The organism is Acinetobacter sp. UBA991 (genome assembly GCF_002292065.1).
Taxonomy (GTDB): domain Bacteria; phylum Pseudomonadota; class Gammaproteobacteria; order Pseudomonadales; family Moraxellaceae; genus Acinetobacter; species Acinetobacter higginsii.
This window is the reverse complement of record NZ_DBBF01000042.1, coordinates 1-115,343: the sequence shown is the minus strand read 5'-3', so window position 1 is coordinate 115,343 and position 115,343 is coordinate 1. Positions and strand designations below refer to the sequence as shown.

At 41.2% G+C, this 115,343-nt stretch carries 108 protein-coding genes, 1 other RNA gene and 3 pseudogenes (1 of these 112 running past the window's edge); 41 read left to right on the top strand and 71 right to left on the bottom strand.

From position 1 onward, the window contains the following. From B2727_RS17860 to msrB, 4 genes are all read right to left on the bottom strand, one after another. Positions 1–62, bottom strand: the 5' end (the start) of a protein-coding gene (locus B2727_RS17860; RefSeq protein ID WP_033133351.1) for a LysE family translocator. It extends 562 nt beyond the left edge of the window; the window shows 62 of its 624 coding nt (coding positions 1–62); the start codon lies at positions 60–62; its stop codon lies off the left edge, out of view. A gap of 72 nt (positions 63–134) precedes the next feature. Further along, positions 135–983 (bottom strand): AraC family transcriptional regulator, encoded by an 849-nt coding sequence (locus tag B2727_RS17855; RefSeq protein ID WP_201772398.1) that lies wholly within the window; start codon positions 981–983, stop codon positions 135–137. A 28-nt stretch (positions 984–1,011) separates the two neighbouring features. Then, a complete protein-coding gene (locus B2727_RS17850) occupies positions 1,012–1,500 on the bottom strand; it encodes a glutathione peroxidase (RefSeq protein WP_004653049.1) in 489 nt (162 codons plus the stop codon). Continuing rightward, the gene (gene msrB / locus B2727_RS17845; RefSeq protein ID WP_004653048.1) at positions 1,497–1,916 is read right to left on the bottom strand and encodes a peptide-methionine (R)-S-oxide reductase MsrB; all 420 of its coding nucleotides are present in this window, start codon (positions 1,914–1,916) and stop codon (positions 1,497–1,499) included. The genes B2727_RS17850 and msrB overlap by 4 nt, the downstream gene beginning before the upstream one ends. Before the next feature lie 240 nt (positions 1,917–2,156). On the opposite strand from msrB, the gene B2727_RS17840 reads away from it, so the two are divergent. Further along, positions 2,157–3,587, top strand: a complete 1,431-nt coding sequence (locus B2727_RS17840) for a pyridoxal phosphate-dependent aminotransferase (protein WP_005202960.1) — start codon at positions 2,157–2,159, stop codon at positions 3,585–3,587. Between the two features lie 40 nt (positions 3,588–3,627). Here the strand turns inward: B2727_RS17840 and B2727_RS17835 are convergent, their stop codons facing one another. Beyond that, a complete protein-coding gene (locus B2727_RS17835) occupies positions 3,628–4,524 on the bottom strand; it encodes a tetratricopeptide repeat protein (protein ID WP_033133353.1) in 897 nt (298 codons plus the stop codon). 215 nt (positions 4,525–4,739) lie between these two features. Between B2727_RS17835 and dnaE the strand changes: the two genes are divergently transcribed. From dnaE to B2727_RS17810, 5 genes are all read left to right on the top strand, one after another. Then, positions 4,740–8,303, top strand: a complete 3,564-nt coding sequence (gene dnaE, locus B2727_RS17830) for a DNA polymerase III subunit alpha (protein ID WP_033133354.1) — start codon at positions 4,740–4,742, stop codon at positions 8,301–8,303. Positions 8,304–8,316: 13 nt separating this feature from the next. Continuing rightward, positions 8,317–9,156: an RNA methyltransferase gene (locus tag B2727_RS17825; RefSeq protein WP_033133355.1), complete on the top strand. Its 840-nt coding sequence runs from the start codon at positions 8,317–8,319 to the stop codon at positions 9,154–9,156. Further along, positions 9,149–9,961 carry a serine O-acetyltransferase gene (gene cysE / locus B2727_RS17820; protein ID WP_005202954.1) on the top strand — a complete coding sequence of 271 codons (813 nt, stop codon included), beginning with the start codon at positions 9,149–9,151 and terminating at the stop codon, positions 9,959–9,961. Before B2727_RS17825 ends, cysE begins: the two co-directional genes overlap by 8 nt. A gap of 113 nt (positions 9,962–10,074) precedes the next feature. Next, positions 10,075–10,974 carry an ABUW_2363 family tetratricopeptide repeat lipoprotein gene (locus tag B2727_RS17815; RefSeq protein WP_005202952.1) on the top strand — a complete coding sequence of 300 codons (900 nt, stop codon included), beginning with the start codon at positions 10,075–10,077 and terminating at the stop codon, positions 10,972–10,974. 126 nt (positions 10,975–11,100) lie between these two features. Then, positions 11,101–13,119, top strand: coding sequence for an esterase/lipase family protein (locus B2727_RS17810; protein WP_005202951.1), 2,019 nt, complete (start codon positions 11,101–11,103; stop codon positions 13,117–13,119). A 48-nt stretch (positions 13,120–13,167) separates the two neighbouring features. On the opposite strand, the gene ahpF is transcribed toward B2727_RS17810, so the two are convergent. The 18 genes from ahpF to B2727_RS17720 all read right to left on the bottom strand — a co-directional run bounded on the left by ahpF (position 13,168) and on the right by B2727_RS17720 (position 31,607). Further along, the gene (gene ahpF, locus B2727_RS17805) at positions 13,168–14,733 is read right to left on the bottom strand and encodes an alkyl hydroperoxide reductase subunit F (RefSeq protein ID WP_241345346.1); all 1,566 of its coding nucleotides are present in this window, start codon (positions 14,731–14,733) and stop codon (positions 13,168–13,170) included. A gap of 127 nt (positions 14,734–14,860) precedes the next feature. Beyond that, the gene (locus B2727_RS17800) at positions 14,861–15,778 is read right to left on the bottom strand and encodes a hypothetical protein (RefSeq protein WP_005316248.1); all 918 of its coding nucleotides are present in this window, start codon (positions 15,776–15,778) and stop codon (positions 14,861–14,863) included. A gap of 27 nt (positions 15,779–15,805) precedes the next feature. After that, positions 15,806–16,930: a toxic anion resistance protein gene (locus B2727_RS17795; RefSeq protein WP_033134101.1), complete on the bottom strand. Its 1,125-nt coding sequence runs from the start codon at positions 16,928–16,930 to the stop codon at positions 15,806–15,808. 12 nt (positions 16,931–16,942) lie between these two features. After that, positions 16,943–17,719: a hypothetical protein gene (locus B2727_RS17790; RefSeq protein WP_033134073.1), complete on the bottom strand. Its 777-nt coding sequence runs from the start codon at positions 17,717–17,719 to the stop codon at positions 16,943–16,945. A 171-nt stretch (positions 17,720–17,890) separates the two neighbouring features. Continuing rightward, positions 17,891–18,883 carry a putative solute-binding protein gene (locus B2727_RS17785; RefSeq protein WP_004807883.1) on the bottom strand — a complete coding sequence of 331 codons (993 nt, stop codon included), beginning with the start codon at positions 18,881–18,883 and terminating at the stop codon, positions 17,891–17,893. 131 nt (positions 18,884–19,014) lie between these two features. Then, on the bottom strand, positions 19,015–19,449 hold the full coding sequence (locus tag B2727_RS17780) for a PaaI family thioesterase (protein WP_033134074.1): 435 nt from the start codon (positions 19,447–19,449) through the stop codon (positions 19,015–19,017). 65 nt (positions 19,450–19,514) lie between these two features. After that, positions 19,515–20,498 carry a fatty acid desaturase family protein gene (locus B2727_RS17775; protein ID WP_033134075.1) on the bottom strand — a complete coding sequence of 328 codons (984 nt, stop codon included), beginning with the start codon at positions 20,496–20,498 and terminating at the stop codon, positions 19,515–19,517. A gap of 120 nt (positions 20,499–20,618) precedes the next feature. Continuing rightward, positions 20,619–21,416, bottom strand: coding sequence for a PaaX family transcriptional regulator (locus B2727_RS17770; RefSeq protein ID WP_033134076.1), 798 nt, complete (start codon positions 21,414–21,416; stop codon positions 20,619–20,621). A gap of 100 nt (positions 21,417–21,516) precedes the next feature. Beyond that, on the bottom strand, positions 21,517–22,317 hold the full coding sequence (locus B2727_RS17765; RefSeq protein WP_004807892.1) for an undecaprenyl-diphosphate phosphatase: 801 nt from the start codon (positions 22,315–22,317) through the stop codon (positions 21,517–21,519). Positions 22,318–22,445: 128 nt separating this feature from the next. Beyond that, complete coding sequence (locus tag B2727_RS17760; protein ID WP_164467928.1) at positions 22,446–24,335, bottom strand: M48 family metalloprotease; 1,890 nt, start codon at positions 24,333–24,335, stop codon at positions 22,446–22,448. A 102-nt stretch (positions 24,336–24,437) separates the two neighbouring features. Next, positions 24,438–25,976, bottom strand: coding sequence for an amidophosphoribosyltransferase (gene purF / locus B2727_RS17755; protein ID WP_033134078.1), 1,539 nt, complete (start codon positions 25,974–25,976; stop codon positions 24,438–24,440). 24 nt (positions 25,977–26,000) lie between these two features. Next, positions 26,001–26,594: a CvpA family protein gene (locus B2727_RS17750; RefSeq protein WP_004807899.1), complete on the bottom strand. Its 594-nt coding sequence runs from the start codon at positions 26,592–26,594 to the stop codon at positions 26,001–26,003. Position 26,595: 1 nt separating this feature from the next. Beyond that, positions 26,596–27,603 (bottom strand): quinone-dependent dihydroorotate dehydrogenase, encoded by a 1,008-nt coding sequence (locus B2727_RS17745; protein WP_033134102.1) that lies wholly within the window; start codon positions 27,601–27,603, stop codon positions 26,596–26,598. A gap of 88 nt (positions 27,604–27,691) precedes the next feature. Further along, positions 27,692–28,171, bottom strand: a complete 480-nt coding sequence (gene gspM / locus B2727_RS17740) for a type II secretion system protein GspM (RefSeq protein ID WP_005189530.1) — start codon at positions 28,169–28,171, stop codon at positions 27,692–27,694. Next, complete coding sequence (gene gspL / locus B2727_RS17735) at positions 28,171–29,310, bottom strand: type II secretion system protein GspL (RefSeq protein ID WP_033134079.1); 1,140 nt, start codon at positions 29,308–29,310, stop codon at positions 28,171–28,173. Before gspL ends, gspM begins: the two co-directional genes overlap by 1 nt. A gap of 40 nt (positions 29,311–29,350) precedes the next feature. Continuing rightward, the gene (locus B2727_RS17730) at positions 29,351–29,806 is read right to left on the bottom strand and encodes a SixA phosphatase family protein (protein WP_005189535.1); all 456 of its coding nucleotides are present in this window, start codon (positions 29,804–29,806) and stop codon (positions 29,351–29,353) included. A 101-nt stretch (positions 29,807–29,907) separates the two neighbouring features. Continuing rightward, positions 29,908–30,981: an NAD(P)H-dependent glycerol-3-phosphate dehydrogenase gene (locus B2727_RS17725; protein WP_004807911.1), complete on the bottom strand. Its 1,074-nt coding sequence runs from the start codon at positions 30,979–30,981 to the stop codon at positions 29,908–29,910. A gap of 47 nt (positions 30,982–31,028) precedes the next feature. Then, positions 31,029–31,607 carry a nitroreductase family protein gene (locus B2727_RS17720; protein ID WP_005202906.1) on the bottom strand — a complete coding sequence of 193 codons (579 nt, stop codon included), beginning with the start codon at positions 31,605–31,607 and terminating at the stop codon, positions 31,029–31,031. A 255-nt stretch (positions 31,608–31,862) separates the two neighbouring features. Here B2727_RS17720 and B2727_RS17715 point away from each other — a divergent pair, with 255 nt between their 5' ends. Then, positions 31,863–32,246: a hypothetical protein gene (locus B2727_RS17715; protein ID WP_004807915.1), complete on the top strand. Its 384-nt coding sequence runs from the start codon at positions 31,863–31,865 to the stop codon at positions 32,244–32,246. A 48-nt stretch (positions 32,247–32,294) separates the two neighbouring features. Here the strand turns inward: B2727_RS17715 and B2727_RS17710 are convergent, their stop codons facing one another. Together B2727_RS17710 and B2727_RS17705 are read right to left on the bottom strand one after the other, a co-directional pair. Then, complete coding sequence (locus tag B2727_RS17710) at positions 32,295–32,540, bottom strand: hypothetical protein (protein ID WP_004807917.1); 246 nt, start codon at positions 32,538–32,540, stop codon at positions 32,295–32,297. 154 nt (positions 32,541–32,694) lie between these two features. Continuing rightward, positions 32,695–33,882 (bottom strand): phosphoglycerate kinase, encoded by a 1,188-nt coding sequence (locus B2727_RS17705; RefSeq protein ID WP_005202901.1) that lies wholly within the window; start codon positions 33,880–33,882, stop codon positions 32,695–32,697. 139 nt (positions 33,883–34,021) lie between these two features. Here B2727_RS17705 and B2727_RS17700 point away from each other — a divergent pair, with 139 nt between their 5' ends. Together B2727_RS17700 and B2727_RS17695 are read left to right on the top strand one after the other, a co-directional pair. After that, positions 34,022–34,405 carry a DUF2237 family protein gene (locus B2727_RS17700; protein ID WP_004653014.1) on the top strand — a complete coding sequence of 128 codons (384 nt, stop codon included), beginning with the start codon at positions 34,022–34,024 and terminating at the stop codon, positions 34,403–34,405. After that, on the top strand, positions 34,405–34,998 hold the full coding sequence (locus B2727_RS17695; protein WP_033134080.1) for a Maf family protein: 594 nt from the start codon (positions 34,405–34,407) through the stop codon (positions 34,996–34,998). The genes B2727_RS17700 and B2727_RS17695 overlap by 1 nt, the downstream gene beginning before the upstream one ends. Before the next feature lie 42 nt (positions 34,999–35,040). Here B2727_RS17695 and B2727_RS17690 read toward each other — a convergent pair whose 3' ends face one another. Beyond that, entirely contained in the window at positions 35,041–36,531 is a 1,491-nt protein-coding gene (locus tag B2727_RS17690; RefSeq protein WP_033134081.1) for an MFS transporter, read from the bottom strand. A gap of 126 nt (positions 36,532–36,657) precedes the next feature. On the opposite strand from B2727_RS17690, the gene B2727_RS17685 reads away from it, so the two are divergent. Both B2727_RS17685 and B2727_RS17680 read left to right on the top strand, forming a co-directional pair. Continuing rightward, positions 36,658–37,248 (top strand): TetR family transcriptional regulator, encoded by a 591-nt coding sequence (locus tag B2727_RS17685; protein ID WP_033134082.1) that lies wholly within the window; start codon positions 36,658–36,660, stop codon positions 37,246–37,248. Positions 37,249–37,255: 7 nt separating this feature from the next. Next, positions 37,256–37,774: a GNAT family N-acetyltransferase gene (locus B2727_RS17680; protein ID WP_033134083.1), complete on the top strand. Its 519-nt coding sequence runs from the start codon at positions 37,256–37,258 to the stop codon at positions 37,772–37,774. On the opposite strand, the gene B2727_RS17675 is transcribed toward B2727_RS17680, so the two are convergent. From B2727_RS17675 to B2727_RS17665, 3 genes are all read right to left on the bottom strand, one after another. Continuing rightward, positions 37,771–39,024: a serine hydrolase domain-containing protein gene (locus B2727_RS17675; protein WP_033134084.1), complete on the bottom strand. Its 1,254-nt coding sequence runs from the start codon at positions 39,022–39,024 to the stop codon at positions 37,771–37,773. The genes B2727_RS17680 and B2727_RS17675 overlap by 4 nt on opposite strands. Positions 39,025–39,106: 82 nt before the next feature. Then, positions 39,107–39,961 (bottom strand): MaoC family dehydratase, encoded by an 855-nt coding sequence (locus tag B2727_RS17670; RefSeq protein ID WP_033134085.1) that lies wholly within the window; start codon positions 39,959–39,961, stop codon positions 39,107–39,109. A 65-nt stretch (positions 39,962–40,026) separates the two neighbouring features. Next, positions 40,027–41,418, bottom strand: coding sequence for a 3-oxoacyl-ACP reductase (locus B2727_RS17665; protein WP_005189566.1), 1,392 nt, complete (start codon positions 41,416–41,418; stop codon positions 40,027–40,029). Positions 41,419–41,641: 223 nt separating this feature from the next. On the opposite strand from B2727_RS17665, the gene B2727_RS17660 reads away from it, so the two are divergent. Beyond that, positions 41,642–43,180, top strand: a complete 1,539-nt coding sequence (locus B2727_RS17660) for an acetyl-CoA C-acetyltransferase (protein WP_033134086.1) — start codon at positions 41,642–41,644, stop codon at positions 43,178–43,180. Positions 43,181–43,282: 102 nt separating this feature from the next. On the opposite strand, the gene B2727_RS17655 is transcribed toward B2727_RS17660, so the two are convergent. The 4 genes from B2727_RS17655 to B2727_RS17640 all read right to left on the bottom strand — a co-directional run bounded on the left by B2727_RS17655 (position 43,283) and on the right by B2727_RS17640 (position 45,748). Then, positions 43,283–43,636: a hypothetical protein gene (locus tag B2727_RS17655; protein ID WP_005316333.1), complete on the bottom strand. Its 354-nt coding sequence runs from the start codon at positions 43,634–43,636 to the stop codon at positions 43,283–43,285. 120 nt (positions 43,637–43,756) lie between these two features. Continuing rightward, complete coding sequence (locus B2727_RS17650) at positions 43,757–44,545, bottom strand: glutathione S-transferase N-terminal domain-containing protein (protein ID WP_005316336.1); 789 nt, start codon at positions 44,543–44,545, stop codon at positions 43,757–43,759. A 12-nt stretch (positions 44,546–44,557) separates the two neighbouring features. Continuing rightward, positions 44,558–45,070, bottom strand: coding sequence for a ribonuclease E activity regulator RraA (rraA, locus tag B2727_RS17645; RefSeq protein WP_005189586.1), 513 nt, complete (start codon positions 45,068–45,070; stop codon positions 44,558–44,560). A gap of 12 nt (positions 45,071–45,082) precedes the next feature. Further along, a complete protein-coding gene (locus B2727_RS17640; protein ID WP_033134087.1) occupies positions 45,083–45,748 on the bottom strand; it encodes an NAD(P)H-binding protein in 666 nt (221 codons plus the stop codon). A 213-nt stretch (positions 45,749–45,961) separates the two neighbouring features. Here B2727_RS17640 and rpsT point away from each other — a divergent pair, with 213 nt between their 5' ends. Then, a complete protein-coding gene (gene rpsT / locus B2727_RS17635; protein WP_004807943.1) occupies positions 45,962–46,228 on the top strand; it encodes a 30S ribosomal protein S20 in 267 nt (88 codons plus the stop codon). A gap of 48 nt (positions 46,229–46,276) precedes the next feature. On the opposite strand, the gene B2727_RS17630 is transcribed toward rpsT, so the two are convergent. Next, a complete protein-coding gene (locus tag B2727_RS17630; RefSeq protein ID WP_033134088.1) occupies positions 46,277–47,539 on the bottom strand; it encodes a hypothetical protein in 1,263 nt (420 codons plus the stop codon). Between the two features lie 188 nt (positions 47,540–47,727). Further along, a complete protein-coding gene (locus tag B2727_RS17625) occupies positions 47,728–50,838 on the bottom strand; it encodes a M66 family metalloprotease (RefSeq protein ID WP_033134089.1) in 3,111 nt (1,036 codons plus the stop codon). Positions 50,839–51,155: 317 nt separating this feature from the next. Between B2727_RS17625 and B2727_RS17620 the strand changes: the two genes are divergently transcribed. Beyond that, a complete protein-coding gene (locus tag B2727_RS17620; RefSeq protein ID WP_241345345.1) occupies positions 51,156–51,572 on the top strand; it encodes a hypothetical protein in 417 nt (138 codons plus the stop codon). A gap of 146 nt (positions 51,573–51,718) precedes the next feature. Here B2727_RS17620 and B2727_RS17615 read toward each other — a convergent pair whose 3' ends face one another. Continuing rightward, positions 51,719–52,450 (bottom strand): histidine phosphatase family protein, encoded by a 732-nt coding sequence (locus B2727_RS17615; RefSeq protein WP_005202872.1) that lies wholly within the window; start codon positions 52,448–52,450, stop codon positions 51,719–51,721. Between the two features lie 51 nt (positions 52,451–52,501). After that, positions 52,502–53,359: a 3'(2'),5'-bisphosphate nucleotidase CysQ family protein gene (locus B2727_RS17610; protein ID WP_033134091.1), complete on the bottom strand. Its 858-nt coding sequence runs from the start codon at positions 53,357–53,359 to the stop codon at positions 52,502–52,504. An 11-nt stretch (positions 53,360–53,370) separates the two neighbouring features. Between B2727_RS17610 and B2727_RS17605 the strand changes: the two genes are divergently transcribed. The 4 genes from B2727_RS17605 (at position 53,371) to B2727_RS17590 (ending at position 56,225) form a co-directional block, all read left to right on the top strand. Next, complete coding sequence (locus B2727_RS17605; RefSeq protein WP_033134092.1) at positions 53,371–54,075, top strand: HAD-IA family hydrolase; 705 nt, start codon at positions 53,371–53,373, stop codon at positions 54,073–54,075. Next, the gene (locus tag B2727_RS17600; RefSeq protein WP_004807958.1) at positions 54,059–54,487 is read left to right on the top strand and encodes an RNA-binding S4 domain-containing protein; all 429 of its coding nucleotides are present in this window, start codon (positions 54,059–54,061) and stop codon (positions 54,485–54,487) included. Before B2727_RS17605 ends, B2727_RS17600 begins: the two co-directional genes overlap by 17 nt. A 169-nt stretch (positions 54,488–54,656) precedes the next feature. Next, on the top strand, positions 54,657–55,703 hold the full coding sequence (recA, locus tag B2727_RS17595; protein ID WP_004807961.1) for a recombinase RecA: 1,047 nt from the start codon (positions 54,657–54,659) through the stop codon (positions 55,701–55,703). A 39-nt stretch (positions 55,704–55,742) separates the two neighbouring features. Next, positions 55,743–56,225, top strand: a complete 483-nt coding sequence (locus tag B2727_RS17590) for a regulatory protein RecX (protein ID WP_005202859.1) — start codon at positions 55,743–55,745, stop codon at positions 56,223–56,225. A gap of 10 nt (positions 56,226–56,235) precedes the next feature. Here B2727_RS17590 and ffs read toward each other — a convergent pair. Then, positions 56,236–56,332, bottom strand: an RNA gene (ffs, locus tag B2727_RS17585) — signal recognition particle sRNA small type. 324 nt (positions 56,333–56,656) lie between these two features. On the opposite strand from ffs, the gene B2727_RS17580 reads away from it, so the two are divergent. After that, on the top strand, positions 56,657–57,514 hold the full coding sequence (locus tag B2727_RS17580) for a YbgF trimerization domain-containing protein (RefSeq protein WP_004807964.1): 858 nt from the start codon (positions 56,657–56,659) through the stop codon (positions 57,512–57,514). Between the two features lie 62 nt (positions 57,515–57,576). On the opposite strand, the gene B2727_RS17575 is transcribed toward B2727_RS17580, so the two are convergent. From B2727_RS17575 to B2727_RS17565, 3 genes are all read right to left on the bottom strand, one after another. Next, positions 57,577–59,448 carry a SurA N-terminal domain-containing protein gene (locus B2727_RS17575; RefSeq protein WP_033134093.1) on the bottom strand — a complete coding sequence of 624 codons (1,872 nt, stop codon included), beginning with the start codon at positions 59,446–59,448 and terminating at the stop codon, positions 57,577–57,579. A 139-nt stretch (positions 59,449–59,587) separates the two neighbouring features. Next, a complete protein-coding gene (locus tag B2727_RS17570; protein ID WP_004639426.1) occupies positions 59,588–59,860 on the bottom strand; it encodes an HU family DNA-binding protein in 273 nt (90 codons plus the stop codon). Between the two features lie 168 nt (positions 59,861–60,028). Further along, the gene (locus B2727_RS17565) at positions 60,029–60,484 is read right to left on the bottom strand and encodes a phasin family protein (protein ID WP_004807968.1); all 456 of its coding nucleotides are present in this window, start codon (positions 60,482–60,484) and stop codon (positions 60,029–60,031) included. A gap of 208 nt (positions 60,485–60,692) precedes the next feature. On the opposite strand from B2727_RS17565, the gene B2727_RS17560 reads away from it, so the two are divergent. From B2727_RS17560 to fdx, 8 genes are all read left to right on the top strand, one after another. Beyond that, positions 60,693–61,340 (top strand): hypothetical protein, encoded by a 648-nt coding sequence (locus B2727_RS17560; protein WP_004807970.1) that lies wholly within the window; start codon positions 60,693–60,695, stop codon positions 61,338–61,340. 107 nt (positions 61,341–61,447) lie between these two features. Next, complete coding sequence (locus B2727_RS17555) at positions 61,448–61,921, top strand: Rrf2 family transcriptional regulator (protein ID WP_004807972.1); 474 nt, start codon at positions 61,448–61,450, stop codon at positions 61,919–61,921. A gap of 1 nt (position 61,922) precedes the next feature. Further along, positions 61,923–63,140, top strand: coding sequence for an IscS subfamily cysteine desulfurase (locus B2727_RS17550; protein WP_004807975.1), 1,218 nt, complete (start codon positions 61,923–61,925; stop codon positions 63,138–63,140). A 79-nt stretch (positions 63,141–63,219) separates the two neighbouring features. After that, positions 63,220–63,606 carry a Fe-S cluster assembly scaffold IscU gene (gene iscU, locus B2727_RS17545; protein WP_004652980.1) on the top strand — a complete coding sequence of 129 codons (387 nt, stop codon included), beginning with the start codon at positions 63,220–63,222 and terminating at the stop codon, positions 63,604–63,606. Between the two features lie 29 nt (positions 63,607–63,635). Beyond that, entirely contained in the window at positions 63,636–63,956 is a 321-nt protein-coding gene (gene iscA, locus B2727_RS17540) for an iron-sulfur cluster assembly protein IscA (protein WP_004807977.1), read from the top strand. Positions 63,957–64,040: 84 nt separating this feature from the next. Beyond that, positions 64,041–64,559, top strand: coding sequence for a Fe-S protein assembly co-chaperone HscB (gene hscB, locus B2727_RS17535; RefSeq protein WP_005189614.1), 519 nt, complete (start codon positions 64,041–64,043; stop codon positions 64,557–64,559). 38 nt (positions 64,560–64,597) lie between these two features. Next, positions 64,598–66,457 carry a Fe-S protein assembly chaperone HscA gene (hscA, locus tag B2727_RS17530; RefSeq protein ID WP_033134094.1) on the top strand — a complete coding sequence of 620 codons (1,860 nt, stop codon included), beginning with the start codon at positions 64,598–64,600 and terminating at the stop codon, positions 66,455–66,457. A 17-nt stretch (positions 66,458–66,474) separates the two neighbouring features. After that, positions 66,475–66,813, top strand: coding sequence for an ISC system 2Fe-2S type ferredoxin (gene fdx, locus B2727_RS17525; RefSeq protein WP_004652975.1), 339 nt, complete (start codon positions 66,475–66,477; stop codon positions 66,811–66,813). A gap of 62 nt (positions 66,814–66,875) precedes the next feature. Here fdx and B2727_RS17520 read toward each other — a convergent pair whose 3' ends face one another. From B2727_RS17520 to aceI, 7 genes are all read right to left on the bottom strand, one after another. Beyond that, positions 66,876–67,715 (bottom strand): hypothetical protein, encoded by an 840-nt coding sequence (locus B2727_RS17520; protein ID WP_033134095.1) that lies wholly within the window; start codon positions 67,713–67,715, stop codon positions 66,876–66,878. A gap of 125 nt (positions 67,716–67,840) precedes the next feature. Next, positions 67,841–69,277, bottom strand: a complete 1,437-nt coding sequence (locus B2727_RS17515) for an adenylate/guanylate cyclase domain-containing protein (RefSeq protein ID WP_004807987.1) — start codon at positions 69,275–69,277, stop codon at positions 67,841–67,843. Between the two features lie 51 nt (positions 69,278–69,328). After that, entirely contained in the window at positions 69,329–69,763 is a 435-nt protein-coding gene (locus tag B2727_RS17510; protein WP_004807988.1) for an HIT domain-containing protein, read from the bottom strand. 198 nt (positions 69,764–69,961) lie between these two features. Continuing rightward, positions 69,962–73,420: a transcription-repair coupling factor gene (mfd, locus tag B2727_RS17505; protein WP_033134096.1), complete on the bottom strand. Its 3,459-nt coding sequence runs from the start codon at positions 73,418–73,420 to the stop codon at positions 69,962–69,964. A 106-nt stretch (positions 73,421–73,526) separates the two neighbouring features. Beyond that, on the bottom strand, positions 73,527–73,901 hold the full coding sequence (locus tag B2727_RS17500; protein ID WP_023270024.1) for a hypothetical protein: 375 nt from the start codon (positions 73,899–73,901) through the stop codon (positions 73,527–73,529). Positions 73,902–73,996: 95 nt separating this feature from the next. Then, entirely contained in the window at positions 73,997–74,392 is a 396-nt protein-coding gene (locus B2727_RS17495) for a tautomerase family protein (RefSeq protein ID WP_004652967.1), read from the bottom strand. 191 nt (positions 74,393–74,583) lie between these two features. Further along, positions 74,584–75,015 carry a chlorhexidine efflux PACE transporter AceI gene (aceI, locus tag B2727_RS17490; protein ID WP_005316384.1) on the bottom strand — a complete coding sequence of 144 codons (432 nt, stop codon included), beginning with the start codon at positions 75,013–75,015 and terminating at the stop codon, positions 74,584–74,586. A gap of 87 nt (positions 75,016–75,102) precedes the next feature. On the opposite strand from aceI, the gene B2727_RS17485 reads away from it, so the two are divergent. The 4 genes from B2727_RS17485 to B2727_RS17470 all read left to right on the top strand — a co-directional run bounded on the left by B2727_RS17485 (position 75,103) and on the right by B2727_RS17470 (position 79,106). Continuing rightward, complete coding sequence (locus tag B2727_RS17485) at positions 75,103–75,996, top strand: LysR family transcriptional regulator (RefSeq protein WP_033134097.1); 894 nt, start codon at positions 75,103–75,105, stop codon at positions 75,994–75,996. A 110-nt stretch (positions 75,997–76,106) separates the two neighbouring features. After that, complete coding sequence (tal, locus tag B2727_RS17480) at positions 76,107–77,096, top strand: transaldolase (RefSeq protein WP_033134098.1); 990 nt, start codon at positions 76,107–76,109, stop codon at positions 77,094–77,096. A gap of 72 nt (positions 77,097–77,168) precedes the next feature. Continuing rightward, positions 77,169–77,819, top strand: a complete 651-nt coding sequence (leuE, locus tag B2727_RS17475) for a leucine efflux protein LeuE (protein WP_004807998.1) — start codon at positions 77,169–77,171, stop codon at positions 77,817–77,819. 108 nt (positions 77,820–77,927) lie between these two features. Further along, positions 77,928–79,106 (top strand): benzoate/H(+) symporter BenE family transporter, encoded by a 1,179-nt coding sequence (locus tag B2727_RS17470; RefSeq protein WP_005202837.1) that lies wholly within the window; start codon positions 77,928–77,930, stop codon positions 79,104–79,106. A gap of 44 nt (positions 79,107–79,150) precedes the next feature. Here the strand turns inward: B2727_RS17470 and B2727_RS17465 are convergent, their stop codons facing one another. From B2727_RS17465 to pepN, 6 genes are all read right to left on the bottom strand, one after another. Continuing rightward, on the bottom strand, positions 79,151–80,983 hold the full coding sequence (locus tag B2727_RS17465) for a monovalent cation:proton antiporter-2 (CPA2) family protein (protein ID WP_005202836.1): 1,833 nt from the start codon (positions 80,981–80,983) through the stop codon (positions 79,151–79,153). Between the two features lie 115 nt (positions 80,984–81,098). Then, complete coding sequence (locus B2727_RS17460; RefSeq protein WP_004808004.1) at positions 81,099–81,818, bottom strand: MgtC/SapB family protein; 720 nt, start codon at positions 81,816–81,818, stop codon at positions 81,099–81,101. Positions 81,819–81,874: 56 nt separating this feature from the next. Next, the gene (locus B2727_RS17455) at positions 81,875–82,567 is read right to left on the bottom strand and encodes a hypothetical protein (protein WP_033134099.1); all 693 of its coding nucleotides are present in this window, start codon (positions 82,565–82,567) and stop codon (positions 81,875–81,877) included. A 310-nt stretch (positions 82,568–82,877) separates the two neighbouring features. Then, entirely contained in the window at positions 82,878–83,315 is a 438-nt protein-coding gene (locus B2727_RS17450; RefSeq protein ID WP_004808009.1) for an RDD family protein, read from the bottom strand. Between the two features lie 67 nt (positions 83,316–83,382). Next, the gene (locus B2727_RS17445; protein WP_005316403.1) at positions 83,383–84,069 is read right to left on the bottom strand and encodes a dienelactone hydrolase family protein; all 687 of its coding nucleotides are present in this window, start codon (positions 84,067–84,069) and stop codon (positions 83,383–83,385) included. A gap of 111 nt (positions 84,070–84,180) precedes the next feature. Then, complete coding sequence (pepN, locus tag B2727_RS17440) at positions 84,181–86,787, bottom strand: aminopeptidase N (RefSeq protein ID WP_033134746.1); 2,607 nt, start codon at positions 86,785–86,787, stop codon at positions 84,181–84,183. Positions 86,788–87,220: 433 nt separating this feature from the next. Between pepN and B2727_RS17435 the strand changes: the two genes are divergently transcribed. Beyond that, positions 87,221–87,478 carry a hypothetical protein gene (locus B2727_RS17435; protein WP_004652954.1) on the top strand — a complete coding sequence of 86 codons (258 nt, stop codon included), beginning with the start codon at positions 87,221–87,223 and terminating at the stop codon, positions 87,476–87,478. Between the two features lie 57 nt (positions 87,479–87,535). Here B2727_RS17435 and B2727_RS17430 read toward each other — a convergent pair whose 3' ends face one another. From B2727_RS17430 to B2727_RS17420, 3 genes are all read right to left on the bottom strand, one after another. Continuing rightward, positions 87,536–88,009, bottom strand: coding sequence for a DUF2147 domain-containing protein (locus B2727_RS17430; protein ID WP_004808015.1), 474 nt, complete (start codon positions 88,007–88,009; stop codon positions 87,536–87,538). A 215-nt stretch (positions 88,010–88,224) separates the two neighbouring features. Further along, positions 88,225–88,701, bottom strand: coding sequence for a DUF2147 domain-containing protein (locus B2727_RS17425; RefSeq protein WP_033134745.1), 477 nt, complete (start codon positions 88,699–88,701; stop codon positions 88,225–88,227). A gap of 143 nt (positions 88,702–88,844) precedes the next feature. Then, positions 88,845–89,318, bottom strand: coding sequence for a DUF2147 domain-containing protein (locus tag B2727_RS17420; protein WP_033134744.1), 474 nt, complete (start codon positions 89,316–89,318; stop codon positions 88,845–88,847). Between the two features lie 229 nt (positions 89,319–89,547). On the opposite strand from B2727_RS17420, the gene B2727_RS17415 reads away from it, so the two are divergent. Continuing rightward, a complete protein-coding gene (locus B2727_RS17415) occupies positions 89,548–90,708 on the top strand; it encodes a hypothetical protein (RefSeq protein WP_033134743.1) in 1,161 nt (386 codons plus the stop codon). A gap of 24 nt (positions 90,709–90,732) precedes the next feature. Beyond that, positions 90,733–91,548 carry a hydroxyethylthiazole kinase gene (gene thiM, locus B2727_RS17410; protein ID WP_033134742.1) on the top strand — a complete coding sequence of 272 codons (816 nt, stop codon included), beginning with the start codon at positions 90,733–90,735 and terminating at the stop codon, positions 91,546–91,548. A gap of 112 nt (positions 91,549–91,660) precedes the next feature. Here the strand turns inward: thiM and B2727_RS17405 are convergent, their stop codons facing one another. Genes B2727_RS17405 through B2727_RS17395 form a run of 3 tightly spaced genes read right to left on the bottom strand, consistent with a single transcriptional unit; the run spans position 91,661 to position 94,005 of the window. Next, entirely contained in the window at positions 91,661–92,836 is a 1,176-nt protein-coding gene (locus tag B2727_RS17405; protein WP_033134741.1) for a cyanate transporter, read from the bottom strand. Positions 92,837–92,855: 19 nt separating this feature from the next. Then, positions 92,856–93,317, bottom strand: a complete 462-nt coding sequence (locus B2727_RS17400) for a nucleoside deaminase (RefSeq protein WP_033134740.1) — start codon at positions 93,315–93,317, stop codon at positions 92,856–92,858. A gap of 1 nt (position 93,318) precedes the next feature. Next, positions 93,319–94,005: an ankyrin repeat domain-containing protein gene (locus B2727_RS17395; RefSeq protein WP_033134739.1), complete on the bottom strand. Its 687-nt coding sequence runs from the start codon at positions 94,003–94,005 to the stop codon at positions 93,319–93,321. A 169-nt stretch (positions 94,006–94,174) separates the two neighbouring features. Between B2727_RS17395 and B2727_RS17390 the strand changes: the two genes are divergently transcribed. The 3 genes from B2727_RS17390 to B2727_RS17380 all read left to right on the top strand — a co-directional run bounded on the left by B2727_RS17390 (position 94,175) and on the right by B2727_RS17380 (position 96,998). Next, positions 94,175–95,032, top strand: a complete 858-nt coding sequence (locus B2727_RS17390) for a LysR family transcriptional regulator (protein WP_033134738.1) — start codon at positions 94,175–94,177, stop codon at positions 95,030–95,032. 183 nt (positions 95,033–95,215) lie between these two features. Then, positions 95,216–96,079, top strand: a complete 864-nt coding sequence (locus tag B2727_RS17385; protein ID WP_033134737.1) for an alpha/beta fold hydrolase — start codon at positions 95,216–95,218, stop codon at positions 96,077–96,079. Continuing rightward, positions 96,069–96,998, top strand: coding sequence for a metal-dependent hydrolase (locus B2727_RS17380; protein ID WP_033134736.1), 930 nt, complete (start codon positions 96,069–96,071; stop codon positions 96,996–96,998). Before B2727_RS17385 ends, B2727_RS17380 begins: the two co-directional genes overlap by 11 nt. A gap of 105 nt (positions 96,999–97,103) precedes the next feature. Here the strand turns inward: B2727_RS17380 and B2727_RS17375 are convergent, their stop codons facing one another. Beyond that, positions 97,104–98,585, bottom strand: a complete 1,482-nt coding sequence (locus tag B2727_RS17375) for a flavin-containing monooxygenase (protein WP_033134735.1) — start codon at positions 98,583–98,585, stop codon at positions 97,104–97,106. 344 nt (positions 98,586–98,929) lie between these two features. Between B2727_RS17375 and B2727_RS17370 the strand changes: the two genes are divergently transcribed. Beyond that, the gene (locus tag B2727_RS17370) at positions 98,930–99,925 is read left to right on the top strand and encodes an AraC family transcriptional regulator (RefSeq protein ID WP_033134734.1); all 996 of its coding nucleotides are present in this window, start codon (positions 98,930–98,932) and stop codon (positions 99,923–99,925) included. A gap of 72 nt (positions 99,926–99,997) precedes the next feature. Here B2727_RS17370 and B2727_RS17365 read toward each other — a convergent pair whose 3' ends face one another. The 6 genes and pseudogenes from B2727_RS17365 to B2727_RS17340 all read right to left on the bottom strand — a co-directional run bounded on the left by B2727_RS17365 (position 99,998) and on the right by B2727_RS17340 (position 107,166). Then, entirely contained in the window at positions 99,998–101,191 is a 1,194-nt protein-coding gene (locus tag B2727_RS17365) for a hypothetical protein (RefSeq protein ID WP_033134733.1), read from the bottom strand. 149 nt (positions 101,192–101,340) lie between these two features. Further along, entirely contained in the window at positions 101,341–102,981 is a 1,641-nt protein-coding gene (locus B2727_RS17360) for a thiamine pyrophosphate-binding protein (RefSeq protein WP_005202802.1), read from the bottom strand. A 38-nt stretch (positions 102,982–103,019) separates the two neighbouring features. Next, positions 103,020–104,486, bottom strand: a complete 1,467-nt coding sequence (locus B2727_RS17355) for an aldehyde dehydrogenase (protein ID WP_005202801.1) — start codon at positions 104,484–104,486, stop codon at positions 103,020–103,022. A 12-nt stretch (positions 104,487–104,498) separates the two neighbouring features. Then, a pseudogene (locus B2727_RS17350) lies at positions 104,499–104,579 on the bottom strand (hypothetical protein); the annotation flags it as partial. Beyond that, positions 104,576–105,859 (bottom strand): annotated as a pseudogene (locus B2727_RS17345) (NAD-dependent succinate-semialdehyde dehydrogenase); the annotation flags it as partial. The pseudogenes B2727_RS17350 and B2727_RS17345, both read right to left, overlap by 4 nt. Beyond that, positions 105,856–107,166 carry a 4-aminobutyrate--2-oxoglutarate transaminase gene (locus B2727_RS17340; protein ID WP_033134728.1) on the bottom strand — a complete coding sequence of 437 codons (1,311 nt, stop codon included), beginning with the start codon at positions 107,164–107,166 and terminating at the stop codon, positions 105,856–105,858. The pseudogene B2727_RS17345 and the gene B2727_RS17340, both read right to left, overlap by 4 nt. A 161-nt stretch (positions 107,167–107,327) precedes the next feature. Between B2727_RS17340 and B2727_RS17335 the strand changes: the two genes are divergently transcribed. Continuing rightward, positions 107,328–108,839, top strand: a complete 1,512-nt coding sequence (locus B2727_RS17335; RefSeq protein WP_033134727.1) for a PLP-dependent aminotransferase family protein — start codon at positions 107,328–107,330, stop codon at positions 108,837–108,839. A gap of 74 nt (positions 108,840–108,913) precedes the next feature. Here B2727_RS17335 and B2727_RS17330 read toward each other — a convergent pair whose 3' ends face one another. Continuing rightward, positions 108,914–109,381 carry an Lrp/AsnC family transcriptional regulator gene (locus B2727_RS17330; protein WP_033134726.1) on the bottom strand — a complete coding sequence of 156 codons (468 nt, stop codon included), beginning with the start codon at positions 109,379–109,381 and terminating at the stop codon, positions 108,914–108,916. Between the two features lie 120 nt (positions 109,382–109,501). Between B2727_RS17330 and B2727_RS17325 the strand changes: the two genes are divergently transcribed. Then, positions 109,502–110,362 (top strand): EamA family transporter, encoded by an 861-nt coding sequence (locus tag B2727_RS17325; protein WP_033134725.1) that lies wholly within the window; start codon positions 109,502–109,504, stop codon positions 110,360–110,362. Positions 110,363–110,395: 33 nt separating this feature from the next. On the opposite strand, the gene B2727_RS17320 is transcribed toward B2727_RS17325, so the two are convergent. The 3 genes from B2727_RS17320 to B2727_RS17310 all read right to left on the bottom strand — a co-directional run bounded on the left by B2727_RS17320 (position 110,396) and on the right by B2727_RS17310 (position 114,895). After that, entirely contained in the window at positions 110,396–111,787 is a 1,392-nt protein-coding gene (locus B2727_RS17320) for an amino acid permease (RefSeq protein WP_033134724.1), read from the bottom strand. 101 nt (positions 111,788–111,888) lie between these two features. Further along, positions 111,889–113,451 carry a CoA-acylating methylmalonate-semialdehyde dehydrogenase gene (locus B2727_RS17315; RefSeq protein ID WP_033134723.1) on the bottom strand — a complete coding sequence of 521 codons (1,563 nt, stop codon included), beginning with the start codon at positions 113,449–113,451 and terminating at the stop codon, positions 111,889–111,891. 61 nt (positions 113,452–113,512) lie between these two features. Then, positions 113,513–114,895 (bottom strand): aspartate aminotransferase family protein, encoded by a 1,383-nt coding sequence (locus B2727_RS17310; protein ID WP_164467939.1) that lies wholly within the window; start codon positions 114,893–114,895, stop codon positions 113,513–113,515. Between the two features lie 96 nt (positions 114,896–114,991). Between B2727_RS17310 and B2727_RS17305 the strand changes: the two are divergent. After that, positions 114,992–115,324: pseudogene (locus B2727_RS17305) on the top strand (LysR family transcriptional regulator); the annotation flags it as partial. Positions 115,325–115,343 lie beyond the last annotated feature (19 nt).

Sequence of the window (115,343 nt, the reverse complement as noted above, 5' to 3'; positions counted from 1 at the left end):
TCTGCACCAGGTGTCAGTAATGCAATAAAATGCGTGATGGCGATGGTTAGAAAAAGCTCCATAGATGCTCTCCAAGTGAATCGGAGTCAGCTTAGAAAAGTGCGGTGCTTTGTTCTTGTATAAAATTGCGTGGGCTAAGATTTTTTATAATATTGATTGGGTGTTATGCCAGTATATTGCTTAAAAACACGATGAAAATGACTTTGATCGCTAAAATCGAGTTCATATGCCAATCTTGCTAAATCACGATCAGGTTCTCTTAAACGCTGCCGAGCTTGGTTGACCTTATAGTTCAACTGATAAGCATGTGGGGTTAATCCAAAGTAATGTTTAAATAATCGTATTAATGCATAACGACTCATGTTCATCTTTTCGGAAAGCTCTCGCAGAGACAGATTCTCAATATTGTCTTTAAGGCATTCCAATAAGTCTGGAAGATACTGCTGAAAATAATGAGAGGAATGTATCTTTTCCCAATGAAAACTCGGTATTAGAATCTCTGTTAAGGTTTGAATTAAATACTGTTCTTTTTCGAGTACTGAAATTTGCTCGTTAAATAGTAGCCGATTCAAAACTGTAAATGCGTCGTAGGCTTTTACATCATGAGCAATGGTTGGTCTTAACTGAGGGAGATATATTGTTTGTCTGTCAGTTTCTAAAGCAATATCTTGGTGCAGTTCTTCAATCAAGGTGATTAACCAAGCAGCATCCAAATGCATCATCTGGTAACTCCATGCCTGATCAGGTAAAGGATTACAAGAATGTTCTACGTGCGCAGGAATAACCACCAAAGCCCCTGCCTGAATGACTTGCTCTTGTGCAAAAGTACTTGAAAAGCGGCTCTGTCCAATATCAACAGCACCAATTGAAAAGGTCGGATGGCTGTGGGATTTATAGCAAATTCGACTTTGACATGCCCTACGCGTTTCAACATAAGGCATGTCTGGATCACTCCAGAATTCAACAGTTGAGTCCAAAAGAATTCAAACCTCAACCAAAAACTTTGCTCATTTATTTCTTCGCCAATGCTTTTTCGATATCAGCTTCCAAAGCCTCTGGCTTAGTTGTTGGCGCATAACGCTCTAAAACCTCACCATTACGCCCCACCAAGAACTTAGTAAAGTTCCATTTGATATTTCGGCTCCCCAAAAGACCTTTTGCCTCACGAGTCAAATAACGAAAAATCACATGTGCTTCAGGTCCTTTCACATCCACCTTGGCAAACATGGGAAAACTGACCCCATAATTACGCTGGCAATATGCGCCAATTTCCTTATTTGTCCCTGGATCTTGTCCTCCAAATTGATTGCATGGAAATCCTAAAACTTCTAAGCCTTGAGCATTATATTTTTCATAAAGTTTCTCAAGTCCCGCAAACTGCGGAGTAAAACCACACTTACTTGCAGTGTTTACAATCAGCATGACCTTGCCTTTATAATCAGCGAGCGCTTTTGTTTCTCCCTCTAACAATTCAGCTTCAAACTGATAAATGTTACTCATGGATACGTTTCCTCGTCGTTCTTTTCTTCTGTTTTAAGTTGTAATGATGCCGAATTCACACAATAACGCAGTCCTGTCGGCTGTGGACCATCCTCAAACACATGGCCCAAATGTGCATCGCAATCATGGCAGACAATTTCTGTTCTGACCATACCGTGTGATAAATCTTCATGTTCTTCGATTGCAACACTGTCAATAGGTCTAAAAAAGCTCGGCCAACCACAACCACTATCGTATTTTGTTTCTGAAGAAAACAATTCCGCACCGCAACAACGGCAAACATACGTACCATGTTGTTTATTGTTCCAATATTGTCCAGTAAATGCGGGTTCTGTGCCCTTTTGACGAGTTATGCGGTATTCTTCAGGTGATAATTCTCTTTGCCATTCCCGGTCTGTTTTATTCACTTTTCCCATAACCTGCACCTTTTATTCTGATGTTAGAACTATCTTAATGATCAGGTTTTATATTTACGCCATTCAAAAAAAAAACTCTAGTCTCAGATCGTATAATTTGGTGAAATTTAAGCAATAAAATCAACAAAAGCAAAAAGAAAGCAAATTAAATCCATATGGTAAGCAATTTTTAACAATATTATCTTTTGCGTAAGCAAATATGGTGTTATTCTAATTTCGCACGGTTGTATAGGACAAACAATGTCTCAGAAAAAAAGTGTGGTTTTCCAAAATCTATTACCAACCATCAGACAATATCAACAATCAGGTTTCACCCATGAAAAAATTGTTGAATTGCTGAGAGATCAACACGATCTAAATTTGGTAAGTGTTGAAACCTTTAAAAGTTATTTATACCGATATGCAAAAGTGAATCCAGCTATGTCAAAAAATACTGTTGTTCCCCAGTCTAATCAATCAAGCCGAGAAATTAAAAAATCATCTAAGCTTGAGCATGTTTGTTACGACATCCGTGGACCAGTATTACGCGCCGCCAATGAAATGGAGGAGCAAGGACATAAGATCATCAAGCTGAATATCGGCAACCCTGCACCTTTTGGTTTTGAAGCCCCTCAAGAAATTATTAACGATGTTGCATTAAACCTTCCAAATGCAATTGGCTATACCGACTCAAAAGGGATTTTCCCTGCACGTAAAGCCATCTGCCAGTATTACCAACAGAAAGGCATTTTTGATATGCATGTCAATGATGTGTATGTCGGTAATGGTGTTTCTGAACTGATCGTGATGGCGATGCAAGGTCTGCTTGATGACGGTGATGAAATGCTGGTACCTATGCCAGACTATCCATTATGGACAGCAGCAGTGAATCTTTCTGGTGGCACTGCAATTCACTATAAATGTGATTCTGAAAACTACTGGTATCCTGACATTGCGGATATGGAAAGTAAAATCACACCGAACACCCGTGGTATCGTGATTATCAATCCGAACAACCCTACGGGTTCTGTCTATCCACGTCATGTGTTAGAGCAAATTGTTGCGCTAGCGAAAAAACATGACCTGATTTTATTTGCTGATGAAATCTACGACAAAATCGTTTATGACGGCATTGAGCATGTAGCGGTTGCGGCTTTAGCTGGCGATCAACTGTGTATTTCATTCAATGGTTTATCAAAAGCATATCGTATCGCAGGTTATCGTGCAGGATGGATGGCAATCACGGGTAATAAAGCACGTGCTGCAGACTATATTGAAGGCTTAGATATGCTGGCTTCAATGCGCTTATGTGCCAACCACCAAGCGCAATATGCAATTCAAACAGCCTTAGGCGGTTATCAGTCGATTAATGACTTGATTCGACCAGGTGGTCGTTTATACGAACAACGTAATATTGCGTGGGAAATGCTGAATGAGATCCCAGGTGTGAGTTGTGTTAAACCTGATGGCGCAATGTATTGCTTCCCAAAACTCGACCCAACAATTTATCCAATTGAAGATGATGAAAAATTAATGTTGGATTTATTAAGAGCAGAGAAAGTTCTCTTGGTACAAGGCACAGGGTTTAATTGGCCAACACCAGATCACTTCCGTGTGGTGTTCTTACCTGCTGAAAATGAACTACGTGAAGCGATCAATCGCTTGAGTCGCTTCTTAGCCAAGATGCGTTAATAAAAAAAAGCCCCCATTAAATTTTGGGGGCTTTTTTTATTTAAGAATCAGAATCCTGTAACTCATCCCACTGCGCTTCATATTCTTTCGATTTTTTTAGGTTTTTAGTCAAACCATAACCACCTTTTTCATATAACCGAGCCAAATCCAGTAAGGCTTCGTCCTCACCTTGTGCCACTGCGAGCTCATAAAACTCTGCTGCTTTTTTATAATTCTTTGCAACACCTTTGGCCTCTTCATGGATATACGCAATATTAGAAGAACCCAAACCATTTCCTGCACCAGAAGCCAAACTAAATAAACGTAAAGCTTCTTTATAGTCTTGTTTTAATCCAGCCTTGCCTTCTAAATAAAAAATACCTAAGTTATTAATGGCAGAAGACTCTTCTTGTTTCGCAGCTAACTGATAATAATGCAGTGCTTTTTTGAGATCTTGTGGCACACCTTCCTCACCATCATTGTATAAATGACCGAGTTCAGCTTGCGCCATATCCAAACCAGCATCAGCTGACTTGGTCATCCACTCCACTCCTTTTTTGGTATTTACACTCACACCATCATCACCATAGAGATACAAATAACCTAAATAGTATTGCGCATAGAGCTGACCCTTTTGTGCCGCTTGGGTGTACCATTTCAAAGCAGTTGGATTATCTTCTTCTGTACCTTCGCCATAATCATACATATAGCCAACTGAAAAAATCGCATCTGCATTGCCTTTTGCTGCCGCTTTTTTAAACCATTCCAGTGCTTTACCAAAATCTTGATCAATCTCGTTTCCATAATAATAAGCATCACCTAAATTGTTCTGTGCCGTCGCATCCCCCGCTTTCGCTTGTTGTACGAGTTCTTGGCTAAAGGACACATCATCCGCATGACTGAAGGTAAATAAACTACTAGTCAATAATATTGAAAATACGATGTTTTTTAATTTCATTATTTCGCTCACATTGCTACATTTTTATTCGATTACATTCTAGCGGTAAAACACTTTGTGTAAATAGGTATTTATATCTACTGAAAAATCAAAAACTAATTTTTAATATTTTATAAAAATAACAAAGCAAACACACGGTTTGCCAAAATATTAAGCATGTCATTTTCGGTTTGCATGCTAAACTATGCGTTGCTTTAAAAAAGGATAGTCCTTCTATGCGGTTTGTTCATCTCGGTATCCACACAGAATTTTCGATCACGGAATCGATTGTTCGCATACCTGATTTGGTCAAGGCTGCCGTAACAAACGAAATGCCCGCACTGGCATTGACTGACTTATCCAATCTACATGCTGCAGTCAAATTTTATGAATCCTGTTTAAAAAAAGGGATTAAGCCTATTCTAGGCAGTGTCATTCGCTTAAATGATGCTGAACATCGTGCAACCTTATTGGCCATGAATAGTACAGGTTGGCGTAATCTGACTGAAATCGTGTCACGCGGTTTTATTGAAGGCCAGCAACTCAGTCTCCCTTGTGTACAAAAAGAATGGGTGCTTGAACAAGCTGAAGATCTAATTGTCTTACTGGGCCAACACAGTGATGTTGGTAAAATGCTCTGCTCTTCCAATCCACAAAAAGCAGAACCTTTATTAGAAGCATGGATTGAAAAGTTTGGAAATCGTGTCTATTTAGCTTTAACACGGACTGAACGTGTTGGTGAAGAAGATTTTATTCAACAAGCAGTTAAGCTCGCTGCCAAATATCAAATTGGTGTGGTCGCACATAATGATGTGCACTTTGTTAAACAAGATGATTTTGAAGCACATGAAGCTCGTGTTTGTATCGCCGACGGCTATGTTTTAGGTGATGATAAACGTCCTAAAAACTATAGTACTGAGCAGTATTTCAAAACTGGCGAGCAAATGTCTGAGCTATTCTCAGATATTCCAAGTGCGATTGAAAATACCTACCATATTGCAAGACGTTGTAATGTTGCATTGCAACTGGGTACTTATTTCTTACCTGACTTCCCGATTCCAGATGGCTATACCATCGACACCTATTTTGAACATTTGTCTCGTGAAGGTTTAGAGGAGCGTTTAAATCATCTTTATCCGATTGCTGAACGTGATGAGGATTGGGCTGAGATTCGGAAGCCTTATGATGAACGAATCAAATACGAAGTTGATATCATTCTTAAGATGGGATTTCCTGGCTACTTCCTGATCGTCATGGACTTTATTCAGTGGGCCAAAAATAATGGCGTCCCTGTAGGTCCTGGTCGTGGTTCGGGTGCTGGTTCATTGGTTGCCTACAGTTTAAAAATTACCGACCTTGATCCATTACGATATGATTTGCTATTTGAACGTTTCTTAAACCCAGAACGTGTTTCGATGCCCGATTTCGACGTCGATTTCTGTATTGCTGGCCGTGACCGTGTGATTGAATATGTGGCCCAAAACTATGGCCGCCAAGCAGTATCACAGATTGCGACCTTCGGTACCATGGCAGCAAAAGGTGCGATTCGAGATGTAGCACGTGTCCTTGGTAAGTCTTATGGTCTTGCTGACCGTATTTCAAAAATGATTCCAACAAAACCGCTGGGTGTCGATTTGGTCACAGCGATTGACATGGAGCCGCAGCTTAAAGATATCGTCACCAACCCATCCAACCCTGACAATGATGATGCTGCTGAAATCTGGGAAATGGCACTCAAACTTGAAGGTATTACCCGTAATACAGGTAAACATGCGGGTGGTGTCGTTATTGCGCCAGGTAAAATTACCGATTACTCCGCGGTACTGTGTGATTCAGATGGTACTAACCGTGTCGCACAATACGATAAAGATGACGTAGAAGCAGCAGGTCTGGTAAAGTTTGACTTCTTGGGTTTACGTAACCTGACCGTGATTGAAGATGCGGTTCAAAATATTAATAAAAGAATCAAGGCTGAAATACCACTTAATATTGCCGATGTCCCACTGGATGACAAAGATGCCTATCTGGTCTTTGCCAATGCAAATACCACAGCGGTATTCCAGTTTGAATCCGTCGGCATGAAAAAAATGCTGAAGGAAGCAAGACCAAGCAAATTTGAAGAAATTATTGCTTTCGTATCCTTATATCGACCAGGTCCTATGGATCTTATTCCTGACTTTATCCACCGTATGCATGGTGGTGAGTTTGAATATCTACATCCTTTATTGGAAGGTGTGTTAGAACCGACCTACGGGATTATGGTTTACCAAGAACAGGTAATGCAGGCTGCACAGTTCTGTGCAGGTTATACCCTTGGCGGCGCGGATTTACTTCGTCGAGCTATGGGTAAAAAGAAACCTGAAGAAATGGTGAAACAACGCCAAATCTTTATTGAAGGTGCATCGAAAAAAGATATTGATGAAGCAACTGCTAACCATATTTTCGACTATATGGAAAAATTCGCAGGTTATGGTTTTAACAAATCACATGCCGCTGCCTATGCCCTAGTTGCCTATCATACGGCTTGGTTAAAAGCACATTACCCTGCTGAGTTTATGGCGGCGGTTTTATCATCGGAAATGCAGAATACGGACAGTATCGTCTTCTTGATTGACGACTGCCGCAATAACAAGTTGGAAGTACTTCCACCTTCCGTGAATATGTCTTTATATCACTTCCATGCTAGCGATGAGCAAACCATTGTGTATGGTTTAGGTGCGATCAAAGGTGTAGGTGAACAGGCAATGCAATCGGTCATCGATTCACGAATTAATGAAGGTCCATATAAAGATCTATTTGATTTCTGTCATCGTATTGATCTGAAAAAAATCAATAAGCGTACCTTAGAAGCTTTGATTCGTGCAGGTGCGCTGGATTGTCTTGGTATTGAACGCTCAAGTTTAATGGCTCAATTACCTGAAGCAGTCCAAGCAGCTGATCAAGCTCGAAGTAATCGTGAAACAGGTATCATGGACTTGTTTGGTGAAGTTGAAGAAGTTCAGCGTAAACCAGCCAAACCCGTGAAACCTTGGTCAGATGAGGTTCGTCTTAAAGGCGAAAAAGACACACTGGGGCTCTACCTTACAGGTCACCCGATTGATGTCTATCGTCCTGAATTAAAATCATTCATTTCTGCCAAACTGAATGAACTCACTCCGACACGTCGCGGTGTGACTACTGTTTTTGCAGGTTTAGTGGTTGATATTGCCAACTTCCCAAACCGCATCATGATCACACTCGATGATGGTACAGCACGTGTTGAAATTAGCTGTAACCATGAGCGTTTCCAACGCTACAAAGATATTGTTCGTTTAGAACAGGTTGTGGTGATTGAGGGTGAAATTTACGAGCGTGAAGGCTTTGATCGCCCGATGGCACGACTAAGTAAAGCTTTTAATTTGAATGAAATTCGCCAAAAACGAGCGCAAAGCATTCAAATTCGCCTCCCTCAAGATTTGATGACCAAATCTTTGGCCAAGGATCTACAGGCGATCCTATTACCTTATTGTAATATCGATATGTGTCAGCATATTGGTCTGCAAATCCTGCTTGAACAAAGCTTCGCAACTGCTGAATTACATTTAGGTGCACAATGGAAAGTTGTGCCATTAGATGAATTACTTGGAAAATTACGCGATTATTTTGGCAAAGAAACCATTTTCATCGAATACCAAGTGAAATCGAAGGCTGCAAAAGCAGCTGAGGCACCTAAAGTTGCAACGGTAGCTCCTCCACCAGACAATATGTCAATGGATGAAGCACTGGATCTTTATCAAGCTGAAGTCTCTCAATACTCTTAATTTTGGATAATATATGAACCTGTTTGACTCAAACAACGTGTCCAAACATTTGGATCATGTGCGTATTGTTATGGTCAATACCACCCTACCAGCCAATATTGGTAGTGCTTTACGCGCAATGAAAACCATGGGTTTATCAAAACTTGTACTCGTCGCACCAAAGACCTATCCACATTCGGATATTGATGCACTGGCAGCAGGTGCGCAAGATTTAATTGAACAAATTGAAATTGTTGAAACTTTGGAACAAGCCATTCAAGATTGTCATATGGTGTTTGGGACCAGTGCACGTAGTCGCACGATTCCATGGCCATTGCTAGATGTTCGACCTGCTGCAAAAGAAGCATTAGATGCTGCAACCAAACAACAAAATATTGCAATTGTGTTTGGGCGTGAAGATCGTGGACTCACCAATGAAGAATTAGCCCTAGCCAATTATCACTTAACCATTCCAGTAAACCCTGAATATGGCGTACTCAATGTCGCGCAAGCGATTCAAGTGGTTTGCTATGAGTTAAGAATGGCTGCGCTTGAACAAAATACTCAGGTTCAAGACAAGTCAGATGACCACATGCAACTGAAGCAACAACAAAGCATGGAATGGGATGAACCATTGGTTACACAACAACAAATGGAACAGTTTTATCCTCATTTAGAAAAAATGTTGACTGAAATTGAGTTTTTAGATCCAAATAATCCCCGTTTACTCCCATTACGCTTGCGTCGTCTATTCGGAAGGATACAATTAGATCGTATGGAGTATCATTTATTACGTGGAATCTTTAGCCGCGTACAGGCATTAGCCCAAGGTTCATGGAAAAAGACCAATACGGAGGATCATAATCATGATTAAACAGCTAAAAGAAGATATCGAAGCTGTATTTGCGCGTGATCCTGCGGCCCGCAATACATTAGAAGTCCTGACCACCTATCCAGGTATCCATGCACTGATTATGCATCGCATGGCGCATGAGCTCTGGAAAAAAGAATATAAAGGTACCGCCCGCCTACTTTCTTCTTTTAGCCGCTTTGCCACTGGTATTGAAATTCATCCTGGCGCAAAAATCGGTAAGCGTTTTTTTATCGATCACGGCATGGGTGTAGTGATTGGTGAAACAGCTGAGATTGGTGATGATGTAACGCTTTATCATAGTGTCACCTTAGGTGGAACTACATGGAATAAAGGCAAACGTCATCCAACACTTGAAGATGGTGTGGTTGTTGGTGCTGGTGCAAAAATCTTGGGACCGTTTACAGTACATAAAGGTGCCAAAGTCGGCTCAAATGCAGTTGTAACCAAAGAAGTACCTGCTGGTGTAACTGCTGTTGGTAACCCTGCCCGTTATATTTTCAAAGACAAAAGTCAAATCGAACAAGATGAAGTCAATCGCCGTGACTACGCGGAAAGTATTGGTTTCGAACCTTATGCGACAACACAAGATCAGTCTGATCCTATTTTAGAAGGCATGCGCGTTTTACTCGATCGTATGCAAAAAAATGAAAAACGCATGAACGTACTTTGCCAACGTCTGTCTGAACTTGACCCGAGCTTCACCTCGCAAAGTTCAAAAACTCAACCATTGAGTAAAGAAGAACTTAAAATTATTGAAGAAGTTAGACGTGAGTGCGAAGCACAGAACAAAACTTCGGCAACCTAGTCAAATATATAAAAAATGTAACAAGCTTCTCATTGCAAGTTGGTTTTGCTTTTCCTAGACTGGTGAAACCAACGATCTACTTCTCATTTAACTAAAATTAATGGATGTAAAGCATGAATTTTAAGCCTTTGGCATTACTTGTACTTTCAACTTCTTTTTTGACGGCCTGTGGCGTTGCCCCTGTTAAAAAAGAGAAGGTTGCTGAACCCTTTGTGTTTAAGGAACCAGACCCAACTCCTCCATTCTATGCTTTAAATCCAACCAAGTATGATGCCCCACCAAGCTTTGAAGTTGCGATCAAAGATGCTGCGGCTCAGCCTGTCACGAAAATGGTCGTGTCATTACAAAATGATCCATCAAAATCAACAACATTGGATATCAACAAGCTCATTATCCCAACCATTGACAACAAACAACGCAACATGAAATATGCGGTTCTTGCTGGTGAGAATGAAATTGATGTCACTGAAATCGATGACTTTTTACAATTAGTTGAAGGTAAAGCACGTCACTATCCACCTCGTTTCCCAGAACGTCAAGAACGTAAGGGCTATGAAGTCAAGTTAAAAGAAACCACGCAGAAACTAGATGCTTTAGCCGAAAAGCCAAATGCTTCTTTAGATATCTTGACTCGTGCGTTTAAAGCAAGCGTGATGGCACGTAACTTAGACTTAGGTACATCTTATACTTCAAAGTCATTAACTTATGCGCAACGTATTCTCGCGATCAGCCCGAATGATCCTGAAACCAACTTCTGGTTCGGTTTTGGCTTATCAGAAGGTGGTGGTCAACGTGAGGCTATTCCATATTTAGACAAAGCAATGAAAGGTGGCGTCCAAGAAGCTTATCTTTCTGCTGCCAACAACTATTTATGGTTAGAGCAAAAGAAAAATGCGCTTCAAACCTTGAAAAACTATAAAATCAACTATCCTGACGAAGCAGAAGTGACTGATCGTTTGATCAAAGAAGTTGAAGCCGGAAAACGCTGGAATGTGTGGCAAGTTCTGAACTAATTGAGCTTGTAGAATCGCATTACAAAAATAGACTGCTGTGTGCAGTCTATTTTTTTATCTATGATTGAAAAAACATTCGATTTTCGTATTATAGCTACAATCTTCCAGCGAAATTGCTGACATACCATGCTAGCATTTACACCGAATAAGCGTCTATTTTTTATCTCTCTCCTAAGCACCGTCGTGATGAGTGGCTGCCAAGTTGTCAGTATCAAACAACAAGCTCTCAATGTGACGATTGCCAACGAACGTAACAGCATTCTTACGCAAAAAAAACTCAGTGAAGCCAGCCTCAATGTCTTGTCGATGTCGGGCAAAGAAGCCAAAGTGTGTATGCAAACACCAAATGAGTGCATTGCAGATCTACACAAAATTCCGCAAATCCAGGATGAGCAACTTTTATCTACAGCGAGCGAACTCTATCTCTCAAAAGCGCTGAGTCTGTCCGACGCGTCCGAATGTAAAATCAGTAAACTGACAAAACACAAACCTGAGGAAGAACAGAAAGCCATACAAAAGACCTATGAGCAATGCTTAGATCAAGAGCTTGAAGCTTTAGATAAAAGCATCCGTTATAGCTATGCATATTTGTTCAAAACGACACGACAACCGCAAGAACGCATTTTTGATAACCGTCAGGTCCAGATTCGAGACTTTTACAACCAAGCTTTAACCAAATTGGTGAATGTGCATAGTTTAAGAAATCCGTCTAAAACCATTAGCCCTACCATTCAAATTGGCAAAAGCACCTATACGATAGACATTCAATCCTATCAACGCTTACAAAATATGAAGCTGGAGAAATTTATTTCCAGCTATAACATGAACTTTTCGGGCTTACGAGCCATTAACCGCCGTGATGGTTTCGGTTCAGATTTCGTGGCCGTGTTTCCTTCAACGGATGCAGCCCATGGCGAAAATAAATATATTCTTGATCCATTAAGTTATAGCTATCCAAATGGAATTAACCCTAATATTCATAAAGCACGTTATTTAGCCGCAACCATTATTGCGCAACCCAAGAATGCAGCCGCAACCATTAATGATGTTTTAAATAATCCAAACTTTGAAGTAAAGGTTTATGACCCTTATAGCGTAGAGAAAGTCAGTATTGCAGGTAAAGAATATTCGCTTGCAGCCAATTTCTCTGCACCTTATGGACTCTGGTTAGCTGAGAATAATTTAGGTGCAGCGGCTTATTTAACTTTAATTGATCGTGATCAGCATCTGACCATGCCACATCTCTATATGCTGGAACCCTATAATCCGAACAAGAAAGTGATTGTATTGGTGCATGGTCTTGCCAGCAGCCCTGAGGCATGGATTGCGGTCACTAATGATATTATGGGTGATGCGGTACTACGTGAACACTATCAAGTTTGGCAAGTGTTTTATTCAACCAATATGCCGATTCTGGAAAGCCGTTTTCAAATTTATGCCTTATTAAAACAAGCCTTTGGCTCACTCAACAATAAAGATGCTGCAGCACAAGATGCAGTTTTAATTGGGCATAGTATGGGAGGCATTATCAGCCGACTCTTGGTGAGCAATGCTGATATTTCTAAACAGGCACTCACCATGATGAGTAGCCGTCAACAAACGCGTTTACGCAAGCATCCTGTGATTGGTGAACGGCTTAAAATGGAACCGATTACTAATTTTGATCGTGCCATTTTCTTGGCTGCTCCACATAAAGGAACTGACTTTGCTGATCGCTGGTTTACACTAGCAGCACGTAAAATCATCAAACTCCCTGCAACCTTCTTGACCACTTTGGCAGATACACTCACCAGTGATGATATGGATTTAAAAGAATTCGTTAAAACCCTGACCAATGATGTAATTCAAAATGGGCCAAGTGATCTCAGTAAAAAATCCAAATTTATGGAATTAACCGCCTCTATTCCGCCTGAAAATGGACTGGTTTTTCACTCGATTATGGGCAACATTACCAAGAGTGATGATCCAAATGTCATTACAGACGGGATTGTTCCTTATAAGAGTGCACATTTAGATGGTGCTGTTTCCGAGAAGATTTTCACGGGCGGCCATTCAATTCAAGAGACCCCAGAAGCAGTTCTAGAATTACGTCGTATCTTGCGTGAACACCTTGTCGATCACGGTTTATATAAACCGAAGAACTAAACACAATAAAAAAGCCCCAAATAATTGGGGCTTTTTTTAAGCGATTACTTACACACCAGAACGAATCATATAATCAAAGGCAGACAGTGATGCTTTCGCGCCTTCACCTGTGGCAATGATGATTTGCTTGTACGGTACTGTCGTACAGTCACCTGCGGCAAAGACACCTTTGACATTGGTTTCGTTGCGATCATTAATCACAATCTCGCCACGGTTGCTGAGTTCAACTGCGCTGTTCTTTAAGAAATCCGTGTTTGGCAATAAACCAATTTGTACGAAGATCCCTGCAAGTTCAACTGTGTGTTCAACATCAGTAGCGCGATCTTTGTATTTCAATGCCGTTACCTGAGCACCATCACCAACCACTTCAGTACTTAAGGCATTCATGATCACAGTGGTATTTGGTAAGCTGTTTAATTTGTCTTGCAGTACTTGGTCTGCACGAAGTTTGGTATCAAACTCAACCAAAGTCACATGCTCAACAATCCCTGCAAGGTCAATCGCTGCTTCAACACCTGAGTTACCTCCACCAATCACCGCAACACGTTTGCCTTTGAATAATGGACCATCACAGTGTGGGCAGTACGCTACACCACGAGTACGGTATTCAGCTTCGCCCGGTACATTCATTTCTCTCCAACGTGCACCTGTAGACAGGATGATGGTTTTCGATTCAAGTTTGGCACCATTCTCCAGTTCAACCTCAACCAGACCATTGGCCGTTTGATCTGCACCAGTGATCTTGCTGACACGTTGCAAGTTCATGATGTCGACACCGTATTCACGGACATGGGCTTCCATGTCTTGAGCGAACTGAGGACCTACGGTTTTTTGAACAGTGGTAAAGTTCTCAATGTCCATGGTATCCATCACCTGACCACCAAAGCGTTCAGCCACGATACCCGTTTTGATGCCTTTACGTGCCGCATAGATCGCCGCTGTACCTCCAGCAGGACCGCCACCAATCACCAACACATCAAATGCATCTTTGGCATTGATTGCGGCTGCATCTTTCTCAGCTGAATTGCTATCCAATTTCGCTAAGATTTCTTCCAAAGTCATACGACCTTGACCAATATGCTGATTGTCTTGGAACACCATTGGCACCGCCAAGATTTTGCGTTCTTCAACTTCGTCTTGGAAGAAAGCACCATCAATCATGGTTGCTGTAGTATTTGGATTGTTAATCGCAATCAAGTTTAAAGCTTGAACCACATCTGGACAGTTATGGCAGCTCAACGATACAAACACATCAAAGTTGGCAGTCAAGTTTAAGCCTTTGATCTGAGTGAGTACTTCATCAGAGACTTTAGGTGCATAACCCGATACTTGTAATAATGCCAAGATCAAAGAAGTAAACTCATGTCCCATCGGTAAGCCAGCAAAGAACACACGTGGTTGTTCACCTGCTTTGGCCACACCGAAACTAGGACGGCGAGCATTTGAACCGTCAAAACGCGCCGTTACTTGGTCAGAAAGTTCAGCAATTTCAGTCACGAGTTCTTTAATTTTTTCTGCTTTGTCGGAGTCATCTAAAGCGGCAACCAACTCGATTGGACTTTCTAAACGTTCTAAGTAAGCTTTTAATTGAGTTTTAATATTTTGATCTAACATGTATTTCTCCAAACGCTAAGACTTTTAAATCAGCTAAATTCATTCAATGAGGCTATAGTACGCAAAAGTAATGAATAGGTAAAACAGTATGTTTTTATGAGTTTGATCGGATAAACCGAACTTAAAATTAAGAGACATCCAATTTTTGACCAATCCGCACACGACGATTTTTCAAATGTTTGGCGAGCACATATAAAATTGTGCTTAAAGCAACAGCCAATACAATCAAGCCCCATAAAATGACATTCACAATCTGAGAAATACGTTCGGCTTGCTGTGCGCGCAGGTCTAAGGGCTGCGTGATTGAGGTAATACTCTTACCGTATAGTTGCTGCTGCATGACCCACAGCTGTTCAGGTTTAAAGTCATATGCTTTAAATTGAGTTGGATTGGTTTTCTCTGCACTAATTAATTGATTCACATAGACATTAGCGGTCTTTCGATCGACAGGTTGATGCAATAAGGCCACTTGCGCCAAGACATAAGCTTTTTCAGTCGAAGAAATATTGGCCTGCTGTAAATCTTGAGCAATCTGACTTTCAACAATATTGTTTTGATAGCTCATCCATTGTTGATAAGCCTGCTTAGTTTCATCTTTCCAGTCATACTGGATGTAGGTCAGACCTGACCAAAGCAAAATAAAAGAAATCACCCACGCCAGAATACGCTGTGTCCATGCTTGAAAACGTTGCTGAAAAAATTTAAATTTCTTGGCCCAACTAAGCAGTAAAAAAGCGCCAATAAATGAGACAAAAAGTTTGAGAAACAGCCAGCCGAACCATGATAATAAATTAAAAAGATAATCGACGGGTTGCTTAAAAGGAACAAGATCCTGTACATGATAAGGTAAATCTAAAGCCTGCACATGTACAGAAAGATCAAAGAAACGATAGATAAATTCTTTTTGCAAAAACAGACCAGCGATTGTAACAACAACGAATGTACTGGTCAGAAAAAACCAGATCATTAAATTGCGTTGACGTTTTTTTAAAACATCTAAACGCTGGTCAATCGGTTGTACACTAAAATCTTCTATGGGTGACAATGATCTTTCCTTCAAAAATTAGCAATATCAAGATTTAGGTGGTTGGCTATTTTCAAGCACCAGATGATTCAAATTTTCTTGCAAAGCACGCAAACGGGTTGTCGCTTCGGCACGCTTTTGCATCCCTTCTTTCTGAATCTGAATCACATCATTTACTGTTTTAATGAGGGTGTTTTGTACATGTTCAAGGGTTTCAACATCGATCACGGAACGCTGATTGGCTTTAGCCGTATCAACTGAGTTTTGATGCAATAACTCAGCATTACGACGTAATAATTCATTGGTAGTATCATCAATGGCCTTGGCAAGTTGGACGCTATTCTTTTGCTCTTGCAACGAAATTGCCAAACTAATTTGATTTTTCCAAGCTGGTAATGTGATGTTTTTAATCGCGTAAAATTTGTCTACCAACATCAAGTTATTCGACTGGATAATCCGAATCATCGGCAAAGTCTGCATCGCAGACTGCTGTAAAACATGAAGATCACTGACTCGTTTTTCAAGATTATTTGCCACATGATTGAGATCATAAATCTGCTGAGTGGTCTGTTGATCTTGTTCCTGACTTGTCAGAATCGTGATTTGCTGTTGAATATCCTGCTGCTTCAACTGACCCGCTGCAATATAAACACCTAGTTGCTTATATTCATCTTGAACCGCATCAAACATTTTATCCAATGTCCCAACACGTGCTTTCAAACCTGATTGTGAGCTTTCAATTTCTTTGACCAATACATCAATCTGCTCTTTGGTGGTATTAAAATGCTGATCAAAATTTTGTTTAGCATTCTTGAACTTACTCAATAAGCCACCAAAAAAACCTGAACTTTTAGATTTATTTAAAATACTTGAAGTATTTAACTGCTGAGCGACTTGCACCACTTCATTGAGTTTTTGTCCAGTTGCATCAAGGTCTTTGTTCTGTACCAGATTCAACAACTCATCGGTATAGGTTGAGGTTTTATTGGCAATATTTTTGCCATATTCTGCAACAGCAGTGGTACTGATATCGGCCAGTTCTTTATGCGCATCCATCACTTCAGCAAAATCTTGAGGTTGTAGGCCTAAGTCTTTTAAGTTCAACTGCTCAAAACGCTGCTCTGGCTTAATTTCAAGCTCATGAGATACCTTACTCAGTTCTGAATCTGACATCATATTTCCCTCTTATTTCTGTAATGATTTTTTCAAATTTTGGATTAAATCTTCGCGGCTTTTATCCAACTGTTCAATCGTCGCAGTCGAATTGGATTCCCGACTTTGCTTTAAATGATATTGCCATGCTGGAATTAAAACCTGTTGTGCCTCTTTAAAACGATCAAGCAAGCTAAAAGATAAATGCTGTGAAAGCTGCATCTGTTTGATTGCAATATCATTACTGGTCTGTAATGTTTGTAAAGTATTTACCTTTTTAGATAAGCGCTCCACAAAATGATCCAGCACTTGCTGCTTACTAAACTGAGGATACTCAATCAAGAATTGATCGGCTGCCTGAATATAAGCAGCCATCTGCTCTCTTAAACCCAATACCTGCTGTAAACGCGATTGTGATTTTTGGATTTCAATCTGCAAACGTTGACTCAAATAATTCGCTTCATTAATCAAACGATCTAAATCTTTAACATATTTCACTTGCCCAGCATCATATTCAATATCAATGCCCAACCATTTTTGCAGTGCATTAAAACGGCGTGTGCCTAAAAACTTTTTGGATAAAGACAACTGCTGAATAATCTGAGTGATCACTTCGCTAAGCTGCTGATTTAACTTAGGATCGACACCATTCAGCAAGACGCTTTGAGCTTGAACCAAATGATCTGCATAATGACTTAAACGATGCGGATCGTTCAATAAAGGTAATAAATCATTACGCTTGATCGCTAAAATATGTTCTTGATTTGATTCAATTTGCGATAAAGGTGTTAAGTCGAGCGGTAGCGTCATATCAATAGAAAATCGTGAGTACAAATAAATTTGAACAGCTTAGTTGTAGCATGTTCTTTGACTTTCTCATATCTAAATGTTGTTATGTTTTTTAAAATATAGTGTCGCCTTACTGACTAAAAACCCTCTAAATTACAATCAATAAAGAGGGTTCATCAATCAAATCATGTGTTACTCATCATTGAGCGCACATTCAAAGTTATTTGGATTTTGTTTGCAGCGAACTTTTTTCAAGAAGTTCATCATTTTTGGATCATAAATTCCTGCTTTAGTGAGTGAGATACGTGCTTCACGCATCATCTTCATATAGTTGACTTGTTCTTCAGGTGGGATAATCATCCAGTATTTGGTTGGAATTTCTTTTTCGTATTTTGAAATAATATTAAACGTTCGACCGAGTTGCCCCGCCACCCATTCACGCGATTTCTGCCCAAACCCGTCAGGAAATTTATCCTTTCGAATAATGAAATTTGCCGAAATTTGCGTCAGTGGAAATTTGACAATTCCGCCTTTATCACCGAGTCCCTTATAAAGCTCAAAAGGCTTATAAGCAACAATTGGCGCGGGAACAATATCAATTTGATGATTATTAAATTTTGCCCCTGCATTGGTCACATCGACTGAAACAGCTTGTGCACCTATTTGTGCAACCAATTTCGGTTGAGCTTCATCATAAGCAAATACACCAACTTTCTTACCTGCGGCCTTAGCCAAAGTATTTATATTACGATCAGCAACAAACAAATACGCAGGTCCAATCGTTCCAAGACCCGCAATTTCATAAGGGCCATTGATCATACTTTTTGCCGCTTGAGGCTTAGAGAGCAATTGATAAGCAAGAATTGCCGTTTTCAAATCAGTTAAAGCGCCAACTGCATCAAGTGAACCGACATATTTATTGAATTGTCGACCACGTAATCCACTGATAATTGCACCATCACATTGCCCTACTTTTAAATCTTCAGCTGCAACACGCTCATCGACATAGGCACGCAAATCAATCTCTGCGCCCCACTTTTTTGCTTCTAATGCATAATCTTTTGCCAGTGCAAATGCATCACCCGATTTACCAACTGGATCAAATACACAAACTGTTTGCTTCGCCTGCGTTGTTACAGCGAATCCGAATAATGCCAAAGCAATAAAACCGTTTTTAATTATCATCTCGTTCTTCCCAGATAAGATTTCTTTTATTTCTTTATCTCAACCTATTTGTGGATACTATCCTATGACGAGATTTTTATTTTTAACGGATTTACAGCCAATCATTCAGTTGCGCGAGTATTTTGAACGTTTCATCCGCCTAAGGTCGATGGTGAACTTTGTGGTAGTGCATAAGTTCCAATTACATGCGCAACTGGTTCTTCATCATCCAGAGAATATAGCCAAACTTCACCTGTGACCAAAGTTTTCCCGACTTTAATCAACTTACACACAGCCCGAATATCCCGATTACCATTGGGTTTACGAAAAAAATTAATGGTCATATTGGTGGTGACTGCCATTGCAACCAGCCCCAGATGCCCCAAGATGGCAATATAGAGTACATAGTCTGCAATCAACATCAGCGTTGGGCCAGAAACAGTTTGTCCTGGACGCAGGTCTCCTGCATCGACACGATAAAGTAGCTGTGCCCCCTTAGGAGGAATCTCCTCAATGGTACTTTTTTGTAACGCCTGCGGAAATTCTTGTGCTAAAAATCCAATAATTTCTTGTTTATCCATTGCCATACTCTTTTCCACCATTCCTGTTGTGTGAGCCCCGATTTAAAACAGAGCCCTAAAAAATCCAATATTTAATCCGCTTTAGCTGAAAGCTCATTCAGCACTTGCCAATAGCTTGGTGGTTCGGCAACATGACCGCGTTGTCTTAACATCTGGTGCATTTTTGGCAATTTAAAATAAGGTACAGCTGCCATCAAATGATGTTCTTTATGATAGTTGACATTGATTGGTGCAACCAAAGCACGAGCAATATAGCCTGCCTTAGTTGTACGCGTATTGGTTAAAGCACTATGACTGGTTTCCATTCCTGCATGCTCTGCCATTGAACGGACTCTGAGGAATAAAGGAAATGGGGTCAAATACGCCACAACCCATAATGCATAAAGTTTAGGATGCCCCGCTGCCCACAACGCTGAAAATAGAGCAGCGTTAGTTGCAATTGCACCACCACTATTTTTTAGGAATGCTTTAGGATAATCGCTCCAGTGTTTGCCTTCCTGAGAAATCCAGCGGCGGTCGTTTGATACCGTCCACTCCATTTTTTCAATATCCATCAACACTCGGCCGACCGCAAACTTAAACCCCGTCACGCCAGACAAATCACGCATAAATTTACGCATTAAGGATTTTTTCGTGGTTGGAAAACCTGTAACTAAGGATAAATCAGGATCATCGACCGTAGAGGTTTTACTATGATGACGCATATGATGGGCACGATATTTATGTAGATCATTCCAAATCGGACGCGCGCATAACCAATCCGTCAAGGTATCATTCAACCATTTGGTTTTAAATAAACTTTGATGGGAAGCGTCATGCATGATGATCGCGAGTGCCAACTGACGGCCAGCCAAAATGACCAAGGCTGCAACACACATGAGTAATTTACCCCAAGCAGGTAAATACTCCCAAGAGCTAGCTACAGCCGCAAAAGTTCCACCAATCACAGCCCATGTCGAAAACACAGCCCAACTGCCGTGCGCATCAGACTTGGCTGTTAACTCAGTAATTTCCTCTCGCGAGAATAAATCACTAATCGCTACACGTGTATTCATATCCCTATCCTGCATTTGTTTTATTTTTAAAACTACACAATTTATATTTTTATTCTAAATTAAGTAATATTTCTGTCAATAAATTAAAATTAAATTTTATGTAATATTTGTAATGAATATTTACTCAAGACTACTTTCATAAAACTTCTGCCATACGTTCAATCCTGTCTGATCCAACTGTTGTACGCTCTGCGCAAATTGCTCGCGAAGTTGCACATCAACAAAACCTTCTGGCAATAATGGATCATTCATCAATAAGGAAATGGTTTGTCGACCCAATAATAAAGACTCTCGCGCTGCGTCTTCCAAATTAAGCTGGTCGACAGTCGACAGCCATTTTTGAATCATTTGGCTATATTTTTCATAGTTAAGATTTAAGGTTTGAGTGGGCCAAAGTGCGGGGATGAGCGCCAAAGTATGTGCATCAAAATGGCCAATTTGACAGATCTTGGCACTATTTTCTAAGCCTGAAGCTTTTAACTCTGAAATAAGCTGGTCAAATGTAATGACCAAATTATCAGGACGTATATAAATGCCCTGCTCTAATTCTTTAAAGCCAAAATGCTTTAATGCTCTTTCACGACGATTTAATGCAGTACGATCAACCCGCCCAAGTTCACCTGTAAAAACAGCTAAATAGTGATGTGCCCATACTTTGGTTTGTTTAATACCATGCTTACGATTCAGCATGACATTTGCCCATTCGTGCGATTGAACTGTAAATTGATAGACGCCACGTTCAATGGCTTCAATCACACCATCACTGGATAACCGTGTCACAGCAACCCGAATACTATTTTCACTGATTTCAAAAAGCCGCGCTGCAATAATGATTTGTTTAATTGAAATCGCTCGACCTTGAAGTCCTAACAGCAAATCAATAATTAAGTCTCGAGCATTCATTTTCACTATTGTCATCGTGCTATCGAACCAGATCTGAAGGATTTAAAATAAAGAAAAGAAATTTTAACTGAGAATCTCCCTTTTCGCAGTTGCCAAAAGGGAGATGTTTTTATTTTTATAAAAAGACAAATAACAGAATAATACCAAGCACAATACGGTACCAAGCAAATACTCGTAAGGTATGGCGTTCCACAAATTTCACCAAGGCACTGACCACCAATAGTGCAGAAATAAATGCTGCGACAAAGCCAACAGCAATATTCAGCATATTGTCTTGCGTTAAGACATCCGCATTACGGGCCAAATCAAATACCGCCGCACCCAACATGGTTGGCATCGCCAAGAAGAACGAAAACTCGGTTGCTGCCTTACGAGACAATCCAGAGAACATACCACCAACGATGGTCGCACCTGAACGTGAAGTCCCTGGAATCATCGCAACACATTGCGCACACCCCACCAAGAATGCTTGTTTATAAGTGATCTTGGTCGCATCCGTTGTTTTATGATCAAAATTCTTTGATTCAACCCAGAAGATAATCAGACCACCCACAATTAAAGCAACAGCAACCACCAGCGGGCTAAACAAGACACTCTTAATGAAATCGACCGCAAAAATACCAATCACGACTGCTGGAATGAAAGCGAGTAAGACACTAAAGGCAAAGTGACGTGCTTCAGCATCTCCACTAAAGAAGCCTTTGACCAAGTCAAAAATCTTTTGACGATACAACCAGCACACAGCCAAAATCGCACCAAGCTGAATAACAACTTCAAAAACACGACCATCATCTGAATGAAAGTCGATCATATGACCAAATAAAATCAAATGACCTGTGCTTGAAATGGGCAAGAATTCGGTAAGACCCTCAATAAAACCTAAAAACAAGGCTTTTAAAATTTCAATATGTTCCATAACTTACTCAAAAGAACGTAATAGCAGAATAAAAATAAACGGCAAGCTTAACCTGAAATGTCATCATTTTATGTGATTGTCACGTAACCTTTTAGCAAAAAATATTCAGACAAATGCCTGAATTTCTGTTAAATAATCATTAAACTATTTTTCTTCTGCATCTGTTCGACCACTTCATGTGTATCAAAGCCTAAACGCCAATACAAAAGCCCTAAAACATCTAATTCATCTTGGGTAATAATCCGATCATTCCACAAACATCTTTCTGCAATCGACAAAATATTAAGGCGATCGCGTAATAACAAACCAGAGACATCATTCAAAATTTCCGCCAAGTCCAAAGGCTCATCTGAAATATCTGCATAAATTTGCATTTCATCTTCAGTTAAAAGCATCTGCAAGATACGTTCACGAACTTCGAGCTGGTTCGGACTATTAATTTGCTGTACATGCAGTAAGGCATCGATCAAATGTACAATCTGAGATTTGACATCTTCAAAAGCCGCAGGCAAATGTGCAGGCATTAAATTGAGTTCATGTTTCACCCGTTCCAACAACAATGCATCAAGCAAACCGACTTCACCATCTTCTTGAATGATACACGCCAACTTGGTTAAGAATTGGCGTGCAATACTGGTCGGCATATGCCCAATATTTTTGCAGGCATCATGGAAAATCTGCACATGAATACGACCATCCAAATTCAATAAAGCATCGACAATCGCATGGCTGACCGGTGCTTCTTGCGGAATAAATTCGCGATACTGACGAATCATCAAAATCGCAACCATGACCTCACGAGAACCCGTCGCTGTTTGCATTGCCCGTTGAATTAACTCAGGGCGTTTCTTATTCTTTCGAACTTCTGGATTAAGTGGTTTGATTGCATCATTCAGTGCAAAACTAATCGGTGATAAACGCAATAAAGGTAATGGCTGTGGCGAACTCCATGGCATGGTGAGCTCGGCACTTTCCTCTTCTAACGAGCGAAAGAGGCTAAATAACGGGCGATTACGAAGCTTGCGTAGATTTTCTAATTGCAGATCTTGCAACAAAGTTGGATTTAATTCGTAAATTCGTTCTTTAATACTGGGATGAATATTCATCCAGCTCTGCGGACTCAGCGAGTTAGCAAAGCACATATGCGAAATCGACTCAGAATAAGCACTATGGATCTGCGATCCTGAGTGATGCACATAAATCCGTAACAAGGTTTGCACATTGGCATTATTGTTCATCAAGCGCATGGTCTTGAGATCATTACGGAAGGTACGGCCACTTAAAGTCAAATATTTAATACAACGTGTAATTAAAATACCCAAACTACCGATTAACCAAATTACCCCACCAATCGCAACAAAGATGGTTTCAAATTTATTTCGATAAGTCGTTGCATAGGGATTATAACCCGCCTGAGCAAGCTTACTGCCCCACTGGCTAAAAGTAGTTAAACCACTATATAAAATTTTTAGCTTAGTATTTTCAACAGCTTCACCCGATAAAATCTGATTAAATTCATAACTGAGTAAGCCATAAAGTTCAAGTTCATCCAGGTTTTGTAATGCACCCCAAGTCAAAATAATCACAATATCCTGTGATCTAAACCCTGCAGTTAAAGCATTCACCCCAACTTCATCAGGGAGTACATAAACCGCGGGCGTATCAATATCAAAACTTTTAGCGACCTGTTCTACAACTTTTAAGGCAGTACTTTCTTCTGGCGTACTTTCATCGAAAACTAAGCGACGTGCTTTTAGCTGCTTTGCCAGCGAGTGACCGCCCTCACGTAATACATATAGCTCCGCCCCTACAGACCAAAACAAGACGAAAATAAGGACTACAATGAAATAAGGACTAAGTACATGCCACCAAATCGGTTGGGTATAATCAAAGAAATGAACGACCAAACCCAAAATTAAATTGAGAATAAAGACCGTTAATAACATTGCGATAAGACAGAAACTAACTGACCATGCAATATTTTTATTTTCAATTAAATAATGGCTCATTTCTTTCAATGTAAGTTTTCCTGATTACATTGTTTCAGTTAGGGTTTCCGTACCCACTATCATAAAATAAAAAAGCGGGAAATTCCCGCTTTTCTATAGATTAAGATGAGATTACTCTTCTTTGATCCCAGTTAAGTCAACTGATGCGGCATCGATATTCACATCGATATAACCATCTGATTTACTTTTCGCAGCATCACTACGTTTTTGCTCAAGTGCATCCAGATATGCCTTATCAATACCACCCGCGACATAGACACCATCAAACACCGAACAATCAAATTCAGTTAAATCTGGTACTTTGCTGGTACGAACTGCATTTTTCAAATCCTCCAAATCTTGGAAAATTAAACGATCTGCACCAATGTTTTCACGGATTTCTTCTACTGTACGACCTGACGCAATCAACTCCGCCTTGGCTGGCATATCAATACCATACACATTTGGATATTTCACCATTGGTGCGGCAGAAGCAAAGAAGACTTTCTTCGCACCTGAGTCACGCGCCATCTGAATGATTTCATTACAGGTGGTACCACGAACAATCGAGTCATCGACCAACAGTACATTCTTGTCTTTAAACTCAAGTTCTACAGGGTTCAATTTTTGACGAACTGATTTTTTACGTTGCTGCTGACCCGGCATAATGAAGGTACGTCCGATATAGCGGTTTTTCATAAAACCTTCACGGAATTTCACACCTAAAATATTTGCCAGCTCTAATGCAGAGGTACGACTGGTATCTGGAATTGGAATCACAACATCAATATCATGCTGCTCACCCCATTCTTTCAAGATTTTATACGCCAGTTTTTCACCCATTTTTAAACGGGCTTTATAGACTGAAATCCCATCAATAATGGCATCTGGACGAGCAAAATACACATATTCAAAAATACACGGACGATATTCAGGATTTGCAGCGCATTGTTTGGTAAACAACTGTCCTTCTGAATCGATAAAGATCGCTTCGCCTGGTGCGATATCACGTTCAACTTTAAAACCAAGTGCAGTAATCGCAACAGATTCAGATGCGATAATGTATTCAACACCTTGTTCAGTTTCACGAGAACCATAAATCAAAGGACGAATCCCGTTTGGATCACGGAAACCGACCAAGCCATGACCAGTGATCATCGCTACAACACCATAAGCCCCTTTACAACGCTCATGTACGCGAGATACGGTGTGGAAAATATCATCTGGGCTTGGATTTAAAGTTCTGATCTTTTGTAGCTCATGTGCAAAAACATTGAGTAAAACTTCAGAATCCGAATCAGTATTCATATGACGTAAATCTGTTTTGAACAGATCATCATGAATTTCTGCAGCGTTGGTCAAGTTCCCATTATGAGCAAGCGTAATGCCATAAGGTGAGTTCACATAAAATGGTTGTGCTTCAGCACTGCTTGATGAACCAGCAGTTGGGTAACGAACATGTCCGATCCCGTAGTTACCAAGCAATGCACGCATATGACGCGTATGGAATACATCACGTACCATACCGTTATCTTTGCGGAGGAATAAACGCCCTTGATGGCAGGTTACGATCCCTGCAGCATCTTGTCCTCGATGTTGCAGCATCGTTAAGGCATCAAATAACATTTGGTTCACTGGTGATTTACCGGCTATCCCAACAACTCCACACATAGCAACCTCGCGACAAGCTAGCGATTAATAAAAAGGATTTTTCGTCGAATGATCAGAACGCTCATCAACTGAAGCACGTTCTGACTGGTCCATTTCAGTCGAAGGGCGATGTAACAACGCGCCTTCCGATGTCATTTGATTTAAAGCTTGATTTGCTGCATCTTTGGACAATTCAGTTGCCAAAGGTGCATAAGGTAATAGAATTTGTACAAATTTAGACTGTTTCCAGTGCGGTGAACTCTCAACCCAAGGTCCTAAACCCTGCATTGCGATCAATACAATCAGTAATCCTTTGAGAGAACCAAATGCTCCACCTGCTAAACGATTTAATGGGCCCAATTTCAGACTTTTCAAGAGCCCATTCAGTAATGCGGACACAATCCATGTACACACCACAATGATCAACACAATAAAGGCAAATGCTGCGATTTTTTGCACAACAGGGTCTTGGCTTAGACTGCTCATTGCAGGTGCCAAAACCACAGCGTATTTTGCCCCAATGATCAATGCGAATATCCATCCGATCAAGTTCGCAAAGGCTTTGATAAATCCTTGACGCAAACCGTTCAGCCCTCCAATGAGCAAAATGACCAGAATGATGATATCAAGTGTGTTCATTTCACACAGTCATCGCATTAATACAATCTTTCACAAGTGTTGGGCCGGTATAAATCAACCCGCTATAAACCTGTACCAAGCTCGCTCCAGCTTGCTGTTTGGCAACCGCTTGTTCACCAGACAAAATACCACCGACACCAATCAATGGAATTTGACCCGCCAATACTTTGGCAAATTGAGCTAAACATTCGGTACTCTTTTCAAATACGGGTGCACCTGACAAACCACCTGCCTCGTTTCCATTTGGCAAGTTTTCAACACCTTCACGCCCTAGCGTGGTATTGGTTACGATTAGTCCATCAATTTTAAATTGCAATAATTGTGCTGCAATGAATTGAATATCTTCTGAAGTTAAATCTGGTGCCACTTTAAGAACGAGAGGAACATAATGATTATATTGATTTGCCAGTTCGAGTTGGCGATCTTTTAAAGTTTGTAACAACTCAGTGAGCGCATCACCACTTTGCAAACTACGTAAATTTTTTGTATTTGGCGATGAAATATTAACCGTAATATAAGAAGCGTAATTATAAACTTTTTCTAGGCAAATCAAATAGTCAGATACTGCATCTTCAACAGGTGTGTCCGCATTTTTACCGATATTGATCCCTAAAACACCTTTAAATTTTGACGCTTTTACATTTTCAATCAGTTTATCCACGCCATCATTATTAAAACCCATGCGGTTAATAATGGCTTTTGCTTGAGGGATACGAAATAAACGTGGTTGAGGATTACCTGCTTGTGGACGTGGAGTAATGGTTCCAATCTCGATAAAACCAAAACCTAATGCAGCTAAAGCATCAATATGCGCACCATTTTTATCTAAACCGGCCGCAAGACCAACAGGATTTGGAAATTCAATTCCCATACAGGTCACAGGTTTTGCCGCAACTTTCTGATGCATAAAGCCAATTTTATGGGCTTTATCGAGCATAGAGAGAGTCAGTTCATGTGCACGCTCTGGTGCTAAAGTAAACAACAAAGGGCGAGCCAATGAATATAACATACCAATCACAGTCTACTGATTTTCAAGTAGGCACATTATAGGCATAGGCGTATCAAAACGCCATGCCTGACATAGGGTTTTTAATTGCTTACTGTACTGTTGCAGTTAATTTAATCTGATTATTGTTAGAGACCATATCCATTTTTTGGATACTGATACCCATTTGAGACAACTGCATCAAAAAGTTAGCCAACACAGCATAATTCTGGTGTTCTGCAACAAGCTGAATCTGCTCACCATTTTGCTGTGAAGAAACAGCCAAACCTTGTTGTTGGGCCGTTCGTTGTATTTTATCTGCTGCAGTCAATCCCACATCATTTGCAGGCTTCATTGTCGCCGCATTACTCTGCATCCACACGGTTAGATCTTTTAATTCATTTAACCGTTTTTGTTGTTGGTCTGCCAATGCATGCGTTTTCCACAAAGCAAAACCAATCACGGTCACAATGACAAAAATGGTGGTAAAAATCACCATTACCCGTTCACGAACAGATAAGCCTTGTAGATATTCATTTAATGCTTCAATTTTCTGATCAAAGCTATTTTGTAATCGTGTTAATGCTTTCATTATTTTACTTTTACCACCCCAATTGCGCCAACCGTATCCGCCTGAACATTGCCTAATTCAGCTTGGAAACCTTGTTGGTTTAATTGTTGAGTTAATCCTTGTAAATCATCCGCAGATTTTGCTTTGAGTGACATAGCCAATACTGAAGCATCATAACTGACTTGCTGAGCAACAATCTGTTTTTGCATCAAGATTGGTCCAACACGGCTTAACAGCGAAAGTGCTTGCGTATCGCCAAGTTGGCTCATACGTAATTGGCTTTCAAACTGGCTTTTAATATTTTGTTCTGTGACACGACTATTTTCACCAAACCAAGATTTATACTGCTCAATCGCTTGGCTTGCGGTTTGATCCGCAACTTTTTTCAGTTTTGACCAACGTAAAGCATCATAACCCAATTGCACCACAATCACAGCCAAGAGGACTGCGGCTGCAGCTTTCCAATAACCAGACCAATGCACTTCTGCATTTTTTGATTTAGGTAGAACATTAAATGGATGCTGTTTAGGCCTTAACAATTGTTCAAATTGATAACTGAATTCGGTCCGCTGATCTTTACTCGATGCAGTCGCGAGGCTATCAAGTTGACTGGTATTCAGGTTGGCAAATTTATACTGTGTTTCTGCAGCCTGAAACTCTAGGAACAAACCTAAATCATCAACAGAGTTACCTGTCCATGCATTTTCTCTCACCAATAAGTGATCGTACAGGTTGAGCAACACCACTTGATTCGGTTCTGGTTCTGGTAAAATCAAAAAGTCTGGTAAAAATGCTGCTATCTGGATCGGCAAAAGACTCAGTGCATGTTGCCACGTTTCAATCGTAGATTGTGCAACACCCAAGATATTGAGTTGATCATTATGAAAATGATGTACAACCTTCATATGGTCAATCGGTAAGGTGACAAACTCTTCCAAGAGATATTTGATGCCCTCTTGCCCCAATTGTTTGTAATGCGCCTTGGTCATTGATTGTTGTAATAATTGCGCATTTCGGCTTGGAAAATAAACCACAGCCTCTTTTCCATGATGCTCTTGCAAGTCCTGAATCAACTGTTCAAGACTTTGTGCCTGCAACCAATTTTCCCCTGCCGACCAATACCATGTTCCATTGGTTTCGGGCATCCATATATACAGCATCGGTGTTCAGTACCCTTATCCTATTGCGGATATATAAAAATTATAATGTTGGTGTAAAACGATTCTTTTGTGTCGACAAACCATTCGCGATCACAGCTTGATCATAAATACGTGCTTCGGCCAATGCAAATGGATTAAAGCCTTCGTGTGTCAATTGTTCTTCAATATGTGCCACAACATTCATATGACACACCACTGCAATCGACTCATACGGTAATTTGGATAACCATTCAATCGCATCCTTGGCATCATCATCTGGCTTAATCTTATCGCAAATTAACACAGGAATGCCGTGAAAATGTGCCTTGATATGCGCCAAAGTTTCTTGAGCACGTAACAGTGGACTCACCACAAAAATCTCAGGTTGAATCACATCTTTTAAGAAATGTCCTGTTTGCTCAGCTTGTTGATGTCCACGTGGTGTAAGTGGACGCTGTATATCATTTCCATTGATGGCTGGAGATGCTTCACCGTGACGAACTAAAGTTAACTGCATAAAACGACCTTATTTTTTATAGCTGCATCATAACGCGAATAGATGACAGTTTTAATTAGGTCTGTTGATATTTCAAGCATGCATGAAATATCAACAGACCCCTAGACTTCATGATGAGGTAAAACAAATTCCACATCACTGCGATGACCATTTTTCATCAAAGACAACGCAATGGTCATTGGTGGCGCACCTTCAAAAATCACATCATACAGCGCATTGGTAATTGGCATATATACATCCAGCTCTTCCGCTTTAGTTCGCACTTGGACGATTGTATTAATCCCTTCCGCAGTTTGACCGAGCTCCTTAGTCGCTTGATCCAGTGTTTTCCCAGAACCTAATGCAAAACCAATTTGATAGTTACGACTTAATGGACTGTTACAGGTGGCAAATAAATCTCCAACACCAGACAATCCCAAAAAGGTTAATGGATTTGCACCCTGTTTCACTGCAAAACGGCTCATCTCTGCCAACGCACGAGTGAGGATCATACTTTTGGTATTTTCACCAATTTTATAAGCCCCACCCATACCCATGGCAACTGCATAAATATTTTTTAACGCACCACCCAATTCAACACCATGCACATCGTCGCTACCAAACACGCGGAATAAAGCACTATGTAAAGCATGTTGCACCGCATAACGAACTAGTTCTGACTCACTGGCGATAACCGTTCCTGAAGGCATACCCGCCATGATTTCTTTGGCAAGATTTGGACCAGATAAAACACCGTACGGCACTTCTGGCAGTTCTGTGCGAATAATATCGCTCATAAAACTAAAGGTTTTTGCTTCAATGCCTTTGGTCAATGAAACCACAGCCTGAGAAGTAATAAACGGCGCAATCTGTTTGAGTACATCACGGAATGAATGGCTTGGAATGGCAACCAAAATAATGTCACGATCACGTACAGCAAGCTCTAGGTCAGCCACTGCACGCAAAGCAGGTTCCAATGGATAATCAGGTAAATAGCGTTTATTGATATGTGTTTGATTAATTTCTTCCGCAACAGCGGCATCACGAATCCAAATCATGGTATCGCAACCATTTCTGGTCGCTAAATTTGCCATCGCTGTACCAAAACTACCACCGCCCAAGACCGTAATTCTTAATGCTGTTTTCTGATCTACGGCAACTGGCTCAACTAAATCACTAAAATTTAACTCTGTCATTTTTTATCCTGAAACGAATTTCTTTCTTTAATCATGCAAAACAAAGCTTAGGTTACTTGCCATACTTTTACAAAATCTTGACTATCTATTTCTGCTCTTGGCGCAATCGCTTTCGCTGCTGTTCCAATATAAATAATTCCAGAAATAAGATCCTGTTGTTTTAATCCCAATTGCTGTTTCAACCAATTCGATTCAACCACAGCCCCAGAACGCCACATGGTTGCAAAGCCTTGTGCTTGTAATGACAACAAGAAGTTTTGAATCGCAGCACCTGTACTTAAAATCTGTTCAAAGTGTGGAACTTTAGGATGATCTTGAATCGTGGTTAAGGCTAAAACCAACAGAGGCGCACGAAACGGATGCTGTTTCACTCGATCAAGTTGTGCAGGATCTGTCTCACCTAAATCTGCTAAAGCACTCGCTAATTGCTCACCAAAAGCCGCACGTAGTTCAGGAGTCACAATCACAAAACGAGTTGGTTTTAAACGATGATGATCAGGTGCAGTCAATGCAGCTTGCACTGCTTTTTCGAGTTGTTCTGTATTTGGTGCAGGCTCAATCAGTTGCCCAATAGATTGACGTTGATGAATATTTTGATGAATTGTCTCTATATTTGAGTCCGTCATTGAAATGAATCTAACTAACACAAGGATGGCGCTAGATTAGCATAATCTGAATGATTTCCACTATGCTTAATTCTTGCTTGTCACAGATGTCTATAATTGAATTTCGTTGGTAAATAACAAATATCATCATCGCTAAACTCATCATTCATTTGAGAAAATTTACAGAGTGTCTGCACAAACTGTACATAACCTGCAAAAGCACTCAGAAATTCTATGTTCCAATAATACAATTATGTAACGACTTGAGAACAAGTAATGAAAAAAACCTTAATCATGAGTTTAGTTGGTGGCTTGGCACTCGGATTGACAGCATGTGCATCTACACCAACCAACACGTTGGCAATTCAAAAAGAAAATAATCAGTACGAAGTCACAGGTATTGGTAAAACCAACCTGATTGCAAAAAACAATGCAGTAACTGCCGCTCAAAAAACCTGTACCCGTAACACAGCCCCAGTTGTTGTTGACGAAAAAACCGCGTACCAAGGCGTACTAAAAGGTGTGGTCGATGAACAAACAGGTAAAATGGTTGAAGCTGCAGCTGGTGTACTCGGCACACTTACGGGCAAGAATGCCTCTTTAGCTCGAGATGATGATTATCAAACCACGCTTACCTTCTACTGCAAAGCTAATTCATAAATACAAAAAAGCCGATGTAAAAACATCGGCTTTTATTTTCTAAATCACTTAGTGCGCTTCGCTCGCAGCGACTTCAGATGCTGCACCTTGTTCAGCAACATCAGTATTCTTTTCATCTAAATTCGGTTTATCAATCGCATCAATTGCAGCTTGTTGCTCTGGGGATGTCTGTGTTGATACAGCAGCAGCTGTTTGGTCTTGCTGTTCAGCATTTTTCGCTTCTTCTTTCTTTGCACATGCAGTCAGCATGATTGGAGCAATAATTAGAGCGGCAAGGGTTAATTTAAATTTCATCACGGCTTTCCACAGTTACTTGGTTAAGTTATGACAAGCATATTTCAGATATGTGACATTTTGATGACGACAACGTTGTGCAAAAGTAAAAAGAGCCGATTTAAATCGACTCTTTTAAAACTATCTCTTGATTAATCAATAAATTAAAAATTGATTAAGCACGCTCAAGTAAAACTGCAACAGCAGGTAAAGTTTTGCCTTCTACGAACTCTAAGAATGCACCGCCACCTGTTGAGATATAACCAATTTGATCAGCAACTTGATATTTATCAATCGCAGCAAGCGTATCACCACCACCTGCAATCGAGAAACCAGCAGATTCAGCAATCGCCAATGAAAGTGTTTTAGTTCCTTCACCGAATTGATCGACTTCGAAAACACCCACTGGGCCATTCCAAAGAATTGTTTTAGAAGATTTTAAGATGTCTGCAAATGCTTTAGCCGTTTCAGGACCCACATCCAAAATCATATCGGTATCAGTGACATCAGCCACGTTTTTCACAACAGCTTGTGCACTTGCCAATGAACCAAGGAAATCTTCAAAGTTGATTTGGCTTGCATCTGCAACCACAACATCTGTAGGTAATGGAACACTCACTTTTGCTGCAATTTGTTTTGCAGTTTCAACCAAATCCGCTTCGTAAAGTGATTTACCAACATTAAAACCAGCTGCAGCCAAGAAGGTATTGGCAATACCACCACCCACGATCAATTGATCACAGATGGTAGACAATGAAGTCAACACATCAAGTTTAGTTGATACTTTAGAGCCTGCAACAATCGCAACCATTGGTTTTTCTGGTGTTTGCATTGCACGGCCAAGCGCATCTAACTCAGCTGCCAATAAAGGACCCGCAGCTGCGATTGGCGCAAAACGTGCTGCACCTTCAGTTGATGCTTCTGCACGGTGCGCCGTACCGAATGCATCCATGACGAATACGTCGCATAATGCAGCGTATTTCTTCGCAAGTTCTTGGTTATTTTTCTTTTCGCCGTGGTTGAAACGAACGTTTTCAAGTAACACAACTTGACCCGCAGCCACTTCAACGCCATCTAAATAATCTGTGAATAATTTAACATCTTGACCCAACGCTTTGCTTAAGTAAGCAGCAACTGGTGCAAGTGATTGTTCTGGTTTTGGCTCACCTTCTACAGGACGACCAAGATGAGAAAATACCATCACTGCCGCGCCTTTTTCTAAAGCCGCTTTAATAGTTGGCAATGCAGCACGTAAACGTGCATCACTGGTAATTTCCCCATTTTTTACAGGAACGTTTAAGTCTTCACGAATAAGAACTCGTTTACCTGCTAAATCAAGATCAGTCATGCGCTGAAAATTCATGGATGGCTCTCTAGTTGATTTTAAAAACGGCGTAATTTTAAATGATTCTCTGAAATAAAGGTGAGTTTTTTTGCAGAAAAGCTGCCGAAAGCTTCAGTTTTGATTATGATAATCACCGTCACTAAATCTTTCTATTATTATGTCAATTCATCCAGATCCAAAAATTAATCGTTTAAACGTGCTTGGCGAACCTTTAGCCAGCTGTTGTTATGACCCGATCACTGGGTATTTTCGTAATGGCTTTTGCCACACGGCGGTCACCGATTTAGGTCAGCATACAATGTGTGCACAAATGACTTCTGAATTTCTAAATTTCTCGCAAAAAGTCGGCAATGATCTCATTACACCGTTACCCGAAGTCGGCTTCCCTGGTCTTAAACCAGGTGACTTCTGGTGTATCTGTGTGACGCGTTGGGTCGAAGCTTATCAAGCAGGACAAGCACCACCGATTAAGTTGAATGCTTGCCATAATGCCGTACTGCATTATGTTCCCTTGAATATCCTTGTGGAATACGCGGTGTAATGAACCAACATGAATTGATTTTGGCGTCCAGCAGTCAAACCCGTAAAGATCTGATGGATCGTTTAAGGTTGAATTATCGCTGTATTTCCCCTGATGTTGATGAATCTGCATCAGGGGAAATACATGCCGATGATTTGGCTAAACGTCTTGCTTTTGAGAAAGCGGGGGTGATTGCTCAGCAACATCCTGATGCCATTGTGATTGGTTCAGATCAGGTGGCTTGGCGCGAACATGCTCCTTATGACTTTATAGGTAAACCCTTAAGCGTTGAAAATGCCATTCAACAATTGCAGGCAAACTCAGGTCAGACGGTCTTTTTCAGTACCGCGATCAGCGTCCAACATTTGCAATCTGGCTTTGAAACCACACTGGTCGAACATTACCAAGTTAAGTTTCGTCAGCTGACATTACCAGAAATTGAGCGTTATATTGAAATTGACCAGCCCTTGCATTGTGCGGGTAGTTTTAAATGTGAAAGCTTGGGGATTAGCTTATTTGAAAAAATGGTGGGCGATGATCAAACCACCTTGATGGGCTTACCCATGATTCAACTGTGTAAGATCTTGCGTCAGTTTGAAATAAGTATTCCTTAAAAAATGCCCTGACCTAAACTCAATTTAGATCAGGGTCAATCATTATTCCTCGACCACAGTGACTCTTTTTGGCAATGCGAACCAAATAAAAATCGACAAGATCAAGAACAACAAGGCAGCCACGTTCAACACGGAACGATGCGACTGGCTAAAGGCCTGCTTAGCAGCTGCAATGACATGTTCAGCAATCATTGGCTGTAATTGCTTAGCGGCTTGAACGGCCTCACCAATCGAACTACTCACCTGTTCAATGATGTTATGTGGTACATCGGCTGGAACCACAATCGAGTTGGCATAGAACCATGACAACATCAGACCGAAAAAGGCAATGCCTAGACCAGCTCCCAGCTCATATGCCATCCCTTCAATTGCCCCTGCTGCGGTCGCCTTACTTGGCGGTACTGAAGACATAATTGCAGAGGTTGACGCCAGTAAAGCAATTTCCACACTTAAACCTAATAACACCATCCATGCCCATGCGTGGATTTGTGCTTGCATCAAATTGGTATTGGCCAAGCCCCATAAACTTAAAGCACTCATCAACATACCCAGCGATGCAACTGAACGCAGACCGAAACGGTTGACCAGCATACTGGCAATTGGACCGCCTAAACTGATCGCAATCATAAACGGTAAAATAAATGCCCCAGCAGCCAACGGTGAGAGTTGGTAAACAAATTGCAATTCCTGAGAAATCAGCAACTCGAATCCAACCAAAGCCATCATTGATACAATTGCCATCACCACACCTGTCGCAATCACAGGATGTTTGAATAATTGAATATCAATCATTGGAGACGTTGATGTGAGTTGTGTACGAATAAAGCCTACCAACAAACTAAAACCAACTGCGAATATCAGAACTGACCAGATACTAAAGCCGTGCATGACAGTTTTAATCGCATAGATCATGCTCAGGATAGCAACCACCAATACAATGGCCTGTAATAAGTTAAGATTTTGCTTTGGTTGCCCTGCCTGCTTTGGAATCACAAAGACCGTTAAAGCAAGTACAGCAATCATAATCGGAACATTGATCAGGAACACTGAGCCCCAATGAAAATGCTCAAGCAAAAAACCACCAAGCAATGGGCCAAAGGCTGCACCACCACCACCGACAGTTGCCCAAACACCTAAAGCAAAGTTACGCTGTTTTTCATCAAGGAAAGTATTACGAACCGCAGATAAAGTGGCAGGCAAAATCATGGCTGCACCAACAGCCAATAAAGCACGAGAACTAATTAATGCATATGCAGTAGAAGAAAAGGCTGCGGCCAATGATGCTAGACCAAATAAGATACCACCAATAATCATCAGCTTTTTAAAGCCAATACGGTCTCCCAAGGCACCCATTGGCAGAATCAGACCTGCCATGACCAAGGAATAAATATCAATAATCCACAGCAATTCATTTGCGGATAATGAAAGTGACTCACTCAATGTCGGTGTTGCCACATGTAAAACGGTTGCATCAATTGATACAGGAAGATAAATCAGTACAACGATTGCAAGAATTAACCACTTGCGTGACATAAATGCCTCTAAATTGGACAATTGTTCAAGTTGGCGTTATTATAACCAAAATTGAACACTTGTCCAACTTTTAAAGTTGAGTTAATTTGTCTCTGATTTGTATGTACTCATAGGTGCTAAAAAAGAATGGCTTATTTAAACCGCGAACAACGTCGTGAAATGATTTTACAAGCTGCGATGCAGGTCGCATTAAACGAAGGTTTTTCTGCAATGACAGTTCGTCGTATCGCCACTGAAGCCCAAACATCTACAGGACAAGTACACCACCACTTTGCTTCCAGCTCACATTTAAAAGCAGAAGCCTTTATCAAATTGATGCAACAACTAGACGAAATTGAAAATCAAGTCAACACAGCCAACGCTTTACAGCGCCTTTCCCTGTTACTCGGTTGCGAAAATATTGAGCAAATCCAACCTTATTTAAGATTATGGAATGAAGCTGAAGTCCTTATTGATCAAGATGAAGAAATAAAACGGGCCTATAATATTGCCATGCAAGACTGGCATCGTTCAATTGTACGGATGATCAATGAAGGTCAAGCATTAGGTGAATTTCATTTTGAGACCAATAGCGATGACATCGCATGGCGACTAATTGCATTTGTCTGTGGCCTAGAAGGGATTTACAAACTGGGGTTGATTGGCTTAAATGAAAACGATTTTAAACGCCACACCGAAGCCATTATTCAAGCAGAATTATTTAAGAAATCAAAATGAGTAAACAATGAAACGAGCACTCTTACAAACGGCAAGACTCGATTTATTTGTATTTAAAATGGATGATCTTGTTGATATCTACCCTTGTGTGACAGCAACATTAACCCGTTATATGGCTTGGGAACCTGCTCAAAACTTCGCAGCTCAAGAAAAAATTGGGCAACAATGGCTGATCGCCGAAACAAACCATACCGATCGCCATTTTGTATTACGTCGTAAACAAGATCAGCTGTTTATTGGTCTCATCGGTGTGCATCGAATGCATACAGCAACACCTGAACTGGGATTATGGATTCGGGAAGATTGCCACAATCAAGGCTTTGCCAAAGAAGCAATTTTAGAAGTATTCCGTTGGGCCTCTACTCACATATCCGCCCAATATTTCCTATACCCTGTTGCAGTGGATAATCAACCAAGTCGTAAACTGGCTGAAATGTTAGGTGGAACTATTGCTGCATACAAGACTGAAAGCAAATATGATGCAGTGATTTACCACATTCCACCCTATCAAATTAAGGTAAATTAAAACCAGCCTTTTCGACCTGTTAATATTTCATCTGCACAGCGGAGCGCTTCTTGGCTCAAGCCCCATAGACGATAGTCCCCTGTTGCCGAGGTAATATTAAAATTATGGGTATAAGCAAAACTGAGTTCACGATCAAAATCACACCATGCTCCTGAGCCATTAAAGCCAACATGTCCAAAGCCATGCGGTGCTCGTTTACCCATCGTTAAAATACGGTGATAACCCAAACGCCAATGCATTGGAATCGGCATCACGCGATCACGTGCTTTGCTTTGTACCGTACTGAGTTGCTTAAACACTTCTGGGCGAATCAGTTGTTGCCCCTGCCATTGCCCTTGATTGGCTAGCATTGCATAGACTTTTGCCAAACTATCGGCAGTAAATACACCATTAGCCGCAGGAATAACAGCTTGCAAACCTTCATCACTATAGAAGCTAAAGTGACGCATGCCTTTTGGAATCATGGCATCTTGGAAATCTTGTGGATTTTGCCCAGAGAACTCCAATAAGCGTTCTGATAAGGATGCTTTACGTGGTTGACTGTTTTTATTTTGTTGCGGTTTAGCTTGAGATGCCGTTTTCGGTTTTTCCAATAAACGTGCAACACGATTTAATTCTGATGTTGGCGTCCCAAAATACGCACCATCCAGTTCAAGCGGTTGTACCAGATAACGTTGCATCAGCCAACTTAAGGGTTGCTTGGCTGCTTTCTCAAGCACACCACCCAAAATCCAGCCATAGGTCAAAGGCTGATAGGCAAAACTTTGTCCAGCAGCAAAACGTGGTATCGCCGCGGCAATCACATCCAGCATATGCGACCAATCCAGCATTTCCGTTGCTGTTTCAATGGTATTTCGAATGTCAAATAAACCGCTTTGATGTGATAAAACATGACGTAAAGTAATATTGGCTTTACCATTTTGAGCGAACTCAGGCCAATAATGTGCAATCGGTTGCTCATAATCCAGCACACCTTCACTCACTAAAATATGTGCAAGTGTCGCTAGAATGCCTTTCCCCGTTGAATAACACATGGCTAAAGTATTGGATTGCCAATCTTCTTCTTGAGATTTCTTACCCGTATAAATATCAACAACTTTTTGACCTTGGAAATAAACCACCAATGCAGCGCCACCTTGCTGGGTTCGTGTATCTTGTAGACGGCTAAATTGGCTCGCCAAATCAATAAAGCGTTCATCAACACTGCCGTGATAATGATGTGTATCGGCAAATAAAAGTTCTTTAATCAAAGCTCAAATCCTTATGATATTTATACTTGTTAGCAGATCCCTGTTGCGAACAACAGGGAGCATTTACACGACATGATCGTAATTAAAGTGCTTTCACTGTACCCGCAACATGTGGCTTTTTAGATTTCACATTACGAATCAAGAAATCTGTTTGTTTTGGCTCGGCTGCAGTTAAAAACTCCACCGTAGAAGGTAAGAACATTGGTAGTTTGAACCAAACATCTGCCTCATAAGCCGCAGGTAATTCGATACTTGCCAAAGCTTTAGCTTTACTCCACATCCCATGTGCAATCGCTTGTTTAAAGCCAAACGCTTTTGCAGTCACAGCATGGATATGAATCAAGTTAAAGTCACCCGAAATCACGGCATAACGACGGCCGGTATTTTCAGAAATATTCCATTCTGCTTGTGGTTGGTAAGCAGGTTCTTTCACTTCTTTGGCTTTTTCAACTGCTTTTTTCTCAGTTTTTTGGCGTGATAAATAAGTGGTTAAACTTTCCATCACCACTTCACCACCGACTTTCGCAGTCGTGATGAAATCAAACTGTAAACCTTTGTCATGCGGTTTTAGCTCACCAAACTTGCACGATAAAGTAATTTGCTCATTCACACCAATTTTGCGAGTTTGTTTGATCTGATTACGAATATGCACCAAACCCAAGATCGGGAATGGAAATGCTTCACTGGTCATCATGTGCATTTGCAGACTTTGCGACAAAACTGCCAAATAGATTGCTGGCACGAAACCATCATTTTTAAAACCACAAATCTCGTTATAGCTTTCTAAATGTTTGCTATCAATCTTAAGTGTATCCACCACATACTCAACTTGTGGCAGAACCTTTTCACCTTTTGGTTTTTTGAAAATGAGACCTTGAATGACTTTTGGATAAGCTAAATAAGGTTTTGGCAACTGACTAAAATGACGTGTATTCATAATAAACCTTTCAATATTTTTATAAAAAAGGGATGCACAAGCACCCCTCTTCAAAACCCTAATGCTTAGGCACCTAACAAGCTTTGACCGCAGACGCGAACAACGTTACCTGTTACACCTGTTGAACCAGTAGACGCATACCAAGCAATTGCTTCAGCCACATCTACAGGTAAGCCACCTTGGTTCATCGAGTTCATACGACGACCTGCTTCACGAATTGCGAACGGAATCGCGGCAGTCATTTGTGTTTCGATAAAACCTGGTGCAACCGCATTGATGGTAATACCATTCTTTAATGTCGGCGCAGTAAATTTAACCAAACCAATTACACCTGCTTTCGACACAGCATAGTTAGTTTGACCAAGGTTACCTGCGATACCACTAATTGATGATACACAAACGATACGACCATTTGCATTTAAACCATCATGAGATAGTAAGTAATCGTTAACACGCTCAATTGCAGACAAGTTAATATTGATTACAAGATCCCAAAGCTCAGGCTTCATATTTGCCAAAGTTTTGTCACGGGTAATTCCAGCGTTATGAACAATAACGTCTACGCCGCCTTGTTTTGCAGCAGCAGTTTTAATTTTCTCACCCGCATCAGCAGCAGTGATGTCGATTGCCAATACTGAACCACCTATTGAACCCGCAACACGCTCAAGATCAGCTTGTTGTTGTGGAACGTCTAAACAAATGACATGTGCACCATCACGCGCCAATACATGCGCAATCGCTTCACCAATACCACGGCTCGCACCAGTGACTAATGCTGTTTTACCCGCAAGTGGTTTCGCCCAATCTAAATCAACCACATCTGCTTTAGACACACGGATCACTTGACCAGATACATAAGCAGAACGTGGTGAAATCAAGAAACGTAAAGTTGATTCAAGGTTTGCTTCTGCGCCTTGGTCGACATAGACCACTTGTGCAGTAATACCCTTTTTGAATTCTTTACCAACAGATTTGATAAAACCTTCAAGCGCACGTTGTGCAATCGCTTGTTTTACTGTTTTTGCAGTCTCAGGTGTAGTACCAATCACGATCACACGACCTGAACTTGAGATTTGACGTGCGATTGGATTGAAGAAGTCGTATAACGCTTTTAATTGTTCTGAATCTTGAATGCCAGACGCATCAAATACAACCGCTTTAAATTTAGATTCTTTGTCATCTGCATTAAGAGGACGAAGATTTAAACCTACTTTTGCAGCAGTTTGTTGTAATTCGACATTATTGCCCACATAGCTATCTGCATGAATGTTGCTAAGAACTTGAGCAATCGCAGCAGAAACCGTGCTTGATGGTGCTGCGCCAAGCAATACTGCACCATTTACAACTGGTTGAGCACTTTCAAAACGATCTAGCGCAACTGGCGATGGTAAACCTAGATTTTTTACGACAAACTTACCTAGAGGTGATTGTGTAAATGCTTGGTACTGATCGGTCATGGTTATTATCTCTCATACAAATGAATTTGTTACAAACACATGAATCATGTTGGGATATGGCATGAAATCAATGTCTGATTGACTCATAACAAATCATACTTGAGTTCATGTCTAGATGTCTTGACCTGAATGTGGTCTCAAGCGTCATTCTAGTCAATACAGCAGTATTTGAAATATGGTATGTTTGTAGCAAGAATATCGCAATTATGCTTGGAAAAGCCTTATGAGCAAAACAACTCAAGAAAATCCAGCAGTCGAGACTTCCGCTCAAGAGACTGTGTCAAATACATCAAAAGCAGCTTCAACTTCGCGTAAAACTGCAAGCACAACTCCGAAAGCGACAACGACGACACCTAAAACAACGCGTGCTCGCTCTACAACACGTAGTGCGGGGACTACAAAAAGCACTGCTGCATCATCTACTACGACGAAAGCAGCTACAGCTAAAACAACCAAACCTTCTGTTCAACAGGATAAAACCATGAGCCAAAACACTGTGCGCCGTGTTGCCATTATCGGCGGTAACCGTATTCCTTTCGCTCGCTCTAACGGCGCTTATTTCACAGCTTCTAACATCGACATGTTTACAGCTGCGTTAAACGGTTTGGTTGAGCGCTTCAACCTACAAGGTCAACGCCTAGGTGAAGTGGTTGCTGGTGCAGTATTAAAGCACAGCCGTGATTTCAACATGACTCGTGAGTGTGTTTTAAATACTCAACTTGCACCAGAAACGCCTGCATATGACATTCAACAAGCATGTGGTACAGGTTTACAAGCAGCATTTCTTGTAGCAAACAAAATTGCTTTAGGTCAAATCGAAGTGGGTATCGCAGGTGGTGTGGATACCACTTCTGATGCACCAATCGCTTTCGGTGATGGCTTACGTAAAGCATTATTAGAGCTTAACATTGCTAAAACTGGTAAAGACCGTTTAAAAGCTCTAGCAAAAATTAATGTTAAAGATCTTATGGATGCACCTAAAAATGGTGAGCCACGTACGGGTTTATCTATGGGTGACCACCAAGCAATCACTGCACTTGAGTGGGGTATTCCACGTGAAGAACAAGACATTCTTGCTGCTTCTTCTCACCAAAAAATGGCAAAAGCATATGAAGAAGGTTTCTTCGATGACTTAATTACACCATTCTTGGGTTTAAATCGTGACAACAACTTACGTGCTGACTCGACTGCTGAGAAATTAGCAAAATTAAAACCAGTCTTTGGTAAAGGCGAAGCTGCAACCATGACAGCGGGTAACTCGACTCCACTGACTGATGGTGCTTCATGTGTACTTTTAGCGTCTGAAGAATGGGCGAAAGCAAATGGTCACGAAGTACTTGCTTACTTAACTTTCTCTGAAACTGCCGCAGTTGATTTCGTTGGTAAGAAAGAAGGTTTATTGATGGCGCCTGCTTATGCAGTTCCGCGTATGCTTGAGCGTGCTGGCCTTAAACTTCAAGATTTCGACTACTATGAAATCCACGAAGCATTTGCATCACAAGTTCTTTCTACCTTGAAAGCTTGGGAAGATGAAAAATTCTGTAAAGAGCGTTTAGGTTTAGATGCACCTTTAGGTTCAATTGATCGTAGCAAGCTCAACATCAAAGGTTCTTCTTTAGCTGCGGGTCACCCATTCGCTGCTACAGGTGGTCGTATCATCGCGACTGCTGCGAAAATCTTAAATGAAAAAGGTTCAGGTCGTATTCTTGTTTCGATCTGTGCTGCTGGTGGTCAAGGTGTAACGGCGATTATTGAAAAATAATCTCCGACCTGATCAAAAAAAGGGATTAAGTCTTTAGATTTATTCCCTTTTTTACATTTAAAACCACAAAAAAACCACCCATCTGAATTTAAACTTTCATTACTATCTCGCCCGCTTAAACTTCACATAATAGTCGTTTAACACTTTAATCGCTTGCTTCAACTCTTTTAAATTTTCTTCTGTATTTCCTAATCGCTCAACAAAGCGTTGTGAATGAATTTCCAAATCGATCTTTTCATTAATTTGCGGTGCAATCCGAAATAGCTTTTCTAAATCATCAAATCGATCTAATTTTCGATTAGAAAAATATTCCAAACGAATGCTCAAGCTATTTAACACCACACCATTTAGAATCGTGCCCTGCTCTGCATCAAATGCTAAAGCATGTTCTTTTAAAAATAACTGCTCAGGTGTCTCTTTAGAACTTTTGAATAGGCTGCTCAGCTGGCTTAACATCGATCAATCACTTCACTCTACTTTTCACTGGTATTAAACCGCTAAAACGACCAATCAAGCAACATTCACATCACAACCACCTATAAAAAAAGCATCTTCTACAAGATGCTTTCTCAACATTTATTTTCCATACTGCGTTTTTAAATATTCAACAATCTTGGCAGATTCAAACATTTTTACGCCAGTATTCGGATCAACCAAATACGGAACCTGAATATCTCTCCCCATCACTTCTACAACCTTTTCGCGTTTGCCATTAGGCAATGGAATATATTTTCCAGGTTTTAAACGCAAAGCTGCTGGTCCCATGTCCTGCCAACGTTCTTTTGAGACATTATGCAAAATATAAGGCAGTTCTAATTCAGTCAAAACTTCACGTACCAAACGAGTATAAGGACTGGCCTCGAAGCTCCACAGCTCCAATAATTCAGCTGGTGCTGGACGATCAACAATCTGCTGGTTAATCCATACACCACGCGCTGCATTAGCAACTGTTGCTAAAGTAGAGACATAAGGCAGTTTTGGGTAATGACTAAATTTCTTCGGTGTCTTCCCACTGTTCCCATAATGTTTAAACAAGTGATGAATAATTTGTTGTGACTCATATAATTGGTCACCTGTATTTTCATCAATCAAGAATGGAAATTGGCGTTTCCCACCTTTTGCTTTGACGATTTGGCGGTACTTTTGACCACCTTTAGGACATGGATAAATTTCTACATCCAAATTCAACAAGGTGATGACTTCGCGGACACGACGACAAAATGGAGAACCTTCGAATTCATAGAGCTTAAGTGCTTTTGCAGGTTGATTTGGAAATGGTGTACCAGAGACACCTCTCCCACCTTCAATCACACTTGCCACCACAGATTGTAAAACCTTGAATTGATGGTTCACCATTTTCAACATAACGCTATCCTTTTAGCAATCGACTAGTTTTTCTTTTGCAATCACAATACCGTTATTATCTGCATAGAGATAATCACCAGAATTGATCGTCACACTGCCAAAATACAATGTGATATCAACTTCACCTATGCCTTTACGATTACTTTTTTGCGGGATTGCAGCCAATGCATGTACGCCTAAATCCAATTCTGCAATCGCATCGACATCACGTACGCAACCATAGATCACCACGCCATTCCAGTGATGCTTTACCGCAGACTCCGCAATCAAATCTCCCATCAATGCACAACGCATTGAAGCACCACCATCAACAACCAAGACTTTGCCAGTACCATCAGTTGCCAAAAGTTCTTTCACACGGGAGTTATCTTCAAAACACTTTACAGTAACCACTTGCCCACCAAAGGTCTTACGCGCACCATAACTTTTAAAGAATTTACCATCGAGTGAGGGTATTACCACTTGTAGGTCTTTTTCAGGATTATCATCTAACAAATCACACGTTACGAAAGGGATCGTTGTCACTGAAATTCTCCATTATTTGCTTTGTTGTATGCTTAAATTGTCATAGAGTTTGAATGCAGCTGTCTGCGTTTGTGCCGCAAGCAACATAGTATGCGCCAATTGCTCAGCCATTACAGGTTTAAGTTTAAACGGTCTGGTCCATGTCTTTTCAACGAGCTTAAAAATCGTTTGAGCCATATCTTCCAAGACCCGCACTTCACTTCGTTTACCAATTAATAGTGACGGCTGGAAGATCGATAGCTTATAAATTGACAAGCTTTTGAGGTAGTTTTCCAACTCACCTTTTACTTTATTATAGAAAACTGGTGAATTAGCATTCGCTCCCAACGCACTGACCATTAATAAATGAATATTTTTATCCTGAACTAAATCAGCAAAATGGGCATTAATTTCATAGTCAATCGCGTAAAATGCTTCTTTCGATCCTGCTTGTTTTATGGTGCTTCCCAAGCAGCTGAATGCATGCGTATAAGCACTAACATCCTCATCATTGAGTAATAAGAAATCTTCTAAAACAAGCTGATTAACTTTACTGTAAGTTTTTAATGTATCTGATTTTTTTCTGACAACAACGGTAATCGCATTGAAGTCATCCGAATGTTGTAACTCATCAATGAGTGCTTGACCAACCAAACCTGTAGCACCAATGACGATTGCCTTTTTATCACCTATTTTCATTTTTATTTATTCCAATCAATATCTAAGGCTAATGTAACGTTTTCTTGCACAGTTTTCACCTGTTAAATGTACTTAAAAGTATCACAAGACTTGACTTCGCGGCTTAGTTTCCTCAAAATATGGCACTTGTTTACGGGCTGGTGAATGTTGCTAATGTTTTATTGGTTTTAACTTCAGCCCGCCCAGACCAACTTATTTTCAAGGAGTGCACGAGTGGCAAACTCTGCTCAAGCTAAAAAACGTGCTCGTCAAAACGTTAAAGCACGTAAACACAACGCAAGCTTACGTTCTATGGTTCGTACTTACATCAAACGTACTGTAAATGCGATCGCTGCTGGTGATTATGCTGTTGCTACAGAAGCTTATAAAACAGCTGTACCTGTAATCGACCGTATGGCTGATAAAGGCATCATCCACAAAAATAAAGCTGCTCGTCATAAGAGCCGCTTGAACGCTCAAGTTAAAGCATTAGCTAACTAATTTGATGCACATAAAAAAGCCCGAATTTTTCGGGCTTTTTTATTGCCATTAATTTTTCACATAAGGCTGTAAGCCCGTTCCCGCCTCTGTCACGATCTTGAGCAGCTTTTGGCATAATATATAACTCTCCTCCAACAAACCCAAATCGCTCGCTCGAGCATTGCTCTGCATCAACAAAGCCTTATGCTGTTGATAGCGTTCTTGCAAATACAACTGATCTTGGCTTAATGCAATCATCATCAACTCAAAGCGAAAATCCAAATCGATTTTAATATCTACTGGCATATCACCGTAAGCCCATGCCTGTAATACTTCTAACCGACCTTGCCCTAGATTTGAAAAAATAAAATTGATATAAGCATCTAAGTTAGTAAAGAAATCCTGAATATCTGTTTGTGTATCCCAGCGCCCCATCAACGCAAAACTCGGTTCTACATTATTTTTTTGCCCCGTATTTTTATGCACATCTATTGAACGTAGACGAAAAATCAGGCGTTCAGGCAACTGCTCTTGCAATTGATCAGGAATAAAACGATCCGTAAAATCCATCGCAAAAGACAGCATTGGACTGACTGTTAATTTCCTAAGCACCATTTTCAACTGATAGAAAATACCAAGCTGCTTTTGGGTCAGTAAAAAGCATCGATATCCTGCATCCAACGCCAATTCAGGCCGTCCAATATTGCCCCAATTTGAAATAAAATCATGTGCAACATTAAATACATCCAACTTTAAATGCTGGGCATAACTTTGCTGCTCAAACCATTGACTAATCAATTGTTCCGCTTCAGGCATGCTTTGTGGTATTTGAAAATGATTTAATTGCTTTTTAGGCTCAGAAATTGGTTCAGTCACTTTGATTTTTAAAGGTTCTAACAAATATGGCTGCAACATATTTGAAACCGCATTTTCAGGGGATTGTAACTCACCCACTCCCCACACATTATAATTTGACTCATAGAAGCCAATTCCTGTTTCATGCGCGGCCTCATAAAAGACCCGATAGACCGCATCATTTTGTGCTTCATTTGCTAGAACATCTACTTGCACACTGGCACATAACCCTTGAGCGAACTTAGTCTTAATCCCTTGCACCCATTGTTGCGTCTGTTCAGAAAAATAAGATTGGTATTGCGGATCACAAATCTTGTTGCTAAATAAGTTCAACCATGCTTGCAAAGTTCTACCATGACTAGAGATATGGCGATATTGTTGATGCAGTTCAAAAGCAACTTGATGTGAATCATCTTCCGAAGGGACTTTACCTGTAAAAACCTCAGGCTCCCATAAGTAAATCGTGTTTAATAACATCTTTTTATCCAATTATGCGTCAAGTTTCTCTTTTTATAAGCCTATCATGACGAAAATTTCTACATTTTAAAAGTGCACTTTTATTATTTTTTTCAACTTTCTAAGAAAATACTCTGCATAAAAAAATATGAAGTCCCGAAGGACTTCATATCATCAACTTATGACGTTGAGATAAAATACCCAAATCATTAAGGACTAGATTGTAAAAGCTTAGTCGCCAATACCAGATTCTTTGCAGACAAACCAGCAAGAACGAGGCTGTTATTTACGACTGGAATCGTCCATTTTTGATTGGCACCACTGGTACAACGATAGCGAATTAGACGTGCACGATTATTGGTTAAGTAGCCACCCTCCAAATCGAAGCACTGATTCGATTGCTTAATCGCCAGCGCAGTTGTATCAAGCTCCCACACTTGACTACTTGCACTGCTACAAGGTGTGAGATTGATAACATTACCAGCTGTAGTCGTTAAACACTGATCTATATATTGCTTATTATGGATTTTACCCAATGCATCATAAATCCATTTCTCAGAGTCATCACCGACACAGCCTGTTGATCCACTAATAAATGCATTTAAATCACCATTCGCCAACTTCTCAGCTTTTAAACAATTGGTTCTGTTTAATAAACTGGTGCTTGATGCAAAATTCAAATCACCTTTGAGTTCTAACTTTTCAACAAAAGCATGGAATGCAGTTAATGCATCGGAATTTAAATTGGTCAAATCCGAACGATATACATTGATCCAGCGATTGAGTCGATAAAGCTTAATTTGCTGCTGGGTATAACGTACCATCTCATTCTGAGCATCAGGTGATAGTTGATCTTTAAAGGTTCTATATGAATCAAATAGTAACTTTGCATCCGTCGAAAGATTTACAACTGGCTTGTTTTTATTCTCGACTAAGGCCTGCTCTAATTGAGGCAACTCAATCGCTCTAAGAGCTGAGTATTCTGCTTCTTTACCAATTTCAACTGCAGGTGCTAGAGCCACTGTACTCACAGGAATAGATGTACTTGAAAGTAGCACAGCTGCTTGATTGGCCTTTTTACAATACAAATTCACTTGCTGCGGTGCTTCACTTTGCGCAAGGTTGACATGGAATTTATTGGCGTTGCTATTCGAGTTCATTCGTTGTGGTGCTAAAGCAATATTTTGACTCGTACTGGCAAACTGCACATTCAGCCAACAACTTGCTGTTACTGAATTTGGATTGGCTTGTGGTAGATCAAATACATTACCCCAATTCCCTTTTGCAGCAGGATAAACCAAGCCAACCTGCGCCTCTGGATCATATCCCCCCAAAATCGTATAGACTGGCACACCAAACATTTTTGGTTTCAAGTAATTACCATCAGCACGGTTATACCAAACATTACTTGAGTTTGGTGTTTTAGGCTGAGCAACCTCCATCATCCGAGTTGTGGCATTCCATTTTTTATAACCCGTTGGAGAAGTTGCATCCCAAACATAACGATCAAATGCAGGCTGAATTTTTAAATAGGTACTATAGCCGGTGTAATGAGTATATTTAGAAATGCTACTTGCCGTCGCACCACCAGACATCGCATCCCAACCATAGGCATATTTATTCAGAAAATTCGGTACACCATTTGCACCATCACCTAAATTAGTGGTAGTCCAATTGAGATTACCGCGCATTTTATTTCTAAACGCAATATAGCCCCAGCCACTATCAGCATGATGCGCTGCCCAGAACATATTATCCCCGACAGAACCAGGATAATGCCCCAATCCATAATGATGACCAATTTCATGACTAAACTCATTACCTACAGAGTCAATCAAGGTCAGCATACCATTCCCGCCACTGAGGCCATGAGTTGCCTCACCGTTGCTGTATTTGCCGCGTGCATAATGGGCCACCACACTTTGCGTAATTTGTGGCTGTTCTTGGCTCGCCATTGAAGCACTGGTGACACCCCAATTGGCTAAATTAATCCCCACACCAAAAGTCGATTTAGCCGTGTTTTCACGCATATCACCACTATAAACATCACCCGTGGTTGCACTTGCCGAGTCGTAGATCACACCACTTGCGACCATGACTTTATTCAGCTTTAAATCCTCATATTTGGTCACAATCATACGTGCAGCAGGAATGGTCTGAAAATAATCTGTCCCCGCTTTGGCAGGTTCAAGCAACATATAGTGGCCTGTTGACTTCGGAGGGTCCGTTAATAAGCCCAAACGGATATTTTGCACTACCAATTCACCTGGTGCAGCCAAATCAATATTGTCGGAAGTTAAATCACCGCTACGATTATTCAGTGGATCAACCACGCGGAGATGTAAACCGGCACGAATTTCATTCCATTTTAAGGCAACCGTCCATGCTCTTTTAGAGTAACTCACAGGCGGACGCCCATCAGTATTGGATTGATCAGAAGCTGCAATTCTTGACGGCTCTTTCAATTTAACCGTTCTGAGTAGTTGATTGCCTTGATAAATTTCGACTTGTAGCTTCTGTAAATCACCCATTTCTGCCAATGGTGTCACCAACAACAAGGCATCTTTTTCTGTGGTTAGACGCGGCATTGAGTCTTTTTCATTATTCTTAGGATTGACCACATGACTTTGTGCAAATTGCAACATCGCAGCAAAACTGCCATTTAGATCATTACGCAGTAGACGTGGCAGTCCAAGCTTATCGTAATCATAAAAACCAAGCACCGATTCATCTATTATATTTTTACGAGGTTCTGGATACTTTTCTACCACAGGTGGAATGGACGGTGTTTCTGTATTTCCGCCTCCACCTTGGCTCGGTGTTTCTGGTGTCGTGTTATCCGAACCATTATTACCATTGTTCGGTGTTTCAGGTTTTGTATTTTCTGAACCATTATTGCCAGTATTAGGCAGTTCTGGTGTAACACCACCTGAACCAGTATTACCGCCATTTGGCGTTTCAGGTGTTGTCGTTCCTGAACTGTTATTACCATTATTCGGTGTTTCAGGTGTTGTCGTTCCCGAACCATTATTGCCAGTATTCGGAACTTCTGGTGTGACACCACCTGTACCAGTATTACCGCCATTTGGTAGTTCTGGCACAGTAGTTCCTGAGCCATTATTTGGTGTCTCAGGCGTCCCATCACCCGGTAACTCATTGGTTCCATCACCTGGCGTAGGATTGGTATTCCCTCCAGTACCATGATCATTTTTTGGCGGCTCGGTATTATTTGTTGCATTTGAATGATCTGCACCACCACCGCAAGCGACGAGCATGGCCGATAACAAACAAACCGTTAAATGTTTAAGTTGTAATTGCATCACACTTCCCCAAGAAAAACTTGATAAATTATCGTTAATGACAAATTAAGTTAATTAGTTAAAGTTAATATAAATCATGTATTTATATATACTATCAACTTAAATAGCAGGAAGGGAAATTAATTTATCGTAAAAACAAGAAATACTGGATTTATTACACTTTTAATCTAATTCAATTTTATTTACATTTCCAAATTGAACATAACCCCACCAACAGCACTACACTTCCCTCACTCAAACTACCTATTTCAGGCATATAGAATTCATTTAAATTTAAGTTTTGAGCAACAATCAATCTACAAAAACTGGAGAGCCAAATGAATAAGAATGGGAAGGTTATCATCGCAGTCGCACTTTTTTCATGCAGTAGTCTCAGTTTTGCTGCAAGCTGCACAAATACGATCGAGAACAATACGGTCAGTGCTCTCACTGTTCCCGCAGGTGCAAATTGCACACTCAACAATTCGTCAATTGAAGGCGATGTAAATATCGGGAAAGGTGGCAGTTTGATTTTAAATAGCTCGTCTATCCAAGGCAGCATTCAAGCTAACCAAGCAAAAGCAATCAAATTAATTAACTCAAGTGTCAGTGGTGATATACATATTGCACAAGCTGCGACAATATTAAGTTTAGATAAGTCAATAATTTCAGGGAATATTCACTGTTCAGCTTCAACCAAGTTGCAAGCAAACCTCAGCAATATCGAAGGACAAAAAATTGGAAAATGTGGTTAATCAGACTTTAATTCAATCATGTTGATATTTGAATCCAAATGATCGGTTTGGATTCACATCAACAGCAGTCTAATGCTCTTGATTAGTGAGTTATTATCCGATTTGATTTTAATATTTCAAAGCAACATTTTTATTATCAATTAGAACTAGCGATTCAAAAACTGCTTTATTTCTAACGCTTGCCGCTCACCACGCCAAATCCATTTTAATTGACTTTCCGCAAAGTCCTCACCCTCAAACCATACAAACAAACCCTCCATCATGTCTGGCCAATCCGTTTGTTCAATTTGATTTTTACCAGAAATCACCGCAACAATGGCAGCAAGAATCGTGTCATGACTTACAGCCAAGCTTAAACCATTCTGTTGTGTAGGATGGGTATGATAAAGCAATTCCAATACATCAAATACGCCTGTAATGGGATGTTTCATCCCAGGTAAAGCATTATTGACAAAACTATTAATAAAACCTAAAGCACCTTGTTTACGAAAATAAGGTGCAGCCTGCTGTATATCCAACACGAAGCTACCCGGTTCAACCAACAAACGCTGCTCAACAATTTCAATTTGATGGGTATTAACGACTTTACGTGTTTCATCAGCGCCTTCAATCATCAAAGCAGCAGTATCCACACAGCGCTGAATCGGGCTGGAAATACAATGTTGAATCGCCCGATCCGTATTTTGAATTAAATATTGCCCCCAAGCATAAGCCAAATCCCGACCTTGTTCAGTCAACTGTAGATCATAGCCTGCCAAACCTTGCCCATTCACCAATTCACGTAAAGAGTGGCGTGTAAACAAAGTCACAGGCGTTGAAGCATCTGGCAGTAAATCAATTGCTTCAAACATACTTTTAGGCAATAAATGCAGAGTCATATTCACATACAGGCTTTAATTTAACTCACTATAGCATGAGCCAGATAACACTCAATCTAAAATGCCAGAACGACTGAGCGCATCGTATGCAATATTTTTGCAATGCTGATCACGATAAGCGATAAAGCCACCATTCAACACAGTCTCGCGTTGATTATATAGAAATGGTTTTTGATCCAAGGTCATCAAGCCACCACCAATACTTTCTAACAAGGCTTGGCCTGAGCTGGTGTCCCATTCTGATGTTGGATGGAACCGAGGATAAATGTCAATTTCACCTTCAAGCATCATACAAAACTTATAAGCACTGCCTGCTTCACGACGCTCTACCTTACGATTTTGTAAGATTGGCTCGATAAAGTTTTTATATTTTGGATTTTTACTGTTATGGCTCAAACCGATTTGTAAAGGAGCCACCATATCATGCTCTTCAAGCTGATATTGGAACCACTCTTGTCGACTAAAACTATATTTATACGGTAATTGCGAGGTATGTCCGATGTACATCACCTGCTCGCATGGCACAGCAATAATCGCAAATATGGTCTGGTGACCGTCAATCAAACTCAGATTAATCGTGAACTCGTCACGCTCATGAATAAACTCTTTAGTCCCATCCAGAGGATCTAGCATCCAACAGCGCTGCCATGCCGCTCGAGCAGAGTAATCACTCTCTTCTGATAGCACAGGTAATTCAGGCGTCACTGTCGCTAAGTGCTTTAATAAAAAGTGATTTACCTTTAAATCAGCCTGCGTTACAGGCGAATCATCGCTTTTTTCCTGAATATTAAACTCGCAACCAGCACAATAACTTTGGTATTCTTCCAACAATATTTGACTTGCCTGCGCCATGATCGGAACAAGTTGTGAAATTAACTGATCTTGTGGAGCAAGCGTTTTAATAAACATAGACCAACCTTATGTCATATTCAGATTTACAGCAGCAACCAATCGCCATGTTTGACATGGATGGCACCTTACTCGATTTAGCCTTTGATGATTTTATTTGGAATCATTGTTTGCCTGAACGACACGCTCAAGTACATCAATGTACGCTGGAGCAAAGCCAACAAACACTGTTTCAATTCTACCAACAACACAAGCATACACTATCTTGGTATTCTTCGGCGTACTGGACGGCTAAAGTTGGAGTTGATGTATTACAACTGCAATACGAGCATCGCGAAAAAATTCGTGCTCGCGTCGGCTGCCATCAACTCCTGCAGCAACTCAATGCCCAAGGTTATCGCTGTTGGTTACTGACCAATGCAGATCGTGCAGGCTTACAACTCAAACTTGAAAATGTAGAACTAAGCCCCTACTTTGAACTTATGATCAGTAGCGAAGAACTCGGGCATGCCAAAGAAGAAGTTGCTTTTTGGCAAAAGCTACAACAATTGCACCCATTTGATCCCGCACAAGCAGTATTTATTGACGATACAGTTGCCGTGCTCAAAGGTGCAGAAGACTTTGGTATCTGCCAGTTATTCAGTATTCTACAGCCGTCTAGTAGCAAAGCTGCGAAAGCCGCAACTGAGCTGCCATACCCTGCACTTGATCATTTAACCGAACTTTTTGATTATCTTGAAACCAACCAACAGGTAACAGATGCCAAAACAGCATGAAGCAGAAAGCATGGATGCCATGCGCATTGATAAATGGCTTTGGGCGGCTCGTTTTTTTAAAACACGCTCAATTGCCAAAGCTGCGATTGAAGGTGGCAAAGTCCATCACAACAATGATCGCGTTAAAGTTTCTAGAGATGTGCGTGTTGGAATGGAACTCACCATTCAACAGGGTCTCGATAAAAAAACTGTGGTTGTGAAAGCACTTTCCGCCATCCGCGGTGGTGCACCAATGGCGCAACTGCTTTATGAAGAAACAGCAGAAAGTATTACCCGCAGAGAGTTGCATGCCTCACAACGAAAATTGCATAATCTAGCCCGACCTGATCATCGACCAAGTAAAAAAGATCGTCGTGATATCAATCGTTTTAAACAAGAAAATGTAGAATCCTGGTCTTATCATGATGAATAGATGGGATGAATATTTTCTATTTTTGGATGCGTCATCTCGTGTCGCATAGACACAGATCAGATGTAGAATAAACAACTAGAATCTGCCACTATACTCAAGTCCCAACAAGTTGAGATTCAATACATCCACTTGGGTTAGTCGTTAAGAAATAAAGTTTTGAGGTTTTGAGATGGATGATAATAAAAGTAAAGCGCTACAAGCTGCCTTAGGTCAGATTGAAAAGCAATTTGGTAAAAATACCGTGATGCGCTTAGGTGATAACACTGTATTAGCAGTTGAAGCTGTTTCTACGGGTTCTTTAACACTCGATATCGCATTAGGGATTGGCGGATTACCTAAGGGTCGTATTGTTGAAATTTACGGTCCTGAATCTTCAGGTAAAACCACCATGACATTGCAAGCAATTGCACAATGTCAAAAGAATGGCGGTACATGTGCATTTATCGATGCAGAACATGCCTTAGACCCTGAATATGCACGTAAACTCGGTGTAGATATTGATAACCTATTGGTTTCACAGCCCGACCACGGTGAACAGGCATTAGAAATTGCTGACATGTTGGTTCGTTCAGGTGCAATTGATCTCATCGTTGTCGACTCCGTTGCTGCATTAACGCCTAAAGCTGAAATTGAAGGCGAAATGGGTGATTCACACATGGGCTTACAAGCGCGTTTGATGAGTCAGGCACTGCGTAAAATCACAGGTAATGCAAAACGTTCGAACTGTATGGTGATCTTCATTAACCAAATCCGTATGAAGATTGGTGTCATGTTTGGTAGCCCAGAAACAACGACTGGTGGTAATGCGCTTAAATTCTACGCTTCAGTTCGTTTAGATATTCGTCGTATCGGTGCAGTAAAAGAAGGCGATGAAATTACAGGTAACGAAACACGCGTTAAAGTTGTTAAAAACAAGATGGCACCTCCGTTCAAAGAAGCGGTCTTCCAGATCATGTATGGTCGAGGTACCAACCAGTTGGGCGAACTCGTTGACTTAGCCGTTCAACAAGATATCGTTCAAAAAGCAGGTGCTTGGTATTCATACCAAGGTAACAAAATTGGGCAGGGTAAAAATAATGTGATTCGTCATTTTGAAGAGAATCCATTGATGGCTCAAGAAATTGAAAAAATCATTCGTGAACAGCTTCTCACCAAGAATAAAAACGAAGCAGCTCAAAATGAGATCGAAGAAGAACCAGATTTACTAGAAATCTAAACTGAAACGCCCTTCGGGGCGTTTTTTAATGAGGAAGGCATGTTTAATTCAGATCAAACCGAGAAACCTAAAACGCTCACTGGGCAACGATTACGCTCCTATGCTTTTGCCCTGCTCACGCGTCGTGATTATTCAAAAGCTGAATTAATCAGCAAACTAAATCTCTATGCAATCAATCCAGATGAAGTGGCCAACCTTGTCGAAGAATTAGCACAACAGAACTATCAAAGTGATCAACGTGTCGCTGAGCTGACGCTCGCCAGCCAAATTAGAAAAGGTAAAGGCTTACAACGAATCAAACAGGCATTAAAAGCAAAACAACTGGATGCAGAGCTGATTACTGAGGAACTTCAAGAAGTAGACTGGGTTGATCAAGCCTATCAGCTTAAGGTCAAAAAATTTGGAGAAGAAGTCGCAACTGACCCTAAAATCAAAGCGAAACAAGTTCGATTTTTGCAATATCGTGGTTTTGATATGGGGGTAATTATGAAAGCGATTGCTCGAACGAGCGAAGAGGAATAAATGGTGGCAGCCCTACCAGCATGACTTCGGCACATCATAGTTCTACTACCGTTGCTACCTTCCGGTCCTGGCGGGGTTCGTAGAGTACAATTGCGAAGCTACCAGCAGGGCTACCATTGCCTGACAAAGTATAGAGATTTTTATCCGAGTTGCAAGCCTTGTCTCTGTTTTTCAGCGAGTTTTCAACTCAACTGCCTAATTCCTCATCAATCTCTATATATTTGTTATCTATTTATTTTAATTGTGTTTAAACATTAAACAACAACCAACCAATTTCCTTCAAAAGTGCTTGAAGATTGTAAATGCTTATTGCATTTAAATGAGTTGCTGTTTTAATGGCTTAATCAAAAATCTATATCTGGTGTGTTGCAAGTAAAAGGTGAAGACTTGTTCGACCACAGCTTTATATTTCAACTTATGGATGAATTTTTATGCTAAAAAAGCATTCCGTACTTTTTATTGCCCTGCTCAGCAGTGCACATTTATATGCCAATGTTCCTATTGAATCGCGCTCTTTAAGCCAACAACAGGCCAATAATGTTGTTGCAGGTTCTCCAAGCTTGAACTGGGAAATCATGCAAAAGAACCAAAAACTTGAAGAAGAAATTCGTAAGTTACGTGGTCAACTTGAAGAACATGACAATGCGATAGAGCAATTAAAGAAAGAGCTCACCAATCGCTATACTGATCTTGATCAACGCTTAGAACTGCTTTCGCAAAAAATTGATCCACCAGAAGATAACCCTGAAGCTCAAGATGGAGCTACGGCAGGCGCGGCCACAGATACGGCTGCACCTGTTATTGCACCGACAGCACCCGCAGCACAGCAACAGACACCACCTGTGAAACCACAAGCACCAGCCGCCGAGCAACCACCACAGCCCAATACAGCAACAACCAGCAATACCACCAATCAAATCGAGTTAGAAAAAGCAGCCTATACTGTTGCACTTGATGCCTATAAACAAGGTGGTGCAAAAAAAGCCATTCAACCAATGCAAAACTTCATTAAAAACCATCCGAATGGTATTTATGTTGGTAATGCATATTTTTGGTTAGCTGAATTTTACTTAGCCGTTGAGCCTGTAGACTATAAGGCTGCCAAACAGAACTATAATATTGTAGCAACACGCTATCCAAATTCTGCTAAAGCGTCTCGTGCGGTTTATCAGTTATATAGTATTGCCAAAGAAGTAGACAAAAACACTGCTTTAGCAAATCAATATAAAAGCAAGCTGCTCAGCCAATACCCACAATCTGAAGAAGCTAAATTTATTCAGAAAAAATAGTTTATCGCCTCCAATAAAAAAGCCAGTTTGTTTAAACTGGCTTTTTTATGCTTAGAACAAACTTATTTGATCTTTGCTTGTGATTTCAAGTATTCAGTATAGTCTTCCAAGACCTGCTGACCACGGAACTGTTGATAAAGCTTATTCAACTCTTGTAACTGTTCTGCTGGTAAAGTGCTTGCTACGCTACTATTCACATTTGAAACAGCAACGATCACTAATTCATTTGGCAACTTGGCAGTCGTTGCAGACCATAAACCATCTTTGCTTGGTGCAGGAATGCTGAATGCTGCACGTTCAATAGGACGTTTTAAACCTTGTGAACGAGCGAATGTGCCTGCATTTTCAAAAGTGACTTGAGATTTAGCAACCACCTGAGCCGCTGGCTGAGTTTTAAAGTCAGCAAGGATTGCTGCAATTTTCGCTTGAGCAGCTTTGTATGCTTTTGCTTCAATGACTTTCGCTTTGACATCAGCAGTTGCCTCGTTTAAAGGTTTTACACCTGCTGCATGGTAATTACGTACTTTGATCCAAATCGTATCACCATTCGCCATTTGAATATTTGAAGATGCATTACGATCACCGTTTTTCACATCATCATTGAACAATTTTGCTTTAACACTCAAATCACTTAAATATGGATTATCGGTTGTTAAGGTCACAGCATTAGCAGATTCAATACGTGCACCTTTTACTTCTTGCGCAACAACATCAAGTGAATCACCACCAACAACCATTTCGTTTAAATTATTCACTGTATCACTGAATAAATTCGCAGCTTTCGATTTTTCAACCTCAGCCGTTAAACGTGCTTTTTCAGCCTCAAAGGAAGGAATATTGGCAACTGGTGCATTGGCTTCAATGATGTGATAACCATATTGTGTTTTAACAGGTTTAGAAATCTGGCCATTTTTCAATGCAGTAACCGCATTATCAAAGTCAGCTGAGAATACCCCAGGTGCATAAGCTTCAACTAAACCGCCATTCGCTTTAGAGCTTGGGTCTTCAGAGTACTGAGCCGCTGCTTGAGCAAATGACTCACCTGCTTGAATTTTAGCGTAAACTTCATTGGCAAGTTTCTGAGCAGCCGCGTCATCACGCGCATCTGTGGTAATTAAGATATGCTTAACTTCACGCTTTACATCTTTTTGTTGCTTGTCCACAAATGCAGTATAAGCTTGCTGTAAATCAGCTTCAGTTACCGCAAGGTTTGCTTTCGGCAATAATGCTGGTGTAAGCACAACATAATCAACATCAACACTGGCAACTTGCTTAAACTCGTTTTTATGCTTGTTGTAATAGTCAGCAATTTCTTGATTCGATACTGTCACACCTTTTTTATAATCATCTAACTTAATACTTGCCAAATGCAAAGTACGTTGTTCCGTTTGCAAATTAGCTAACTGCTGTACATCAGACTTGCTCACCAATGCATAATCCATCAATGATGTTGAAATCATTTTAAGAGCATGGTCTTGACGCAAGCTAGCAATCAACGCCTGATTCGTCATTCCCACAGAACGTAAATAGTTTTCATATAATTTTTGTGAAAACTGTCCATTTTCTTGGAAGCTTGGCTGCTGAGCTAACATTTGCTCAAGCTGTACATCACTTAAAGTCATACCTAACTTTTCAGCTTGCTGTTGCAACAAACTGCGTGCAACAAGTGCATCCAATGCTTTTTCTTGAATGACAGGTAAATTTAAAAGAGACTCATCACCTTTGACCAATGACAAATACTGGTCTTTATAGTTCTTGGTTGCACTTTCTAATTCTTTATTAGAAATATCTTGACCGTTTACCGATTTCGCAACGTCTGCTTTATTGCTACCACTAAAATATCCTTCAATCCCTACAAGTGCTAAAGGGGTCAAAAACAAAACGAGCAGGACTTTACCCAACCAACCCTTAATGAGAGTACGAAACGATTCCATAAGAATTCCAATATTTTATTTCGGGGCAATTTTAACTGAAAAACAAAGACGAATGAATGCAGAATAAAGATCAAATTAACTTTTTCATTCAATAAATAAAAAACGCACCCTGAATGGTGCGTTTATTGATTTAAAAAGATTACGCAACCGAATCTTTTAAACCCTTACCAGCTTTGAAGCTAGGTACTTTACTTGCTTTGATTTGAAGTTCTTCACCAGTCTTAGGGTTACGACCAGTACGAGCAGCACGTTCTTTCACGCTGAAAGTACCGAAACCAACTAAAGTAACCGTGTCACCTTTTTTAAGTGCTTCAGTGATTGATGCAATTGTCGCATCGAGTGCCTTACCAGCATCCGATTTAGACACTCCCCCTTTTTCAGCAATCGCATCAATTAATTCTGATTTATTCATGATAAAAAATATCCTCTTAATATCGTTTGTTAAGATCCAAGGCTATAGTTTAAAAGGCCATGACGCCTTTATAGCAATGCTTTGGGGGAGAACGCAATACTAGAAAGACCTTTTAATTAAAATAAATACTGAAAAACGACATAAACGGACCAGTTACCTGCATTTTTTTTACTTTTTATTCAATTTAGCCTTCAATTGGTTATTTTCTTCAATCAATGCATCCACTTTGATATGCAACTGCACAAGAAGCTGTTCGATATGCTGAAGATCCTTCGGCGTCACCAAGCCAATACGATTCAAAGAGTGATTTACGCCCGTATCTAAAATCTTTTCAACTTTGTCTTTGGTATCTGTTACAGACTCTTTGGCTTTCTCTGTGACCTTGCCAACCGTATTGTCTGCGAAATCGACTGTTTTCGACTCAAGCTCTTCACCGACCTTGACCAGTGAGTCAAACAATTTATTTCCTTCTTCTTCAGCACGTGAAAAAGCACCCAAACCAGCAAGCCAAATTTGTTGTGTATATTTTTTGAAATCCAGTGCAGATTTTTTAGAACTCTTTGATTTTGGCTTAGTTTTTACTTCAGCTTCTTCGTTAGGATTTTCTATGTTTGAGTTATCCATTGACCATTACTCCTAAGCTCTTTACAAACAGTATGTCGTATTTAACCATAAAAATGTTTTTATAATATCAAAGTTAAGACTTGATCGTTTTAAAAAACTGTTCTACAAAGCAATAAAGTCATGTAAATTATTTTTAACAATTGAGTAAGGATACTCAAAGTTTACTGATTTTATTGTTTTAACGTTATTGGCAAGGAAAAAGAGATCTATGAGTGATACGCAACAAAGACATAAACACCCCCATTTGTTGCTAAACATTGTCATCATTGTTTTAGAAACTTTTTTCTCCTTCGTCCTTACGCATGATGCGGGATTGCGCTTGCAAGCAAAAAAGCTCATCGATAAAAAGATGACGATTCGCATCAATAGCTACATTCCGTTCTTTGACTTTTATATCCAATTTACCGAAAAAGGTCTGTTGTTCGATATGAAAGCACTGGATCGTAACATCGATTTAGAGATTAATAGCACACTCATCGATCTGATTAAGATTTTTGTGTTTAACAATCAGCGTAGCATTACCAATATGCGTATCCTTGGTGATGCCGTTCTCGCTGAAGAATTTTTAGATTTACTTCCACACCTTACGCTCTCGAGCATTCTGGCAAACTGGAAACAATGGTTAAATCTATTCAATGATGAAGCTGAAGCCGTTGCATCTCAGCAACGCATTGCCCCACTCTTAGATAAAATTGATCAGCAGCGCTCTGAAATCAACACTTTGTTGGTTGAAGTAAAACAATATCAAAACCGTATTCACCGCCTGCAAAAACGTCAGCGCTTGATTAATATCAGCTTTGCGGTATTGAGCTTTATTTTCATTGCCTTTTTTGTTTATAATACGTGGATACAATAATTCCAATATATTTTACTTTTCACACTGATAATGACAATTTAAAACTTGACTATTTTAGTCGGAATTCATAAAATTTACCTATCTAGTCTAACCATGTGTACCGAATCATGCGTCTTACAACTCGCGGTCGTTACGCAGTGACTGCTCTACTTGATTTAGCTTTGCAGCCAACTGAACAAACGATCACGCTTGCGGAAATAGCAGCACGCCAATCCATTTCAGTCGCTTATTTAGAACAGTTATTCGCAAAACTTAAACGTCATGGGTTAGTTTCAAGCGTTCGTGGTGCAAATGGTGGCTATCACCTTGCGCGCACTGCAAGTGAAATCACCGTGCTAGAAATTATCGAAGCTGTAAATGAAACTGTTGATGCAACCCGTTGTGACCACAAAGGCAACTGCCAGAATGGTGCAATGTGTTTAACGCACGACTTATGGCAAGAACTCTCCCACCATATTGCCGATTATCTCGCAAAAATCACGCTTGCTGATTTAATTGCGCGTGACAACGTTCAAACTGTTGCTCTACGCCAAAATTCACCAAGTTTAGATTCAGCCCTTCTATCGGTTACAGGTATTTGACATGAAACGTCCAATTTATCTTGATTACGCAGCAACCACTCCTGTACTGCCTGAAGTTGCAGAACGTATGGTGGAGTGTTTAACGTTCGAAGGGACTTTTGGTAACCCTGCGTCACGTTCACATGCTTATGGTTGGCAAGCCGAAGAAAAAGCTGAGTATGCGCGTGAGCAAGTTGCAAATTTAATCAAAGCAGACCCTCGTGAAATCGTTTGGACTTCAGGTGCGACTGAATCTGACAACCTTGCATTAAAAGGGATTGCTCAATTCTACGGCTCAAAAGGCAAACACATCATTACAAGTAAAATCGAACACAAAGCTGTGTTAGATCCTTGCCGTGAGCTTGAAGAACAAGGTTTCGAAATTACATATTTAGAACCAGAACCACGTACAGGTTTAATTACACCTGAAATGGTTAAAGCAGCTTTACGCCCTGATACCATTCTTGTATCACTCATGATGGTGAACAATGAAATCGGTACCGTAACAGACGTTGCTGCAATTGGTGAATTAACTCGTGCCAATAAAACATTCTTCCATGTCGATGCCGCTCAAGCAGCTGGTAAAGTTGAAATTGATCTTTCAACCATGAAAGTCGACTTGATGAGTTTCTCTGGTCACAAAATTTATGGCCCTAAAGGTATTGGTGCACTTTTTGTTCGCCGTAGCCCACGTGTTCGCTTAAAAGCACAAATGCACGGTGGTGGTCATGAGCGTGGTATGCGTTCTGGTACTTTAGCGACACACCAAATTGTTGGTATGGGTGAGGCTTTTGAAATTGCTGGCAAAACGATGCAAGCAGAGCAAGAGCGTATCCGTAAATTACGCGACAAGCTTTGGAATGGTTTACAAGACCTTGAACAAGTGTTCTTGAATGGCCACCCAACACAAAACGTTGCAAACTATCTAAATGTCAGCTTCAACTTTGTTGAAGGTGAATCACTGATGATGGCACTGAAAGATGTTGCTGTTTCAAGCGGTTCAGCATGTACATCTGCAACTTTAGAGCCTTCATACGTTTTACGTGCTTTAGGTTTATCTGATGAGTTAGCACACAGTTCAATCCGTTTCAGTTTTGGTAAATACACAACTGAAGCAGATATTGATCACGTGTTAACAATTACCAAAGCTGCAGTTGAGAAGTTGCGTGAACTTTCTCCGCTTTGGGATATGTACAAAGAAGGTATCGACCTTTCAACAGTTGAATGGGCTGAACACTAATTCATTGAACCCTCAATTGAAAAACGTGTTTTTACCCTCATATTAATATTAGGCTGACCCCGAGGTTTGGAGAAGCAACATGGCTTATAGCGAAAAAGTAATTGATCATTACGAAAACCCTCGTAATGTTGGCGTTTTAGACAAAAATGCAGAAAACGTAGGTACAGGTATGGTCGGTGCACCAGCGTGTGGCGACGTAATGCGTTTACAAATTCAAGTCGATGACAATGGCGTAATTGAAGAAGCTCGCTTCAAAACTTACGGCTGTGGTTCTGCAATTGCATCAAGTTCTCTTGTAACCGAGTGGTTAAAAGGTAAAACGCTTGATGAAGCTCAATCAATCAAGAATATTGATATTGCGACTGAGCTTGCACTTCCACCAGTAAAAGTACACTGCTCTGTATTGGCTGAAGATGCAATTAAAGCTGCGATTGAAGACTATCGTGGCAAGAAAGCGAAAGCTTAATTGATGAACGAAATAACATTGGAGTTTTCATGATCCATTTAACTGAAAATGCTGCGAGTCACATCAGCAATTACCTGCAAAATCGTGGTAAGGGCGAAGGCATTCGTATTGGCGTGAAAACTTCGGGTTGTTCTGGGTTGGCTTATGTACTTGAGTTTGTCGATGATGTCGACACGCATGACCAAGTATTTGAACAACTTGGTGTTAAAGTATTTGTTGACCCGAAAAGCTTGGTTTATCTCAATGGTTTAGAGATGGACTATGTCAAAAATGGTCTAAATGAAGGCTTTGAATTTAACAACCCAAATCAAAAAGGTGAATGTGGTTGCGGTGAATCATTTACTGTTTAACTGGCAACACCCCTCTTTCTTTTCGTCAAAACAGTGTGTTCCGCACTGTTTTAACGTATTTATCAATAGCGGAATTCATCTCCCATGAATCATTTTGAGTTGTTCCAATTACCCGAAGCACTCGATATAGATTTAGCAGCTTTAAAAAAACAGTTTTTAAGTTTGCAACAGCAATATCACCCAGATAAAGCCACTGACAAAGATCTGGCATTGATCAAGTCGAGCGAAATCAATCAGGCATTTAAAGTACTTTCACAAGTTGATAGTCGTGCTGCGTATCTGCTTGCCTTAAAAAAACAAGATCATCATCTGGATCAATCCATTAGTGATTTTGAATTTTTGCAATCTGCACTCGAAATGCGTGAACAATTAGATGAAGCAACATCTACAGAGCAATTAAATACACTAAAAGTTGAAATTCAACAGTGGATCGATGGTTTAGTTCGCGAATTTAAAATTGATTTTGCTGACGAAGACTGGGCAGAAGCACGTGATACTGTTCGTAAATTACGTTTTTTCCAACGTGTTATGAATGATATTGATAAAGCTGAAGATCGCATGTTGGACGAAGAAGAGAGCTTCGACCTCGATGATGATTTTTAATCCGCTGTTACCGATTATTTTCAAGGGATACCGCACGCATGGCGCTTTTGCAAATTGCTGAACCAGGTCAAGCTACTGCCCCGCATCAACATCGTATTGCGATCGGCATTGACTTAGGGACAACCCACTCTTTAGTGGCGACAGTGCTATCGGGAAAACCGAAAGTTCTACAAGATGACAAAGACCGAGTATTACTGCCGTCTATTGTTCACTATGCAAAGGATGCAACCACGTTTGGCTATGAAGCTAAACCTTTTATGCTGACTGATCCTAAAAATACAGTTGTTTCAGTAAAACGCTTTATGGGTCGCTCGCAAGCAGATATCAAATTCCAGCATCCCTACACACTCGTAGGTGCAGAAAATGAAATGCCGGCATTTGAAACCGCTGCTGGTCGTAAAACACCAGTCGAAATTTCTGCTGAAATTTTAAAACAGTTAAAAGATCGTGCTGAAGCAAGCCTGAGTAATCCGGTAAATGGTGCGGTGATTACCGTTCCTGCTTATTTTGATGAAGCACAACGTCAAGCCACACGTGATGCTGCTCAACTCGCAGGCTTAAATGTTTTACGTTTATTAAATGAACCTACAGCAGCCGCTGTTGCGTATGGATTAGATCAAGACACCAATCTCAGTACTGACCGTAACTACGTCATTTACGATCTAGGTGGTGGTACTTTTGACGTATCGATTTTACGTTTTTCGCAAGGCGTATTTGAAGTTCTTGCAACAGGTGGACACACGGCCCTTGGTGGTGATGATCTTGATCGCTTAATCGTAAAATGGGCGAAAAAACAGCTCAATATCGATACTTTAAGTGATGAAGAATACGCTGTTTTCATCATGGCCGCACGTCAAGCCAAAGAACATTTAACAGACCATGATTCTGCTGAATTAAAACTATTGGATGATCGTCTGACTTTAGATCGTTCAACTTTCGAATCTATTATTCAAGTTGCACTCGATAAAACCATGAGTGTCTGCAAACGGGTATTACGCGATGCCAAACTTGAACTCGATGACATTGAACATGTGGTTCTTGTGGGCGGCTCTACCCGCTCTTATGCAGTACAAAAAGCGGTACGTGAATTATTCAAGCGTGAACCTCTTTGCACTATCAACCCAGATGAAGTGGTTGCGATTGGCGCATCAATTACTGCCAATCAGCTCATTGGTAATAGCCAAGATGGCTCATTATTACTTGATGTGACCCCACTCTCTCTTGGCCTAGAAACCATGGGTGGACTGGTTGAACGTTTGATTTCACGAAACACTGCGATTCCTGTTGCACGCCGTCAAGAATTTACCACTTATCAAGATGGCCAAACCGCGATGTTGATTCATGTGGTGCAAGGTGAACGTGATCTGGTTGAGCATTGCCGTTCATTGGGACGCTTTGTATTACATGGCATCCCACCAATGACTGCTGGTCAAGCGCGTATTGAAGTAACGTTCCAAGTCGATGCCGATGGCTTACTCACAGTATCTGCGAAAGAAACAACGTCTGGTGTTCAAGCACAAATCGATATCAAACCATCTTATGGTCTATCTTCGGCAGACACTGAGCGCTTACTGGTTGAAGGTTTCCAATATGCAGAGGAAGATAAACATCTTCGTCACTTGCAAGAAACCAAAGTTGAAGCACAACGTGAGTTGGAGGCTTTAGAGCAAGCGTTAAAAGCAGATACTGATTTGCTCTCTCAGCAACAGGCTCGTGACTTAATTCTTGCTGCTGAAGCGTTAAGAGCCCGTCTTAAAACAGATGAGCTGGCAGCGATTGAACATGCCGTTCAACAACTTAAAATTCATAGCGATGCCTTTGCCGCGCTTCGTATGAACCGACATATTGACCATGCCTTAAAAGGTACGAAACTTGAAGATTGGTCAAACTCAAACTAAAGGTATAGGTGATCAATATGCCACGTATTAAAGTTCTTCCTCATGCACAAATTTGCCCTGAAGGTGCAGAATTTGAAGTCGAACATAACGCCAATTTATGCCAAAGCTTATTAAAAAATGGCATTAAAATTGAACATGCTTGTGACATGTCTGCAGCCTGCACCACGTGTCACGTGGTTGTACGTAAAGGTTTTGACAGCCTTGAAGAGATGAATGATGTAGAAGCCGACTTACTTGACCGTGCATGGGGCCTAGAACCAGATTCTCGCCTGTCTTGCCAAGTAGAGATCGTTGATGAAGATTTAGAAATCGAGATTCCTAAATACACCATCAACCATGCTTCGGAAAATCATTAAAGATATCTAAATCGATTAATTTCCAAAGTTCAAATAAAAACTCTTCGTTCACGAGGAGTTTTTTATTTATTAAGAAAAATAAATAAACACAGCAAAATCACGGCTAAAAAGGGCAAGAAAAACCAACTAAGTTTAGTTTTTGATGAACTTGTAACAGCAGATTCTCGCGGTATTTGTTCTTCAAAAATTTGAGGTAATTTAGGTTGAAGTAGAATTTCTTCTAAATATACTTTATTCGTAATCTTATTAAGTACCTCCTTCTCCACATCATATAAACCACCACCATTTTCTCGCGCAGCCAGTTCCAGCCACTTATCTTTAAAGAAGTTATTTGGCCAAAAATAAGATGGTAAAGGCATAATATAATTAGGGTTTTGCTCTGACACAATGATTGGAAAAACCTTCATTGCAAGAAGCCCACCTGGTAAATGTCGATACTCAAACCACATGGAAGACATCTTTAAGGGTAAAGTCGCTAAACTTTGTGGAAAAGGATAATTAAATACTCGTGTAAATTCATTGGTCAAATGCGCTGCATAATTCTGTTGATCCAAGACATTTGGAGTAGTTCCCTTTAGGGAAAACAATTGCTCTGCCGCTTCCACAAGTTGAACAGGCTGCATTTTCCCCGATGGATCAAATACAACCTCTCCAGCACACGATATCCACTCAGGTTCAAATAAATTCCTATTCGCTTGTACCAATGATGCCCAGACAATTTTACCCGTCGTATATAACATAGGCATTGCTTTGATTTGAGCATAAAGCGGATCATCATACATCCACATAGAAGGTGCTACCTGTAAATATGGTCTTAATGGTTTTGGTAATTTTAAGATTAAATCCTTAATATCCAAATTATCCAGCATCGCCGTATTTAGGTTTTCTATCACTTGCTGCATTTTTTATTTATTCTCTTTATTAGAATTAAGATATCAACAAAACTTCGGTGCAATTGTTTCCCAAAACCATACAACGATTGTTTCACTAGAAATAACAGCTTGAATTAAAAAAATTATACTGAAGATTATCTGACTTCATCATCCAAAGTCAGTTTTGGGATGCCCTGTGCATTGGTAATTTTTTGCTGGGTCTTGATCCGCTGAACCATATTTTCCAAGATCTCGACCAGCTCTGGATATTCATAGTTCTGTACTTCTTCCAGATTCAGAACCAAATGGAAGCCTTTATAATCGAAATCGAACCATTTTTGCGTATCTGATTTTTTGCCTGTGAATTTCTCCATCACCTGCCATGTTTTAACAGGACCTTGAATGCCTTTTAGATAAATTGGCACCTTAGGCACACACAAAAACTCATTTTTAATCAGTTGATGGGTATCATCTGCAATCAGAATTTCATCAACTTCAGCCGCAGACTGCAAACGTGCTGCCAAGTTTACGTCACGACCAACAATGGTATAGGCCATACGATGAGAAGCACCATAGTTCCCGACGTGACAATAACCTGTACTAATGCCCATACGGATATGCAAAGCGGGATAACCCATTTTCTTCCAGCGTTCACGTAATAATTTCATTTGTTGTCGCATCGCAATCGCCATTTCTACGCAAGATTTTGCATCTTGCTCAACGCCTTGCGAATTTGGATCACCAAAGAAAATAAGAATCGCATCACCCATAAACTTGTCGACTGTCGCCTCATACTGTTTTGCAATTTCAGTCATATGACTCAAATAATCATTCAGTAGGAAAGCTAAATCGTCTGGGATTAAGGTTTCAGAAAGTTCAGTAAAACCTTGAATATCCGAGAAGAAAATGGTTAGTTTTTTACGCTTATATTCAATTTTTGCCTCTGCCTCACCACGCATGATTGACTGCCATAACTGCAATGGCGCATAACGGCTAAGCTGATTGGCAAATGCAATATAGCGCGTCATTTGATTATGATAATGCTGGCGTTGTTGCCCCAGAATATTCAAGCGACGGTGCTGATAATAGTTACCAATCACGATAAACATCATCAAACCAAGCAAACTAACGACTGTTAATTCAGGATTGGTTGGTTCGAAATATTCTTCCGCGCCAAAAATCACAAAAGTACTGAAATAGAAAACAATGACGCCAATCAAACCGATTAAACAAGAGACTGGCAGAGAAATTTTATTGTTCAATCCGACATACAGCAATCCAAATAGGATCGTAAAGGTGGGAACTAAACTGAGATGCAATGCGGCAAGAACCAGCGCAATGATCACAGCCTCATTGCCGAAAAGAACATTTTTTTCTATTTTTTTATCAAATTTATATTGCAGCCATTTTTCTAAACGGGGACAAAACAGAAAATAAATGAGTAATAAAGGAAGAAGGTAGAGTTGATAGCTAGCACTAGTTGAGGTAAATGTATAAATTACCAGAATTAGTGACAGAATCGAATATCCCATCAAACGATGAAAATAAGCAAACTGTCTAGGTTCTTTATCAATCAACCTATCTAGTGGCACTCTATCCTCCTTTTTTTATTATAGAATACTGTATTTATTCTATTTTCTGGATCAGTCCATACGCCAATCAAATGGCATATCACCCTGTCCACGCAATGCCAGCATTAACGTTTGACGCATGTGCGCAAGTACTTCATTGCTATAAGGCACCGCTGGTGTTCCCCACACTGGCTTAGGCCATGCAACATCATTTTGATAACGTACTACATGATGAAAATGAAGCTGAGGAACAACGTTTCCTAAAGCTGCTACATTCATCTTGTCTGCACGGAATACACGTGACAATTGGCTTGATAACCAGCTCGATTCACGTAAAAACTGTTCTTGGTCTGCTTGGCTTAATTCATATAATTCTGTGACACCTGGAACACGCGGAATCAGGATCAACCAAGGAAATTGCATATCATTCATTAAACGACATGTTGAAAGCGGGAAGTCGCCTACAAAAAATGTATCTTGAGCAAGTTGTGGATGCAAACTAAACATATCTTTATAAATGATGCAGAATAATGATGATCAATACTATCACATCAGTTTTGATGTGAATATTATTAGTAACCCGTTTGATTACAAATAACAATGATTTTCCTCATTTATTGCATGAACATCTGATCAAAAACAGGAATGCATTTGCTAAAAAACAGAACTTGCTCAATTAACCATCAAATCAAGTGCTTAAAAGCCTCAATTTAACTCACTCAATAACTTATTCAACAAGTCCACAATAAACTGAATCCGTTTATCGTACTCTGCTAATTGCACCATAACTTTCAAGCGTTGACCACCTTCCATTCGGTAATAGGTCGGATTTTTCTGCATTAGTTGAATGATACTGATCGCCTGTACAGGGGTATCAGGTGCAAACTCGATGTATCCCCCATTAGTATTGATGTCAATTTTGGTAATACCTAACTGCTCTGCACGCAAGCGCAGCTGATGCACACTAAACAATTGCTTCACAGGTTGTGGTGGAATACCAAAACGATCAATCAACTCCATACGAATATTGTCGAGTTTCTCTTGGCTATCGGTATTACTGATACGCTTATAGAACAACAAACGTTGATGGACATCACCTAGATAGTCATCTGGGATCAAGGCTGGCATATGCAAGTTAATTTCGGCTGTTAATGACAACGGCGCATCAAAATTAGGTGTTTTACCTTTTTGAATGGCTTTGGTCGCTTTTTCGAGCATTTCCATATACAGGCTATAACCAATCGCCTGCATTGAGCCGCTTTGCTGCTCACCAAGTAATTCACCCGCGCCTCGAATCTCCAAGTCTTCAGTTGCCAGCATAAAACCAGCACCCAAAGTTGAAGCACGTTGAATGGCATCTAAACGTTTTTCAGCATCACCTTTCAGGTGCTTGATCGATGGAACCAATAAATAGGCATAGGCTTGGTGATGCGAACGTCCGACACGACCACGCAATTGATGTAATTGCGCAAGTCCTAATTTATCGGCACGCTCAATGATGATGGTATTGGCATTTGGGACATCAATACCTGTTTCGATGATGGTTGAGCACACCAACACGTTATATTCTTTGTGATAGAACTGCTGCATCACCTGCTCAAGTTCACGTTCACGCATTTGCCCATGTGCCACAGCCACCCGTGCTTCAGGGACTAAATTACGAATTGTTTCAGCGGCACGTTCAATGGTATCCACCTCATTATGCAATAGGTAAACCTGACCACCACGTAACAACTCACGCAGAATCGCTTCTTTGACTGAATCATCAGTATGTTCTTGTACAAAGGTTTTAACGGCTAAACGACGTGCTGGTGGTGTTGCAATGATCGACAGATCACGCATACCAGAGAATGCCATATTTAAAGTACGTGGAATTGGCGTCGCCGTTAGAGTCAACATATCCACATCAGCACGTAAGGCTTTAATCCGTTCTTTATCACGGACACCAAAACGGTGTTCCTCATCGACAATCATAAGTCCAAGATTCTTGAACTGGATATTTTCTTGCAGAATTTTATGCGTGCCGACCACGATGTCGACTTTACCTTCGGCAAGATCTTCAATGATTTTTAGGTGGGTTTTATTGCTGCCAAAACGCGACAATACTTCAATACGTACCGCTGTATCGGCAAAACGATCTTTAAAGGATTCATAGTGTTGCTGTGCTAACAAAGTCGTCGGTACCAGAACTGCAACTTGCTTATTATTTTGTACCGCAACAAATGCTGCACGCATTGCCACTTCGGTTTTACCAAAGCCCACATCACCACAAACCAAACGATCCATCGGTTTGGCCAGCTGCATATCATGGATGGTTGCTTCAATTGCGTTAGCTTGGTCTAAAGTTTCTTCATAGGCAAAGCCACTGGAGAATTGCATATATCCCGTATGATCCAGCTCAAAAGCAAAACCAGGTTTGGATTGACGACGGGCCTGAATATGTAATAGCTCTGCGGCAACATCATGGATTTGTTCCAAAGCTTTGCGCTTCGCTTTGCTCCAAGTATCCGTACCCAATTTATGCAGTGGGGCTAAATCAGGATCACCCCCACTATAGCGGCTAATCAGATGTAAATTGGTTACCGGCACATAGACTTTCGCACCATCTGCATAATCAAGCTGCAAGAATTCATGATCCTGCTCATCGATTTCTAGCGTAATTAAACCTGCATAACGCCCTACACCATGATCGATATGCACCACAGGTGCACCAATACTCAGCTCGGTTAAACTACGAATCAAGAACTCTTCAGATACTTCTTGCTGACGCTTACGACGGCGCTGCACCACACGGTGTTCATAAAGTTGATTTTCCGAAATCACCGACAGCTGATTACTCAGCAACAGCCCTCGATCTAGTGGCGCACTGGTAATCGCAACCTGCAACTTATCTTTTTGGAACTGAGCAAAACTGTCTACGTTTTGAATTTCACCCAATACACCACGCAACGCATCTTTTAAGGTCTCACGGCGACCAGCACTCTCAGCGACCAATAAAACAGGATGCTTGGCTTGGTCGATATAATGTTTTACTGCCTCAAACGGTTGTTCTTTTTTCGGATCAACTGCTAGTTTAGGTGGTTGTTCAGCCGCGACATTGAGTACACCCGCCTTGGTCTCGAAAGCTTCTGCTGAAGCCAAAATTCGAGGGAATTGATTTAATGCCTGTAAAACATGGTTAGGCATTAAAAATAATTCTTCTGGCGGTAGGATTGGTTGATCAATGTTATGACGTCGATCTTCATAACGACGCATCACTTCTTTCCAGAAGTTCATTAAATCATCTTCAATTTCACTATTTGTAATGACAACGCAATTATCTGGTAAGTATGTCGTCAACATACTCTGCGCTTCCATCAGCTTCTTATCAAAAAATAATGGCAAATAAAACTCTAAACCGGGCGTTGCAATTCCCTCTAATACATCCTGATAAATCGGATTTTTCTTTGGATTTGCAGTTGGGAAGCTTTCTGCATAGCGATCTCTAAAGGTAGAGCGCCCTTCTTTGAGTGGAAACTCTTTTGCAGGCAACACCGTAAAGTTCTTTAAGGATTCCGTCGTTCTTTGAGTTTCTGGATCAAAGAACTTTAGACTTTCAATTTCATCATCAAATAAATCAATTCGAATCGGTTCATCTTGTCCAGATGCAAAAATATCCATGATGCTACCGCGAACTGCAAATTCACCATGATCATAAACCGTGTCAACTAAACGATAGCCTGCTTGAACCAATTGTTTCTTTTGTGCTTCGAGGTCTAACTTCTGCCCGACTTTGATATCAAAGTGCTCACCCACGACCCACGAATAAGGGGCAACACGTTGCGCCAAGGTGCTGGCAGAAACCAGTAAAATACCCTTTTGTGGCATATTCGATAAAATTGCTAAACGTTCAGAAACAATATCTTGGTGCGGAGACAAGCGGTCATAAGGCAAAATTTCCCAATCAGGGAAAATAACAGGCGTTATGCCATAAAACTCAAGCTCACTTTCAAGCTGGGCAAGATGTTGATTATTCCTTGCAATAATCACATAAAGATTCGAATTTTGAGTGGCAATTTCTTTAAATAATAATGCAGCTGATGATCCAAGTAAGGAACCGACCCAGCGTTTTTCACCCGCTTTGAATTGTTGTAAGTTTAATTGAGAGATTTCTTGTTGAAACATAGAGAAAATCATGCAATCTAAAAAGATAAGTTCCCTATTTTAGCATGATGTTTTTTGAGGAGTGTGAGTTTTTCTACGACTGATTTGAGCTTCCGCTTCTTATAAATTACCGTCTAATTATTTCCTCAGGCGTGATATAAATTTCAGCATCGTCACCTTGTACTGTTGCATGAAGTTTGTTTGCAATCTCAATCATTTTCCTAATCGCTTCAGGACTTGGATTTTTAATCGATAAACTACAAGAATCATGACTATATATTAGTGGAATTTCTTGCTTATCAATAAGAATTAGAAAGTCTTGTGCTGAATTCTGGAGATCACTTTTTACTGATGGATCTAGCATCATATAAGCGTGCCATTCTGCAGGAGTAATACATTCCCCCTCATTAAAATAAAATTCTTTTTTTGTGATATGTAAATCATAGCCCGCATAGCTGACTTGGCAAACAATGAATAGAATGAGTAAAATTAATTTAAACATCTTTTTATTTATCTCATCTTTTAAAATTACTTAGGCTATTTTCCTATTTAAATAAAAGAAAGCCCTGATAGAGCTTTCCTCGTTAAAACCTTATTCTAAACATCAATTTTAAAACCTAAATTAACATCACAAGCTGCCTGACCACCACGAACACCAAAATTTTCTGAAGGCAGTTCACGAAGCATAATTTTTACATGATCTTTAGGAATGCCTATCGGCTCAAGATTATGCACAATCAATTTATACAGCTGACGCTTGGCATCTAAAGAGCGCCCAAGAAATGCATCAATACTAATCAAGGTATAACATTCGGGTTTTGCCTTTTCAGGCGGGCATTGAAAGCGATGTGCTTCATGCACAATTAAACGTACATTCCGATCACTGGCCATGATTTTAAAAGCATCTCTCAGTGCCGTATGCACTGCCTCCATGATCTCCAGTTCAACTGCGACTGGATATTGTTGCCTAACTTCAATAAGCACACTTGGCATGTTTTTATTCTCCTACGAACTAGCGTCATTAAATTTTGGTATTGTTTCTTATATTATTTAAAACTTGCTCTGACGATATTAAATAAACTTGAGCAATCTGACTTTATCAATACTGTAATCAAATCATGCTGAACTGCAGACAATAAAAAGCACTCTTCAGCCAATCCCGAAGAATGCTTTTCATCAAACAATTATGATGATGCAAGTTTTGCATTTGGGAAGAAACGATCTTCTACCACGTCATAACACCACTGGAAGATGAATGTATACACCAAGATACACATAGTCAAACCAAAATCGAGAATCAAGGCTTCAATAAAGCTCATCTTCATCAAGTACGCAATAATTGGAATAGTTGCAAGCATCAAGCCGCCTTCAAACCCAATCGCATGCATAATACGCACTGGAATGGTTCTTTCCCATTGATATTTATGTTCTACTTTCTCAAAGTAATGGTTAAAAATCATATTCCAGAATACGGAAATGACCGCCATGATCGTACCTAAAATACCAGTTACTTCTAGTGGCATACTAAAAATAAAACTTAAAGCAATCGCGATGATGACCAATAAAATCACTTCATAGCTAATTGCATGAATGAGTCTTCTTTTGGAAATCAACATTTCATAACACTCTCTTGTTTGGATAAGTGCCATTTTATTTTTATAATACTGATCAATCCAATTAGGTTCTTTCAGTTTTTTTGACAGATGAATATTAATCAAGAACAACTCATCATGTTTCAAACCGTCATTGAAACAGGTTCATTTTCGGCTGCGGCACGTAAATTAGGCAAAGTCCCTTCTGCTGTAAGTATGTCGATTGCCAATTTAGAAATTGATCTCAATCTCAATTTATTTGAACGGGTTGGACGTGAACCTATTCCGACAGCAGAAGCCACTGTGCTCTATGAGAAAACACAACAATTATTGATTGAAATGAATCAATGGAAGCAGCATGCGCATGCACTGAGTACAGGCTTGGAGTCAACCTTAAATATTGTAGTAGTTTCAGAACTGCTTTATACCAACTGGACCGACTATATCACCCTGCTAGAACAGCAATTCCCTAGTCTGGCGATTAATATCTTTTCAGCACCACAAGAAGATGCTTTACAGATGTTACTTGATCAATCTGCACAACTTGCATTGATGTTTGAGCGAGAACAACTGGATAGTCGTGAACAATTTGTAGAACTTAAACGGGAAGCGCTTGTGCCTGTGATTGCAAAAAATCATCCATTGGCGCTCCTCGACAAAGTTTCTTTTGAGCAAGCAGTACAAATACGTCAAATTGTAGTTGCAAGCCGAGATCATAGCATCAAGCCCGAATTGCTTTATTCAAAGGACTATTGGCGTACCGACAATCATCATTCAGCGTGTATGATGATTATTCGTAATTTAGGTTGGGGTGTGTTGCCCTTGCAAATGTTCAATGAAAATCCAGAACTCAAAAAGAAACTGAAGATTTTGGATATGTATGATTTCACCCCTAAATTTGAATACTATGTTGATCTGGTCTGGAGCCGTGAAAGTGAATTAGGGGTCGCTGCCAAATACTTAATCGATCATATCCGACAGCAACGTAAACACAATGAGGGATAAGCGGTCGCCAGATAAACAATTCTGCAAACAAATGCAGGGCTTTGCTTTCATGTAGATTGTGTTATAACAGAAGTTACCAATAATATTGTTTAAGTAAGAACGCGATATCAATGACTCAGACCGCATTACACCAATTAAAAAATTTAACCACCGTTGTTGCTGATAGTAGTGATCTAGAAGCGATTGAAAAATTTCGCCCACTCGATGCAACGACCAACCCATCACTCATTACCGCTGCGGCTGAACAACCAGAAAGCCGCGAGCTGATAGAAGATGCTTATACTCAAGCTAAGCAGGAAGGCTATCAACGTGATGAACTGATTGAACGTACCATTGATATTTTGACTGTGAAGTTTGGTGTCGAAATTTTAAAATTGATCGATGGTCGTGTTTCTACCGAAGTTGATGCTTCTCTTTCTTACAACACTGAAGCGACAATTGCCAAAGCACGTGAGTTATCTCAGCTCTATCGAGGATACGGCATTGAACAATCCCGTATCCTAATTAAGATCGCGTCAACATGGGAAGGTATTCAAGCTGCAAAAGTACTTGAAGCTGAAAGTATTCCATGTAATCTCACTTTGTTGTTTGGTTTACATCAAGCTCAGGCTTGTGCTGATGCGAAAGTCACGCTGATCTCACCTTTTGTAGGTCGTATTTTAGATTGGTATAAAAAAGCTGAAGGTGTTGAGCAATATCCGATTGCCAAAGATCCTGGCGTGCAGTCTGTGAAGAAAATTTATAATTACTACAAACAGCATGCCATTCCGACACAAGTAATGGGTGCAAGTTTCCGCAGTACTGCACAAGTGCTTGGTTTAGCAGGTTGTGACTTACTTACGATTGCCCCAAATCTTTTGGCTCAGTTAGAACAAGACCAACAGCTTGTTGAACCTCAACTGAGTGCTGAATTTGCGCAACAAGCAGAAAAAATTGAACGTGCAGCACAAAGCAAAGAGAGTTTTAAAGCTGAACTTGAGCAAGATTTGATGGCTTTCCAATTACTACAAGGGGGTATTGATGGCTTTATCAAGGCCCGTGATCAACTGAGTTTATTGTTACGTCAGTCTTTTGGTATTGATGCTGAAATCAAACCCTAATTAGTCGATTTTTCACCAATAAAAACCGATTTTTGTTATATTAGCGAAAATCGGTTTTTTAATGAGTTCATTGTGTTCGGTATAACAGATTTAACCACTTATATTATTGGTACAATCTTAATTGTGTTATTACCTGGCCCTAACTCTCTTTATGTCATGTCCGTAGCTTCTCGTTATGGCATTCGTACTGGTTACGCGGCAGCTTGTGGTGTATTTACAGGAGATTCCATTCTAATCCTGTGTACAGTATTAGGTGCAGCATCCTTACTCAAAGCCTTCCCGATCCTGTTTATTATTCTTAAATTAACAGGGGCTTGTTATCTCGCATACTTAGGTTTTAAATTATTACAAGGTGCTTATCAAACTTGGAATAAACCGCCTCATCATGCCGAGCTTGCTGATTTACCTAAACTTGATCAAGTTCATCCTTATCGAACAGCACTCAGTATCAGCTTACTGAATCCCAAAGCAATTCTATTTTTCCTGTCTTTCTTTGTACAGTTTGTAGAACCTGACTATGCCTATCCTGCATTAAGCTTTTTAGTTTTGGCATTGATTGTCCAAATTGTAAGTTTTAGCTATTTAACCGCCTTGATTTTCTCTGGAATTAAACTGGCCAGTTTTTTCAAACATAATTATAAATTGGCAGCCGCGGGTATTTGTTTGGTCGGCATCTTATTCTTTGGTTTCGGTTTAAGATTGGCAACTTCGACGCTCACCTAAGCATAAATTTGATTGAATGATCAATTTATTCAATCATTTTAGAACTACGATTTAAGACGCATTAACGATATACTTTTCAACAAATTTTAAACAAGTATAGATGCATAGATGCAACGTCTCCTCCAAGATTTTTCTATTCCAGCAGTTTTTGCTGGCTTTATTACGTTCTTAATCGGGATTAGTGTTTCCGCAATCCTCGTCATCCAAGGTGCACAGTCTTTAGGTGCTAATACCGCGCAAATCAGCTCTTGGTTTTGGGCATTGGGACTTGCGATTGGTCTCTCGGGCTTGATTCTATCTTGGAAATATAAATATCCAGTTGCTACCGCATGGTCAACTCCGGGAATTGCACTAATCATTGCATCAACTGGACATTATGATTTGTATGAAGCGATTGGTGCTTTCTTGGTCTGTGGTATTGCCATTGCAATTGTTGGTTTTTCAGGAATCTTCCAAAAACTATTGGCCCATATTCCACAAAGTCTGACCTGTGCCATGCTGGCAGGCATTTTATTAAAATTTGGTATTCAGATTTTTAGCAGCTTAGAAAGTCATCTTGGCTTTATTCTCAGTATGCTTGTGATCTATTTGGTTTCAAAACGCTTATTCCCACGTTATAGCATTGTACTGACGGTGATTTTAGGCGCAGCAATTTGCCCACTATTTATCGACTTTAAACTCCAGTCGATTACATGGTCACTGACCCAACCGGTATGGATGCAGCCCTCTTTTTCTTGGTCTGCGATCTTAGGCCTAGCTTTACCACTGTTTGTGATTAATATGACTTCACAGAACTTGCCAGGGATTGCCATGATTAAAAGCTATGGCTACCACCCGCATGTGAATCAATTGGTCGGTTGGACAGGTGTTGCACATACTGTTTTTGCGCCTTTCGGCTGTTTCTCAATAAACTTAGCGGCAATTAGTGCAGCGGTAAGTTTAGATGATCAAGTCCATCCCGACCCAAGCAAGCGTTATATTGCAGGCATTAGCTGTGGTCTGTTCTATATCTTAATGGGGCTCTTTGCAGCAACGCTCGTCAGCCTACTGATGTCATTCCCGCAAATCTTTATTGTGGCACTTGCAGGGATTGCCCTATTTGCGACGATCAGCCATAACATTGCAGTCGCTTTTTCAAATGTAGAAGAACGTGAAGCTGCACTACTCACCTTTTTATGTAGTGCCTCTGGTGTCCAATTCTGGGGCATTGGCTCAGCGTTTTGGGGGTTGTTATTGGGTATCTTCGTATTGCTGCTCTTTAGATTTAAAGCAAAAAATAAGCCTTAGTTGAACTAAGGCTTATTCAAAGCATGCACGGAAAGCATTGCGGATTACTTTTCCTCTAAATCCTTTTGTGCTTCTTCATCATTTAAAATACGTGCTGCTTTTTTAGGACGAATTAATGGCGCTGTTGGACGCGGATGCGAATGTGTATATTGTAAGCCTACACCAGCATAGACATCATCCGCAGCGATTTCTGTTTCAAAACGCTCATCATCACGATCACGAATTTCATCCGTAATGCGTTGTACTTCGTCTTCATCAACGCCTAATTCTTGCAAGATCACGCCGCCAAATTTGATCGCAGACTCGAAGGTTTCTCGAATCATATAATCCACTTTATGCTTCACTAAATAGAGTGAATGTTCACGGTCATAAGAACGAACTAGCAACTTGGCCAATGGAAATTCATGCGTAACCAATTCCACGATACGATTAGTCGTTTCTTTACTATCAACACAAACCACAATGGCTTGAGCGGTAGATGCACCCGAAGCATGCAGAATATCTAAACGACAGCCATCGCCATAATAGATTTTAAAACCAAACTTTTCCGCGTTTTGAATCATGTCGATGTCATTGTCAATAATGGTGACATCCACCCCTCTTGCCAATAGTAATTGACTGGTCACTTGACCAAAACGACCAAAGCCAATCATCAGTACACTGCCACTCAAGCCTTCAGCAATATTGACATTGTCTAAATTGATCTGATCTTTGGTTTCGGTAAAACGTTTAAACACAATGCCTAAAATCGGAGTCAATACCATTGATAACACCACAATCGCCGTCAGATTCGACTTGACTGAATTATCAATGACCTGGGCACTGACTGCCGCTGCAAACAGGACAAAAGCAAACTCACCACCTTGTGCCATTAGCAATGCACGGTCCAGTGCCTCGGTATGAGAGCTTTTGGTAACTCGTGCCACGATATAAATCATCAGAGCCTTGGCAAACATCATGGCTAAAACACCACTGATGATGAGCTTCCAGTTCTGCGCAACGACGGATAAATCCAGTGACATCCCGACACCGAGGAAGAACAAACCCAGTAACAGGCCACGGAAGGGCTCGATATCCGCTTCAATTTGATGTCTAAAGGTCGATTCAGACAACAATACCCCTGCCAAGAAAGCACCCATCGCCATCGATAAACCGCTGACTTGCATCAACAATGCTGCACCTAAAACAACCAGAAGTGCTGCCGCTGTCATCACCTCTCGGGCTTTTGCTGCGGCAAGCAATCTAAATAATGGATTCAGCAACCAATATCCTGCAGCAATGAGACCTGCAATCGCAATCAAACCAATTCCGATACTTTCCAAGCGTGTCGAAGTACTTTCCACTACATGATTTGGCGCCATAAAAGCAACAATTGCCAGTAACGGCACAATCAATAAATCTTCGAATAATAAAATTGCGACAATCTTTTGGCCTTGCGGCTGAGCAATATCACCGCGATCTCCCAACAGCTGCATCACAATGGCCGTGGAAGTCAGGACAAAACCAGCAGCACCGATAAAGGCAACTTGCCAAGTAAAACCAAACAGTAAACCGACGCCAGTCAATGCCAAAGCACAAGCAACAATTTGCAAGGTACCTAGCCCAAAGATTTCACGCCTTAAACTCCATAAATGTGAGGGCTGCATCTCCAGACCAATCACAAATAAGTACATCACAATCCCAAGTTCTGCAATGTGTAAGATCGAAGCCGAATCATGAAAAAATGCAAAACCAAATGGGCCAATAATCAGACCTGCAATTAAATAACCAAGGACGGAACCCAAGCCAATACGTTTAAAAATTGGAACGGCAATTACAGCAGCGGCAAGCAAGACCACTGGCGCAATTAAACTGATTGAATGTGCTTCTGAACTCATACTGTTCTCATTGTTATCAAGCTGGCGTCATTTTATGTGAAACAATAGACATTTTATATATCATTAATGAGACAATGTATCCCAATGTCATGATATAGAAACAATTTCTAATGGCTTAATTAATCGTATTTTTATCCCAAAATGCCTGTCGAATTTGCGGCATGGCATTCAGATGATTAGTAATATGCTGCGCTTCTTCTGCATCAATTGACGTAGCAATTAAAGTGACTTCAATTTCTACCTCTTTGTCACCAAATGGTGTTACTTCAATATCTTTGGCAGGATAATTATGGTGTTGCAAGGTTAAATTCAATTCATCCATCACCACCTTACTCTGACTACGGTCACAAATAATATAGATGACATGTAAAACCTCGGTATCGTCATCAATTGGACGACGATCAATGGCATGAACAATCGGTCTTAACAGCGTATTGGCTGCCAAGATAAAAGCCGTTGCCAGTATTGCTTCAATAATAAGATCTGAACCCGCAGAAGCGCCCACTGCGGCTGAGCACCAGAGAGTTGCCGCCGTGTTTAAACCATGAATATTGCCTTCTTGGCGCATAATCACACCCGCACCCAAGAAACCAATGCCTGAAACCACATAGGCAATCACGCGAACTGCACCTTCTGCACCCGTTAAATTGGTGGCAATATCGACAAAAATTGCAGCACCGACAGCCACCAAAACATTGGTTCTGAGACCTGCCGTACGTTGTCGGTACTGACGTTCAAAGCCAATTAATGCACCGAGAATAAAAGCAACGGACAGGCTGACCAACGTGTCCGCAATATTCGATAAATCAATATTTTGTAAAAATTTTAATTGCATCTTACACCTATGTTCTTATCAATGATTCAATGATGGATCAACTGAATTTAAACTGATTATGATGACGGCGTATAACTTAAACCGAGTCCAAACCAATGTTGTTTTAAACGATGTAGACGATCGCCGAAGGAAGCTTCTAAAGTAAGGACATTGGGAATCAAACTATATTGCAACGCTGTCTGGAAAAATGGCGCTTGGCGATCTTGATTATATGTTTCAACTGTTACACCGACATGCTCAGTTACCGTATAGGTTGAAGCAATTCCCCAGCGAACGAGGCGCTCATCGGTCTGTTGATAACCGAGATTGGTATCCAATGCTAAACGTTGATCTAAGAGTTGAAAACTGACAGGAACATTCAAAAACCAGTTTAAATCCCCATGATGAGCAACATCATCACGGGATAGCTGTAAACTACTAGCAACGCCCCAGTCATTCTCCATTGGCTTTAAAATGCTTTTCGCTTGAACCGAAAAGCCATGAATCTGATCTTGATCTTTACTTGAGTGATAGCCCAAAGATACTTCTAAATTTTGATTGAGATTACAGGCAGGTACAACTTGATAAGACCAAGTGCTGTCTTTGTTATAGCTATAAGTACTTTCTAGCTGACACTGCTGCGCTGCTGTAATAGAAACATCATCGGTGTTGATGAGTGGACCCGCCTTACTCTTTTGAGTCAGCAATAATCCACATAAAATAAATACGTTAAGAACAGCAAGCCATTGAATGGAAGCGTGAAAAAACATAGGCTTCTCCCCATTTTAGGTGAGAAACTAAACAGGATGCAGTCAATACAATAAATTTTGTGGATACAGCAAAATTTTATAGGAGGGTTTAGATAATTTTTAGCAAAGCTATCTCATTGCAAGATAGCTGACCTAAATAGCTCGCTTGCTCAGTATTCGCTTTGGCTTAATCCTTTATTAAACCCGAACCTCGAACAACTTCCCATTTAGGATCTCCGTGAATAAACTCAACGGCATTATAGGACATGCGAATTGATTCACAAGCCCTATCTTATGAATTTTTTATTACATGATAAAATTTCGCTCTAAATTAAAGCTCTCTTACCACTACAGTTTTTGCCATTTTGTCGTGCCAGCCTTGCTTTTTCGCATCAAATGCCACCCAGATTAAACCAATAAAAAAGACTAATGTTGCTGGGATATAGCCAATGTAGCGAATGATAGCCTGCCCAACAGTCACATTTTCACCCGTTTTTTCATCCAGCACTTTTAATCGAAGTAAACGCTTACCGGGTGTTCCTGCAAATTTAATCCAGCAGAAAATATAAAAGACTGCGGCGAGAATTTGCCAAATCCAATCTGCCGTAGACATAAATTGGAATGATGAAAAACCATCAGAAGCGACTGTGGTATTGCCACCACCAAAAATCATGGTTAATGGAATCATGGCAACCATCACAATGATTGAATCAATAATCGCGGCACCGAAACGTATCCAGAAGCCCGCGTATGCGTATTGCTGAGACATATATTCCCCTCACTTTTTTATTTCTATAAATGAATTTCAGTAAATAATAACCTGTTGTTCCAATGATTTATATTGTGTTTTGTTTTAATTCTCGCTCAAAGAAATCCACAGTCCGCTGCCATACCACTTGTGCTTCTGGCAAACCTCGACTCACGCTACGAAAGCCATGTGGCATATTATAAGTATAAGCTTCAACCCGATCACCCAATTGCTTGATCAATTTATTACGCTTGGTTGCTGGGCAAAATGGATCTACGGTAGACCAATGACCCTGTAGAATGCGAACCTCATCCAGAGACTCTTTGTTTGGAACGCCAGCACCTTGAATCCCCAGAGAATGATGATAAACCACAGGCGCTAACATATCTTCGCGCTTCGCCATCTGGATCACATAGCCGCCCGTTAAACACTGACCTAACATGCCTAAGCGTCCATTTGATCGAGGATCTGCCTTTAAGGCATCGAGCAAGACATGAATTTCTTGATTGACTTCACTATCCGCAGCATTGATACGGCCAGCCTTACTCACCATGGCACGAATACAATATTTGACTGCACCACCACTAAATAAATTAGGCACATAGACCAAATAACCTCGATCTGCCAAGTCTTGAGCATCATCACGGTAAACATCGAGAATGCCGAATAACTCATGCAGCAATAATATGGCTGGTGCTTTTTCCGAGCTTGATGCAGGTGCATACACTTCAACTTCAATTTGACGTGTCGGTAATGTGATTGTTTTTATTTCCATTGCAGTCATCCGTTACATTCGAATGATTTCCATACTATTTCTGACAATATAAATTGTCAAATAAAAAAGGATGTCTGACTACATCCTTTTTCTATCCATTCAATCAGTAAATTAAATACTGAGTAAACTATTCAATGTTTCTGCTACATTTTTCGATTTTACTTTAGGTTGCAATGCCTTAAGTGCTTGTTGCACCTGACTACGTTGCGGTTCAGCCAAGGTGTACCAGCGTGATAGGACTTGTAATAATCGAGAACCTAAAATTGGGTTTTTCTCATCCAAATAAGCGGCAAGCTCAATGAAATGATCGACACCAAAGCCCCACGTATTGACTGGATTTGCCGCTAGCCCACCACTTACGGCACGGATACGGTTCGGCGTTCCCAAATCATAATCTGCATGTTTGGTCAGATACTCAATTGTTTCCGCTGTGGCACATGGATTCGATGCTTGGATGCTAAACCACTGATCTAAAGACAAGGCTTCATCTTTAAAACGGTCATAGAAATCTGCGAGTGCAGCCTGTGCTTGCGGTGCATCATTCCAGACTAGAACTCGTAATGCCCCTAAACGTTCAGACATATTGCCTGTTTGTTGATATTGGGTATAAGCCAAATCAAACACAGACTCATCACCTTGACGAGCCAACATATTCAGGGTGATATTCTTTAATGAACGTACGCCCATTGCCAAAGAGAACTCTTTTTGCTGGTCTGGATCTAAGGCCAAATAAGTGTCTTTCCAGAATGAACCTAAATCACGTGCTAAACGGTCTAGCACAGCTTCACGCTTCTCACGAATCAATTCAGGCTCATAGTCTTGATCAATACGACTGCCTAAATAGTTTTCACTTGGTACATCAAATAAACGCGATGCCAATAACGGATCTTTATTCACTAGGTCTGGCAAGGTATTTTTAATTGCCTGAATATAGGTATCCACCTTATGGTCTTCTAAAAGAATACGTTCCAATAAGGTTTGTGTCGCTTGCCATTGGTTAAAGCCATTGGTTTCGTGCTGAATCAAGAAGGCAAGATCATCATTGGAATAATCAAAGACTAAATTCACAGGGGCAGAGAAATTACGTAATAACGAAGCTACAGGTTGCTCAGTCACCCCTGTAAATTCAATTGTTGATTCATCTTGATCAAATAAATACACGCCATCTTTGACATCATTCACAAACAGATCAGTGCTGTGCAAGGTATATTGTTCACCTGTATTAGCATTAAATAATGCCAGAGCCACAGGAATTGGCACTGCCTTGAGGTTTGGATATTTTGGATGTGCTTTCAAGCTTTGTTTGAAGCTTAAACGATAAGTCTGTGCAGCAGCATCATATTCACCTTTAGCTTCTAACTTCGGTGTCCCTGGTTGGTTATACCACGTGAGGAAGTTAGATAAATCCACACCAGAACCTGCACTCAATGCCGCAACCCAGTCTTCAACCGTAACCGCTTGCCCATCATGACGCAGGAAATATTCATCTGTGCCTTTACGGTATTTCTCTTTACCCAATAATGTTGCCATCATACGGTTAATTTCAGCACCCTTCTCATATACTGTCGCGGTATAGAAGTTGTTGATTTCGACAAAATGGTCTGGACGAGGCGGATGCGATAATGGACCAGCATCTTCTGGGAATTGATGCGATTTTAATACAGCTACATCATCAATTCGTTGTACGGCTGCTGATTGTAAATCCTCAGAGAAAGACTGATCACGGAAAACCGTTAAGCCTTCTTTTAAACACAATTGGAACCAGTCACGACAGGTAATTCGGTTGCCTGTCCAGTTATGGAAATATTCATGAGCAATGACTGACTGTACTCGCATAATCGCAGCATCAGTGGTGTATTCCTCATCGGCAAGCACACATGAGGTATTAAAGATATTTAAACCTTTATTTTCCATTGCACCCATGTTGAACTGACTGACGGCGACAATCATGTAATTATCGAGATCGTAAGGACGACCATAGTGCTCTTCGTCCCAACGCATCGAATGCTTTAATGCTTCCATGGCGATGTGACATTTCGGAATATCTTTCTCGATTGCATAAATTTCTAAAGCAACATCACGACCTTCAGACGTGGTGTAACGATCTTTCAATACCGCCAAATCACCAATCACACAAGCAAATAAATAGCTTGGTTTCTTGGTCGGATCTTGCCAGATCGCAAAATGACGACCTTCACCAGCCTCACCTGTTTCCAATAAGTTACCGTTGGCGAGCAACACAGGATATTTCTTGTCGGCTTCTACACGCGTAGTAAATTCTGCGAGAACATCTGGACGATCTGGATAGAAGGTAATTTTACGGAAACCTTCGGGCTCATTCTGAGTCACGAATAAATCGCCCGCCTTATATAAACCTTCAAGCTGCGTATTTGACTCAGGGTGAATCACCACTTGAATTTGCAAAATGACCTGATCTGGTGCATCTGTGATCAGCAATTGCTCATCGTCTAAATCATATTGCGCTGCACTCAGGATTTGCCCATTCAATTGAATAGACTTTAATTCAAGATCACGCCCCAAAAGCACCAAAGCACCAGTCGTTTGACGTTTCATCACTAAGGTTGAGTCAACAATCGTATGATCATCATAGACTTGAATATCTAGGTTAATGGATTCAACCAAGAAAGATGGTTTTTGATAATCTTTGAGGTAAATGGTTTGATCTGCTTGTACGGGAGGTTGTGCCGCAATATTCATCAGTATTCCTTATCTTTCATCATGTCGTTTAGATGGTCTTGTTGGCAAGACTTCTTGATTAAAGTCATTCGGTTGCACAAATCATGCCTTATTTCGCCTAAATTCTTGTGACAAATCACTTTTGTCACAAGCATCAGTGAAACTCTATCAGATCATACGCCAACTTATAAAACCTGTCTTTACAGCTCGGTATCAGTTTTAATAATTTTATTGGGTTTACTATTCAGGTTTTCAAATTTGATCTGCAAATTGCCCGATCATTTAGACAAAATTACAACATCGTTTTCCAATCTTAAATAAAAAATACAGAACCAATTGCGTTCTATCGCGCAACTTACATTTTTTTCCTGAGTTTTACATTTTGTGCACGGTTATTGCTTAACCCTATATGCCAATCTAGGTAAATACAATAAAACAAGTGAGGGTTATGACGATGGAATTAAAAGCACACCTATATCGTTTAGAAAATATCAAAGCAATCCATGATCTGGCTAAAGCTGGCGTCGATCATCATGTAATTTCCGTTTTTTTAACAGCAGAAGGAATTGAACTGACAACCTTAGAAGTGACTAATATCGTGAATACCTATGATGCACTTGGCAAAGAAAAACTGCCGAGTAAAAAAGTCCAAGCACTTATTGCAGCCAAAAAAATCGGTCAGGAGGACGAAAACTTACCATGCCCTGTTTAATCACTTACTTTAACCATAAAAAACCTCGAAGCGAATTCGAGGTTTTTTTATTTTCGATTAAGGTGTTGCATTATCAGTACGTAACCAAACGACAGTGCGACCCAGTGCTGAAACGCCCATATAGCCCCGCATACGTAAACGTTTGCCTTCTCCAGTCACGACACCTTTACCTTTATAGATACGGCCAGAAGTTGGTTCCAGAACACGACCATCAATATATGAATCCGGTTTATTCGGATCTTCTTTAAAGCCTGATAAAATTTCCAGCCCAAGGATCGGTTTATTGGTGTTCGGTGCTGCACATTTGGTGCAATTCGTCAGTGCAATACCATGAGAGTTTGGATAACGATAAACAATCTTTCCATGATAACGGCCGTCATTTCCTTTACGGATTTCTACGATTGAGAGTTGTTCACCAGTACGTTCTTCAATACTTTTCCAGTAGCCTTCGATAGAAGCTGCGAAAGTCGTTGCGCTTGCACAAGCAAGAGTGAGCCCCATGATTCCGTTCATGAGCATACGATTTAGCATATTAACCCCGTCATTAAAAAGTAACCTATTCATCTTTATAGGTTTAATGCACGAAAATTATCACACTTTTACCCAAGTTACACTGTACGCTAGCGTTCATTTGTATAAGAAGTAGCTGATCTAGCTGCTTCTTTTTAGTACGCCTTATACATTCTTTAGCTCAAATAAAAAAGCCCAAACGAGTCGTTTAGGCTTTCTAAAAAAACAACTATTATTTAAGGATTGGCGCTATCAGTACGAATCCAGACTTGGGTACGCCCTAAGGCCGAAATTCCCATATAACCACGCATACGCAGACGTTTTCCATCCGAACTGAGTTGTGCTTTTCCTTTATAGATATTACCTGTTTTAGGCTCGAGCACCCGACCATCAATATATTGATTTGGATTCTTCGGATCTTCTTTCAATCCCCACGCAATTTGTAGTCCTTGAATCGGTTTATTTTTAAAAGGTTCAGGACATTTCACACAATGCGTCAAGACATTCCCCCCGCCTGGAACAGGATAGCGATACACAATGGTTCCCGTATAGGTATTATCTGGTTTTTTCTTAATTTCTACGATTGACAGTTGCTCGCCTGTACGATCATCAATACTTTTCCAAAATCCTTCAGGAGTTGAAGCAAAGCTCGTTGTGGTGAATACAACAAAAGAGATGCCCATGATTCCTTTCATGAGTGAGTTTTTTTGCATAATTCGCTCCGTAATGCAAAATTGATCCGTCTATCACTTCATTTTTATGCGAATGTATAGAAACAGTCAACACAACCAAAGCATATTTAATTGCTTAAAATCAAACAAAATTTTAAGCAATTCACATAATTAAAAATAAATGATTAGGGATTGGCACTGTCCTTGCGAATCCACACCACAGTACGGCCCAAAGCAGAAATTCCGACATAACCACGCATATGCAAACGCTTTCCATCAGCCGTTAAACGTGCTTTACCTTTATAAACTTTACCGGTTTTACTTTCGACAATCCGCCCATTGATAAAGTTATCTGGTTTTTTCGGGTCCTCAATCAGCCCTGTTAACACTTCTAAGCCTAAACGCGGCTTCTCTGTATATGGCGGCGGGCAATTCACACAATGTGTGACCACGACGCCTTGTGCATTAGGGTAAATATAAACAATTTTGCCACGATAGGTATTGTCAGGGGCTTTTCTTATTTCAATGATGGTCAGTTGTTCTCCGGTTCGATCATCAATACTTCGCCAATACCCTTCGATTGAGTCTGCGTATGTGAAAATACTGCCCAAACACATCATTACGCCAATAACAGTTTGTATCCAAATCCGATTATTCATGCTTTCCCCTTTGCTTTTACTTTGTTCAATTCATATTGAGTTATGATTCTAATTGGCGCAGAAATTTACCATAATTTAAAAAAAGCAAAGTTGTAGGATTATCTTTTATATAAAATTCAGTCAATTAAGTCTCATTTTAGTCTTAATTTTTATCTGTATATAATCTTTGCATCACTCCTTGGATTCAGCATGTATAATTCTCTATTTAAAGGTTATAGGCTTAATATCAATGGATTTACAGATTCTACAAAAACAGTTAGATGAAAGTAGCCATTGCCCACTGTGCCACGCCTCTATGTTTTGGGTCGAAGCCGAACAATTCAGCCAAGAATTTCAGTTTCATGAATGCAGCCATTGCCAGCACCGTGTTTTTAGAAGTGATAGCAAGCTGAATTGTCACTGTGCTCAGTGTACGGCGCAACGGAAAAAACAGACCAAACAAACAATTTTACAAGAACAACGCAAATATAAAATCAAAGACGAAGTGATTTATAGTCTGAATCAACTTAGTTTTTTACATAAATTATTCTTATTGAGCCTTTTAGATAGCTATGCACGTGAGGATGTACAGCATGATGAACTGATTCATTGGCAGAATATTAAATATCGCGAATTTACTCCCAATTACTTATTTCAGAATCATTTAGTTCAAGAATTAATTAAATTAGGCGTGTTTAAGCCAAAAGATCCGAGCTTAGAAACTGAGCATTTCTATCTCAACATCCGACTAGATGGCTATTCCGACCCTAGCTTGTTTAGTGTAACTCAGCAATTACGCCACTGGTTCTATGAGAACTTGAGTCAAGGTATTCCATTTAAAAGCACCGATGAAGTCAAAGATGCATTGTATCTCGTGCTCTATCAAGAAATTGTGCAGTTTATGCAGTTCTATTGTCGGACTTGGGGCATTCAAATTGCAGGTAATCGACCATTTCAAGCCTTTTGCTACCGCTTAATGGAAGGTTTAGCTGTGGGACAGATTTTTTACCTAATCCAAACCGCTTTAGAATATTTACATAAACAAAATGCGTTGCAACCCAGAAATGATAAATTTATCAATACCAGTTTGCTCAAAAAGACTTTGGAACAATATCGTGAACGTGCTTTGACCGAGCGTTGGGAAACCACGACCTTACCAAGACCATACATGATTCCATTTAGTAAAATGAGTGAAGTCCTACTGTTTAAATTTTTGGGTTACGACGAGAGTATATTTATTCAGCCTGTCTGGAAGTCTTGGCGAAAAATAGAACCTCGCTTAAGTTTTTACTCGGTTAAACGTTGTATGTATTGCGGCTCAAATGACTTGATCGTGGATTATGATGCGACAGATTATGTGTCATTGATTTGTCGCCGATGTAAGCATCAAGACCATTATTTCACTCGTTAATAAAGACTTTATTCTGGATATCTCATGTCACAAAAACAACAACTCATTGATCAAGTTATCGATGCTTGGCGTGTATTACAGCAACAAACACCTTTAGTGCAATGTATGACCAATAGCGTTGCCAATAATTATGTGGCGAACATCTTGCTTGCAGCAGGTGCCTCACCTGCCATGATTGATAATCCTTTTGAAGCCGAAGATTTCACCAAAATCAGTGCTGCCTTAAGTATCAATGTCGGAACACCAACCACAGAACAAACCCAAGCGATGTTGATTTCAGCTCAAACTGCGCAACAACATCAAGTGCCGTGGGTACTTGATCCTGTCGGTTATGGGGCAGTGTTAAAGTGGCGTAGTGAAACAGTCGATCAACTGTTAAGGTTCCAGCCGAGTATCATTCGTGGCAATGCCTCTGAGATCAGTACCTTAGCAGGCAGCCAAACTCAGTCTAAAGGTGTAGACAGCACTTTAAATAGTCATGAGGTTTATGCACAGGCGAAAAGCCTCTTGCAACATACTGAATGTATTGCAATTTCAGGTGAATCAGACTTTATTATCTCGAAACAGCTCGATGCTGTGATTCAAGTCAATGGGGGCTGTTATTTACAACCTAAAATTACAGCAACAGGTTGTGCCCTAGGTGCCTTAACCGCAGCCTATCATGCGGTCAGTACCCCAAGCATTGCTGCACTCGCCTCACATATTCATTTTGCCATTGCGGGTAAGCTTGCCTATGACCATGCACAAACGGTAGGCAGTTTTAATGTGGCATTTTTGGATTATGTGCATATGCTAGATGACAATTTAATTCAGCAATATGTTGATATTGAAATCATTTAAGTTTTTTTATGCAGTAAAAATGCTGTACTTATGTTTCATAAAAAACATATCAAAAGATGTGTTTTTTATGATCAAGCTCAATTACAGCAATATGCTGATTTGCTTTGCTCATCTAAAAATTGATCACTTTCTCATAATGTGCTGGATTAAGTCGAATCATCAATCCTGCAACAATCACCACCATACATAAATGCCAGATCCATCCTGCAGCATAAGTCCCTGTCATGTCATGCAATACTGCAACCCACCAAGGTGCAATGGCAGCCAATAAGAATCCGCCACCTTGCATCAAGGCTGAAAGCTGTCCTGCATGTGTAGGATCAGGCAAATGGTCGAGTACCACGATCATCAACAAAGCAAAGCATCCGCCTAAGCCCGCTCCTATGGTGATTGCCCAAAGGCAAGGCAAAACATCTGCAAAAAAAGCCAAGCCTGAAAAGCCAATCAGTTGCAAGATTAAAGTTAACCCCACCCAAATTCGACGATCTCGCTGTTTTCGGGATAAATACGGTAATAGCAATGCTGCCCCTGCTTGACTCAGGGTTAGCACAGCCATCAGATTGCCACTGGCTGTTGCAGTCCAACCCTGTGCTTGAAAAGCAGGTGCAAGCCAAGCCACAATCGAGCTATAACCGCCATTGATTAAACCAAAACAGCAGATCAGCAACCATGTTCTTGGCTGATTGAGCAACCGCATCACCGAAGGCATTTTTTTATGCTGCTGTGCGGTCTGAGTTAAAACACACCTTGCAAAGATCAACGCCAGCAATGCAGGCAATACAAAAACAGCCAGCCCGATTTTCCAGTCACCACTGCTATTTGTCACTACGGGTGCAAGCAATGCCCCAAGCGCTCCACCACCCATTAACGTGGCTGAATAAAGCCCCATCATCGGACTCAGATGTTCATGAAACTCTCTTTTAATCAGACTCGGGAAAGCTGCTTGAATCATGGCAACGCCAAAGCCAATCACGGCAGCGGTAAAGATTAAAGCCCAGCCATGTACAGTAAAAAAACGTAAACCACAGCCCAAGCAGATCATCAGCAATGCGCCAACAATCGCACGACGTTCACCAAACAGGTTTTGCAGAGCTGGGCCAACAAAGGCGATTAGTCCCATCAATAACATCGGTACCAGGGTTAATAGCGCAATGCCTTGTAGGCTCAAACCTGTAGTGGCACGAATCTGATTGGCAACAGGCCCAACACTGGTCATAAATGGCCGAAGATTCAATCCAACCAAAGCAACGGTGATAATCAACAAAGATCGATGCTTGATCGCGCTCATGGTCTTAACCCGATATCAATCATGAGATAGATTTCCAATAGCCATATAAATCAGGCTTGGCTTCCATTCTTATAGGAACATAGCGGATCATCATAGACTGCTCAGCAAAGGGTTTTGCCAAATCCGCATAAATAGCCGCTGTCGATAAGCCATATGCCTCCGCATCATCATTGGAATGTGCATACGTTACACGGTTAATTCCCGCCATACGCATCGCTGCCATGCACATCGGGCAAGGTTGTCCGCTGGCAAATACAGCACAGCCCTCTAGGTTGGCTGTCCCCAATTGTTGGCTGGCGGCACGTATTGCCAACAGTTCTGCATGCGCGGTTGGATCATTGCTTTTCAGTATTTCATTTACACCTGACGCAATCACTTGGCCATCTTTCACCAAGACCGCGCCAAAGGGGCGTCCACCTTGCTCGCAGTTTTGATACGCCAGTTCAATCGCCTGACGCAAAAAATCATGATCCTGCTGCATTTTAATGCTCCAATAACGTTGCTTTTGCGCCTGCACGCAATAAAGCTTTTTCAATAGCGGTATAGCCACGTGCATGGGCATGCTCAAGCGGCGTAATTCCATCGCCATCAGCAATATTGACATTAGCTCCTGCTACGATGAGTAAATCGACAATCTGTTGATACGGTTGAGTACCATTACCTAAAATGATCGCTTCCAACAACGCTGTCCAGCCTAAGTTATTGATGTGATCGACATCCACACCTGCCTCAATCAGTGTCCGTACAGTATCGACATGACCTCGTTCAGCTGCAGGAATCAAGGCTGTGCCGCCATAGCGGTTGGTACTTTTCAAATCCGCACCGTGCTTTAAGGTCAGTTTTAATATTTTTAAATAGCCACGTGCGCCCGCATAAAGATAAGGACTGTCCTGAATACGATCTTTGGCATTGACATCGGCTCCAGCATCGATCAGGACTTGTGCAGCATCGACATTATTGGCACGTGTTGCAATCATTAAAGCGGTTGAGCCTGATGCATCACGTACATCAATCTGAATGGGTTGAGCGAGTAACTGCTGGATTTGTGCAACATTATTGCGTGCAGCCGCAGTATGTAAGACGTCGTCTGGCATAGCATCTCCTGAAGTTGCGTGGCTACATGCGGTCAAAGCCAGCGCACATACAGCCGACAGAAATGATTTGTGCATAAAGCCCTCCATGAATCAGCCCAAGTTAGTGAATCAAAAATAAGATCTATGCTTAGGATAATCAGCTTTATTACTATTTAAAAATTAAATTATTTAATCCAATGTATTAAGATTATGAATACAAAATTCAAAGCTCCATTTTCAACACTGGTCTTCCGAGTAACTCGCTATGTTTGATCCACGCTTGCTCCGCGCCTTTGTCAATATCTTTGAAGCTGGTAGCTTTACCTTAGCTGCCGAGCGCTTGCATATGACTCAATCCACGGTCAGCCAACAACTCGCCCGACTAGAGGAATCTGTGGGCAAGAGCTTGATTGATCGTAATAGTCGTCCCTTACAACTCACAAGCTCAGGTGAATATTTGATTAGCTATGCACGGCGAATTTTAGCCCTGCAACAAGAAGCCCAGATGATTTTGGGTGATCCATCAGGCACGATTCCCATTCGAATTGGTTTGCCTGAAGATATTATGAATAGCGATATGGCTTTGGCCTTAAGTGCCTTTAGCAAACAACACCGTACGGTACGGTTGGATGTGACCGCGGGGTTAAGTCGTGATCTCATGGAACGTTACCGCAATGGTCAACTTGATATAGTGATCGTCAAAGAAACAGCGGCCAGTTCAGATCATCATGCCAGCTTCCCCGAGGAAATGGCCTGGTTTGAAAGTATCGATCATGGTGGAGAATGGTCTGATCCCCTGCCATTGGTGACTTTCCCACAAGGTGGCCTCTATCGAGATGAGATGTTTGAAGCGATTGAACGTAACCGCCAACATGGCTATATCGCCTTTACCAGCAACAGTTTGGCCAGTGTATTGGTCGGGGTTGAAACAGGTCTCGGTTTATCACTATTGCCGGTCGCCACCACCACAGGTCATCGGGTACGGGAATATCTACTCTTGGGTAAGGCACAAGCCATGACCGTTTCCATCTATGCTTGGGATAAAGAAGGACTGGTCGCCAATCTATTGCAGCAGATGACCACGGTGCTGCAACATCGTTTTGAACAAAGTAAAGCCGAATGATTGAACGGCAATATCCGCTTTAACCCTCGAATTAAGCGTCTTTAAGTGCCAAGTCATATGCTGCATGTGCCAAAAATATATGGCATGGCACAAGAAGTTAAATTCCATCCTCTACTGTCAAGACTGTACCCATAACGCTGATTACTATCAATTGAAATCAACCTCTTTGATAAGTAGCTCAGCATGGTAAAACAGACAGAAAAACGATACAGCCAATATTGTCGTAATAATCTGATTTTTAATGTGATTGATTCGGGTCCAATCGATGGAAAGCCGGTTATTCTTTTGCATGGTTTTCCTGAAACCGCACACAGTTGGCAAGCCACCAGCGCGATTCTCAATCAGCAGAACTTTCGAACCTTTGCCATTGAACAACGTGGCTACAGCTTAGCAGCTTCTCCCCAAGGTCGTTTTCAGTATGCAATTACAGAGTTAGTTGCAGATGTAAAAAGCTTGATTGATCTGCTTGGACAACCTGTGTATGTGATTGGTCATGATTGGGGCTCCATTGTGGCCTGTGAATTGGCCCAGCAATACCCCAATCTAGTCAAGCATCTCACTTTGGTCTCGGTTCCACATACAGGTGCATTCCTGAAATCCATGCTCAGCAGTACGCAAATTTTCACCTCGTACTATATTGGTTTTTTCCAGCTGCCCTTGATTCCTGAATTGCTCTTTAAAAGAGCCAAATCACTCAGTCATATATTGCTAAAAAACTCAGGCATGAATGCTGAACAAATCAAGGACTTTCAACAACATTTCATTCAAGAAAATCGTATCGGCACCGCCATTAACTGGTATCGCAGTATGCCATTGGCTCCAATTCGCTCGACCTTTAAAAAAGTAAAAGTACCCACCCTGTTTATCTGGGGAAATCAGGATATTGCGATTGGCAAGAAAAGTGCCCAGCTCAACAAACAGTTTTTTACTGGCTCATATCAAGAGATTTATCTAGATGCCACACATTGGATTCCTGTCCAGAATGCCGAGCAACTGAGCCAGTCTTTTATCAATGCCGTGAATGGAGGAGAAGCAAATGCATCCTAAACAACGACTGGAAAATCATTATCTTGAGCAACGCCGTGTGCAATTTGATTTTAGCCATACGCCTGAACACTGGATTTATGACAACCCCTTTGCAACCCATTTAATCAATGCCGTGCATTTGATTTTACCTGTGGGTGAACTCTGGATGTGTCGCTCTTTTAATGAAGCACTGCCTTATGTCACGGACGAAAAGCTGCGCGCCGATGTAAAAGGATTTGTCCACCAAGAAGCCCATCATGCCTCTGCCCACAAAGTCGCACAAGACTATTTAAGACATTATGGCTATGAGATTGATGACTTTATTGCTAGCTTAGATACCATATCAAAGCAACTGAATGCAGCCCCTTTAGGCTTGGCATTACCACAAAATCTGGCTTATCGTTGGTTAACCATCCGCGTGGGTATCGCCGCAGCGGTTGAACATTTTACCACCATGTTAGGCACCTGGTGCCTCGATGACCAACCATGGCAAAATAAAACTGCTGATGAAATGATGTCTGATTTAATGACATGGCATTTGGCAGAAGAAGTTGAGCATCGAAGTGTGGCTTTTGATCTGTATATGCATTTATGCGGCGAGGAAAATAAAACCTTTGCCTACTTACAACGCCAAATGATTATGCTGGCGGTTGCGCCAGGATTTACCTTTGCCATCTATCAATGCTTTAAGAAACTGGCCCAACAAGATGCTCAAGCCAAACGTTATCAGAACTATGGCCTGCTCCGTTCTTTAGCTCAAACCGCAATCGAAAATGCCCGCAGCAAACAGGTGCCGAGCTTTTTCTCGATGATCTTTAGCTTAAGACATTGGCTGAAACCAGGCTATCATCCATTTTATGAAGGCGATACCTTTAAAGCATTGCAGGTCATCGATAACTCCCCCGCGGTTAAAGCCTTAACCCAACTTCGGGTTTGCTAAGCCACTCAATCATCCTTTCCTCTTTTAGGCACATGATGTGCCTTTTTTTGTGTTTCACTAAAGGTAGATATAAAAAAGCCTTATACAAATAAGGCTCCTTTGCTTTTAACGGTGGAAGCTATAACTATAGCTATCGAATTCCGCCATATCGTTTTTCATATATTGCATGGTCCATGGATAATTCGCCACATTCACTTGCTGCGCATCCAAATAATAACTTGCACATCCGCCTTGCTTAAACACCGAGGCATTCAACTTGTTTTGCAACTTTTGATTATATTGAGTATCGGCAAAAGTAGAAATTTCGAAGCTGCTTAAATGATGGTCCAATACAAAACGTATCGCTTTCACTGCATAATCAATCTGGTTTTCAACGGCGCTGATTAAGGAGTTATAGCTAATACTATTGGGGCCGAGCAACATAAAGGCATTGGGCAGGTCTTTCACCACACAGCCTTTATAGGCCTGTACTGTATTGATTTGCCAAACATCATCCAGCAACACACCCGTTTTGGTCATAATCCGTTTGGCAATGGGTGGTTTGGCCACCTCAAAACCTGTACTCCAAACAATAATGTCCAAAGGAATTTCTTGACCATCGACAAGGATACCTTTTGCAGTAACTTCCTTCACGCCCTGATCAATCAGTTCCACATTTTTGGCTGCCAATGCAGGATAATAAGTATTTGAAAATAAAATCCGTTTGCAGCCCAGCGTAAATTTGGGTCTGACTTTCTCTCGTAATGCTGGATCTTGAATCTGGTAATGCATCCAGTGAATCAAGCCCTTCCCTAAAGCCTCCAAGGTTTTTGGTTGATTAACACTGGAACTAAATACATCCATGGACACACTGGTCAATTTACGGATGGAATTTAGAGTAAATGGTACTTTTTGCTGTAGATTTTTGGAGCTGTTGTTAATAACCATATTGGGCTTTGGAATCACCCACGGTGCAGTGCGTTGAAACACATAAAGCTGCTTCACAATCGGTTGAATCGCAGGAATAATCTGTATCGCCGACGCCCCCGTTCCAATCACGGCGACGCGTTTATTGCTTAAATCCACTGCATGATTCCATTGCGCAGAATGGAAAACTTCCCCTTTAAAACGATTTAAACCTTTCACCGTCGGCATTGTCGGTTCACTCAACGGACCCACCGCAAAAAATACAAAGCGTGCCTGATAGATGCCTTGATTGGTCATAATTTGCCAACACTGCTGATCACTCGACCACGAGGCTTGCTGCAATTCGGTATTAAACAGAATATGCTGATCCATCTTAAAGCGGCTGGTGACGTCCTGAATATATTGCTGGATCTCTTTTTGTTTCGCGAAAATATGACTCCAGTTCGGATTCGGTGCGAATGAATAGGAATAAATTGAAGATGGCACATCACACTCACAGCCCGGATAGGTATTTTCCCGCCAGACCCCACCTACTTCATTTGATTTTTCCAGAATAATAAAGTTATTGATATTTTGCTGTTTCAGCTTAATTCCAGCGGCAATTCCAGAAAAACCAGCTCCGATTATCACCACATCAAATCGATGATTATTTACGACCACATCCTGCTTTAAATCTGACATTTTCCACTCCCAAATATAAAAATCCTGTCAGTTCAACCCATTCATAAATCGACAAATTTATGAACAGCGCTATCTGTGGAAAATAGTTTGATTGTGCAATAAAGACTTGACCGTCAATGCCAGATTAAAATAATCAAAGTCAAATGCATAAAGCATCAAAATAAATCAAATCAAATTGATGATTCATTCGACAGTTTGGGTACTAAATACTGCTATTCTGTCCTTTGATGATAAATAGGCTTGGATTTGAATCCGTTAAGATAAATACCGCAATCAGTGAGGATGATTGGCTGATTGATCGGGATAGAGTTAAAGGATGTGACTTCAAAACGAGCAGTGTAACTATGACTGAAATTCCAAGTATTCCATCGGTTCTGTTAGAGCTCATTGCAAAGTATTTACAACAAAACAATATTTCAAATTTGCAGTTAGATGAGCTCAGTAAACAGTATGCACATCAGGCCCGAATGCCATTGCACAAATGGTGGAGTCTGCTTGAACATATCTATCAGCAACATCCAACGCCTGTGTTAGGACATTATATTGGTGAACTCTCAGAACCGCATCATATCCATATATTAGGTTACTTAGCATTATCCAGTCCGAACCTGATCAGCTTTCTGAATTGTTTTAAGAATTTCCAACCACTGTTGCAAAACTCGGCTTCATTTTCGATTGTGCAAAAAGAAGATCGTTTTTGTATGTGCTGGACGCCTGTGGTACATAAAAACTCTCAACTTTCGAATGAAGTGCTGCTTTCAGGCGTATTGAATACTATCCGTAAGATCTTGCAGCGACCTGAGATTTGCCCTTTAGAAATCGAATTTTCTGCTTCTGCACCTATTGATATCGCACCCTATGCAGCAGTGTATGGCTGCCCCGTCAGTTTCGATTCAGATGTATTAAGATTATGGCTACCACTTGAAATCCTGCATCTGCCCATTCCAAGTCGTGATCCGTATCTTAAAAAACTGTTAGATCAGCAGGCAGAAGCACTACTCAAGAGCATTCCCAATCCTGATACTTTCTTAAAAGATTTACAGCTACTCATCGTTAGTATGCTGAAGATTGGTGAACCCTCTGCTGAGAATATTGCCAAACAGATGAATCTATCGCTAAGAAGCTTTTATCGCAAGCTGACTAGCTATAATTTGCAATATAGCGATCTGGTTAAAAGCATTCGTGTAGAACTGGCAAAAAGCTATTTGGTCAAATCAGAACTGTCTCTCACTGAAATTGCACTGCTACTCGGTTATGCCGAACAGAGTGCTTTTAGCCGTGCCTTTAAACAATGGGAACACCTGACTCCATCTGAATATCGAAAAAGCCATCTCAGCTAAAAACTTCTCAAAAGCAAAAAGAGTGAATCATGGGCATGACTCACTCCTTCTAAAAAAGTACCAATTGGAAATTTAGAAACTAAATCCAATATTTAAATTGATGCGGTATAACCACTGGTCGCTATACGGCGAAACCGTTGAGGTATAACCTGTGGCATTGGAAGCCCCACCAATAATATTGGAGTTTTTACCCCAGGTATAATCAGCCCACACCATAAACGGAGAAGCAATAAACATCATCCCTGTGGTATTCATTTGTGAAGCTGACCAATTATCGCGTTTCTTGTCCATATAACTATAGTCATTATAGAAACGGATGGCTTTGAGTTTGCCCATGTCCTGCACAGGCAAGGTATAAGCGAGGTTTAAACTGGCAACTGTGGCTTCTGACGCAATGAAATAAGCAGGGGTAAAGCCATTATTACCCATCAAGGTTACATCATTACTGACACCCTCAGGGTTTTTGGCATCATATTGATAATGAATTACAGAACTTTGTAAATTAAAGCGTTTGTAATTATTATCTGTGTGTAGGCCGACCGCATAATATTGACCATTTTTATCAGTGCTTTTATTGTGCAATTGTGCAATAGCGCCCGACACACCAAATTCTTGCTTACCAAAATCAGTTTCTAATTTACGGACGATGCGCGTGTTAAATTGATGGCGCTTTTCATTTTGATAGGCTTTTTGGGTTGGAAACGCATTATCGGCCAAATCATCATAGGTGGCACTTTCAGGTGAGTAACGCAGACTGGTCTCCAGCATTTGCGGATAATAGCCCAGTTTGATATCCCAATCCTTGTTATTAAAATTCCAGTTCAAACCCGGTGCAATGTTGTTGCCGTAGCCCAAGAAAAATGGAATATGATAGGTCCAGCCATTCTGTGGATAAGGATAAATTGCAAAAGGTTTATAGACAAAACCTGCTTCGATACTATTATTTTGATCAAGGTTATAGCCGACATAAGCTTTCTCAATCGAGCGTTTCTCTTGATCCTGAAACAGATAACTGGCATTAAAATAAGCGTCGTCAAATTTGCCTTTTAAATCCACCCGAAAAATATCAAAATACAGTTTTCCAAAACCGCCATTGGGTCCTTCCCAATTTTCATAACGTTGGTTGAGTCGCACCACGCCACCCAATTTTACCGAATCCGTTCCATCTTCACTTTTCCATTCTAGGGCTGAGCTTTGTGCAAAAACATGGGATGTGGTACCCAAATAAAATGCAGCAAATAGCATGGCTATAGAGGTCTTTTTCATCTCTTGATTCCTTGGTTTTTGTTCCAACGATCCTGTTGGCTAGCTTTTTTGTTTTACCTATGAAACATAGTTTTTATCGTTTTATGAGCAAAAAAATTTGCCCATAAAACGGTCTTCACATCAGCACGGACTGCCAAAGCTCAGTGAGATTAGTACAATTTTTTCTGTGGTGGACCCGCGAAGTTCAATGGCCCAATTGAATGCATATCCAGCTCAATCACGCTTGGCCCTTGGAATGCAACAGCTTCCTGAATCACGGTCTTGAATTCATCAGCACTGCCCACTTTCCAGCTCTTCACACCCATTGCTTCGCCTAAAACTTTATAGTCTGGGGTATGCAATTCATTGAAATACTGGCGACCACCGAAGTAATTCTTTTGGATACCACGCATCACGCCATAACCACCATCATTCATGATCATCAACACCATATTGGTATTTTCTTGCGCCATGGTTGCGATTTCGCCGATGCCTAACATCAAACCACCATCACCGACCAAGCCAATGACTTTTTTATCAGGGTTGGCAATGGAAGCACCAATCGCAGTCGCCAGCCCCAAACCAATTGCACCTGCTAAAGAGTGAATATTCTGGTTTGGTGCTTGTACTGGGAATAAACGGCTGCCCCAAGTGCTGCCTGACATGGTAATGTCGCGTACGAAAATACCGTCTTGTGGTAAAGCAGCACGTAAGTGATCACAGATTAAAGCGTACTGATCTAACTGCGTACGTAGCGCATCGATTGCCGCCTGTTTTGCCTTCACCATCGCGGCATCATAATCCGCATCGACTTTTGAAATACCTTGCAAGCTAGTCAATACACGTTGCAATACATCTTTAGCGTCACCACAGATGAAGTTACGCACTTTGTAATTACGCTGTTGTGCCACAGGATTGGCATCAATCTGGATAATATTGTCAGGGAATTGCACTGAATAGGTTTTGGTTTCATTACTACGTAAACGAGAACCCACCACTACCAATAGATCAGCGTCTTTAAGCAATTGCTCAACACCAGCCGAGTTATGGAATGCACCTAGGCTACGCGGATGATCATCCGCCAATACACCGCGCGCATGTGTTGATGACACCACAGGAATACCAAGATCAGCGATGGCTTTGACTTCCGCAACGCTATTCAACGTACCGCCACCGATCCAAAACACTGGACGTTTGGCTTTTTTCAGTTCTTCAACGATTAAATCGACTTCGACCTGTTCAGCCTGTGGTAATTCAAGGGCTTTTACTGGGCCCAAGTTCAGCGGCAAATCGATTTCTGCTGCTTGTACATCAATCGGTAACTCAACACTCACTGGCCCCATCGGTACCGTCGTAGCTACACGAATCGCTTCACGAATCACACCCACCGCATTGTCAGGACTAGTAATACGGAAAGCAGCTTTGCTTGATGCACGTAAGAAAGTCAGCTGATCTTTGGTTTCATGAATAAAACTGGCGTCACGATCCAAATATTCACGTTCGACTTGCCCAGTTAAGTGTAAAACAGGACTGCCTGCATTCATCGCTTCAATCAGTGAACCGACTGCATTACCTGCACCCGCGCCCGTACTGGTGAGCGCCACACCGAGTCCTTTAAAACGCGAGTGACCATCGGCCATCGTCACCGCACCTGCTTCACCGCGTGCCGCCACAAAACGGATTTTTTCACGGCGACCCACTGCATCAGCAATCGGTAAGTTATGGATCGAGATCACGCCATAAATACTGTCTACTTGGTGTGCTTCTAAAACACGGGCGATGGCTTCGCCGACATTTACACGTTCTGTCATTTGTATATTCCTCAAAAACGGTTCATTCCATGAATGTATTAATTCGCCCAAGGATTTGGCTGCTCGCTTAATCCCATATAGATACTTTTTTGTTGCATATAAGACAAAATGCCTAAACGACCTTTTTCACGCCCAATGCCACTTTCTTTAAAGCCGCCAAATGGCGCAGAAATCGAGAATTTCTTATAGGTATTGATCCAGACCGTACCCACTTCTAAAGCACGCGCAATTTGCCATGCCTTACGATAGTTTTCCGTCCAGATGCCTGCAGCAAGTCCAAAACAACTGTCATTGGCTTGTGCAAGCAAATCTTGTTCATCGTCATATTTCATCACCACCAGTACAGGGCCAAAAATCTCTTCCTGACAGGTTTGTGCTGAATTGCTTAAGCCAGTGATAATGGTGGGTAAGTAATAGCTACCTTTAGCAAACTCACCTTCGGTCAAGGCATGACCACCCGCAAGGACTTGCCCACCTTCTTGTTTCGCGAGCTGTACATAGTCATCGACAGAAGCCAAATGCTTCGGGTTAATCAAAGACCCGAGATGTATGCCTGCTGTTTCAGGGTGTCCAACACGCAAGCCTTTGGTAATTTCAACCAGACGACTGAGGAATTGATCATAGATACTGCTGTGTACAAACAGACGCGAACCTGCAATACAGGCTTGTCCAGCCGAACTGAAAATACCGTAAGCCACACCTTTGGCTGCCAGTTCAATATCTGCATCTGGCAATACAATCGTTGGTGATTTTCCACCAAGCTCCAAAGAGGTCGTGATCAATTTATCGGCTGCTAAATGTGCCAAATGACGACCCGTAGTGGTTCCACCCGTAAATGAAATCTTACGCACCAAAGGATGCTTTACGATTGCATCACCAATCACCGAACCTCGTCCGACCAATACACTGAGTAAACCTTTCGGTAAACCCGCTTCTTCAAAGATTTTAGCGAGTTCCAATGCAATCAAAGAAGTCACTTCCGCAGGTTTTAGAATCACTGCATTACCGCCCGCAAGTGCAGGTGCCAATTTCTGTACTTCACTGGCAATCGGTGAGTTCCACGGGGTAATTGCAGCGACCACGCCCACTGGTTCATGCACGCTCATGGTCATGAAATCTGCGGCACGTTGCGTGGTCAGCTCATCATTCAAGGTTTCGCAGGCTGCTGCTACATAACGTGCTGTTGCTGCCGCACTCAGGGTCAAGGCACGGGTTTCAGCCAATGGCTTGCCATTATCACGAGTTTGCAACTTTGAAAGCTCATCTACACGCGCTTCAATAATGTCTGCCACTTTATATAAAATACGGGCACGTTCATGCGGCATGCTGTTGCGCCACTCAGCTTTACGCCAAGCCGCATCTGCCTTTTCGATGGCTTCATTGACATCTTCCAGACTCGCCGTTGAAATTTCAGCATTCACCGATTGATCTGCTGGAAATAAACTTTGAATCGTAGCGCCTTTACCTAATCGCCATTCACCAGCGATATAAATTTCCTTTACCATGATCAAATCCTTTTAAATCTGAATTGCTTCAACACTATTGCGGCAAGCGCGAATCACACTTAATGCAGCCAAGGTTGAGGTTTTTGGATTACCCGCCATTGACGTGCCATGTCTTGGGTAAAAATATAACTCGCCAAGCCAAACTCCGTATCATTGGCCATCGCAATCGCTTCAGCTTCATCATTGAAACGGAACAACGGTGCTAATGGACCAAAGGTTTCTTCTTTGGCAACTTTCATCTGCTGAGTAACATCTCTTAAGATGGTCGGTTCAAAGAAGGTTTTCCCCAAGGCATGCGCTTGGCCACCGACGACAATTGAAGCGCCGTGACTCACCGCATCGGCAATATGTGATTGCACTTTTTCAACTGCATCTTGATCAATCAGTGGACCTTGTGTCACTCCTTCTTCACGTCCATCCCCGACACGAAGTTGCTGTTCAACGGCGATTTTTAAGCGCTCACAAATCGCATCATAAATCCCGTCCTGAACATAGATACGGTTGGCACAGACACAGGTTTGTCCGCTGTTACGGAACTTGCTGACCATAATGCCCTGCACCGCGCGCTCAACATCTGCATCATCAAAAATAATCACAGGAGCATTGCCACCCAGCTCTAAAGAAAGCTTTTTGATGGTCGGTGCACATTGTTTCATCAAAATACGACCAACATCGGTTGAACCTGTAAAGCTGAGTTTACGTACCGTATCACTTGCACATAAAGTTTGCCCGACAGCCACCGCGTCACCACTGATCAAAATAAATAGATCAGCAGGTAAGCCTGCCTGCTCTGCCAGTACCGCCAAAGCATAGGCAGTTAACGGAGTCTGTTCCGCTGGTTTGACCAACATCGAACACCCCGCAGCCAAAGCAGGTGCAATTTTGCGAGTGATCATTGCGGCTGGGAAATTCCACGGCGTAATCGCTGCGGTCACTCCAATCGCTTGCTTAAGCACAATCAAACGCTGCTGTGATTGAACAGGTGTTAACACGGAACCATCGACACGACGCGCCTGTTCTGCAAACCAACGGATGAACGAGGCTGCATAACTAATTTCTCCGCGTGCTTCTGCCAGCGATTTTCCTTGCTCTGCGGTTAAGATTTGTGCCAAAGCTTCACGTTGTTGCAAAATCAACTGATACCACGCCAGCAGAATATCGGCACGTACCAAAGCCGTTTGCTGCTGCCATTGAGCCTGTGCTACGGCTGAACGCGCAATCGCGGCTTCAACCTCGGCTTGGTCAGATGCTTTGACCCAAGCCAAAGCTTGTCCTGTTGCTGCATCATCCACTACAAAATAATGTTCAGTTGGCGCCGCATCAAAACGAATATCTGGATGCTTTAATAGAGCCTGCAAGTTGAGATCAATCATGCTTCAGCTCCTGCGAGCTTTTGTAAAGCAGGTTGTTGCGCTGCAATTGCATCTTGAATAATCACCAGCGCTTGATTGAACTGAACCACAGGAATCGTCAATGGATATAAGAAACGAATCACATTGCCATGCTTGCCACAGGTTAAAAGTAATAAACCCTGCTCCATGGCATATTGCTGAATGGCTTTCGCCACTTCTGGTTTCGGTTGACCCGTGACATGATCACCAAATTCAACTGCCACCATCGAACCCAATGCACGAATATCAATAATATCATTTGAATATTTTTGTGCCACTTTGAGCATTTCTACTAATTCATCACCGAGTACATTGGCACGTTCACATAACTGTTCATCTTCAATCACATCGATCACGGCATTGGCTGCGGCAATGGCAAGTGGGTTACCCGCATAAGTACCGCCTAAACCGCCTGGGTTCGGTGCATCCATCACCTCAGCACGACCGACCACACCCGACAGAGGAAAACCACCACCCAAGCTTTTTGCCATGGTAATCAAATCTGCTTTGACTGGATAATGCTGCATCGCAAACAGTTGCCCAGTACGCGCAAAACCAGTTTGCACTTCATCAGCAATTAAAAGAATACCGTGTTCATCACAAATCTTGCGCAGTTGCTGCATAAACTCAACTGGTGCAACATTAAATCCGCCTTCACCTTGTACAGGCTCTAGCACAATTGCAGCCACATCATGTGCCGCAATATCTTCACTAAAAATTTCTTCCAGGCTAATCAAGGCATCATTCACAGAGATTCCTTTAGACGCCACTGGATAACGGGCATGGAATACGCCTGCGGTCATGACACCAAAGTCACGTTTATAAGGGGCTGTTTTGCCTGTCATCGCCATAGTCATAAAAGTACGACCGTGGAAACCACCACCAAAGGTGATAATGCCATGACGACCCGTTGCAGCACGCGCAATCTTCACTGCATTCTCAACAGCTTCAGCGCCTGTGGTAAAAAATGCTGTTTTGGCAGGGTCATCAATCGGCGCACGGGCATTAATCCGTTCAGCCAGAGACACATAACTTTCATACGGTACAATTTGATACGCCGTATGGGTAAATTTATTCAGTTGTTCAGCCACTGCTGCGATGACTTTTGGATGGCGATGCCCCGTATTTAAAACTGCAATTCCACCGGCAAAATCAATATATTCGTTTCCTTCCGTATCCCACAAAGTCGCATTGCTCGCACGTTCAGCATACCATTGGCACATCACGCCAACACCACGTGGCGTTGCTTGCTGTTTACGAGCATTTATTGCAATATGCTTTGCATCCATTTTGTTACCTCTATACGACAAAACAATAATCTTTTTGGGCATTTAAATTGCTTCATGACAATGTATTGCTGAAACAAGGCTAAAATGCGCTATGGGTACTTAATGTGTACCTTTTATAAGGAATAGACGAGAGCCACTTTTGGACTAAAGGAGAGAGCCAATTGCGTACCCTGTTAGGAGACTACCTGTTACAGCATTTACAACAGGCCAGTGAAGGGACTTTACCCGCTCGGGTTTTTCATTGTTTAAGAGATGCCATTTTGGAAGGCATTCTTGCACCCAATACTCGTCTTCCAGCATCACGTGATTTGGCCAATGAGCTGCACGTTTCACGTAATACCGTGCTCAATGCCTATGAGCAATTACGTGCTGAAGGTTATATTCAAGCGCATACCGGTCGAGGCACTTGGGTCTCAGAGACCCTACCTGAAAGTTATATTCAGGTCAGCACTACACCAAGCTATGCTGCTGCAAGTACAGAAGATACAACACGAACGCTTTCTCAGCGTGGGGCGAGTTTGCTGCAACATGCCGCTGCCTCCCCGTATCAGTGGGGTGCCTTTGTCCCCGGTGCGCCTGATGTCACCGAATTTCCACATGCCGAATTTAATCGGATCAAATCGCGTCTCAGTCGCCAGCCTGAAATTGCCAATTTGATCTACAGCAATGCTGGAGGATGTATGGAATTACGCCATGCATTGGCGGATTATTTGCGCATTGCCCGTTCAGTCAATTGTGAAACAGACCAGATTATTATTACCGAAGGCATCCATCAGGCGGTTGATCTGGTGTCACGCGCTTTATGTGATTTAAATGATCATGTCTGGATTGAAAATCCGGGCTATTGGGGTGCCAAGAATATTCTGCGTATCAATGGCCTCAATATTGTTCCGATGCCTGTCGATGCCGAAGGCATTATTCCAGAAGAACATCCGTCTACCCCGCCGCGCCTGATTTTCGTCACCCCGTCTCATCAATATCCTTTGGGTTCGCATCTCAGTTTACCTAGACGTAGAAAATTGCTGGATTTGGCTCAACAGCATGGTAGCTGGATTATTGAAGATGACTACGACAGTGAGTTCCGTTTTTCAGGTCAGCCTTATCCATCGTTACAGGGTTTGGAAGACAATCCGCCTGTGATTTATATTGGAACCTTTAGTAAAACTATTTACCCTGCCTTACGTATTGGCTATATGGTCGTTCCGAAACAACTAGTACAGCCCTTACGCACAATTTCGGCTGAACTGTATCGAGGCGGTCACTTACTCACTCAACGTGCCTTAGCCGAATTTATTCGTGAAGGACATTATGCAGCACATATCCGCCGGATGCGTCTGCTGTATAGCAAAAGACGGAAGTTTCTGATTGAACTGATTCACCGTTATCTGGGCGATGTGTTTGTACATGCGTTTAATCATGATGCTGGACTACATCTGGTACTCAAATTACCTGATCACGCCAATGATGTTGAAATATCTGCACTGGCACTGTCGCGCGGCGTCAATGTCCGCCCATTGTCACAATATTATTCAGGTGTTGATACCCCAATTCAATCGGGCCTATTGCTTGGATTTGCCTGTGTGCAAGAACAGGACATGACTTTTGCTTTTAGTATTTTACGTCAATGCTTGATTGAAAATGCTGTTGAGCTTTTTCCGCAAAACCGCGGATAAAACAGAAACCCGCTGAGTTGAGGTATTGTATTGGTTCAAAGCTCAATCAATAGGTTCCCAATCATCAACTCAGCCTAGAAACACAAATCTAAACTGACTTTGACCCGATCTAAAACGATTAAAGTCCGATAGGTTTTTACATCTTGATTATCGGCAAAATGCTTTCTGACTAAGGCCTCAAAATGAGATAGGTTATTGGAAAGCATAATCATGATAAAAGACACACCGCCATTGACGAAATAACATTGCTGGATTTCTTCAACTGCCGCAAAGTATTGCTTGGCCCGATCCATCACCACGGAACGATCTTCGCTTAAACGAACTTCAATGATTGATGTCACCTTCTCTCCAAATCGCTTTGGATTCAGTACCGCACAATTCTTTTCAATAATCGCTTCCTGTTCCATTCGAACAATACGCCGTTGTACCGATGCCTGAGATAGACCAATCTGTTCCGAAATCTGCCGATGTGAAGTTTTATTGTCCTGCTGCAATATTCTTAAAATTGCATAATCAAAATGATCGAGTGAAAGTTCTGCCATGAATTAATTCCTCATTTTTCTTCGATAATAGAGTGAATAACCCACAGATTTCAATCAATAAGCGCAATTTAATCATCCTTCAAGAACTAAAATCTCATGATCAAGCTCTAGGTCATCGACATGCGTGCGTCTGTTCAGAATAAACAAGAATTTGCTTTGGCTGCAGCATGCCTATCACTTGCCTCGGTACAAATTGGGGCTGCAATTGCCAAAACCCTATTTCCGATCTTTGGTGCTGAAGGAGTTGCCCTGATTCGTTTAAGTTTCTCGGCACTATTGTTATGGATGATGTTCAAACCTTGGCGCAGCTTGCATTCCCAGATGGATTGGAAAAACCTGATCATTTATGGGCTAATTCTGAGCCTCATGAATCTTTTGATCTATAAGGCATTTTCCCATTTGTCGATTGGTATTGCCATTTCAATTGAAGTCTTGGGCCCACTCACCGTTGCCATTGTCATGTCAAAACAGAAACAGGATTTACTCTGGGGTGCTTTGTCGTTTATTGGGCTGATGCTGTTACCTTTGGGTAGTAGCAATCAGAATTTCAGTTATATCGGCATGTTTTATGCGCTTGCCGCAGCATTCTGTTGGGGCATGTATATCATTTACGGCAGCAAAGTTGCCAAAGGCGGCAGCAATACGGTGGCGATAGGCATGTTGGTAGCCACTCTAATTGCGCTACCTTTTGGCATCTCTGATCTGAATCAACTGTTTCATTCTTATTGGATTTTGCTGCTCTGTGTTTTGGTATCGCTACTTTCCAGTACAATTCCGTTCTTACTGGATATTTTTGCAATGAAAAAGCTCGAACCGAAAGTATTTGGAATTTTACTGAGTGCCTCTCCTGCGGTCAGTGCCCTTGCTGGTTGGCTGATCTTAAAAGAACATCTCAACCCGTATCAAATCACGGGCATTGCCATCATCATGCTCTCGTGCGCGGGTTGCTCCTATTTCTCCTATAAAAACAATAAGGCCTAAACTTCAACGCTTAGGCCTTATCATGCTGTTCGATCAGTCTAGGTGCAACGCTACTGTTCGACTACTTTTCTTCTTTCGGGTCACGATCAGTCCACAAATCACGACAATGAAGGTTACGCTCAAAGATAAAGTCGTTTCATAGCTATATTGAGGTGACAGGAACATATAGCCTAGTACGCTCATAATCACCACAATCACAAACCAAGTCAGCCATGGAAATAACCACATTTTAAAAGGCACAGCAGCCCCAACTTTGTCTAATTGAGTTCGCAAACGGAGCTGTGATACGGCAATCACCAAGTAAACCACCAATGCAATCGAACCCGTGGTTGACAGTAGAAATCCAAATACTTGTCCAGGAAATAAATAATTCACTGCACAACAAATCAATCCAATCAATGTTGATGCAAATACCGCGATGGTTGGCACACCTGCTGCATTAATTTTCGTGACCATTTTTGGCGCTTCTTGACGAGCCCCTAAAGCAAATAACATGCGTGAAGAGGTATAGACAGCCGCATTCATACAGCTCGCCACGGCAATAAATACCACAGTGTCCATAATTAACTTGGTTTGAGGAATATTCAGACTAACCAAGACATACTGAAAAGTACCCAATTTTTGTAAATCAGGTGAACGCCAATCAACCAAGGCAACCGCGAGGAAAATCGAAACCACGAAGAATAAGATAATCCGATACAGCACTAAATTGGTCGCTCGTTTGATTTTCTCTTCAGGATTTTTAGACTCCGCCGCAGCAATCGAAAGAATTTCAATGCCAAAGAAGGAAAATGCCGAGATCAAAATCGCAGATAGCACACCGCCCATACCATGTGGCATAAAGCCGCCATTGGAAAAAAGATTGCCCACACCACTGACATCTTTGGCTAAAGGCCACAGTCCAAATACGGCAGATGCACCAATCACAATAAATACAAGGATCGCAATCACTTTAATCAGCGCAAACCAAAACTCAAACTCGCCAAAACTTTTGGTGCTAAAGAAGTTTGCCAAACTCAGCAGAATAATAAATGCAAAGGCGTAAATGGCACTGGATACCTGTGGAAACCAAGCATGCAAAATTTCGGCACCTGCAATGGCTTCAATTGGGATCACCAAAACCCAGAACCACCAATACAGCCAGCCCACACTAAAACCCGCCCAAGGGCCAATTGCTTTACGGGCATACGTTGAAAATGAACCTGTGTCAGGCTGTGCAACGGCCATTTCACCGAGCATACGCATGACTAAAAAAACCAGAATACTGGTAATAATATAAGCCAGTACAGCAGCGGGACCTGCTTTGGCAATTGCAGCGGATGAACCAACAAATAAACCTGCACCAATCACACCACCAATACTGATCATGGTGACATGGCGGTTCGAAAGTCCTTCACCTAATTTTGTTGTTTTTGCGCTATTCATATTTTATTCCTTAAAAATACGTCTTAAAAAACCGTTAATTACATGTTTAAATTCCTATAAAAATAAAAAGGGAAAACCAATGGTCTCCCCTTGAGCAAAAATTAATTTAAAGTTGGCATGGCAAATTGTTTCGCCTCACGAATCTGTGCAGATGGCCAACGTTGGGTGATGGTTTTACGGCGGGTATAGAAACGCACGCCATCTGGCCCATAGGCATATAAATCACCAAACAGTGAACGCTTCCAGCCGCCAAAACTGTGATAGGCAACAGGTACAGGTAATGGCACATTGATCCCGACCATACCGACTTGGATATTATTGCTAAAATAACGCGCCGCTTCGCCATCACGGGTGTAAATACAGGTGCCATTGCCATATTCATGGTCGTTGATCAACTGCATGGCTTCTTGCATGCTCTCGACACGAATCACCTGTAATACCGGCCCAAAAATTTCTTGTTGATAGCTAGTCATCTCTGCTGAAATTTGATCAATTAAGGTCGGCCCGACAAAGAATCCATGTTCATAACCGACGGGTTTGGCATCACGTCCATCCACTACAATTTTAGCACCTTGTTGCTCGGCACTTTGGATATAAGCTTGTACCTTCTGTTTATGTGCTTGCGAAATGAGCGGTCCAAAATCATTACTGGCATCGGCATAATGACCAAACTTCAATTGCTGCATTTCTTGCTTGAGCTTGGCAATCACCACATCGGCCACTTCATCGCCAATGGCCACCGCAACAGACAAGGCCATACAACGCTCACCCGATGAACCAAAGGCTGCACCTAATAAGGAGGTCACCACATTATCAATATCGGCATCGGGCATAATGATGGCATGGTTTTTTGCACCACCTAAGGCCTGACAGCGTTTTCCTGTCGAGGTGGCAGTCCGATAAATATATTCAGCGATTGGCGTTGACCCCACAAAACTGATGGCTTGGATTTTGGGATGATGCAGTAAAGCATCGACGGCTTCTTTGTCACCATTGACCACATTAAACACGCCATCTGGCAAGCCCGCCTGTTTAAGTAACTCAGCCAAATAGAGTGCGGCTGAAGGAGCCTTTTCCGAAGGCTTTAAAATAAAGCAATTGCCACAGACTATCGCCATCGGGAACATCCACAACGGCACCATTGCAGGGAAATTAAAAGGGGTAATCCCTGCAACCACACCTAAAGGTTGAAACTCACTCCAAGAATCAATATCTGGACCAACATTTTTAGAATACTCACCTTTTAAAAATTCAGGCGCGCCACAAGCATATTCCACATTTTCAATGCCACGCTGCAATTCACCTTTGGCATCATGGCAAATCTTGCCATGTTCTTGCCCGATCAATTCACACAGGGTTTCAGCATTTTCTTCAAGTAATTGTTTGAACTTAAACATCACCCGCGCCCGTTTGATCACGGGTGTATCGCGCCATGCAGGGAATGCCTGTTCTGCAACCTGCACCACCTGATTCACTAGCGCTGTATCCGCCAATCCCACTTCTTTGCTGATCTTACCGGTTGCCGGATTATAGACCGCTTGTTTTCGACTGGATTTGGTAACCAAACCACCTTGAATAAAATGCCCAATCAATTGAGGGGTTGATGCTTGAGCTGAATCCGTATTGCTGAACGCACTGGCATTAAAATGTTCTAAATTATTCATCTGTATTCCTTGTCTCTGTGTCTTATTTTCCGTTTGCTTTTGGCGGGTACTCAGCCAAGCTTTATTTCACTTGATAAAGGGTTTCACCCACAGCATTGATCAAGCGTGATAATTGCGCTTCAGTGCTGTTAAACATTGGGCCAAATTGAATGGTGTCTCCGCCAAAACGCACATAGAAACCGGCTTTCCACAACTTCATACCAATTTCAAATCCACGAATGGTGGCATCTCCTTCTCGCGGCGCAAGTTGTAACGCCCCAATCAAACCGCAATTGCGAATATCAATCACATTCGGTGCACCTTTTAATTCATGAATCAGTTTTTCAAAACTTGGGGCCAAAGCCGCAGATTGAGTGATCAAGTTCTGATTTTCCAGTACATCTAAAGTGGCTAAAGCTGCGGCACAGGCAACAGGGTGCCCTGAATAGGTATAGCCGTGAGTAAACTCAACCGCATTTTCAGGCAAGTCTTGTTGCATAAAAGCATCATAGATTTCGCGACTTGCGACAACACCACCTAATGGAATGGCACCATTGGTAATTTGTTTGGCAAAAGTCAGCAGATCAGGTGTTACATCGAAATATTCAGCCGCTGTCCATGTGCCCATGCGCCCAAAGCCCGTAATCACCTCATCAAAGATCAGCAGGATATTGTGTTGATCACAGATTTCTCGTAGGCGTTTTAAATAACCTGTTGGCGGCACAATACAACCTGCCGAACCCGAAACAGGTTCAACAATCACTGCGGCGATATTGGATGCATCATGTAGCTCAATTAGTTTGAGCATTTCATCAGCCAGCTCAATTCCACCCGTTTCGGCACAGCCTTTGCTAAAACTCAGATGCGCTTGCAAGGTATGCGGTAAATGATCTACATCCATCAATTGACCAAACATTTTACGATTGCCACCAATACCTCCCAAGCTTGTGCCTGCCACGTTGACCCCATGATAGCCACGTGCCCGCCCAATCAGTTTGGATTTGCTCGGTTGACCTTTAATACGCCAATAGGCTCTTGCCATTTTGATCGCGGTATCTGCTGACTCAGAACCCGAATCGGTAAAAAATACATGCTGTAGTTTTTCAGGCATGTGCTGCACAATTTTCTCAGCCAATTGAAAAGACAATGGATGTCCAAATTGGAAGGCAGGTGAATAATCCAGTTTTGCCAATTGGCGACTCACCGCTTGCTGGATTTCAGGCAAGCTATGCCCTGCACCGCAGGTCCACAAACCTGACAATGAGTCATAAATCTCACGTCCTGTGCTGTCAATCAAAGACGAACCTTTGGCAGCCACGATGATGCGTGGATCTTGATGAAAGTTACGATTGGCGGTAAACGGCATCCAATGCGCTTGATAATTTAACTTCATAGCAACGTCTGACGGACTAGCTTCCAATGCATCATCACGGTCATTTGTGGTGTCGATATCAAACATAATCACTCTTCTTGTTTTGGGTTTATGTTTGGAGTGTACAGCGCGTTATAGTTTTGATAAATTCAAATTGTCTTGAGTTTAGATATAAAAAAGCAAAACTAAATGAAGCCTAAAAAATTAAATCAAGTGACTGATTTTGATATAAAACTGCTCAAAATTTTTAAAACGGTGTGTGACTGTCACAGCTTTAGCGCTGCGGAAAGTCTACTTGGCATCAGTCGTTCTGCGATTAGTCTGCATATGAGTGATCTGGAAAATCGGCTCGGAATTCGGCTGTGTCAAAGAGGTCGAGCGGGCTTTGCCCTGACCGATGATGGTCGTGAAATTCTGGAATATATTGAAGTGTTGAATGCTTCGATTGAAGACTTTCGAGCCAAAATCAATCAAATGCATAATCAGCTCAAAGGTGAATTTAATATTGGGATTATTAATAATGGGGCTTAGGAAGTTAAAG

Excerpts from the sequence above, each read along its gene's own strand:
- B2727_RS17850 (WP_004653049.1), bottom strand. The coding sequence starts at position 1,500 with ATGAGTAACATTTATCAGTTTGAAGCTGAATTGTTAGAGGGAGAAACA.
- msrB (WP_004653048.1), bottom strand. The coding sequence starts at position 1,916 with ATGGGAAAAGTGAATAAAACAGACCGGGAATGGCAAAGAGAATTATCA.
- B2727_RS17840 (WP_005202960.1), top strand. The coding sequence starts at position 2,157 with ATGTCTCAGAAAAAAAGTGTGGTTTTCCAAAATCTATTACCAACCATC.
- B2727_RS17835 (WP_033133353.1), bottom strand. The coding sequence starts at position 4,524 with ATGAAATTAAAAAACATCGTATTTTCAATATTATTGACTAGTAGTTTA.
- dnaE (WP_033133354.1), top strand. The coding sequence starts at position 4,740 with ATGCGGTTTGTTCATCTCGGTATCCACACAGAATTTTCGATCACGGAA.
- B2727_RS17825 (WP_033133355.1), top strand. The coding sequence starts at position 8,317 with ATGAACCTGTTTGACTCAAACAACGTGTCCAAACATTTGGATCATGTG.
- cysE (WP_005202954.1), top strand. The coding sequence starts at position 9,149 with ATGATTAAACAGCTAAAAGAAGATATCGAAGCTGTATTTGCGCGTGAT.
- B2727_RS17815 (WP_005202952.1), top strand. The coding sequence starts at position 10,075 with ATGAATTTTAAGCCTTTGGCATTACTTGTACTTTCAACTTCTTTTTTG.
- B2727_RS17810 (WP_005202951.1), top strand. The coding sequence starts at position 11,101 with ATGCTAGCATTTACACCGAATAAGCGTCTATTTTTTATCTCTCTCCTA.
- ahpF (WP_241345346.1), bottom strand. The coding sequence starts at position 14,733 with ATGTTAGATCAAAATATTAAAACTCAATTAAAAGCTTACTTAGAACGT.
- B2727_RS17795 (WP_033134101.1), bottom strand. The coding sequence starts at position 16,930 with ATGTCAGATTCAGAACTGAGTAAGGTATCTCATGAGCTTGAAATTAAG.
- B2727_RS17790 (WP_033134073.1), bottom strand. The coding sequence starts at position 17,719 with ATGACGCTACCGCTCGACTTAACACCTTTATCGCAAATTGAATCAAAT.
- B2727_RS17785 (WP_004807883.1), bottom strand. The coding sequence starts at position 18,883 with ATGATAATTAAAAACGGTTTTATTGCTTTGGCATTATTCGGATTCGCT.
- B2727_RS17780 (WP_033134074.1), bottom strand. The coding sequence starts at position 19,449 with ATGGCAATGGATAAACAAGAAATTATTGGATTTTTAGCACAAGAATTT.
- B2727_RS17775 (WP_033134075.1), bottom strand. The coding sequence starts at position 20,498 with ATGAATACACGTGTAGCGATTAGTGATTTATTCTCGCGAGAGGAAATT.
- B2727_RS17770 (WP_033134076.1), bottom strand. The coding sequence starts at position 21,416 with ATGACAATAGTGAAAATGAATGCTCGAGACTTAATTATTGATTTGCTG.
- B2727_RS17765 (WP_004807892.1), bottom strand. The coding sequence starts at position 22,317 with ATGGAACATATTGAAATTTTAAAAGCCTTGTTTTTAGGTTTTATTGAG.
- purF (WP_033134078.1), bottom strand. The coding sequence starts at position 25,976 with ATGTGTGGAGTTGTTGGGATAGCCGGTAAATCACCAGTGAACCAAATG.
- B2727_RS17750 (WP_004807899.1), bottom strand. The coding sequence starts at position 26,594 with ATGAACACACTTGATATCATCATTCTGGTCATTTTGCTCATTGGAGGG.
- B2727_RS17745 (WP_033134102.1), bottom strand. The coding sequence starts at position 27,603 with ATGTTATATTCATTGGCTCGCCCTTTGTTGTTTACTTTAGCACCAGAG.
- gspM (WP_005189530.1), bottom strand. The coding sequence starts at position 28,171 with ATGAAAGCATTAACACGATTACAAAATAGCTTTGATCAGAAAATTGAA.
- gspL (WP_033134079.1), bottom strand. The coding sequence starts at position 29,310 with ATGCTGTATATATGGATGCCCGAAACCAATGGAACATGGTATTGGTCG.
- B2727_RS17730 (WP_005189535.1), bottom strand. The coding sequence starts at position 29,806 with ATGCAGTTAACTTTAGTTCGTCACGGTGAAGCATCTCCAGCCATCAAT.
- B2727_RS17725 (WP_004807911.1), bottom strand. The coding sequence starts at position 30,981 with ATGACAGAGTTAAATTTTAGTGATTTAGTTGAGCCAGTTGCCGTAGAT.
- B2727_RS17720 (WP_005202906.1), bottom strand. The coding sequence starts at position 31,607 with ATGACGGACTCAAATATAGAGACAATTCATCAAAATATTCATCAACGT.
- B2727_RS17715 (WP_004807915.1), top strand. The coding sequence starts at position 31,863 with ATGAAAAAAACCTTAATCATGAGTTTAGTTGGTGGCTTGGCACTCGGA.
- B2727_RS17710 (WP_004807917.1), bottom strand. The coding sequence starts at position 32,540 with ATGAAATTTAAATTAACCCTTGCCGCTCTAATTATTGCTCCAATCATG.
- B2727_RS17705 (WP_005202901.1), bottom strand. The coding sequence starts at position 33,882 with ATGAATTTTCAGCGCATGACTGATCTTGATTTAGCAGGTAAACGAGTT.
- B2727_RS17700 (WP_004653014.1), top strand. The coding sequence starts at position 34,022 with ATGTCAATTCATCCAGATCCAAAAATTAATCGTTTAAACGTGCTTGGC.
- B2727_RS17695 (WP_033134080.1), top strand. The coding sequence starts at position 34,405 with ATGAACCAACATGAATTGATTTTGGCGTCCAGCAGTCAAACCCGTAAA.
- B2727_RS17690 (WP_033134081.1), bottom strand. The coding sequence starts at position 36,531 with ATGTCACGCAAGTGGTTAATTCTTGCAATCGTTGTACTGATTTATCTT.
- B2727_RS17685 (WP_033134082.1), top strand. The coding sequence starts at position 36,658 with ATGGCTTATTTAAACCGCGAACAACGTCGTGAAATGATTTTACAAGCT.
- B2727_RS17680 (WP_033134083.1), top strand. The coding sequence starts at position 37,256 with ATGAAACGAGCACTCTTACAAACGGCAAGACTCGATTTATTTGTATTT.
- B2727_RS17670 (WP_033134085.1), bottom strand. The coding sequence starts at position 39,961 with ATGAATACACGTCATTTTAGTCAGTTGCCAAAACCTTATTTAGCTTAT.
- B2727_RS17665 (WP_005189566.1), bottom strand. The coding sequence starts at position 41,418 with ATGACCGATCAGTACCAAGCATTTACACAATCACCTCTAGGTAAGTTT.
- B2727_RS17660 (WP_033134086.1), top strand. The coding sequence starts at position 41,642 with ATGAGCAAAACAACTCAAGAAAATCCAGCAGTCGAGACTTCCGCTCAA.
- B2727_RS17655 (WP_005316333.1), bottom strand. The coding sequence starts at position 43,636 with ATGTTAAGCCAGCTGAGCAGCCTATTCAAAAGTTCTAAAGAGACACCT.
- B2727_RS17650 (WP_005316336.1), bottom strand. The coding sequence starts at position 44,545 with ATGTTGAAAATGGTGAACCATCAATTCAAGGTTTTACAATCTGTGGTG.
- B2727_RS17640 (WP_033134087.1), bottom strand. The coding sequence starts at position 45,748 with ATGAAAATAGGTGATAAAAAGGCAATCGTCATTGGTGCTACAGGTTTG.
- B2727_RS17630 (WP_033134088.1), bottom strand. The coding sequence starts at position 47,539 with ATGTTATTAAACACGATTTACTTATGGGAGCCTGAGGTTTTTACAGGT.
- B2727_RS17625 (WP_033134089.1), bottom strand. The coding sequence starts at position 50,838 with ATGCAATTACAACTTAAACATTTAACGGTTTGTTTGTTATCGGCCATG.
- B2727_RS17620 (WP_241345345.1), top strand. The coding sequence starts at position 51,156 with ATGAATAAGAATGGGAAGGTTATCATCGCAGTCGCACTTTTTTCATGC.
- B2727_RS17615 (WP_005202872.1), bottom strand. The coding sequence starts at position 52,450 with ATGACTCTGCATTTATTGCCTAAAAGTATGTTTGAAGCAATTGATTTA.
- B2727_RS17610 (WP_033134091.1), bottom strand. The coding sequence starts at position 53,359 with ATGTTTATTAAAACGCTTGCTCCACAAGATCAGTTAATTTCACAACTT.
- B2727_RS17605 (WP_033134092.1), top strand. The coding sequence starts at position 53,371 with ATGTCATATTCAGATTTACAGCAGCAACCAATCGCCATGTTTGACATG.
- B2727_RS17600 (WP_004807958.1), top strand. The coding sequence starts at position 54,059 with ATGCCAAAACAGCATGAAGCAGAAAGCATGGATGCCATGCGCATTGAT.
- recA (WP_004807961.1), top strand. The coding sequence starts at position 54,657 with ATGGATGATAATAAAAGTAAAGCGCTACAAGCTGCCTTAGGTCAGATT.
- B2727_RS17590 (WP_005202859.1), top strand. The coding sequence starts at position 55,743 with ATGTTTAATTCAGATCAAACCGAGAAACCTAAAACGCTCACTGGGCAA.
- B2727_RS17580 (WP_004807964.1), top strand. The coding sequence starts at position 56,657 with ATGCTAAAAAAGCATTCCGTACTTTTTATTGCCCTGCTCAGCAGTGCA.
- B2727_RS17575 (WP_033134093.1), bottom strand. The coding sequence starts at position 59,448 with ATGGAATCGTTTCGTACTCTCATTAAGGGTTGGTTGGGTAAAGTCCTG.
- B2727_RS17570 (WP_004639426.1), bottom strand. The coding sequence starts at position 59,860 with ATGAATAAATCAGAATTAATTGATGCGATTGCTGAAAAAGGGGGAGTG.
- B2727_RS17565 (WP_004807968.1), bottom strand. The coding sequence starts at position 60,484 with ATGGATAACTCAAACATAGAAAATCCTAACGAAGAAGCTGAAGTAAAA.
- B2727_RS17560 (WP_004807970.1), top strand. The coding sequence starts at position 60,693 with ATGAGTGATACGCAACAAAGACATAAACACCCCCATTTGTTGCTAAAC.
- B2727_RS17555 (WP_004807972.1), top strand. The coding sequence starts at position 61,448 with ATGCGTCTTACAACTCGCGGTCGTTACGCAGTGACTGCTCTACTTGAT.
- B2727_RS17550 (WP_004807975.1), top strand. The coding sequence starts at position 61,923 with ATGAAACGTCCAATTTATCTTGATTACGCAGCAACCACTCCTGTACTG.
- iscU (WP_004652980.1), top strand. The coding sequence starts at position 63,220 with ATGGCTTATAGCGAAAAAGTAATTGATCATTACGAAAACCCTCGTAAT.
- iscA (WP_004807977.1), top strand. The coding sequence starts at position 63,636 with ATGATCCATTTAACTGAAAATGCTGCGAGTCACATCAGCAATTACCTG.
- hscB (WP_005189614.1), top strand. The coding sequence starts at position 64,041 with ATGAATCATTTTGAGTTGTTCCAATTACCCGAAGCACTCGATATAGAT.
- hscA (WP_033134094.1), top strand. The coding sequence starts at position 64,598 with ATGGCGCTTTTGCAAATTGCTGAACCAGGTCAAGCTACTGCCCCGCAT.
- fdx (WP_004652975.1), top strand. The coding sequence starts at position 66,475 with ATGCCACGTATTAAAGTTCTTCCTCATGCACAAATTTGCCCTGAAGGT.
- B2727_RS17520 (WP_033134095.1), bottom strand. The coding sequence starts at position 67,715 with ATGCAGCAAGTGATAGAAAACCTAAATACGGCGATGCTGGATAATTTG.
- B2727_RS17510 (WP_004807988.1), bottom strand. The coding sequence starts at position 69,763 with ATGTTTAGTTTGCATCCACAACTTGCTCAAGATACATTTTTTGTAGGC.
- mfd (WP_033134096.1), bottom strand. The coding sequence starts at position 73,420 with ATGTTTCAACAAGAAATCTCTCAATTAAACTTACAACAATTCAAAGCG.
- B2727_RS17500 (WP_023270024.1), bottom strand. The coding sequence starts at position 73,901 with ATGTTTAAATTAATTTTACTCATTCTATTCATTGTTTGCCAAGTCAGC.
- B2727_RS17495 (WP_004652967.1), bottom strand. The coding sequence starts at position 74,392 with ATGCCAAGTGTGCTTATTGAAGTTAGGCAACAATATCCAGTCGCAGTT.
- aceI (WP_005316384.1), bottom strand. The coding sequence starts at position 75,015 with ATGTTGATTTCCAAAAGAAGACTCATTCATGCAATTAGCTATGAAGTG.
- B2727_RS17485 (WP_033134097.1), top strand. The coding sequence starts at position 75,103 with ATGAATATTAATCAAGAACAACTCATCATGTTTCAAACCGTCATTGAA.
- tal (WP_033134098.1), top strand. The coding sequence starts at position 76,107 with ATGACTCAGACCGCATTACACCAATTAAAAAATTTAACCACCGTTGTT.
- B2727_RS17470 (WP_005202837.1), top strand. The coding sequence starts at position 77,928 with ATGCAACGTCTCCTCCAAGATTTTTCTATTCCAGCAGTTTTTGCTGGC.
- B2727_RS17465 (WP_005202836.1), bottom strand. The coding sequence starts at position 80,983 with ATGAGTTCAGAAGCACATTCAATCAGTTTAATTGCGCCAGTGGTCTTG.
- B2727_RS17460 (WP_004808004.1), bottom strand. The coding sequence starts at position 81,818 with ATGCAATTAAAATTTTTACAAAATATTGATTTATCGAATATTGCGGAC.
- B2727_RS17455 (WP_033134099.1), bottom strand. The coding sequence starts at position 82,567 with ATGTTTTTTCACGCTTCCATTCAATGGCTTGCTGTTCTTAACGTATTT.
- B2727_RS17450 (WP_004808009.1), bottom strand. The coding sequence starts at position 83,315 with ATGTCTCAGCAATACGCATACGCGGGCTTCTGGATACGTTTCGGTGCC.
- B2727_RS17445 (WP_005316403.1), bottom strand. The coding sequence starts at position 84,069 with ATGGAAATAAAAACAATCACATTACCGACACGTCAAATTGAAGTTGAA.
- pepN (WP_033134746.1), bottom strand. The coding sequence starts at position 86,787 with ATGAATATTGCGGCACAACCTCCCGTACAAGCAGATCAAACCATTTAC.
- B2727_RS17435 (WP_004652954.1), top strand. The coding sequence starts at position 87,221 with ATGGAATTAAAAGCACACCTATATCGTTTAGAAAATATCAAAGCAATC.
- B2727_RS17430 (WP_004808015.1), bottom strand. The coding sequence starts at position 88,009 with ATGCTAAATCGTATGCTCATGAACGGAATCATGGGGCTCACTCTTGCT.
- B2727_RS17425 (WP_033134745.1), bottom strand. The coding sequence starts at position 88,701 with ATGCAAAAAAACTCACTCATGAAAGGAATCATGGGCATCTCTTTTGTT.
- B2727_RS17420 (WP_033134744.1), bottom strand. The coding sequence starts at position 89,318 with ATGAATAATCGGATTTGGATACAAACTGTTATTGGCGTAATGATGTGT.
- B2727_RS17415 (WP_033134743.1), top strand. The coding sequence starts at position 89,548 with ATGGATTTACAGATTCTACAAAAACAGTTAGATGAAAGTAGCCATTGC.
- thiM (WP_033134742.1), top strand. The coding sequence starts at position 90,733 with ATGTCACAAAAACAACAACTCATTGATCAAGTTATCGATGCTTGGCGT.
- B2727_RS17405 (WP_033134741.1), bottom strand. The coding sequence starts at position 92,836 with ATGAGCGCGATCAAGCATCGATCTTTGTTGATTATCACCGTTGCTTTG.
- B2727_RS17400 (WP_033134740.1), bottom strand. The coding sequence starts at position 93,317 with ATGCAGCAGGATCATGATTTTTTGCGTCAGGCGATTGAACTGGCGTAT.
- B2727_RS17395 (WP_033134739.1), bottom strand. The coding sequence starts at position 94,005 with ATGCACAAATCATTTCTGTCGGCTGTATGTGCGCTGGCTTTGACCGCA.
- B2727_RS17390 (WP_033134738.1), top strand. The coding sequence starts at position 94,175 with ATGTTTGATCCACGCTTGCTCCGCGCCTTTGTCAATATCTTTGAAGCT.
- B2727_RS17385 (WP_033134737.1), top strand. The coding sequence starts at position 95,216 with ATGGTAAAACAGACAGAAAAACGATACAGCCAATATTGTCGTAATAAT.
- B2727_RS17380 (WP_033134736.1), top strand. The coding sequence starts at position 96,069 with ATGCATCCTAAACAACGACTGGAAAATCATTATCTTGAGCAACGCCGT.
- B2727_RS17375 (WP_033134735.1), bottom strand. The coding sequence starts at position 98,585 with ATGTCAGATTTAAAGCAGGATGTGGTCGTAAATAATCATCGATTTGAT.
- B2727_RS17370 (WP_033134734.1), top strand. The coding sequence starts at position 98,930 with ATGACTGAAATTCCAAGTATTCCATCGGTTCTGTTAGAGCTCATTGCA.
- B2727_RS17365 (WP_033134733.1), bottom strand. The coding sequence starts at position 101,191 with ATGAAAAAGACCTCTATAGCCATGCTATTTGCTGCATTTTATTTGGGT.
- B2727_RS17360 (WP_005202802.1), bottom strand. The coding sequence starts at position 102,981 with ATGACAGAACGTGTAAATGTCGGCGAAGCCATCGCCCGTGTTTTAGAA.
- B2727_RS17355 (WP_005202801.1), bottom strand. The coding sequence starts at position 104,486 with ATGGTAAAGGAAATTTATATCGCTGGTGAATGGCGATTAGGTAAAGGC.
- B2727_RS17340 (WP_033134728.1), bottom strand. The coding sequence starts at position 107,166 with ATGGATGCAAAGCATATTGCAATAAATGCTCGTAAACAGCAAGCAACG.
- B2727_RS17330 (WP_033134726.1), bottom strand. The coding sequence starts at position 109,381 with ATGGCAGAACTTTCACTCGATCATTTTGATTATGCAATTTTAAGAATA.
- B2727_RS17325 (WP_033134725.1), top strand. The coding sequence starts at position 109,502 with ATGCGTGCGTCTGTTCAGAATAAACAAGAATTTGCTTTGGCTGCAGCA.
- B2727_RS17320 (WP_033134724.1), bottom strand. The coding sequence starts at position 111,787 with ATGAATAGCGCAAAAACAACAAAATTAGGTGAAGGACTTTCGAACCGC.
- B2727_RS17315 (WP_033134723.1), bottom strand. The coding sequence starts at position 113,451 with ATGAATAATTTAGAACATTTTAATGCCAGTGCGTTCAGCAATACGGAT.